We start from the raw sequence: 113,742 nt of genomic DNA, 5'->3' as shown, positions 1-113,742 counted from the left end.
CCACAAAGCTGTAGGAGCTGATGTCGTGAGCGATTTTAAAGCCTTCGCGGGTGACCGCGTTCACGTAGTCGCCGTCCAGCTGATCGCCAGGGGCAAAACCGATCGAGTGAACGAAACCGTCAAATTTCGGCCAGGCTTTGGCCAGCTCTGCGAACAGGGTGTCGATGCTTTCATCTTCTGCAACATCGCATTGCAGAACGATGTCTGAACCCAGTTGAGCAGCAAATTCTTCCACACGGCCTTTCAGTTTGTCGTTCTGGTAGGTGAATGCCAGTTCCGCACCTTCGCGGTGCATCGCCTGAGCGATACCCCAGGCGATGGACAGTTTGCTGGCAAGACCTGTCACCAGAATACGCTTACCGGAAAGAAAACCCATAGCTTAAATCCTTATGTGAATGTTGTGGCGACCGGCCTCGGTTAGTGGGCCAGATGCCGTTAAAGCGCGGTCATTCTAACATGTGACATCGGGCGATCGAGTCCGACCACAACAGGAGAGCGGTTAACGGTCTTTTCGCCAGGCATCGGCCGTCAGTGCTTCGCCAAAATGACCGGCGATTAATCGTTTTGTCAGTTCATGCAGCGGAGAGGCCAGTACATCGGCGGTACTGCCGCGTTCGACGACTTCCCCCTGATGCATCACCAGAACCTGATCGCTAATGTGTTTCATCATGCCAAGATGCTGGGTGACGTAGATATAAGAGATACCCTGTTTCTCCTGCAATTCCAGCATCAGGTTGATTAACTGCGAGCGCATCGACATATCGAGCGACGCCAGCGCTTCATCGGCAATAATGACTTTCGGGCGCAGGATCATCGCGCGGGCGAGTCCCAGACGCTGTTTTTGTCCTGGCGCCAGCATATGCGGATAATAGCTGACATGATCGGGCAGCAGTCCTACCATCCGCATGGTCTCAATAATCTGCTTGCGTCGCTGTTCCGGCTCAAGGTCGGTATTCAGGCGCAACGGAAAATCGAGGATTTGCGAAATACGCTGACGCGGGTTCAACGAGGTCGATGGGTCCTGGAAAATCATGCGAATGCGCTGACTGCGAAACGAATAATCACCAAATTCGAGCGGATGATCGTCAATCAGTAACTCGCCGCTGGTTGGCTCGACCATTCCTGCCAGCATTTTGGCCAGCGTGGATTTGCCGGAACCGTTCTCGCCGATGATGGCCAGTGTCTGTCGCTCACGGAGGGTAAAGCTCAGCGGTTTCACGGCTTCTACGGTCTGACGGCGAAACCAGCCTGTCCGGTAGCGGAAGGTTTTACTCAGATTGCGAACTTCAAGTAAGGTCTCAACCATCTCACTCTCTCTCCATGTTGAGGGGGAAATGACAGGCGTAGAGATGATTTTTCGCCCCGGTCAGACGCGGCGTTTCTATACATTCGCGCTGTGCGTAGGGACAGCGTGGCCCAAGACGGCAACCGATGGGCAATTGTTCCAGCAAAGGGATGGCTCCGGGCATGGTGTTCAGACGACTTTTGTGCGGCATGGCGCTACCAAAGTCAGGAATAGCGCGGATCAGCGCCTGGGTGTATGGGTGATGGGGCGTCGTCACCAGCTCTTTACTCGGCGCGGTTTCCACCGTCTGACCACAGTACAGCACGTTAATCTTATCCGCCCACTGGCTGAGCATCTGCAGGTCATGGCTGATCAGCAAAATGGTAGTATTGCTGTTCTGATTCAGGCGCGTCAGCAGGCGGAAGATCTGCGCCTGAGTGGTCGGCTCCATCGCGTTGGTCGGCTCATCCGCAATCAACAGTCGCGGTTGATTCGCCAGCGCAATGGCAATCATGACTTTCTGACATTCACCGTCGGTCAGTTCATACGGGAAGCTGCGCATGGCGTCTTTATGATCTTTAATCCCGACGCGGTGCAGCAGTTCAATGGCGCGACGTTTCCGCCAGCCAATACGTTGCCACCAGCGGCCTTTGTACGTCCATGCCGGAATGTTTTGCATCAACTGGCGACCCACGCGCTCGGACGGATCCAGACACGACTGCGGCTCCTGGAAAATCATCGAAACGTTATGTCCCACCAGTTTACGTCGCTCACGCGGCGAAAGGCGCAACAGGTCGATATCGTCAAAACGCATCCGGTCGGCGGTGACGCGCCAGTTATCTTTGGCAACGCCGCAGATGGCTTTGGCAATCAGGCTCTTACCGGAGCCGGATTCACCCACCAACCCACGAATTTCCCCTTCGCTCAAGGTCATGCTGACGCGGTCGACGGCTTTGACCCACTCTTCACCGGCCTTAAATTCAATGGTCAGGTTGCGGATATCCAGTAATGGCATTATTCCACCCCCGCAATGATAGCGCGGCGAACGCCGTCACCCAGCAGGTTGACCAGCAGGACGCTGATCATGATGGCTGCACCGGGCAGCATCACCGTCCACGGCGCAACGTAAATCAGCTCCAGCGCATCGCCCAGCATCGCACCCCATTCGGGAGAGGGGAGCTGCGCGCCAAGATCGAGAAAACCGAGCGCGGCAATATCCAGTATCGCCATCGACAGCGCGCGGGTGATTTCGGTGATCAGTCCTGCGGTAATGTTGGGCAATATGGCGAACCAGAGGATGTTCAGCGTCGAGGCGCCATCAAGACGCGCCGCGATGACGTACTCTTTTTCCAGTTCGTCATGCACCATGCTGTAGACCGAACGGACCATGCGTGGCAACAGCGCCAACCAGACGGCAAACATGGCATGGGTTAAATGCGGCCCGGCGAAGGCGACAACGATAATCGCCAGCAGCAGAGACGGAATCGACAGCAGCGTATCGAGAATATGATTCAGCACGGCAGAACGCAGACCGTGCGTTGCTCCGGCGACCACGCCGAGAAACAGCCCGCACAGCGTTGCGGCGAGCGTAACGACAAACGCGCCGCCCACGGTGGGGGCTGCGCCGCTGAGCAGTCGGCTCAGGACGTCGCGTCCCAGATCGTCAGTACCGAGGAAGAAGGAGACTTCGCCATAGCGTGACCAGGAGGGCGGCAACAACTGATAGCCGAGGAACTGCTGATCGATGCCATACGGCGCAAACCAGTTGCCGAACAGGCACAGTACCACCAGCCCTGCACAGCCGTACAAGCCAACCATTGCCGTAGTATCGCCATAAAATTTGCGCCATGCGGTGCGCAGCGTACCTGGCGGGCGCTTTTCGCTATAAACGCTATCGTAAGGCATACCATTCCTTATGTTTCAGAGGGTTAGCCATAGCACCCAAAATATCGGAAATCACGTTGACGATGATGACCAGCGAACCAATGACCATCACGCCTGCGGATATCGCTGCGTAGTCCTGCTGACGGATGGCGTTAATCAACCAACGACCGAGACCCGGCCAGCTAAAGACCATCTCGGTGATCATTGCCAGCGTCAGCATCGTTGAGAATTGCAGGCCCAGGCGGGGGATCACCGGTGGTAAGGCGTTATGCAGTACATGGCGGCGCAGGATCGTAAATCGTGACAAACCGCGCGTGGCCGCAGCCTTCACGTAGTTCTGATCAAACACCTCAATGGTACTGATACGCATCAGGCGAATCACTTCGGTGGTCGGCGCAACCGCCAGCGTCAGCACCGGCAACACCATATGGCGCACGGCGCTCATCACCATCTCATCCCGCCAGGGAGAGTCAGAGATCCACGCATCGACAATAGCCAGACCGGTGACCGGTTTCACTTCGTAAAGCAGATCGAATCGGCCCGACACCGGCAGCCAGCCGAGAGTCAGGGAAAAGAAAAGGGTCAGCAGCAGTGCCAGCCAGAACACGGGGATTGAAAAGCCGAGCAGGGCGAGGGCGCTGATCAAGCGGTCCTGCCACTTGTTGCGGGTAATGCCCGCCAGCATACCCACCGGAATCCCCACCATTAGCGCAAAGCCGAACGCCAGGGTGCAGAGTTCCATCGTGGCCGGGAACACCTCTTTGAGCTGTTCAGTGATAAGCTGTCCGTTGATGCTGGAGACGCCAAAGTCCCAGTGGATGAGGCCATTGAACCAGAACACCCAGGCATTCCACAACGATGCGCCTTGTAGCGGCGCATGTGGCGTAAAATAGCTCAGACTGAAGCCGATAAAGGTCAGAAAAAACAGCGTGACCATCAGCAACAGCAAACGACGTAAGGTGAAGATAATCATGGTTTTTTCACCTCATCGTTTTTTTCGCGCGACACGCCGGCGAAAGAGGCATTACCAAATGGGCTCAACACCAGGCCTTTAATGTCATACCGATAGGCCTGCAGGCGCAGTGACGAGGCGAGCGGCAGGATGGGCAACTCTTTAGCGAGAATGTTCTGCGCTTCATCATACGCATCAATACGCGCAGAAAGCTGCTGAGAAGAGAGCGCTTTGCGCAGCACGTTGTCGAACTCCGGGTTGCACCAGTGGGCGAAGTTAGTCTGTGAATTGATGGCCGCGCAGCTGAGCAACGGGCGGAAGAAACTGTCCGGATCGTTACTGTCGGTTGCCCAGCCGGACAACGTCAGATCATGGTTCATGTCCATCAACCGCGCCTCCTGGAAACGACCTTCAACCGGTACAATCACCACGTTCACCCCAACCTGCGCCATATCCGCCTGGATAAGTTCAGCGGTTTTCAGCGGGCTCGGGTTCCACGCCTGTGAACTGGTCGGCACCCACAGGCGCAGCGTCAGATTCTCCAGCCCCAGCGCTTTGAGTTGCTCACGAGATTTGGCCGGATTGTATTCTGTTATTTTAGCCTCGTTATCATAGGCCCACGAGGCGCGAGGTAAAATAGAGGCCGCCGTTTCTGCCGTGCCGTAATAGATAGATTGCATCAGACGCTGGTTATTAATGGACAGCGCCAGCGCGTGGCGAACCGCCGGATTATTCAGCGGAGGCTTGTCGGTATTAAACGCCAGGTAGGCGATGTTCATCCCCGGACGCAAGGTCAGGCGCAGGCGTGGGTCGTCGCGCAGGATCGTCAACTGGCTGGCGGCGGGCCAGGCCAGCACGTCACATTCGCCGGTAAGCAGTTTCGATAAACGTCCGGTTCCGCCGGATCCGAGATCCACTACCACCTGCGGCATCAGCGGTTTGCCCCGCCAGAATTTGTCATGACGTTGCAGGCGGATGTATTGTCCAGCGCGATACTCGGAAAGCTGGAACGGACCGGTGCCAACCGGCTGGCGGTCAAGCTGTTCCTGGCGATCCTGTTTTGTCAGTTGATCAGCATACTCCGCCGACATCACGGACGCATAGTGGGTTGCGAGGTGCCATAAGAAAGAGGCGTCCGGCTTCGTCAGGCGAAATTCCACGGTGTGACTGTCGAGCTTACGCACGCTCTGCACGTTATCGGCGAACTGCAGACTGTCGAAATAGGGGAAATTGCCGCCGTTGACGTTATGCCACGGATGGTTGCGATCAAAGATGCGCTGAAAGGTAAAAACCACGTCGTCGGCATTCAGTTTACGCGTAGGCGTAAACCAGTCCGTTTTCTGAAACGCCACGTCGCGGCGCAGATGGAAGCGGTAAGTGGCGCCGTTATCCAGCACTTCCCAGCTTTCCGCCAGTTCCGGGACCAGACGATAAGTATAGGGATCGACATCCAGCAACCGATCATAGAGCTGGGCGGCGAGCGTGTCGACAATCAGCCCGCTGCTCACTTTTTGCGGATTGAAGGTATTGACCTGTCCATTCACGCAATAGACAAAGCCGCTGTCACGAATATCTTCACGTGGGGCGGTTTCAGGCGCAGCAGTAGCCTGACCACTCAGAAGTCCAGCCATCACGATCAGAGACGATAAAACCAGGCGCATAATTTTTAAGGTTTTTAGGTACGATTTGCAAAGTGTATCGCACTATCGCCCGCGAGGTACAAATGTCTGCGGGCAACTGGCGTAAATATGCGCAATCAGGGGGTGGGACGCGCTAAATCTGATGTTTTTTGAGCAATGCGCGCAACTGGTGATAGGTCAGCCCGAGTAATTCCGCCGCCCGTTTCTGATTAAATTTTGCCTGTTCCAGACTGGTTTGCAGCAGCTCTTTCTCCTGTTGCTGCTGAAACGCACGTAAATCGAGGGGCAGCGAAGGACCCGTTGCTGCGGTTTCAGCGGCAGGGGGCGTTGGCGCGTGGCGTTTAAATGGGTCGATCACAATCTCATCCAGCGGCGTTTCGCTGGTGCCATGCCGGTATACCGAACGTTCGACCACGTTTTTTAATTCGCGGATATTACCCGGCCAGGCGTAGTTCAGCAGCGTCTCTCTGGCATGTGCTGTAAATCCGGGGAACAGCGGCAGACGAATTTCCCGGCACATCTGAATAGCAAAGTGCTCCGCCATGAGCATGATATCCGCCTGACGTTCGCGCAGCGGCGGCAGTTGCACCACGTCGAACGCCAGTCGGTCGAGCAAATCAGCCCGGAAGGATCCTTCGTTAACCATCGACGGAAGATCCGCATTGGTCGCACAAACCAGACGGACGTTTACCTGTAATGGCTGACTGCCGCCGACGCGCTCGAGCTCGCCGTACTCAATCACTCTGAGCAGCTTTTCCTGTACCAGCATTGGGGCGGTGGCGAGTTCATCCAGGAACAGCGTGCCGCCGTCGGCCCGTTCAAAACGTCCGGGATGGCGCTTTTGCGCACCGGTAAACGCCCCGGCTTCATGACCGAACAGTTCACTGTCGAGCAGGTTTTCATTCAGCGCCGCGCAGTTAAGCGAAATAAACGGCCCCTGCCAACGAGAGGAGAGATAATGCAGACGGTTGGCAATCAGTTCCTTACCGGTACCGCGCTCGCCGATAATCAGTACCGGTTTGTCCAGCGGTGCGAGGCGGGAAACCTGCTCCAGTACCTCCAGAAAGCTGTTGGCTTCCCCTAACAAATTATCTTTGTATTCTGCCATGATGAATTTCGCCACATGTTAGTGTATTTCACCACTTTACCCTGTTTTCTCGTCAAGGTAAAACCGTACATCTCAATATAAATCAATAAATTAAAAAGTTGGCACGCGGATTGTATTAGAGAATCAGCAGGGCATCGCCCGACATCAGAAAAATGTGAGGATAGAATTATGGGTATTTTTTCTCGTTTCGCCGACATCGTGAATGCCAACATCAACGCACTGCTCGAGAAAGCGGAAGATCCGCAGAAGCTGGTTCGTCTGATGATTCAGGAAATGGAAGATACGCTGGTTGAAGTGCGTTCCAATTCGGCACGTGCGCTGGCGGAAAAGAAACAGTTATCACGCCGCATCGAACAGGCGACGGCTCAGCAGGCAGAGTGGCAGGAGAAAGCGGAGCTTGCGCTGCGTAAAGAGAAGGACGATCTGGCCCGCGCCGCGCTGATCGAAAAACAGAAGTTGACCGATCTGATTGGCAATCTGGAGCATGAAGTGACGCTGGTGGACGATACGCTCACGCGCATGAAAAAAGAGATTGGCGAGCTGGAGAACAAACTCAGCGAAACCCGTGCCCGTCAGCAGGCGCTGACGTTGCGCCATCAGGCCGCCAGCTCATCCCGTGACGTGCGTCGTCAACTGGACAGCGGTAAGCTGGATGAAGCGATGGCGCGCTTTGAATCTTTCGAGCGTCGCATCGACCACATGGAAGCGGAAGCTGAAAGCCACAACTTTGGCAAACAGAAAACGTTGGATCAGCAGTTTGCCGACCTGAAAGCGGATGATGAAATCAGCGAACAACTGGCGCAACTGAAAGCCAAAATGCAGCAAGACAAGCAATAATAATACCTGGCGGCGCTCGAACGCGCCGCCGCTCATCACCTGTAAGGAGACCTCATGAGCGCGCTATTTCTGGCCATTCCGTTAACCATCTTCGTGCTGTTTGTGTTACCGATTTGGCTATGGCTGCATTACAGCAACCGTTCCAGTCGCGGAGAATTATCGCAAAGCGAACAGCAACGTTTAGTTCAGTTGACCGATGACGCGCAGCGCATGCGTGAACGTATTCAGGCGCTGGAAGATATTCTCGATGCGGAACATCCGAACTGGAGGGATCGCTAATGGGCGGCATTGATCTGAACAAAAAATTATGGCGTATTCCGCAGCAGGGCATGCTGCGAGGCGTGTGCGCAGGGATCGCGCAGTATCTGGATGTGCCGGTAAAACTGGTGCGTATTTTAGTGGTGTTGTCGATCTTCTTCGGGCTGGCCTTTTTTACCCTGGTCGTCTACATCATTCTGGCATTTGTGCTTGATCCGATGCCGGATAACCTTGCCGCAGGCGAGCAGCAACCGTCCAGCGGTGAGCTATTGGATATCGTCGATAAAGAACTGGCGGCGGGGGAGAAACGCTTACGTGAAATGGAGCGCTATGTCACCTCGGACACGTTTACTTTGCGTAGCCGTTTCCGTCAATTGTAAGTCATTAAGAGAGCTGAGATGAATAATCGCTGGCAACGCGCCGGGCAAAAGGTAAAACCCGGTATGAAAATAGCAGGTAAGCTGGTGCTTCTGACTGCGCTACGCTACGGCCCCGCGGGTGTCGCAGGGTGGGCAGTAAAATCCGTCGCCCGTCGTCCGCTAAAAATGTTGCTGGCGCTGGCTCTGGAACCGTTTTTAAGCCGTATGGCGGCGAAAATTTCAAAACATTATTCTGGAAGTTAATTTCCATTGCCTTCTTTTTAACAATTAAATCACATCCTGGTTATTAATTTGCGGCAGCTCACAAATCGATTGTTGAGCTGCTAAAATTCTATTAATTCCTGCTTTTAACCTCTTTCACTGCATTGACAGTTAATTTCCTCGAGAGTAGTCTTTTTTGTCATGGGACCGCTACCACGGAAAAACAAAGTGAACCGAAAAATTAAGGAATGCCTCAGCACCGTCTATGGCGATACATGGACAGGGCTTCACGATGGGTCATTAAAAATGCGCATGGAAAGGGCGCGTAAGATTATTAATAAAAAGCGTAAACCTCATTGGGATGAAAGTGATGTGGTGCTCATTACGTATGCCGATCAATTTCATAGCGAGAAAGAAAAACCGCTGCCAACCTTTAATCAGTTCTGGACGCGCTGGTTTTCCTCGGTATTCTCACATGTTCACCTTTTGCCATTTTACCCCTGGTCATCAGATGATGGTTTTTCGGTTATTGATTACTATCAGGTGTCTCCCGAAGCCGGCGAGTGGAATGATATTCGTGAGTTAAACCGCTCCTGTTGTTTGATGTTTGATGTTTGATTTTGTTTGCAATCATATGTCAGCAAAAAGTGACTGGTTTGAACGTTATTTGCGGCAAGCTCCTGGATACGAAAACTTTTTTATTGAGATGGACCCAGAGACTGATTTACATGCCGTAACGCGTCCACGGGCATTGCCGTTATTAACACCGTTTAGCATGCAGGATAAATCCGTTCGTTATTTATGGACGACATTTAGCGAAGACCAGGTTGATTTCAACTACAGTAACCCGGACGTGCTACTTGCCATGATTGACGTACTGCTGACCTACCTGGAACACGGAGCCGATTATGTACGTCTGGACGCCGTTGGCTACATGTGGAAAACGCCGGGTACGACCTGCATTCATCTGGAAAAAACGCATCAACTGATCAAGTTATTTCGCGCGATAGCAGATGAGGTCGCCCCCGGCACGGTCATCATTACTGAGACCAATGTCCCGCACAAAGACAATGTTTCCTATCTGGGTAACGGGCATGACGAAGCACATATGGTTTATCAGTTCTCTTTGCCGCCACTTGTCCTGCAGTCCCTGCATCGCCAGGATTGCCGGGTGCTGTGCCAATGGGCGCAGTCGTTATCATTGCCTTCGACAGAGACCACCTGGTTCAACTTTCTGGCTTCGCATGATGGCATTGGATTGAATCCACTGCGCGGGCTGTTAGCGGAAGACGATATTCTGACACTGGTGACGGATCTGCAGAAAGAAGGGGCCTTAGTGAACTGGAAAAATAATCCAGATGGCACCCGGAGTCCGTATGAATTAAATGTGACCTGGATGGATGCGTTAGGCCATCAGGATGACAGCGATGAAGAACGCCTTGCCAAATTTATTCTCACCCATGTTCTGCTATTAACCTTCCCTGGCGTTCCTGCGATTTATATTCAGAGCATTCTGGGGTCGCGCAATGACTACGAAGGTGTCGAAAAACACGGTTATAACCGGGCTATTAACCGAAAAAAATATGAGCAAAAATCAATTGAACAGGAATTGATGACTGAAGGTTCTCTTCGTCATGAGATTTATCAGGCGTTGTCCCGATTAATTGTTATTCGCAGGGGTAATAAGGCGTTTCATCCCGAGAGCATGTTTGATATTCGCTGTCTGACACCTTCTGTTCTGCGGATTATTCGCTCGGCCGATGAACATGAAAAAATCAATGCACTTTTTAATTTTAGCGATCGCCAACAAATCATTGATGCCAGTATTTATACAGGCGTTGATTTAATTAGCGGAGTGAGTGTTTCCGGAGAGGCATTAACACTGCAACCCTGGCAGGTTATGTGGATTAAAAAATAAAAAGGAATATCTGATGATCAAAACTAAAATGGTGCTGTTATCAGCACTGGTTTCCTGCGCCCTGATTTCTGGTTGTAAGGACGATAAACCCGCCCATGTTTCAATTGAGTTTATGCACTCTTCTGTGGAACAGGAGCGCCAGGCCGTTATTACCACGCTGATTAAACGCTTTGAAAAAGCGAACCCGGATATCAGTGTTAAACAGGTTCCAGTTGAAGAAGATGCCTATAACACCAAAGTTATTACGCTGGCGAGAAGCGGGTCGCTACCGGAAGTGATCGAAACCAGTCATGACTATGCCAAGGTCATGGATAAAGAGCAGTTAATCGATCGGGATGCGGTGGCGAACGTCATTCAGAAGGTCGGGGAAGATATCTTCTACGATGGCGTATTGCGCATCGTTCGTACCGAAGATGGCAGCGCGTGGACAGGGGTTCCGGTGAGCGCCTGGATCGGCGGTATCTGGTATCGCAAAGACATCCTTGCTCAGGCGGGACTGGATGAACCGAAAAACTGGGAAACGCTGCTTGCCGCTGCGCGAAAACTCTATGACCCGGTGCATAAAAAATATGGCATTGCCCTGCCGACTGCAGAAAGCGTGCTGACGGAGCAATCTTTCTCGCAGTTTGCCTTATCCAATAATGCCAACGTCTTTGATGCCCAGGGGCACATCACGTTCAACACGCCTGAAATGAATCAGGCGTTGGGATATTACCGCGATCTGGCCGCCACCACGATGCCGGGCTCTAACGACATCATGGAGGTGAAAGATGCCTTTATGAATGGTACTGCGCCGATGGCGATTTATTCCACCTACATTCTCCCCGCGATAATTAAAGAAGGGGATCCCCAGAACGTGGGCTTTGTGGTTCCGACCGAAAAGACAGCGGCCGTTTATGGCATGTTGACCTCACTGACGATCACGAATGGGCAAAAAGAAGAGGAGACGGCGGCAGCCGAGAAGTTTGTCGCGTTTATGGAACAGGCAGACAACATCGCTGACTGGGTAATGATGTCGCCGGGCGCTGCGTTGCCGGTCAATAAGGAGGTCGTAAAAACCCAAACCTGGCAAAACAACAGCGTGATTAAAGCGTTAGGTGAGCTCCCGGCACAACTCATTGCTGAGCTACCGAATATTCAGGTTTTTGGCGCGGTAGGGGATAAGAACTTCACCCGTATGGGGGACGTCACCGGTTCCGGCGTGATAAGCACGACGGTACATAACGTGACGGTAGGCAAAGCCGATCTCCCGACAACGCTTCAGAAAAGCCAGCAAAAACTGGATGCCCTGGTAGGGCAGCGTTGATGGGTAAGAGGAACGTCGTTATGGCCCGATTATTCTCCGGTCGCTCCGATATGCCCTTTGCGATGCTATTGCTGGCACCCAGTTTGATTCTGTTGGGTGGCCTCGTGGCATGGCCGATGCTATCGAATATTGAAATCAGCTTTCTGCGCCTGCCGCTGAATCCGCGTATCAATGCCACGTTTGTTGGGGTCGCGAATTACGTTCGCATCCTTTCCGATCCGGATTTCTGGCATTCGTTGTGGATGACGGTCTGGTATACCGCGCTGGTGGTGACGGGCAGTACCGTGCTCGGACTCGGGGTGGCGATGTTCTTTAATCGCGAGTTCCGGTTACGCAAGACGGCGCGCTCACTGGTGATTCTCTCTTATGTCACGCCGTCTATCTCGCTGGTCTTTGCCTGGAAGTACATGTTCAACAGCGGATACGGCATCGTGAACTATCTGGGAGTCGATCTGCTGCATTTGTACGATCAGGCCCCCTTGTGGTTCGACAATCCCGGTAGCAGTTTCGTGCTGGTGGTGCTGTTTGCCATCTGGCGCTATTTCCCGTACGCCTTTATTTCGTTTCTGGCAATTTTGCAGACCATCGATAAATCGCTCTATGAAGCAGCCGAAATGGATGGCGCGAATGCCTGGCAGCGTTTTCGTATCGTCACGCTGCCCGCAATTATGCCGGTCCTGGCGACGGTGGTTACCCTGCGTACCATCTGGATGTTTTATATGTTTGCCGATGTGTACCTGCTGACGACAAAGGTCGACATTCTCGGGGTGTATCTCTACAAAACAGCGTTTGCTTTTAATGATTTAGGTAAAGCTGCAGCCATTTCCGTCGTGCTTTTTATCATTATTTTCGCCGTCATTTTACTGACCAGAAATAGGGTGAACCTCAATGGCAACAAATAAACGCAGACTCGGACGCGTGGGCTTTTATTGTGGCCTGATTGTGTTTTTGATCATCACATTGTTTCCCTTTTTTGTGATGTTAATGACGTCGTTCAAAAGCGCGAAAGAAGCGATTTCATTGCACCCGACATTGCTGCCGCAAGAGTGGACGCTTGAGCATTACATCGACATTTTTAATCCACTGATTTTTCCGTTTATTGATTACTTTCGTAACAGCCTGCTGGTATCCGTTGCGTCATCGGTGGTGGCGGTATTCCTGGGCACGCTCGGTGCCTACGCGCTGTCCCGACTGCGTTTTAAAGGGCGGATGACCATCAATGCCAGTTTTTACACCGTCTACATGTTCTCCGGCATTTTGCTGGTGGTCCCGCTGTTCAAAATCATTACCGCGCTGGGCATTTACGACACAGAAATGGCGTTGATTGTCACCATGGTCACCCAGACGTTGCCGACCGCCGTATTCATGCTGAAAAGTTATTTCGACACGATTCCGGATGAGATTGAAGAAGCGGCGATGATGGATGGGCTGAATCGCCTGCAAATCATCTTTCGCATTACCGTGCCGCTGGCGATGTCCGGACTGGTATCGGTTTTTGTCTACTGCTTTATGGTGGCCTGGAACGATTATCTGTTCGCCTCGATCTTTCTTTCCAGCGCCAGCAATTTCACGTTGCCAGTGGGCCTGAACACCCTGTTCAGTACGCCGGATTATATCTGGGGGCGGATGATGGCGGCGTCGCTGGTGACGGCATTACCGGTTGTCATTATGTATGCGCTTTCGGAACGGTTTATTAAGAGTGGTTTGACCGCGGGTGGCGTGAAGGGCTAAAGCGGCCAGTTTAAACAAGGAGTGGTAAATGAAGAAGTTAGTCGCAACAGAACCGCGCGTCGCGGCGCTGGTAGAGTATGACGATCGCGCTGTCATGGCGAATGAGGTGAAAATTCGCGTGCGGTTTGGCGCACCGAAACACGGTACGGAAGTGGTGGATTTTCGCGCCGCCAGTCCGTTTATTGATGAAGATTTTAATAGCGAATGGCAAATGTTTATGCCGCGTGCGAAAGACGCGCCGCGCGGTATTGAGTTTGGTAAGTTCCAGCTCGGCAATATGGTCGTTGGCGACATAATCGAGTGCGGGAGCGACGTCACTGACTATGCCATTGGTGATAGCGTCTGTGGTTACGCCCCTTTAGCCGAAACGGTCATTATTAACGGCGTCAATAACTACAAACTCCGCAAGATGCCGCAGGGGGCGAGCTGGAAAAACGCGGTGTGCTACGACCCGGCTCAGTTTGCGATGAGCGGCGTGCGTGATGCCAACGTGCGGGTAGGTGATTTCGTCGTCATCGTTGGTCTTGGCGCGATTGGGCAGATAGCCGTCCAGTTGGCAAAGAAAGCTGGCGCGTCGGTAGTCATCGGCATCGATCCGATCGCCCATCGTTGTGATATCGCTCGCCGCCACGGCGCGGATTTCTGCCTGAATCCGATGGGTACTGATGTCGGTAAAGAGATCAAAATGCTGACCGGTAAGCAGGGGGCGGATGTCATCATCGAAACCAGCGGCTATGCCGACGCGTTGCAGTCCGCGCTACGTGGGCTGGCTTATGGCGGCACTATCTCTTATGTCGCGTTTGCCAAACCCTTTGCCGAAGGTTTCAATCTCGGGCGCGAAGCCCATTTCAATAACGCCAGAATTGTCTTCTCGCGCGCGTGCAGCGAGCCGAACCCGGACTATCCGCGCTGGAGTCGCAAACGTATTGAGGAGACCTGCTGGGAACTGCTGATGAATGGTTATCTTAACTGTGAGGATCTTATCGACCCGGTGGTGACCTTTGCGGCTAGTCCGGAAAGCTATATGCAGTATGTCGACAGACATCCGGAACAGAGCATCAAAATGGGCGTCACATTTTAAGCGTAAAGGAAGACGAGCAATGAAAATCGGCACACAGAATCAGGCATTTTTTCCGGAAAATATTCTGGAGAAGTTTCGCTGTATCAAAGAGATGGGTTTTGATGGCTTTGAGATCGACGGCAAATTGCTGGTTAATCACCTTGATGAAGTCAAGGCTGCCATTAAAGAAACGGGCCTGCCAGTCACGACCGCCTGCGGTGGTTATGATGGCTGGATCGGCGATTTCATCGAAGAGCGTCGTCTGAACGGATTACAGCAGATCGAACGCATTCTTGAAGCGCTGGCGGAAGTGGGTGGGCAGGGCATCATTGTGCCTGCGGCATGGGGAATGTTTACCTTCCGTCTACCGCCAATGACCTCGCCGCGCAGTCTGGCTGGCGATCGCAAAGCAGTCAGCGACTCGCTACGTTACCTTGACAGTGTGGCAGCACGTACCGGTACCACCGTATATCTCGAGCCGCTTAACCGTTATCAGGATCATATGATCAACACGCTGGCGGATGCGCGTCGGTACATTGTGGAAAACAATCTGAAGCACGTACAGATCATCGGCGATTTCTACCACATGAATATCGAAGAAGATGATATGGCGAAGGCGCTGCACGATAACCGCGATCTGCTGGGACATGTGCATATCGCGGATAATCATCGCTATCAACCGGGCAGCGGCAGCCTGAACTTCAGCATGCTGTTTGATCAGTTGCGCGAAGATAACTATCAGGGCTACGTGGTGTATGAAGGGCGGGTGCGGGCAGAAAATCTGCCGGAAGCCTACCGTCAGTCATTGGCCTGGTTGCGTACCTGCTAAGAGGTTGCCGTGAAAAGTGCAATGACTCGTTCTCCGCTTCGCGTTGCCATCATTGGCGCCGGACAGGTAGCGGATAAAGTTCATGCTTCGTACTACTGCACCCGCGAGGATCTGGAACTTGTGGCTGTCTGTGACAGCCGCCGTTCTCAGGCGCAAACGCTGGCAGATAAATACGGCAATGCGCAGGTCTGGGACGATCCGCAGGCGATGCTTCAGAAGGTAAAGCCCGATATCGTCAGCATCTGTTCACCGAATCGTTTTCATTACCAGCATACTTTGCTGGCACTGGAGGCCGGTTGTCACGTGATGTGTGAGAAACCGCCAGCGATGACCCCGGATCAGGCGCTGGAGATGCGTAATACCGCGCGTCGTATGGGTAAAGTACTGGCCTATGATTTCCATCATCGGTTCGCGCTGGATACGCAGTTACTGCGTGAGCAGGTCATGGCGGGCGTTCTCGGTGAAATCTACGTGACCAACGCCAGAGCGCTGCGTCGCTGCGGCGTTCCCGGATGGGGGGTTTTTACCAATAAAGCGCTGCAGGGCGGCGGGCCGCTGATCGATCTTGGTATTCACATGCTGGATGCCGCGATGTATGTGCTGGGGTTCCCAATGGTGAAACGGGTCTGGGCCCACAGTTTTCAGAAAATTGGCACACAGAAAAATTGTGGCCAGTTCGGTGAGTGGGATCCGACGACCTATACCGTAGAGGATTCTCTGTTTGGCACCGTCGAGTTCCACAACGGCAGCATTCTGCGTCTTGAAACCTCCTTTGCGTTGAATATCCCCGAACAATCCATCATGAATGTGAATTTTTGTGGTGACAAAGCGGGGGCAACGCTGTTCCCGGCGCAGGTCTATACCGATAAGGGCGGCGAACTGGAGACGCTATTTGCCCGCGAATGTGCAGACGATCAGCGTCATTTTCGCAGTATGGAAGCTTTCGTGAATCATGTTCGCGGTGAGCCGGTCACTATCGCGGACGCCGAACAGGGATGGCTGATCCAGCAACTGGTGGCGGCGCTGTATCAGTCTGCAGAAACAGGGATGTGTGTTGAATTATGAGCAAGCCAGTCACGTTATCCGAATCGGGTTTTTGTCCGCACAGCCTGAATAAATATGCCTCACTACTGGCGACAGGCAATGGTTACCTGGGGTGTCGCGCCAGCCACGAAGAAGCTTATACCCATCAAACGCGTGGGATGTATCTGGCCGGGTTGTATCACCGGTCCGGGAAGGGGGAAATCAATGAACGGGTGAACCTTCCGGACGTTATTGGCGTCGACATCTTCCTGAATGGTGAGCTTTTCTCGTTGCTCAGCGGAACTCTCGAAAGCTGGCAGCGACAGATCGACTTCGCTACCGGCGAGTTAACGCGTTCGCTGATCTGGCGTGCGCCTGACGGGGCGCGTTTTGCCATTGAGAGTCGACGCTTTGTATCAGCAGAGCAATTGCCACTCCTGGCGATGACGTTGTCGATTACCCCGCTCGACAGCGATGCCTTAATTGCGTTATCGACCGGCATTGACGCGACAATCACCAACCATGGTCGCCAGCATCTGGATGAAACGCAGTTGCGGGTGTTCGGACAACATCTCCTGCAAGGGATTTACACCACTCAGGATGGTCGAAGTCATGTCGCTGTTTCCACACATTGCCGCGTCAACGGTGATGCGCAGTCCTGCTTTACAGCAAAAGAACGGCGGCTGATGCAGCACACCAGCTCGTTGATGAAAGCAGGGGAATGCCTGACGCTGGAAAAACTCACGTGGGTGGACTGGACCACAGAGTGCGATGTCTCACTGGAAAGCTGGGGGCAAAAGGGGATTCTGCACCTGAATGCCTGCGTGGGGCTGGGTTATGACGCGTTACTGGCGCAATCCGCCGCCAACTGGCAGCGCTGGTGGCAGCATTGTCGAGTAGAAGTGAATAGCGTAAACGCAGACGATCAGCGTGCGCTGGACTTCGCCCTGTATCATTTACGGATTATGACACCTGCCCATGATGAGCGTTGTAGCATCGGCGCGAAGGGGATGACCGGTGAAGGTTATAAAGGACACGTTTTCTGGGATACCGAAGTCTTTCTGCTTCCTTTTCATCTGCTCACTTACCCTGACGTCGCGCGGAATTTGTTGCGCTACCGTTGGCATAATCTGGCCGGGGCGCGGGAAAAAGCGCGAATAAACGGCTGGCAGGGGGCGCTGTTTCCATGGGAAAGCGCGCGCAGCGGTGATGAAGAGACGCCGGAGTTCGCGGCGATCAACATTCGAACCGGATTACGTCAGAAGGTGGCTTCTGCGCAGGCGGAACATCATCTGGTGGCCGATATTGCCTGGGCCGTTGTGGCGTACTGGCAGGTCACAGGCGATGAGCAATTTATGTCCCATGAAGGACTAACGCTTTTACTGGAAACGGCACGGTTCTGGCTGAGCCGTACAACGGAAGTGAAGGGACGACTTGAGATCCATGATGTCATTGGCCCGGATGAATACACCGAACACGTGAATAATAACGCCTTCACTAACTATATGGCGTATTACAACGTCGAGCAGGCACTGCATTTTGCCCGTCGCTATGGTTGCACGGACGACGCGTTTATTCATCGTGCCGAGCATTTTCTCCAGTTCTTATGGCGACCAGAGGTTCTGGCAGATGGCATTTTACCGCAGGATGATACGTTTCTCAGCAAACCGGCTATTGATCTGAGCGCGTACAAGACAACGGCGGGCAAGCAGACGATCCTGTTGGATTACTCGCGGGCGGAAGTCAATGAACTGCAAATTCTGAAGCAAGCGGATGTGGTGATGCTGACCTATATGCTCCCGGAGTTGTTCACAGCGGAAGTTTGCCTCAACAATCTCCATTTCTACGAAGCGCGCACCATACATGACTCCTCTTTAAGTAAAGCGATTCACGGGATCGTAGCGGCACGCTGTGGCAACCCAGAACAGGGTTATCAGTTCTGGCATGAAGGCGCGCAGATCGATCTTGGCGACGATCCGCACAGTTGCGACGACGGCATCCACGCGGCGGCAACGGGGGCCATCTGGCTGGGGGCGATTCAGGGATTTGCGGGGCTGAGCGTACGTAACGGTGCACTGCACCTCGACCCGGCGCTGCCAGAGGGATGGAAAAAACTGACGTTCCCTCTGTACTGGCAGGGAAGCGAGATGATGATTTCGCTCAGCAAAAGTCACGTGACGATAAGCAGTTCACGACCGGTTACGCTGTGGCTTAATGCAAAACCAATCGTTATAGATGGTGAATATAAACTCGCATTTCCTGACATGATTTTGCCTGTTTTTGGGACCGCTACCACGGAAAGGGGAAAAGAATGAAACCACAGGCAATAGTGTTTGATCTTGATGGGGTCATTACCGATACGGCACATCTGCATTTTCTTGCCTGGCGACAGGTGGCTGCTGAATTGGGAATCGTGATTGATGAGGTGTTCAACGATCGCCTGAAAGGCATCAGTCGTGGTGAGTCGCTGCTGCGTATTTTGCGTCACGGTGGAAAAGAAGGGGTATTCACCCAGGCGGAACGGGAGCAGATCGCCGCGCGTAAAAATGCGCTTTATGTTGACTCGCTGCGCTCACTGACGCCGGAGGCGGTACTGCCGGGAATTAAGGAACTGCTGACTACGCTGCGTACGGAACAGATAAAAACCGGACTGGCGTCAGTGTCACTGAATGCGCCCGCGATCATACAGGCGTTGCAAATGACATCGTTATTCGATTTTTGCGCTAATGCCGCGCTGATCCGCTGTTCTAAACCGGATCCGGAGATTTTTCTCGCGGCGTGCAACGGTCTGCACGTTAATCCACGGGCATGTATTGGAATAGAGGATGCGCAGGCGGGGATTGAGGCGATTAACGCCAGCGGAATGCGTTCGGTGGGTATTGGATCCACCTTAACCGGCGCAGATTTGCTACTTCCGACAACGGAATTTTTGACGTGGCCGCGCTTATCGGCTTTCTGGCAACTCGACAAGTAAAGGAATCAACATGGCACAGCTTTCGTTGCAGCATATACAAAAAATTTATGACAACCAGGTGCATGTGGTTAAAGACTTCAATCTGGAAATTGAAGACAAAGAGTTCATCGTTTTTGTCGGCCCGTCGGGATGCGGAAAATCAACCACGCTACGAATGATTGCGGGACTTGAGGAGATCAGCGCGGGCGAACTGTTGATCGACGGCAAGCGGATGAATGATGTGCCCGCAAAGGCGCGTAATATTGCAATGGTCTTCCAGAACTACGCGCTGTATCCGCACATGAGTGTCTATGACAACATGGCGTTCGGTCTGAAGATGCAAAAGATTGATCCCGGCGTTATTGACGAACGCGTCAACTGGGCAGCGCAGATCCTCGGTTTACGGGAGTACCTGAAGCGCAAACCTGGCGCATTGTCGGGCGGGCAACGCCAGCGTGTTGCGCTGGGCCGGGCCATAGTGCGTGAAGCGGGCGTGTTTCTGATGGATGAGCCGCTCTCTAATCTCGACGCCAAACTCCGTGTCCAGATGCGCGCAGAGATCAGCAAACTCCACCAGAAGCTGAATACCACCATGATTTACGTCACGCACGACCAGACAGAAGCCATGACCATGGCGACGCGGATTGTGATCATGAAAGATGGGATCGTCCAGCAGGTTGGAGCGCCCAAAATGGTTTATAACCATCCCGCAAATATGTTTGTTGCAGGTTTTATCGGTTCTCCGGCAATGAATTTTATCCGTGGCGCGATTGACGGAAATAAATTTGTTACGGAAACCCTTAAATTAACCCTTCCGGAAGAAAAATTACGGATATTAAAAGCGAAGGGTTATGAACATAAAGCTGTCGTGCTGGGGATCCGCCCGGAGGATATTCACCCTGGAATACAAGAAGAGAATAGCGTGACAGCAAAAATAAGCGTGGCGGAACTGACCGGCGCAGAATTTATGTTGTACAGCACGATTGGGGGGCACGAGCTGGTGGTCCGTGCCGGGTCTGTTAATGACTATTATGCAGGAGACAATATCACCATCCATTTTGATATGGCGAAATGCCATTTCTTTGACGTAGAGACGGAATTCGCTATTTAACAATAAATATCTCCAGGGGCGTGGCCCCCTGGCTTTCGCGATATTTTATTTATCTGTACTTTAACAAGGAATAAAAATGAAAACCTTACTGTCCTCTTCAGCGCTGCTGATATGCGCTGGGATGGCCTGCGCGCAGGCTGCCGATAATAAAGACTGGCATTTTAATATTGGTGCCATGTACGAAATTGAAAACGTTGAAGGTTACGGCGAAGATATGGACGGACTTGCTGAACCGTCTGTCTATTTTAATGCCTCGAACGGTCCGTGGAGAATATCCCTGGCCTATTATCAGGAAGGCCCGGTTGACTATAGTGCTGGCAAACGCGGTACCTGGTTTGATCGCCCGGAACTGGAAGTTCACTATCAGATCCTGGAAAGTGATGATTTCAGTTTTGGTTTGACGGGTGGCTTTCGTAACTACGGCTATCACTATGTGAATGAAGCGGGCAAAGACACCGCAAATATGCAGCGCTGGAAAGTGGCGCCGGACTGGAATGTGAAGCTCACGGATGATTTGCGCTTTAGCGGATGGCTGGCGATGTATCAATTCGTCAACGATCTGAGTACCACCGGCTATTCAGACAGTCGTGTCGAAAGCGAAACGGGCCTGAATTATTCCTTTAATGAAACGGTGGGACTGACGGTAAATTACTATCTGGAGCGCGGTTTCAACCTTGCTGAACATCGTAATAATGGCGAGTTTTCTACTCAGGAAATTCGCGCCTATTTACCGATTTCGCTGGGCAATACCACGCTGACACCCTATACCCGTATAGGTCTGGATCGGTGGTCAAACTGGGACTGGCGAGACGATCCGGAGCGTGAAGGTCATGACTTCAACCGTCTCGGATTACAGTATGCCTATGATTTCCAGAATGGTTTGTCGATGACGCTGGAATACGCCTATGAGTGGGAAGATCACGATGAAGGTGACAGTGACCGGTTCCATTATGCGGGCATAGGCGTTAACTACGCCTTCTGATAGCCCTGGCTGCCCGTGTCAATTACGGGCAGCCATTCGCTCAGGCCAGAGATGCGGTCAGAGAGATACGGGTTTCGACGGTGATGGAGCGAGCGTCAGTTTTCCCGGCAATATGCTTAAACAACAGATCGCAGCTTTGCTCGCCGAGTTCACGTGTCGGGACGTCAATGCCGCCGGGCGGAGGGGTGAGAATAAAAGAGAGCATTTCGTTGCTGTAACCGACGACCGCCAGCTGCTGCGGAATGGCAATTTTTCTCTCCGACGCTGCGCGATATAAACTGAGGATCTTAATGCTGTCGGTGGCAAAAACAGCATCCGGTAAGGGGTGCTGGTTTAATAATGCTCTCGCCGCTTCCAGCGCACTTTCGTGCGTATAGCCACCATCAATAATCCAGCGTTTATTCTCTGCCAGTTGATGCGTCGCCAGACTGCGCTTATAGCCATTTACGCGATCAACAGAAACATGGTATTCCAGCGGCGCATGCAAACAGGCAATATTCTGATGGCCGCTGTCAATCAGGGCATCAGTCAGTGCAATACTGTCACGATAATTATCGGTATCGACCGAGTAAACGTGAGTGTATTGACCTTCTACCTTACCGATGACCACCACTGGAATATCATATTTATCCAGACGCTCGAAAAAAGTCTCATCTGCGGGCGAACTAAGCATGATAATGCCTTTGATCATCTTCTGCTTAATCTTGCTCTCGCACTTTTGCAGATCGTCTTCAGTACTACGTGACGTTTGTAGGATCACGTCGAAACCTTCCTCCTCTGCTTTTGCGGTAATGGCGTGCAAAACTTCAGAGAAGAAGGGGTTACCGGCAGTTGTTTTGGTCGAGCGTGTTGAAATCACCATGATGGCGTCAAACCCGGATGAGGTCAGGGCGCGGGCCAGTTTATTCGGCTGATACTGCAGTTCATCAATAGCGCGCTGCACTTTTTCCAGCGCTTCCGGTGAGATATTGGTTTGCTTGTTTAATACGCGCGAGACCGTCGACTTCGACACACCCGCCACGCGAGCGATATCATAAATAGTGGGGGTCATACTCCTGCAACTCCATCGGAGAGTTAATACCATACATCTTAGGGAGTTAGTCTGCGGTTGACAACACAGCGCGGTGGATTGTGCCGTGTAGCAATGAACTTCATGAATCAGCATTTCTGTGGCAGCCCGAACCTGGCGCGGCAGATTGATTGCAGACCATTGCATGAAGTTATCGGGTTTGATAAAACCTGATATCCCATCCTTTAATAATGCGACGCTCATGATGCAAAGCCACTCTTTCCTGGTCCCTTTTCAGGGCAAAACGCTTTACGCTGAAAGTACGTTTGGCCGCAATGGACATGTCCTGATGCTACACGGCGGCGGGAAAGACAGAACCATTTTCCACAAGTATCGCGTTATGTTGGATGAGTCAGGTTTTGGAACGACGATATTCGATTTTTTAGGTCATGGAGAAACCGGCGGCGACATTCGCGATTCCTCGTTGTTGAGCCGCACCCAACAGGCAACGGCGGTGATGGATTTTCAGGGGCAGATTTTTACCGGTTGTGTGGGCGTCAGCATGGGGGCGTACAATGCGCTTCAACTCAGTAAAATGGTTCCGCTGCGCTCGTTGATTCTGATGGTGCCAGGTGTCTATGCCACGCCCGCGTATCCGGTTAAATTTGGCCCCGATTTTTCGGCCATCATACGCCAGGATCGCAGTTGGGACGCGACGGATGCGTGGGCCATCACCGCTGAATTTACCGGTGATTTGTTGGTTATCGCTGCCGAAAATGACACCATCATCCCTGCCGATATACCGAAAAAACTGGTCTCGTCGGCAGCGCAGGCCTGCCAAAAGACACTACTCACGATCGATGGGGCGGGTCATAACTCGATCTGGGAGCAGTTGATGCGTTCAAGAGCATGCTATGAAAGTGTTCGCTCGGCTTTTGAACGCTGCTTAGCTCATTAGCATACTTTTATTTCAGCCTGTCCTGTTTTCCCTTAACGGGGTCAGTCGGGTGAACATCCCACTCGACACAACCCGATTGAAAATCAACGACCTGCCCCTATATTAGAGGGATGCGTTATACTTTTTTCTGGTCTTCAGGCATAACGGGATGGCGATGAAGAGACTCACCACTGAACTCAATGCGCTGGTTAATCGCGGTGTTGACCGGCATTTGCGCCTCGCGGTCACGGGGCTGAGCCGGAGCGGAAAAACCGCATTTATCACGGCGATGGTTAATCAGTTGCTCAATATCCATGCCGGTGCGCGGCTGCCGCTGCTTAGCGCAGTACGCGAGGAGCGCCTGCTCGGGGTGAAACGTGTCCCCCAGCGAGATTTTGGCATTCCTCGCTTTACCTACGATGAAGGGCTGGCCCAGATGTATGGCGATCCGCCGACGTGGCCGACGCCCACCCGTGGCGTTAGCGAAATTCGCCTGGCGCTGCGCTATAAATCCAATGACTCTCTGCTACGTCACTTCAAAGAGACGTCGACGCTGTACCTGGAAATTGTCGATTATCCCGGCGAATGGCTGCTCGATCTACCGATGCTGGCGCAGGATTACCTGAGCTGGTCACGGCAAATGACCGGTCTGCTTACCGGGCAGCGAGCGGAATGGTCGGCGAAATGGCGACAACTGACGCAAGGGCTGGATCCGCTGGCACCCGCCGATGAGAACCGCCTGGCCGACATTGCAGCAGCGTGGACGGACTATTTGCATCAATGTAAACAGCAGGGACTGCATTTCATCCAGCCGGGGCGGTTCGTCCTGCCTGGTGATATGGCCGGCGCGCCAGCGTTGCAGTTTTTCCCCTGGCCGGATGTGGACGCGTGGGGTGAATCAAAACTGGCTCAGGCAGACAAGCAGACTAACGCCGGGATGCTGCGTGAACGCTTTAACTATTACTGCGAAAAGGTGGTGAAGGGGTTCTATAAGAACCATTTTCTGCGTTTCGACCGCCAGATTGTGCTGGTGGATTGCCTGCAACCGCTCAACAGCGGGCCGCAGGCGTTCAACGACATGCGTCTTGCCTTAACTCAACTGATGCAAAGTTTCCATTACGGTCAGCGTACGCTGTTCCGTCGGCTGTTTTCACCGGTGATCGACAAACTGCTGTTTGCTGCCACCAAAGCGGATCATGTGACGATCGATCAGCACGCCAATATGGTGTCGCTGCTGCAACAGTTGATTCAGGATGCCTGGCAGAACGCCGCGTTTGAAGGGATCAGCATGGATTGTCTGGGGTTGGCCTCCGTTCAAGCTACCACCAGCGGGCTGATTGACGTGAACGGTGAGAAGATCCCGGCGCTACGCGGGAATCGCTTAAGCGATGGCTCTCCGCTGACGGTCTACCCCGGTGAAGTGCCGGCACGTCTGCCGGGACAAGCGTTCTGGGACCGCCAGGGATTTCAGTTTGAAGCATTTCGACCGCAAAAAATGGACGTCGATAAGCCGCTGCCGCACATTCGCCTGGATGCCGCGCTGGAGTTTTTAATAGGAGATAAATTGCGATGAGCGAACCGATAAAACCGCGGATTGATTTCGCTGGTCCGCTTGACGTCGAGCAGAGCCCGGCTTTTAAAGCGCAACAAACGTTTAGCGAGACGCAAGCTCAGTCCTTTGCCCCGGCCACCGTTGATGAACCGCTGGAAGAAGAGGGACAAGCCGAAGCGGTGATTGACGCGGCGCTACGCCCTAAGCGCAGTCTGTGGCGCAAGATGGTGATGGGCGGCCTGGCGCTGTTCGGCGTAAGCGTGGTGGGACAAGGTGTTCAGTGGACAATGAACGCCTGGCAAACCCAGGACTGGGTGGCGCTCGGCGGTTGCGCGGCCGGGGCGCTGATTATTGGGGCGGGAGTCGGATCGGTGGCAACCGAATGGCGACGTCTGTGGCGTTTGCGTCAGCGTGCTCACGAGCGCGATGAAGCGCATGACCTGCTGCACAGCCACGGTGCCGGCAAAGGACGGGCCTTCTGCGAGAAACTGGCCCAGCAGGCCGGAATCGACCAGTCGCATCCGGCGTTGCAGCGCTGGTATGCCTCGATCCACGAAACGCAGAACGATCGCGAAGTGGTCAGCCTTTACGCCCATCTGGTTCAGCCGGTGCTGGATGCTCAGGCGCGGCGAGAAATCAGCCGTTCGGCGGCGGAGTCGACGCTGATGATCGCAGTCAGTCCGCTGGCGCTGGTGGATATGGCATTTATTGCCTGGCGCAATTTGCGACTGATTAACCGCATCGCCACGCTGTACGGGATAGAGCTGGGCTATTACAGCCGTTTGCGTCTGTTCCGACTGGTGTTGCTCAACATCGCTTTTGCCGGAGCCAGCGAACTGGTACGGGAAGTGGGGATGGACTGGATGTCGCAGGATCTCGCGGCGCGCCTGTCGACCCGAGCCGCGCAGGGGATCGGCGCGGGGTTGTTAACCGCACGACTGGGGATCAAAGCGATGGAGCTTTGCCGCCCGTTGCCGTGGCTGGACGATGACAAACCGCGCCTGGGTGATTTCCGGCGTCAATTGATCGGGCAGCTCAAAGAGACGTTGCAGAAAAACGGCTCCCCGCGAGAAAAGTAATCTAATCACAGGCGTTGACCGCGTAACTTTACGCCGAACCGCCTGTTTTTCCGTCATGCTGTCAATATTTGTTGACAGAATCCTTCCTGGTTCCCCATTCCTGGCTTATCATCATATCTATAGCTCATTATTCAGTTGAAGGTTCCCCCATGCGTCTGGAAGTCTTTTGTGAAGACCGACTTGGTCTGACTCGCGAATTACTTGATTTACTGGTGCTACGCAGCATCGATTTGCGCGGTATCGAGATTGACCCCATCGGGCGAATCTACCTTAACTTTGCTGAACTGGAGTTCACTAACTTCAGCAGTTTAATGGCGGAAATTCGCCGCATTGCAGGCGTCACCGATGTACGCACTGTGCCATGGATGCCATCAGAGCGGGAGCACCTCGCGCTTAGCGCGCTGCTTGAGGCACTGCCTGAACCTGTTCTGTCGCTGGATCTGAAAAGCAAGATTGAGATAGCGAACCCGGCAAGCTGCCAGCTGTTTGCGCTTAACCCGGAGCGGATGCGCAACCATACCGCTGCACAACTGATCAACGGTTTTAACTTCCAGCGCTGGCTGGAAGGCAATCCGCAGACGTCCCATAACGAACATGTGGTGATCAACGGGCAGAATTTCCTGATGGAAATCACGCCGGTTTATCTGCAAGGGGAAACTGACGAAACCATGCTCACCGGTGCGGTGGTCATGTTGCGTTCAACACTCCGGATGGGACGTCAGTTGCAGAATCTGGCAACCCAGGATGTCAGCGCTTTTAGCCAAATCATCGCCGTCAGCGGAAAAATGAAGCATGTTGTCGAACAGGCGCGCAAACTGGCGATGCTGAGTGCGCCGCTGTTGATTACCGGCGATACCGGCACCGGTAAAGATCTGTTTGCGTATGCCTGTCACCAGGCCAGCCCGCGCGCGGGCAAACCGTATCTGGCGCTCAACTGCGCGTCGATCCCTGAAGATGCGGTGGAAAGCGAACTGTTTGGTCATGCGCCAGAAGGCAAAAAAGGCTTCTTCGAGCAGGCAAACGGCGGTTCGGTGCTGCTTGATGAGATTGGTGAAATGTCGCCGCGCATGCAGACCAAGCTACTGCGGTTCCTCAATGACGGTACGTTTCGTCGGGTGGGGGAAGATCATGAGGTACATGTCGATGTGCGCGTGATCTGTGCGACGCAAAAGAATCTCGTTGAACTGGTGCAGAAAGGGCTGTTTCGCGAAGATCTCTATTATCGCCTTAACGTGCTGACGCTGAATCTGCCGCCGCTGCGCGATTGTCCACAGGACATCATGCCGCTGACTGAACTGTTTGTGGCGCGTTTCGCCGATGAGCAGGGCGTGCCGCGTCCTAAACTGGCTGCCGATCTCAGTACGGTATTGACCCGTTACGGCTGGCCCGGCAATGTGCGTCAACTGAAAAACGCCATCTACCGGGCGCTGACGCAGCTTGAAGGTTACGAACTGCGACCGCAGGATATTTTGCTGCCTGACTACGATGCGACGACGGTTGCGGTAGGTGAAGATGCGATGGAGGGGTCGCTGGATGATATCACCAGCCGTTTTGAGCGCTCAGTGTTAACCCAGCTTTATCGCAGTTATCCCAGTACCCGCAAGCTGGCGAAACGCCTGGGGGTATCCCATACCGCGATTGCGAATAAGCTGCGTGAATATGGCCTGAATCAGAAGAAGGGCGAAGAGTAAAAAAATGCCTCCGAAATGGAGGCATTTTTGTATGACGGGGACCTTACGCTTTCAGGACTTCCAGCGCAGCGGCATAGTCAGGTTCGTTGGTAATTTCATTCACCAGTTGGCTGAAGATGACGTTGTCATTTTCATCCAGAACGACGACCGCACGCGCGGCCAGACCTTTCAGCGGGCCTTCGGTGATTTCAACGCCGTAGTTTTTCAGGAATTCAGCGTTACGCAGCGTGGACAGCGTGATAACGTTGCTCAGACCTTCAGCGCCGCAGAAGCGGGACTGGGCAAACGGCAGATCGGCAGAAACACACAGCACCACGGTATTGTCGATTTCAGTGGCCAGTTGGTTAAACTTACGTACCGATGCCGCGCAAACGCCGGTATCGATGCTCGGGAAAATGTTCAGGACTTTGCGTTTGCCAGCAAACTGGCTCAGTGCGACGTCAGACAGATCTTTTGCCACGAGGGTAAAAGGCTGCGCTTTGCTACCCGCTTGAGGAATGGAGTTGGCGACTGCAACCGGGTTGCCCTGGAAATGAACGGTTTGTGACATGGTTATCTTCCTGTTTACATATAGTTAACGTCACAGCTAGTTTATGCCAACAGCCGATAACACGGCAAACGCTATTTCGGTGAAGCGCACAAACCACCACGTCATTGCTTAAGGAGAAAAAATGCGTTCTGTGAAGGTATACGAGGAAGCCTGGCCGTTACATACCCCTTTTGTGATTGCCCGTGGCAGCCGCAGTGAGGCGCGTGTCGTGGTGGTTGAACTGGAAGAAGAGGGTGTGAAAGGGATTGGTGAGTGCACGCCCTATCCGCGTTACGGGGAAAGCGATGCCTCCGTAATGGCACAGATCATGAGCATTGTCCCGCAACTGGAAAAGGGGTTGACCCGGGAAGCGCTGCAAAAAATGCTCCCGGCAGGTGCGGCACGCAACGCGGTTGACTGTGCGCTGTGGGATCTCCAGGCACGCCAGCAGCAACAAACGCTGACGGAAACCCTTAACGTGGCGCTGCCGACGACAATTGCCACCGCACAGACCGTCGTGATTGGTAGCCCGGAACAAATGGCGGCCAGCGCAGCGGCGCTATGGGAAGCCGGAGCCAGGCTGCTGAAGGTGAAGCTGGACGATCGCCTGATCAGCGAACGTATGGTGGCGATTCGGTCGGCAGTACCGGAAGCGACCTTAATTGTCGATGCCAATGAGTCCTGGCGGGCGGAAGGGCTGGCGGCGCGCTGCCAGCTGTTAGCCGATTTGGGTGTCGCGATGCTGGAACAACCGCTTCCGGCGCAGGATGATGCTGCGCTGGAAAATTTTATCCATCCGCTGCCGATCTGCGCCGATGAGAGCTGTCATACTCGTAGCAGCCTGAAAGCGCTGCATGGGCGTTATGAAATGGTCAATATCAAGCTGGACAAAACCGGCGGATTGACAGAGGCGCTGGCGCTGGCTACCGATGCCCGCGAACAAGGATTTGCCCTGATGCTGGGCTGCATGCTTTGCACGTCACGGGCCATTTCTGCCGCATTACCGCTGACGCCGCAGGTCAGCTTTGCCGATCTTGATGGTCCTACCTGGCTTGCGGTCGATGTGGAGCCCGCATTGCACTTTACGACCGGACAACTGCATCTTTAGGATGCCAGCGCAGAAGCGTGGACATCGCCTGGAGATATTTCTCGCTGGCCTCATCTGATGAGATCGGTGGGAATTCCGCTGTGATGCAGTGTAAATTCAGATCCGCACACCAACTGCCGAAAGAGCCGGGCGTTTCGTAACCAACGCTTGTCACCAGCGGTAGTTCGAACGCTTGCGCCAGCCATTCACCGAGCTCGCTGCTTTTGGGATCTTCAATACAAGCCAGTGGGTCATGGAAAGAGACCACCCACGCGGGGTGAATGCGGTGAATGAGCTGACATAACGCCTGAGTTTCCGGTTCCGAACCCGGATGATCCCCTGTCAACAGCACCACGTCACGCGTTTCCGCAGCGCTGTTCCAGCGATAAACCGTCTCGCCGGCTTTCCAGTTTGCTGACGGAAAATTGCGATTAAGGTCGACGCCGTTAGCGTTCGCACGCAAACCGAGCTGACAGCCGTCCGGGTTCACTGCGAGGATCACATGGTGGCGGCGCAGTGAAGGCGTCAGCGTGCGCAGTGCGCAGGAGAGCGTGACCACCGATGCATTTTCGTCACCATGCGTTCCCGCGATAATCAAGCCACTGTCACGACTGGCGACGGCTGCCGGAAACCAGATCAGCGGTGCACCCAACAGTGAACGACCATAATGTTCAGTTCCTGGCGGGAAGGCGCCGCGTTCGGCGCGAGGGCGGGTAACGGTCATAAGCGTCTCTGAATTCAGGGATTATTACTCGCAGTGTTGTGCAAATTGGGTCGATAATCAAATCGTTTTCGCATGGACGGATTTTTAGTCGTAATATCAATTTTCTGCAGGAAGATGTTTGCATTTCCTTCAGGCGAAACAAATAATTACGCCATCGTGAATAAGCCGGATTGAGGGGACTCTATGAAGCACGCTGTTTCAGTAACCTGTTGTGCGCTGTTGGTTAGCAGCATTTCTCTGTCATATGCTGCGGATGTTCCCAGCGGAACGGTACTGGCAGAGAAGCAGGAGCTGGTTCGCCATATAAAAGATGAACCGGCGACGCTTGATCCGGCAAAAGCGGTTGGCCTGCCGGAAATTCAGGTTATTCGCGATCTGTTTGAAGGACTGGTGAACCAGAACGAGAAGGGTGAAATCGTACCTGGCGTCGCCACACAATGGAAAAGCAACGACAATCGCATCTGGACGTTTACGCTGCGGGATAATGCGCGTTGGTCTGATGGTACGCCGGTGACCGCCCAGGATTTTGTCTATAGCTGGCAACGCCTGGTGGATCCGAAAACGCTGTCGCCCTTTGCATGGTTTGCCGCGCTGGCAGGGGTCAATAACGCCCAGGCGATCATTGATGGCAAAGTGACGCCCGATAAGCTCGGTGTGACCGCCATTGATGCCCGCACCCTGAGAGTGCAACTGGATAAGCCGCTGCCGTGGTTCGCCAACCTCACCGCCAGTTTTGCGTTCTATCCGGTGCAAAAAGCCAACGTGGCAAGCGGTAAAGACTGGACCAAACCGGGCAACCTGGTGGGGAATGGCGCCTACGTGTTGCAGGATCGCGTGGTGAATGAAAAGCTGGTGGTGGTGCCGAATACGCAGTACTGGGATAACGGAAAAACGGTGCTGCAAAAAGTGACTTTCCTGCCGATTAATCAAGAGTCATCGGCCACTAAACGTTACCTGGCGGGTGATATTGATATCACCGAATCATTCCCGAAAAATATGTACCAGAAGCTGTTAAAGGACATTCCAGGGCAGGTTTATACGCCACCGCAGTTGGGAACCTATTACTACGCCTTTAACACGCAAAAAGGGCCAACGGCGGATTCCCGCGTGCGTCTGGCGCTGAGCATGACCATTGACCGTCGCATTATGGCTGAGAAAGTGTTGGGTACCGGGGAAAAACCGGCCTGGCACTTTACTCCGGACGTCACTGCCGGTTTTACGCCTGAACCGTCTCCGTTCGAACAGATGAGTCAGGAAGAGCTGAATGCCCAGGCGAAAACGCTGTTGCGTGCGGCGGGATACGGTCCGCAGAAACCGCTTAACCTGACGCTGTTATACAACACCTCTGAGAACCACCAGAAAATCGCCATCGCGGTGGCTTCGATGTGGAAGAAAAACTTAGGTGTGGATGTGAAGCTGCAAAACCAGGAGTGGAAAACTTACATCGACAGCCGTAATACCGGGAATTTCGATGTGATTCGTGCTTCCTGGGTGGGGGATTACAACGAGCCTTCGACCTTCCTGTCGCTACTGACGTCGACGCACTCAGGCAATATTTCCCGTTTTAACAACCCGGCGTATGACAAAATCATCACTCAGGCGACGATGGAAAACACGGATAAAGCGCGTAATGCGGACTACAATGCGGCGGAAAAAATCCTCATGGAGCAGGCACCCATTGCGCCAATTTATCAGTACACCAACGGGCGCTTAATCAAACCGTGGCTGAAAGGGTACCCGATCATGAACCCGGAAGATGTGGCCTACAGCCGGACCATGTATATCATCAAGCACTAACCCTCCGTCAGCGGGCGCGGAAACGCGCCTGCCGTTCACACCGTATAAATGCGGATATCATGTTCGCGAAACGCCTCGCAATACGCCTTGCTGATATTCGCTTCAACTACCATGACATCGATCTCACTGCTCTGGGCGACGACATAGCGAGCCACCGCCGGGATCTTGTCCGCCGTCAGCGCGACAATGGTCTCATTACACTGTCGGATCACTGCGCGTTTGAATTCACAATCGGCGTAATCAAACCCGGTCAGACCGGATTCCGGCGCCATCGCACAGCCGCCGATAAACCCCTGGTCGAATAACATCCCCTGAACCTGCGCAATCGCCGAAGCGCCGACGCAACCACCAGAAGAGCGCTGCAGCTGACCGCCGAGCATGATGACGTCATACAGGGGCTTTTTTAACAGTACGGCAGCGATTTCCGGCGAGTTGGTCACCACGGTCAGAGACAGTTCTGCCGGAAGCGCCTCCGCCATCGCCAGGTTGGTCGTACCGGTGTCGATAAAAATACAGCTACCGGATTTGACCAGTCGCGCACATTTTTGCGCGATGCTGCTCTTTTGGTCGGGCTTCTTCGTTTTGCGAATGGAATAGTCACCCGCTTCCGGCAGCATCATTACCGCGCCGCCATACACCTTCTTGCAGATGCCTTCCTTGCTGAGTTCATGGAGATCGCGGCGAATCGTGTGCTCCGAGACGTTCAGCCGGGAGGCGAGGTCACTGCATACCACGCGCCCATACTCCTGCAGGATCTGCTGAATCAGGGCTTGTCGTTGTTCCGGGAAAGCTGCATAATCGAGCATAATAAATCCTGAAAACCATATCATCGAGCAATATAGAGCATGATCGGGCAAAACGGTCAGTGCTGTCAACATTCTGACGGGTTGAAACGAGGTGAAACATGAAAATCGCACATATGGCGTTATGGACCACAGAACTGGAAGCGCAGGCGCGCTTCTGGACCGGTTTTTTTGGCGGGACGCTTAATGAGAAATACATCAGCAAGAACAACCCCGGATTTGAGTCTTATTTTGTGCGCATCGGTGATGATATTGCGATTGAACTGATGACGAAACCCGCCCTGCGAGCCCTGCGCCCGGATAACCAGACGACCGGGTGGGTGCATCTGGCAATCGCGGTTGGCAGTGCTAAAAAAGTGGATGCGCTGGCAAAAAAAGCACGGGCGCAGGGGATCCTGGTTTCACCACCGCGCACGACCGGGGACGGTTATTATGAAGCGGTCATCAAAGACCCGGACGGGAATTTCATCGAAATTGTTGAATGAACAGAAAATAACGCATTGTCTGAGTAAGGAGCCTCAGGTAAATATGTCCTGAGGCTATCACGAGTCGTGCAGGAGCGTCTTACATTAACCCTGACTGCTATTATTGAGATAGAGTGTCTGGCTCGGGAATGCGAAATCAGCGCCATGGCTCTGCACGATATCAATAATGTTAAGATAAACCTGTTGTTGAACCGCTAACCACTCTTCCCAGACCGTTGTTCGGGTAAAACAATACACCATAATATTTAATGAAGAGTCACCAAAGCCGTTAAAATAGACCAGCAGCGTTTGTTGCTGATCGATATCGGCATGGGTTTGTAGCATTTGTCGAATAGCATTGACGATCGTGCCCACTTTGCTGGCATCTTCGTAACGTAACCCGACAACCGTGTTGATTCGACGGTTACTCATCCGACCGGGATTCTCTACGCTAATCGAGGAAAACACAGAGTTTGGAACGTATAACGGACGGTGATCAAAGGTGGTGATTTTAGTCATCCGCCAGCCAATTTCCGCCACGGTGCCTTCGATATTGCGATCCGGGGAACGTACCCAGTCGCCGATACTGAAGGGGCGATCGAAATAAAGCATAATGCCGGAAAAGAAGTTACTGAGGATATCTTTCCCTGCCATGCCCACGGCGATGCCGCCGATGCCGCCAAAGGTGAGTAACCCCGACAGGCTCATGCCGAAGTGTTCACCATAAAGCAAAATAATGACGACAATGAGGGTGATTTTGATAATCCGCGATAAAATTCGCGCGCTGGTGACGTCTCGCCCTTTTTTAATTTGCGATTTTTCAAACTGATTAATCACCAGAAACAATTTAATAGTCAGAATCAGGGCGATCAACGACGTACAGACAAAGTCGATAATACTGGATGAAACCGCGCTGATATTATAATGGCTAATAACGGTGTTAGCGATTCGCCCTAATGTACCGATAATCAGCGCATAAATAAGAAACTGAGCCGTATGGAAGACAAACCCTTTCTTGCGTTTATGTGCATGACGAAAGAAAACATTCATCAGAATTAAGCTAAAGACGCTACTCAAAATAACCGTCAGATTGAAGACGTTTTTAACGAACAGCTCTGCAAACATATTTATCCCCGGCTTTCCGCTGCCACTGACATAACAAAAAATAAACTGCAACTCATTAATGGTACTCAGGATAAACATTCAAGTCATCAATAAAAAGGGGGAATAAATAGCGCTTTTAGCGTTTTTACGCAAAGGCGCTTTCAATGTGACGGATTTGTCAGGGGAACTGATGCAGACTTTTTCATATTGTCATGGTATTGTTGCGCTAAGGTAACAAAAGTTTGGTGACAGAAGGACACTATGATGATAATGGAAAAGCTGAAGACGGCGAAGGGCAAAAAGTTTCTGCTCTGCCTGCTGGGTGTGTTTATTATTGCCGCATCGGTTGTCACGCGCGCCACGATCGGTGGGGTGATTGAACAGTATGATATTCCGCTTTCTGACTGGACGACGTCGATGTATGTCATTCAGTCATCAATGATTTTCGTCTATAGCCTGGTGTTCACTGTGCTGCTGGCCATCCCGTTGGGAATTTATTTCCTCGGCGGTGAGGACAAGCATTAAAAGAAAAGGCCCAAATCATTGGGCCTTTCGTTTTTTACACAACGCGTTAGTCGTCTTCCTCGTCGTCAAGCTCAACGGGCGTCTGGTACTGGTCGGGTTTGATGACCAGCAGGTCACAACGCAGATGATCGATGACCTGTTCTGCTGTATTCCCCAGGAAGGCAGCGGAAATGCCCGTGCGGCCCACTGTACCCAGAACCACAATCCCCGCCTGCAGATGTTCCGCTAAATCGGGGATTACCTCTTCCGGTAATCCTTTCTCAACGTGTGTGACTTTCTCGTCGATACTGAATTTTTGCCGCAGCGCTTTCATTGCCAGCAGGTGCTGACCGCGAATCGCATCGTTGTAGACGCTGGGATCAAATTCCGGCAGTTCAATCGCGATGTTGATCGGCGTGACAGGGTAGGCCCCGACCAGATGCACCTCAGTATGGTTGACCTGTTCGGCGAGTTGCAGCGTCTCTTTTACCAGCTTCTCATTCAGCGCATTATGGTAGGGTTCTTCACTGGCCAGGTTTACCGCCACCAGCGCTTTACCGCCTTCCGGCCAGGGTTGATCTTTCACCATCCACACCGGACTTGGGCATTTACGCAGCAGATGCCAGTCGGTAGGAGTGAAGATCACTGCTTCCAGTCGGTCATGCTGGTGCGCCATTTTCAGCACCAGATCGTGTCCGCCGCTGATCACTTCCTGAATAATGGCTTCAAAAGGACGGTTGTGCCAGACCACTTTAATTTCAACAGGAACGCCTGCTTCAATGTAGTATTTTGCTTGTTCGCGTATCCACGCCGTCCGCTGACTAATGACGCCCTGACGCATTGCCGTACGCTCATCAGGCGACAGCAGGGTGGTCATCTCGTAGGAAAAGTCATAGATCGGCAAAAAGGCTTTAATTTTGCCACCAATCCGTTGATGCAAATAAACCGCACGCCGTAACGCAGGTTGATCGTCCTGATTCGGATCGATAACCACCAGCATGTTTTGATACATAGCCATACAGGGTCTCCTTACAACTGTCATCGCAGTTTGTAACTAAAAGAGTAACCCAAGAATGTGAATTGAAACAGGGAAGAACCTTCTGTCAGATCAATAAATCAGGAAAATTTAACGATTCGACAGAAGGGTTTCAGAAGGGTTGCGGAAAGATTAAGCAACGTTGCGGGTGTGTCCGGCGAGAACCGCCAGCGCATCACTGTTTTCGATAGTGATGTATTTCCCTTTCACCGCCAGCATTCCGCTTTTCTGGAAACGACCCAACAAACGGCTGATTGTTTCAACAGTCAGGCCCAGGTAGTTACCGATATCGCCACGGGTCATGGTCAGACGGAATTCACGTGGAGAGAAGCCACGCTGCGCAAAGCGACGAGACAGGTTATAGATAAATGCCGCCAGACGCTCTTCCGCGTTTTTCTTCGACAGCAACAGGATCATATCCTGGTCACCTTTGATCTCACCACTCATCAGACGCATCATCTGCTGACGCAGATTAGGCATTTTGCCGGACAGATCATCAAGAGTCTCAAACGGGATTTCACAGACCATTGAGGTTTCCAGTGCCTGCGCAAAACTCGGATGATGGCCGCTACCAATCGCGTCGAAACCGACCAGGTCGCCCGCGAGATGGAAGCCGGTGATTTGCTCATCGCCTTGTTCAGTAATGGTATAGCTCTTGATCGTACCGGAACGAATGGCATAGAGCGATTTCAGCTCATCACCCGCTTTAAACAGCGTCTGGCCTTTCTGGATCGGCTTTTTACGCTCGATAATATTATCAAGCTGATCAAGCTCATGCTCGTTAAGTGTGAACGGGATGCAAAGCTGGCTGATACTGCAATCCTGGCAATGGATAGCACAACCGCCAGACTGAATGCGCCGTATAATTCGCTTTTCCGGGATCATAGGTCTGCTCAAGCCGTAATTGATATTTGTCAATTTTAACATCTTTTTGGTGAGCACGTAAGTCTGAGGTCACCCCAATAGCGGATAATTCCGACATGTGTGAATAAAATATTTCTATCCCTTTGAAAAACCTTACTTTCCCTGTGGCGTCTTTACGTAAAAGTGTGAGCAAGAAGGCACGAATTGCCTGGATACTACAGCAACAGGTAACCTTCATGGCGCAACAACCACTCTTTCCGCTGCACGCCACCGGCGTAACCGGTCATGGTGCCGTTACGTCCGATCACGCGGTGGCAGGGCACCACGATGCTGATCGGATTTGAACCGTTCGCCGCGCCAACCGCTCGCGCCGCACCAGGGCGTCCCAGTTGCTCAGCCAACTGACCGTAGTGCATCACCTGACCACAAGGAATAGTGCGTAAGGTTTGCCAGACTTCCCGCTGAAAAGGAGTGCCGCCGGTGGCGGTTGGCAGCGTATCGATCGCGCTGAGGTTACCGGCAAAATAGTCGGCAAGTTTGTCGCACAGACCGCCCGGATTGGTCGCACTAATACGGGTATAACCTTGTGCGCGGTAATGAATATCCAGCAGTTGCACCATGCGCTCACTGTACTGTTCCCACTCGATAGCGCGAAGTCTGAACTGCTCGTCGCAAATGACCCAAAGTGGGCCCAGCGGGGTCATCATTTTCTCTTCCAGTAGTGTCAGCATCGGTTGCCTCGTTGGCATGCAGTCGGTGGGGCATCAACGTATCATGGTCACTGCCAGCAGTGCTATACCCCTGATTTGGGATAAAAAAATAGAGCCTGTCGACATCCGCCAGACTCTACAGTACACACAGCAGTTTATCCTTCATCTATGCCCGTTATTTTTCCTGGTGGCGGGTAATGTCTTATAGCAAGAACCGTTTAACTATGCCAGCAAACTGGAGTGATTGATTTCACGAAAATCTAAGGTAAATCAACCAGATTAAACGGCACTGCTGCACTGTTTTACTCTGAGTAAAACCAGCGTTAATTAGTAAAGCAAAGGTATGTGACACGTGGATGTTTACTGGAAGCATCTGTAAACCGTTGTCGCCCTCCAGGGGGACGGCTATGATAGTAGCTGCCTTTAAAAAGCGGGAGGACACAGCATGAATCTTGACGACAAATCGTTATTTCTTGACGCCATGGAGGATGTTCAGCCGCTGAAACGTTGCGCCGACGTACACTGGCAGCCCGTGCGCAATGTGCGGACCCCGCAACGTATTGATACACTCCAGCTTGATAATTTTCTCACCACCGGTTTTCTGGAGATCGTCCCGCTGGCGCAACCTTTAGAGTTTCGCCGTGAGGGGCTGCAACAGGGCGTACTCGATAAGCTGCGTACGGGGAAATACAGCCAGCAGGCGAGCCTCAATCTGTTGCGTCAGCCAGTGGAAGCCTGTCGTCAACAGCTGTACAGCTTTCTGCTCCAGTCGTTACGCGATGGACTGCGCAATGTGCTGATCATTCACGGTAAAGGGCGAGACGATAACTCACATGCCAACATCGTGCGCAGCTATCTGGCACGCTGGTTGACCGAATTCGACGAGGTTCAGGCCTACTGCACGGCGCTGCCACATCACGGCGGCAGCGGAGCGTGCTATGTGGCGTTGCGTAAATCCGCACAGGCGAAGCAGGAAAACTGGGAACGTCACGCCAAGCGCAGCCGTTAATGCAGTAAAAGCGACAACTCCTGCGCGGCTTTTTGCAGCTCGGGCAGTACGCGGCTGCGCAGCTCGTCCGCCGTCACCTGTCCGGCATGTACACCCACATTCAGCGCCGCCTGGACCTGACCCTGGCTGTTCATCAGCGGCACAGCAATGGACCGCAGCCCCATTTCCAGTTCCTGATCGTTGAGCGCATAGCCCTGCTGCCGGACTCTCTTCAGTTCGGCGCGCAGGGCGGGGACGGAATCCACAGTCTGCGAGGTGTAGCGGATCATGGTGATGCGCCCGAGCATGTCGTTCAGCTTGTCCTCAGAAAGATGGCTAAGCAAAACGCGTCCCATTGAGGTGGACCACGCGGGCAGCCGACTGCCGATGTCCAGATCGATGGTCATAATGCGTGAGCTGGAGGCGCGGGCGATATACAAAATATCGTCACCGTCGAGGGTGGCGATGGAACAGGATTCATTGAGCATTTCGCTCAGATGTTTCAGAACCGGTTGTGTGGCGCGAGCCAGCGGAGTGGAGGCCAGATAGGCATGTCCCAGTGCCAGGATCCGCGGACGCAGTTCGAAATTTTTCCCATCTTCGGCATAAACGAAACCCAGTTTTCCTAGCGTATACAGACAGCGTCTGACTGCCGCGCGCGGGATCCCGGTTTTCTGGCTAATCTGCGATATCGACATAACCCGTCGCTGCGGCGTGAACGCCTGAATCACCTCCAGCCCGCGTGCCAGTGATGCCATATAGTTTGGATCGCCCTTAAACGGATCGGTCTCGTTGTTCAGTCGGTCATCAGGATGTTTTTCCACTGTTTTCCTCTCGTTGTTCGCCACGGATCACATTCTTCGTACAAACATAAACGATGTTCGATTATCGCACCATATTTCGATTATCGCCCTTGCCTGACTTCGTTAAGTGGGTCACATTTTGTGCGAACAACGCAAAAATGTGCGAAATCCGCACCACAAGGAGCGAGCTGATGATTGATAAAAGTGTGCCTTCGCTGGAGGAGGCCATCGCCGGGATCCCGGACGGTGCGACCATCATGATTGGTGGTTTTGGTACGGCCGGACAACCCACCACATTGATTGATGCGCTCATCGCGCAGGGGGCTCGCGACCTTACCATCATCAATAACAATGCGGGTAACGGTGAAGTCGGTCTGGCGGCACTGTTGAAGGCCAGACGCGTACGCAAAATGATCTGCTCTTTTCCGCGTCAGGTGGATTCACAGATTTTCGATGACCTGTATCGCCGTGGCGAGGTTGAACTGGAGCTGGTACCCCAGGGGAATCTGGCGGCGCGCATTCAGGCTGCCGGTGCTGGCCTGGGGGCTATCTATACGCCAACAGGCTACGGTACGCCGCTGGCTGAAGGCAAAGAAACCCGCCACATCGAAGGGAAAAACTATGTGCTCGAATACCCGATTAACGCCGATTTTGCCCTGATAAAGGCGGATCAGGCCGATCGCTGGGGGAATCTGGTGTACCGCAAAGCGGCACGAAACTTTGGTCCGATCATGGCGACCGCCGCGCAAACCACGGTGGTGGAGGTGAATCAGATTGTCCCTCTCGGCGAGCTTGATCCCGAGCACGTCATCACGCCGGGGATTTTTGTCCAGCGCGTATTTTCTCTGGAAAACCTCACCCACGCCGCGCTGCGCGCCTAAGGAGTAAACGATGAAGAAATTATCCCGTGACGAAATGGCCAGACGCGTAGCGCAGGATATCCCGGAAGGGGCATACGTCAATCTGGGGATTGGTTTACCAACCCGTATCGCGAACTACCTGCCTGCGGAAAAAGAGATTTTCCTGCACAGTGAAAATGGTCTGCTCGGGATGGGGCCAAAACCGGCGGAAGGGGAAGAAGATCCGGAGCTGATTAATGCCGGGAAAGAGTACGTCACGCTGTTGCAGGGCGGTTGCTATTTCCACCATGGTGACTCCTTCGCCATGATGCGCGGCGGGCACCTGGATATCTGCGTGCTGGGGGCGTATCAGGTCTCAGCCTCCGGGGATCTCGCCAACTGGAGCACCGGCGCGCCGGACGCCATTCCCGCTGTGGGCGGCGCGATGGATCTGGCGATCGGCGCGCGTCAGGTATTTGTGATGATGGACCATCTGACCCGCGACGGCGAGTGCAAACTGGTTGAACACTGTACCTATCCCTTAACCGGCATGGGCTGCGTCAGCCGCATTTATACCGACCTGGCGGTGATCGACATTACCGATTCGGGACCGGTTGTCCGGGAAATTTTCAATGGTCTGTCTTTTGAGGAACTGCAACGTCTGACGCCGGTGACTCTGAGCTGTGAACCGCTGGCGCAAAGCGCATAAGGAACTATGATGAATCAGGCATTTATCTGCGATGCAGTACGCACACCGTTTGGTCGATTCGGCGGAACGCTGGCGAACATCAGGGCCGACGATCTGGCCGCTATTCCACTGAAAGCACTGCTTGAACGCAACCCAGACCTTGATCCTGCGGCGATCGATGACGTGATTTACGGCTGTGCGAATCAGGCGGGAGAAGATAACCGCAACGTGGCGCGGATGGCGCTGCTGCTGGCCGGGTTGCCGGAAAGCGTTCCGGGCAGTACGGTAAACCGTCTGTGTGGTTCCAGCCTCGATGCTATTGGTATTGGCGCGAGAGCGATTAAAAGCGGCGAAACACAGCTGATGATCGCCGGTGGTGTGGAGAGCATGTCACGTGCGCCGTTTGTGATGGGCAAAGCGGAAAATGCGTTCAGCCGCAACATGAAAATCGAAGACACTACGATTGGCTGGCGCTTTATCAACGCGCAAATGAAAGCCCGCTATGGCGTGGATTCTATGCCGGAAACGGCAGAAAACGTGGCGCAGGAGTTTGGCATAACGCGCGCCGATCAGGATGCGTTTGCGCTGCGCAGCCAGTTGAGAACCGCTGCCGCTCAGGAACAGGGGCTGTTCGCACAAGAGTTAATTTCAGTGACAGTGTCACAAAAAAGAGGCGAGCCGCTGCTTTTTGGCAAAGATGAACATCCGCGTGCGACATCGCTGGAGGCGCTCGCCAGGCTGAAAGGGGTCGTCCGTCCTGACGGTACCGTGTCGGCGGGCAATGCGTCTGGCGTTAACGACGGTGCCTGTGCGCTCCTCATCGCCAGCGAGCAGGCGATGGCGCAGCAAAGTCTACATCCGCTGGCGCGGATTGTCGGCGTGGCAACTGCCGGCGTCGCCCCGCGAATTATGGGGTTTGGCCCGGCGCCAGCGGTCCGTAAAGTACTGGCGCAGACGGGCTTAACGCTTGGCCAGATGGATGTTATCGAGCTTAACGAGGCGTTTGCCGCGCAGGCACTGGCGGTGATGCGTGATTTGGGGTTACCCGATGATGCCGCGCAGGTGAATCCTAACGGCGGTGCGATTGCCCTCGGTCACCCGTTGGGGGCATCAGGTGGGCGTCTGGCGATGACCGCCGCTTACCAGTTGCAGCGTACCGGCGGACGCTATGCACTCTGTACCATGTGCATTGGCGTCGGCCAGGGGATCGCATTGATTATTGAACGTGTGTAAGGAGCAGGAATGACCTTGCTAACCCCGTTGATGCGCGGAACGGCGCTCACGGCAGAATTTTCAGACATCCAGCTTCTTCAGGGGATGCTCGATTTTGAGGCCGCGCTTGCCCGTGCGCAGGCGGCCTGCGGCGTGATACCGGCAACGGCTGTCGGGCCTATCACCCAGGCTTGTCATGCGCAGGAGTTTGATCGACAAGCACTGGCAGAATCGGCGCGGGCGGCGGGCAATCTGGCCATTCCGTTGGTGCAACACTTAACCGCGCGGGTGAAGCGTGAGGATCCTGACGCCGCACGTTACGTACACTGGGGGGCAACCAGCCAGGATGTGATCGATACCGGACTGGTCCTGCAATTGCGAGTGGCGCTCAATCACACGCAATGTGCGCTGAGTCAATTGACGGCGGTCTTTGCTCAGCAGGCGCATCGCTATCAGCATACCGTCATGCCGGGTCGCACCTGGATGCAGCAGGCGCTGCCGGTGACCTGGGGGCTAAAACTGGCCGGTACGCTTGATGCGCTGCTGCGCTGGCAGGAACGCCTGCAATCGCTGTTGCCGCGTGTACTGGTGCTGCAGTTTGGCGGTGCGGCGGGAACGCTGGCGTCACTTGGGCAGAACGCGCTACCGGTGGCAGAGCGACTCGCGCAGGAACTGGCGTTGACGTTGCCAGATACGCCCTGGCATACCCAGCGCGATCGGCTGCTGGAAGTGGGGGCATGGTACGCCGGTGTCGGCGGTACTCTCGGTAAGTTTGCTCAGGACTTCGCGCTGCTGATGCAGACCGAAGTGGCGGAAGTGAGCGAACCCGCCGTCGCGGGTCGGGGCGGATCGTCGGCGATGCCGCACAAGCGAAATCCGGTGAGCTGCGCGGCGATCCTCACTGCCATGCAGAAAACGCCGGGACTGATGGCCACACTCTACAACAGTCAGTTACAGCAGCATGAACGTGCGCTCGGCGGCTGGCAGGCAGAATGGGAAGTTCTGCCGGAGATCGTCATGCTGGTCGGGCACGCAATTGAGGAAACCCAATCGCTCGTCCTGAATATGCAGGTCTTCCCGCAAAAGATGCGTGACAATCTGGATATCACTCAGGGCCTGATGATGGCGGAATCGGTCACGCTGGCATTGGCGGCGTTTATCGGCAAGCAGGATGCCCATCATCTGATTGAAAGGCTGTGCCATCGCGCGGTGACAAGCGGTCATTCCCTGCATTCGGTACTCGTTGAGGAGCCGCAGGTGATGGCCCATCTTAATGAATCTCAACTGGTGGCGTTACTGGACCCAGGCACGGCAACGGGCTGCGCGGCGCAGTTTGTGCAACGCGTGCTTGCACGTTATGAGGAACAACAGCATGGAACTGAATTACCAGATTGATGGCCCGGACGACGCGCCGGTGGTAGTGCTATCCAATTCTCTCGGTACGACGCTTGCGATGTGGGCGCCACAGCTTGCGGCGCTGAGCGCGCAATATCGAGTGCTGCGTTATGACACCCACGGACATGGCGCGACGAACAATATGGGGCCAACCGATCTCGCCCGGCTGGGGCAGGATGTGATTGCGTTACTCGATCACCTGGATATCCCGGCAGCGCATTTTTGCGGGATCTCAATGGGAGGACTCACCGGGCTGTGGCTGGCCTGTCATCAGCCGCAACGAGTGCTGAGCGTAACAGTGATTAACAGCGCTGCACGTATAGGCGACGAGGCGAGTTGGCGCGCCCGCGCGCAAAGCGTTCGTCAGAATGGACTGCGCGAGATTGCCGCCAGCGCCCCGGAACGCTGGTTCAGCCCTGCTTTTCGTCAGTCGGCACCGCAAACGGTCGCTGCATTGTGTGAGCAACTCGCCGCGTCGTCAGCCGAAGGGTACGCCGCCTGCTGTGAAGCGCTGGCAACGGCCGATTTGCGTGAGCAAATTGCCGGGATCACACGGCCAGTGCTGCTGATTGCCGGTGAAAATGACCCCGTCACCACGGTGGACGACGCTCAGTTTATGCACCAGCGTATTGCCGGTTCTGTACTGGCTGTGGTGAAGGCGTCCCATTTATCCACTATTGAAGCGCCGGGTGCGGTGAACGCGGCGTTGTTATCGTTTCTGGGAGGACAATATGCAGGATGAAGAACGTTATCAGCAGGGAATGGCCGTACGCAGGGCGGTTCTGGGCGATGCGCATGTTGACAGGACGGTGGAAAACCTGACGCCGCTGAATGAAGAATTTCAACACTTTATTACCCGTTATGCCTGGGGCGATATCTGGAGCCGCCCCGGACTGGATCGGCATACGCGCAGTATGATAACCATTGCGATGCTGATTGCGTTAAACCGCGAAGCGGAGCTAAAAATGCATCTCAATGCCGCGTTCAACAACGGCGTGACGCGTGAGGAGTTGAAAGAGCTGATCATGCATTCGGCACTTTATTGCGGTCTGCCCGCCGCCAATGCGACATTGCATCTGGCACAGCAAGTTTTTGACCAGCGCGACGCTGACGGGAAGTAAATCAGGCCCCCGGCGGTGGTGAGGTCGTCGGGGCGCGGTTTCTCAGGCGGCCAGTACCCGGTTTCTGCCATCATTTTTGGCCCGGTAAAGCGCAGCATCCATCCGCTTAAACAGTTCATCGATACTTTCGTTCGGTTCGCGGTGTGCCACGCCAATGCTCACGGTAAAGCGCGGCAGGCCGGGAAGCCCGATTTTCGCGACCGACGCGCGGATGGATTCGGCTAACTGCAACGCGGTCTCCAGCGGCGTGCGCGGTAACAACAGGACAAACTCCTCGCCGCCCCAGCGAAACACTAAATCTCCTTTGCGTGCGCAGGACTCCAGGTTTCGCGCCAGCACGCAGAGGACCTCATCGCCTTTCAGGTGACCATACAGGTCGTTAATGCTTTTAAACCGATCGGTATTAATGAGCAGCAGGCTGTAGTCCTGGGCCAGGGTGAGATGCTGCATCTGCCCCTGTTCGGTCAGTTGATAGAACTGGCGGCGATTGAGCAGTCCGGTGAGTGCGTCATGCAGGGCGGCGCGCTCCAGTTCCTGTTCAAGACGTTTCTGCTCGGTAATATCGTGAATGATGCACAACATCAGTCTGTCGCCGTAGATTTCAATCGGCCCGGCATAGGTTTGCACATGGCGAGTGGTGCCATCGGCAATTTTATGGACAAAATTCAGCGGCTTATGCCCACCCGGCAGTCGCGCAATTTCATGCATAACAGGCAGAACCTGGCGACCCAACATATTGATTTCCCATGTGTGTTTTTGGCACATCGCCTCCAGGCTGTAGCCGTAGAAATTGAGCGCCGCCAGGTTGGCGTCGACAATCAGACCATCTCTTGACGGATCGATCAGCAGCATCGGGGCGGAGTTCGTGAGAAAAAATCGGGCATAAAATCCCTGCTTTTTACGCTGATAGGTGGCAGACCGGCTGGCTTTCAACCCCTGTACCGCCGGGATATCAATGCCTTCGAACAGAATGACTTCACCGGTTCCTGGCAGATCGTTAATCGATAACCGACAGGTGAGTGCGGCCTGATGATTTTCACGAGGCACCGTCAGAATCTCGACAATATCCCGCTGGCGGCGAAGATCGGTAATATAGTTCGGCAACGTATTCTGCGCATGGGTGGAATACACCCCTTTACGCAGCTGGCTGAAGGTGTACCCTTGCATCACCTCTCTGGCGATACGATTGGCAAAAACTAATTCTTCGGTACAGGGGGAGACGATCCAGACCGGCTGTGTTAATAAATCCAGTGCATTCAGGTTGTGCGCAATCATCAGTAATCCTGTTCTTTTTATTAATTATTGTGCGACCATGCCGATGAAACGCATTGACCAGATCCCCATACCAAGCGTAATACCGCCCGATAAGCGCCAGAATGCCGATCCTCGACCCGCGCGCGCTGTCTGAGGGAGACAAATGCAGCGATGAACGCAACAAGAAACGAGATGCTGATTCAAACGGGTGCCCATGATACGTGCAACATCAGGCTTTCCATCGAATGTCTGTCGTGCAGTTAAATTTAGCAGGAATTCATCCATTCGCATGAGAAATGAAAGGTCAGCTACTGGAATTTTTGCCCACCTCATTAACGTCCAGAGGCGAAAAGCGGCAAGAGCACGAGTGCGCTTATTAACACGTTATGAAATCTAATCATTTAAGCCAGATTAAACGTTCATCAATGATGAGTGTCGTATCACTTAATTGTTAAGCAGTAGAATCGCTTGGGAGGGTAAGGGAAAGCGGCCTCACCTCATGATGAACAATAAGAATAAGGTAAACTTAATCGGCAATATCCTTCTTTAAGGTAAATTTTATGGATCTCTGCGTGAAGTTTGGACAGAGAGCGGAACGAGAAGAATATATGCTTTTCTGATACTATATAAATATGACCTGCCATATTAACCTCTAACAGGTTTAAAATGTTAAAACACATTAGCGTCAGAACATTTATTATCGTATTTCTGCTATTTACCTTTGGCCTGATTAACACTGTGCAAATAATATACTCGGTCAGGCTGCCGGTTATTATTTCAATGAACGTGATTTTTTTGTTGGCGTTATTCGCCTTATGGTGCTACATGACAATATATCTTGTCACGCCCATTAATACCGTAAAGAAAAGTATTGAACAGGTGACAGCGGGAAATCTCGCCGTTTATATTCCCGAATTTGGTAATAACTGTGCCGGGAGACTGATTCCGGGTATCAACAGCTTATCCGGCAGTATCGCGACGCTGGTACGTGAGATCCGACTTTCCTCGAAGACGGCGCTGTTGTTGTCAGAGCAACTGGCCGCCCGTAGCGCTGAATTATCCGTAAAAACGGAGCAGCAGTCTGCCTCTTTAATCCAGACGGCGGCCAGCATGGAACAGATGGCCGCCAGCACGCGTAACAACGCTGACCACACGCGACTCGCTAACCAGCAGGCCAATAGCGCGATGCAATGTGCATACAAAGGCAGCGAATTAATGGTTCAGGTTGCCAGCAACATGCATTCGATTACGACTTGTACCCAGCAAATGACAGAAATAATTACCCTGATTGATGATATTGCGTTTCAGACCAATATTCTGGCCCTGAATGCCGCAGTCGAAGCGGCGCGCGCCGGTGAGCAGGGAAAAGGATTTTCCGTGGTGGCGACGGAGGTGCGAAATCTGGCGCACAGAAGTGCCGAAGCCGCAAAAAATATTCGGGGGCTTATCGACGTCACCCATCAAAATGTGCAGCAAGGCGCAACGGTTGTGGGTGAGACAGAAAAGAATATGCAGGAAATCGTCCAGGGCGCTGGGCAGTTAAGTCAGTTGATGCATGAAATATCAACCACCACGGCGGAACAGGAAAAAGGAATAAATCAGATAACCCAGGCAATGAATGAACTGGAAAAAGTTACTCAAAGTAACGCGTTGATGGTGGATGAATTATCCGGATCGTCGGATGTACTGAAATCACAGGTTGTCGATCTCCAGTCGAAAACCCATCAGTTCCGTTTAAGTGATGCAACAGAAGCGATTTCTCCCTCAGCGCACAAGCGCTACGCTCGCGGGTTTTCATAAGCCCTGATAACACATTGGGAGAATGAGTGGTTGCTTAACATACGTCGACAGCTAGACTAACCAGAAAAGTGCGAAGTATGGGAGGCAAAATGGAAGCCATTAAAGGGTCTCAAGTTAGTGTGCCGGATGCCGTATTTGCCTGGTTGCTGGATGGCAAGGGCGGTGTGAAACCGCTGGAAGATGATGATGTGATCAGCCGTGAGCATCCGTGCTGGCTGCATCTGAACTACACGCATCCGGACAGCGCGCAATGGCTGGCGACGACGCCGCTACTGCCGAATAATGTCAGGGATGCGCTGGCGGGGGAAAGCCTTCGTCCACGCGTCAGCCGTCTGGGTGAAGGGACGCTTATTACGCTACGCTGCATCAATGGCAGTACGGATGAGCGCCCGGACCAACTGGTGGCGATGCGTCTGTATATGGATGAACGGCTGATTGTCTCCACGCGTCAGCGGAAGGTGCTGGCGCTCGACGATGTCGTCAGCGATCTCCAGGAAGGCACCGGGCCAGTTGACTGCGGCGGTTGGCTGGTGGACGTATGCGATGCGCTGACCGATCACGCCAGTGAATTTATCGAACAGTTACACGATAAAATCATCGATCTTGAAGACAATCTGCTCGATCAGCAAATCCCGCCGCGCGGCTTCCTCGCGTTATTACGAAAACAATTGATTGTGATGCGCCGCTATATGGCGCCGCAGCGCGATGTCTATTCGCGACTGGCCAGCGAGCGTCTGGCGTGGATGACGGACGATCAGCGACGCCGGATGCAAGATATTGCCGACCGACTGGGCAGGGGGCTGGATGAAATTGATGCCTGTATCGCCCGCACGGGCGTTATGGCGGATGAAATTGCCCAGGTAATGCAGGAGTCGCTGGCAAGACGTACCTATACCATGTCATTGATGGCGATGGTTTTCCTTCCCAGCACGTTTCTGACCGGACTGTTCGGCGTCAATCTCGGCGGCATACCCGGTGGAGGGTGGCAATTTGGCTTTTCACTCTTTTGTATTCTGTTAGTGGTTCTGATTGGTGGTGTTACTTTATGGTTGCATCGTAGTAAATGGTTGTAAAAACGGGTGTTTTAAGAGATTTCTCTGCCTAAAAACGGCTTTAAGATTGAGCGAAGTCAATAAATAGCACGCCTGTTCGGGGCAATATCACTCTTGCAGGTGAATGCAACGTCAAGCGATGGGCGTTGCGCTCCATATTGTCTTACTTCCTTTTTTGAATTACTGCATAGCACAATTGATTCGTACGACGCCGACTTAAATAAGTCGGCTTTTTTTTGCCTGTACGTTTTCAGCGACTACCCTGAAAGGGAGCCAATGAAATCCCGGAGGCAAAAATGTTCCATCTGTTAACTCACCGCCAACAAGACATTCATTTCTCGGATCCCGTTCCCACCGATCCCGTTCCTGTGCCCGATCCAATCCCACGTCCACAGCCGATGCCCGACCCGCCGCCCGACGAAGTACCGATTAAGTTGTCGCATCACAGCCGCAGATCTGCGAGGATACGCGCCTGCCGACTGTGAGTCGTTTACCGTGAGATTAAATTGTGACTGCTTTTGCTACCCTGAATGTATTACCCGCCGCCCAGCTCGAGAATCTGAACGAGTTGGGGTATCTGTCCATGACCCCTGTCCAGGCGGCGGCGCTGCCAGCGATCCTTGCCGGGCAGGATGTGCGGGTGCAAGCAAAAACCGGCAGCGGTAAAACGGCAGCATTTGGTCTCGGTTTGTTACAGCATATTGATGCCACTCTGTTTCAGACGCAGTCGCTGGTTCTGTGCCCGACGCGCGAACTGGCGGATCAGGTGGCCGGTGAACTACGTCGTCTGGCGCGTTTCTTACCGAATACCAAAATCCTGACGCTTTGCGGTGGTCAACCCTTCGGAGCACAGCGCGATTCTCTTCAGCACGCGCCGCATATTATCGTCGCCACGCCTGGTCGTTTGCTCGACCATTTGCAAAAGGGCACCGTTTCGCTGGACGCGTTGACCACGCTGGTGATGGATGAAGCAGACCGGATGCTGGATATGGGATTCAGTGAGGCAATCGACGAGGTGATCCGTTTCGCGCCCGCGTCGCGTCAGACGCTATTGTTTTCGGCCACCTGGCCGGAAGCGATTGCCGCAATCAGCGGTCGCGTGCAGCGAAATCCGCTCGCTATCGAAATTGACACGGTGGATGCGCTCCCCGCCGTCGAACAGCAATTCTTTGAAACCTCTGCGCACGGTAAGATACCGCTGTTGCAAACGTTGCTCAGTCAGCATCAGCCGGCTTCCTGCGTGGTGTTCTGTAATACTAAAAAGGATTGTCAGGCGGTGTGCGATGCGCTCAATGAGGCCGGGCAAAGCGCGCTGGCGCTTCATGGCGATCTGGAACAGCGAGACCGCGATCAGACGCTGGTGCGTTTTGCCAACGGCAGCGCGCGGGTGCTGGTGGCGACGGATGTTGCGGCCCGCGGGCTTGATATCAAATCGCTGGAGCTGGTGGTGAATTTCGAACTGGCGTGGGATCCGGAGGTGCACGTCCACCGGATTGGCCGTACCGCGCGCGCCGGGAACAGCGGTCTGGCTATCAGTTTTTGTGCTCCGGAAGAGGCGCAGCGGGCGAATATTCTCTCTGAAATGCTGCAGATCCGCCTTAACTGGGTCCCTGCGCCAACGCAACGCAGCATCGCGCCGCTGGTCGCCGAAATGGCGACATTGTGTATAGACGGTGGCAAGAAAGCCAAAATGCGACCAGGCGATGTGCTGGGGGCGTTAACCGGAGATATGGGTCTGGATGGCGCGGACATTGGCAAAATTACCGTGCATCCGGCGCATGTCTATGTGGCGGTCCGTCAGTCGGTCGCGCATAAGGCATGGAAACAACTGCAGAATGGGAAGATTAAAGGTAAAACCTGTCGGGTGCGTTTACTGAAATAAACCCGAGTTGGGCCGGAGATGAAAACGATCCGGCCCATGGCTATTACTTCACTTCGACAACGTTCAGGCGAAGTTCATCAAGCTGATTATCGTCTTCTTCCGGTTGCCAGCCTGCAGGCTGGAGCGGGATCTCTTCACGATCAAATGCCAGATCGCCGCCATCAATAACGTCAGAACCGTGCTTAATCCCTTTGAAGTCGAACAGGTTAATGTCGCTCAGGTGTGAAGGCACCACGTTCTGCATGGCGCTGAACATGGTTTCAATACGGCCTGGATAACGCTTATCCCAGTCACGCAGCATATCGGCAATCACCTGACGTTGCAGGTTTGGTTGCGAACCGCACAGGTTGCAAGGGATGATCGGGAAGCCTTTGGCTTCAGCAAAGCGTTCGATATCCTTCTCACGGCAGTAAGCCAGTGGGCGGATCACGATATGTTTACCATCATCGCTCATCAGTTTCGGCGGCATCCCTTTCATTTTCCCGCCGTAGAACATATTCAGGAACAGGGTTTGCAGAATGTCGTCGCGATGGTGACCCAGCGCAATTTTAGTCGCACCCAGCTCCGTCGCCGTGCGATACAGAATACCGCGACGCAGGCGTGAACAAAGAGAGCAGGTGGTTTTGCCTTCCGGGATCTTATCTTTCACGATCCCATACGTGTTCTCTTCAACTATTTTGTACTCAACGCCCAGTTGCTCAAGATACTCAGGCAGAATGTGTTCAGGGAAACCGGGCTGTTTCTGATCCAGGTTAACGGCAACCAGCGAAAAGCTAATCGGGGCGCTTTGCTGTAGATTGCGCAAAATTTCCAGCATGGTGTAGCTGTCTTTACCACCGGACAGGCAGACCATGATCCGGTCGCCATCTTCAATCATATTGAAATCGGCAATCGCTTCGCCGACGTTACGGCGCAGACGTTTCTGCAATTTATTCAGGTTGTACTGTTCTTTCTTCGTCGCTTGTTGATTTTCTAACATTATTTACTGTCTCGAACACCGGAAAGGGGCATGTCACGACACGCGTATCACCGTGCCAGTTTTGCGTTTCGCCTGGCAGTCTGCTCGTCGTCAATACGTCGATTCAGGCTACGTCAATTTCATATACCACCTGCGTGCGTTTCATGCCCCATCGGGTTTGCAATAAAAGACGTGAACGCTTCGGTTGAGCGAAGCCTACAGGCAAAAGTATGTCGCGTATGGTACGGATTACGGCGACGAATACCAGCACCTTTTACACGTCCGACGGTAAACGGCTTAAACTTACTTCTGAATTCTGGTCAGGCAATGATTTTCTGTCACTGGTGCGACGCTGACGATGATTAGCCTGGTCACGGTGCGACAGAATCAGGGCATTACGGAGCCCGCAAAAAGTCAATACGCCATTCTGGAGCGTAATGATCATATTTCCGTTATTCCTGATGAAAGCTAAGGAGAAGAAGGATGAATGAAGCAGCCTATAACGAAGCGAAAACCACCGGCGAACTCACGAAACAGCTAGCCAATGTGTTCATTGACCGAGGATTATCGTTAACCACCGCTGAGTCCTGCACCGGCGGTAATCTGGCGACGGCACTCTGTGCGGAATCCGATACCGCCGCCTTTTATGATATTGGCGTTATTACCTTTAGTGACAGGGCGAAGCAGACACTGCTCGGCGTACAGGCCAGTACGCTGGAAAAATATACCGCAGTGAGTGAACAGACGGTCAAAGAGATGTCCACGGGCATACGCGAGCGTGCCGGGACCGATATCAGCATTGCCATCAGTGGGTACGCCGGTCCGGACGGTGGGGAAGACGGAACGCCCGCCGGAACGGTCTGGTTTGCGTGGAATCTCCGCGGGGAGGTTGTCACAAAGCGCGAGCTTTTTTCTGGTGAGTGTCAGGATGTTATCGAAAAAGCAGTCCGTTTCAGCCTTGCAGTACTCCTGGAAGAGATCTCTGCCTGGGAGGGGCGTTGACCCCAGTGATCAATACGCTCTGCGATCTGACGCTCAATGATAGCCTTCACCCCCGGAAACCTTGCCACGGAAAACAAAGTAGCTCCAGGCGGTGTACATCAAAATGACCGGGATAATCAGCAGGGTTCCCACCAGCATAAACCGTTGGCTGGCAGGCGGTGCTGCCGCCTCCCACAGCGTGATATGCGGTGGGATAATATGCGGCCATAAGCTGATGCCCAGCCCGCTGAAGCCGAGGAAAATCAAACCCAGCGTCAGAATAAAGGGTCGCGCATGGCTGTTCATCTCTGCGCTCAGTCGCCAAATCCACAGGCTCAATACCAGCACAAGAATGGGCACCGGGACAAACCAGAAGAAATTGGGCAGGGTAAACCACCGTTCGGCGATAGCGGGCCAGCCGAGCGGCGTCCAGACGCTCACCACCGCAATAACCCCCAACAGGGCGAGGAGGACTTTACGGGTCAGGACGCGCATTCGCGCTTGCAGCGAACCCTCGCTTTTCATAATCAGCCAACTGGTGCCGAGCAGCAGATAGGCGACGATCAGGCCGACGCCGCAAAAGAGGTTGAAGGGGGTGAGCCAGTCCAGTGCTGAGCCGGCAAAACGGCGTTCTGTCACCTCGAAGCCGTTAATCACCGCGCCCACCACAATGCCCTGGCTGAATGTCGCGAGCAGCGAACCGCCGGCAAAGGCGTAATCCCAGAATGGTCGGTGGGAAGGTGTCGCCTTAAAGCGAAACTCAAAGGCCACACCACGAAAAATCAGGCCGATGAGCATCATTGTCAGCGGAATCGCCAGTGCGTCGGTGATCACCGCATAGGCCAGCGGGAACGCGCCAAAGAGGCCCGCGCCGCCGAGCACCAGCCAGGTCTCATTACCGTCCCAGACGGGTGCCACGCTGTTTACCATTACGTCACGCTCACCAGCGTCGTGAACCACGCTGAACAACATCCCAATACCCAGATCGAAACCATCCATCACGATGTACATCAGCGTGGCAAAGATAATGATGACAAACCACATTACGGTGATATCGATACCCATTACGCCTTCTCCTCTTCATCCGTCACCGGTTCTGCCGCCGAGAGGGGGCGAGCCGGGGTGCCATCCGTTTGTGACGTCAGTTCACTGACAGGTTGCGGACCTTTGCGAATGAGCCTGAAAATGTAGTAATAACCCACGCCAAAAACAGCACAGTAGACGATGATAAAGACCAGCAAGCTGATGACCATTTGCATCGTGCTGTGTAATGACACCGCATCGCGGGTGCGTAAGAATCCGTAGATCACCCACGGTTGACGTCCTGCTTCCGTCGTGACCCAACCCGCCAACAGCGCCAGTAGTCCGGCAGGGCCCATTCCCAGCGCAAACCACAGGAACGGGCGAGACTGATACAGGCGCTGGCGCCAGCGCAGCCAGACGCTACAGAGACCCAGCGCAATCATGAGTAAACCTATGCCTACCATGATACGAAACGACCAGAAGACAACAGGGGAGTTAGGGCGATCTTCTTTGGGATAATCCTTCAGCGCAGGAACCTGTTTATCCAGACTGTGGGTCAGGATCAGACTACCCAGCGCCGGGATCTCCAGACCGTATTTTGTGCGCTCCTCCTCCATGTCCGGCATCCCAAACAGCAAGAGCGGTGTAGCCTCGCCGGGCGCGTTTTCCCAGTGGCCTTCGATAGCGGCAATTTTTACCGGCTGATGCTCAAGGGTATTTAGACCGTGCATATCGCCGACCACCGCCTGAATCGGCGCGACGATTAACGCCATCCACATCGCCATGGAAAACATTTTGCGGATGGCCGGCGTGTCGTTGCCGCGAAGTAAATGCCAGGCGGCAGAGGCTCCCACAAACATCGCGCTACTCAGGAAGGCGGCGATCGACATATGGAACAGACGATACGGAAAGGAGGGGTTGAAAATGATCGCCATCCAGTCCTGCGGGATCACATGACCGTTTTCAATGCTGAAACCTTGCGGCGTCTGCATCCAGCTGTTTGACGCGAGGATCCAGAAAGTGGACATCAGCGTTCCCAGTGCCACCATGCAGGTGGTGAAAAAATGCAGCGCTGGAGAAACTCTGTTCCAGCCAAACAGCATCACGCCCAGAAAACCCGCCTCCAGGAAGAAGGCGGTGAGCACTTCGTAAAGCAGCAGTGGGCCGGTAATACTGCCGGCAAACTGGGAAAAGCCGCTCCAGTTTGTGCCGAACTGGTAGGCCATCACCAGACCGGAAACGACGCCCATGCCAAAATTGACGGCAAAGATTTTTAGCCAGAAGTTGTAAAGCGAACGCCAGAGGTTGTTGTGCGTGCGCAGCCACATTCCTTCCAGTACCACCAGATAGCTGGCCAGCCCAATGGTAATCGCCGGGAAAAGAATGTGAAAAGAGACAGTGAAGGCGAACTGAAAACGGACCAGATGAAAAGCATCAAGTTCAGGCACGGTATGCTACCCCATGACAAAGCGCTGCCATAAGCAGAGCGCAACAAAACTGTTTTTTCTTACCAACCAATAACCTCGGGCGCGGTTATCGTTTCTCCGCACTTTTATTGATATTACCGACCGCCAGGTCAGTTAATTTCAAATCGGTTTCTTTTTCTTCTTCAAGCGTTTGCGCCAGAAGTTTTACCGCGGCGGGATAGCCCAACTGTTCGGCGAGGGTTGCCAGCGTGCCGTAACTGGCAATTTCATAGTGCTCAACTTTTTGTGCGGCCGCAATTAATGCAGCATCGCGAACTTCATTTTTTTCTGTACTTTCGATGACCTCATTGGCTTCTTCAATTAAGCCTTCCATCGCCACGCATTTCATGCGTTTAATCTTAATCTTCGGTTCCTGTTCGATTATCTGGTCTATACGCGCAATTTGCCCTTGAGTTTCTTCCAGGTGCGCATTAAACGCGGCGCTGAGTTTTTCGTCAGAGGCCGCGCGGGCCAGTTTCGCCAGACCACGGGTTAATTGTTTTTCCGCGCTATAGGTGTCTGAAAGTAAATGGATGAAAACATCCTCGAGCGTTTTCATATTCATAACATCCTCTCCCGGTTCAGAAAAAATAACTGCGAGTCTACAGACAGACCCGCAGGACACTTTATTTATTAAAGGCTAAAGCAGTCTTACAATCAGGAGTTATCAGACTTACGTCCGCCACTATGGCTGTTCTGACCGCCTTTTTTTCCTGCCTCGGATGCACGCTGCGGATCGTTTTTGAAGTTCCCGCCGCTGTGCTGACCGCCTTTTTTACCCGCTTCAGATGCTTTATCACGGTCTTCTGCGAAATTACCGGAACCACCACGATGCTCTGCCATATCTCACCTCTTGTATATCGGTTATGTCAGTCAGATACAAAAATGTAATTTGTATCCGTCGTTGTTCAGGGCTTAAAGTTAGCGGCTATCCGCGAGGAGTCAAATTTCCACAAAAAATCAGAAAAAATTGACGGGTTACTTTTCAATATATTATCGAAAACACCCGCCTCGCTTATTTTATGGGGGTTTTGTAAATGTTGGTATGTAACTGTCTGAGCGCAGGGCGATTAAAAAAATAGTCTTCAGAATAAAACAGTATTCATTAAGAGGCGGCGTTTGAATGACCGAAAAATAATCACTCAGACGGCTTTGAGAACCTTCTCGCCAATTTTGTTCTACGCTTAAAAGTCCGTAGGAAAAATAACGAGAGGTAAACGCATGGCTGACCAGAATAATCAAAAGCAGATCACCAATAAAACGCATTCTGAGCATTTTCCGGCTCCGCCATTTCCGCACCAAAAACAACCTTTTCCAGGACTTGCCAGTAAAATGCAGCCCCGTCCCGATCATGGCGAAGAGAGCTATCAAGGGAGCGGCAGGCTTAACGGCAAGAAAGTCTTAATCACCGGGGGCGATTCCGGTATTGGTCGCGCGGTGGCGATTGCTTATGCGCGGGAAGGTGCCGATGTGGCAATTAATTATTTACCTGATGAAGAAGAAGATGCCCGTGAAGTGGTTGAACTGATTAAAAAAGCAGGCAGGAACGTGGCCGCGATTCCGGGTGATATCCGCGATGAAACCTTCTGCCAGACGCTAGTTAACCAGGCGGTAGATGCGTTAGGCGGGCTGGATATCCTGGTGAATAACGCGGGGCGCCAGCAATTCTGTGAGTCAATTGACGATCTCACTACCGAAGCGTTTGATGCCACGTTCAAGACCAATGTTTACGCGACATTCTGGATTACGAAGGCTGCACTTCGTCATCTCTCATCGGGCAGTGTGATCATTAACACCACCTCAGTCCAGGCGTACGAACCGAGCGATATCCTGTTGGATTATGCGCAAACCAAAGCGGCGATCGCCGTCTTCACCAAATCGCTGGCGAAACAACTGGCGCCGAAGGGGATTCGGGTTAACGCCGTCGCGCCGGGTCCCTACTGGACGGTGTTGCAGTGCTGCGGAGGTCAGCCACAGGAAAAAATCGAGAAATTTGGCGCGCAGTCCCCGCTTGGTCGACCCGGTCAACCGGCGGAGATCGCACCGCTGTATGTCACGCTGGCGGCACCAGAGAACAGCTACACGTCCGGTCAGGTCTGGTGTTCAGACGGTGGCACCGGGACCTTATAACGCGCGGTTTGCCAGCCAACAGGAGAAATGTGAATGAAAGCACTCACTTATCATGGCCCGCATCACGTTAGCGTTGATTCTGTGCCCGATCCGGGCCTTGAGGCGCCGGACGATATTATTCTTCGCGTGACCGCCACCGCCATTTGCGGATCGGATTTGCATCTTTACCGCGGCAAAATCCCTGGTACGCATCATGGCGATATTTTTGGTCATGAGTTTATGGGCGAAGTGGTGGAGACCGGTCCGGAGGTGACGGCAGTCAGTAAAGGCGATCGGGTGGTGATACCTTTTGTCATCGCCTGTGGTGAGTGCTTTTTCTGTCATCTGCATCAATATGCCGCCTGCGAAAATACCAACAGCGGTAAAGGTGCAGCCCTGAACCGTAAAAACATCACGCCGCCCGCCGCGCTGTTTGGCTACAGCGATCTCTACGGCGGGATCCCTGGCGGGCAGGCAGAATTTGTCCGCGTCCCGAAGGCGAATGCCGGCCCCTTCAAAGTGCCGGATACATTGCCGGATGAAAAGGTGCTTTTTCTGTCAGATATTTTGCCAACAGCGTGGCAAGCGGTGAAGAATGCCGACATCAGGCAGGGTTCAAGCGTGGCTATCTTTGGCGCGGGCCCGGTGGGTTTACTCTGCGCCGCCTGTTCCCGGCTGAACGGTGCGGAGCATATTTTTATCATTGATCATAACGACTACCGGCTCGAGTTTGCGCATCAGCGTTACGGCGCGATCCCGATTAATTTTGATAAAAACGACGATCCGGCAGAATGGATCATTGATAACACGCCCGGACATCGCGGTGTGGATGCGGTGATTGATGCTGTCGGTTTTGAGGCGAAGGGCAGTCTGACAGAAACCGTGCTGAGCACGTTGAAAATTGAAGGCAGCAGCGGTAAAGCGCTCCGGCAATGTATCGCCGCTGTGCGCCGTGGTGGGGTCGTCAGCGTCCCTGGCGTGTATGCCGGTTTTATTCATGGATTCATGTTTGGTGATGCCTTTGACAAAGGACTGACCTTCAAGATGGGTCAGACCCACGTGCATGCTTATCTGCCGGATCTGCTTAGTCTCATTGAACAGGGGCTACTGACACCGGAAGAAATCGTGACTCACCATATGCCACTCGAAGAGGCCGCGCGGGGTTACGAAATATTTGAAAAGCGTGAAGAGGCGTGTCGAAAAGTGATTCTGGTGCCTGGTCTGACGCAAGAAAAGACCACCGTCTGAGGCGTGGATTGATCAGCAACACCGGTTATGGCACAACGAAAAGCCCGCAGCGATGTGCGGGCTGAAAATGTTAGCGTACGACCAGAACGGAACACTCTGCATGGCGTACCACGGCAGCGGCGTTCGACCCTAACAGATAGGTGGTAATGTCCGGACGGTGGGATGCGATAATCACCATATCCGCAGGCAGTGTTTTCGCCATTTCCAGAATCTTATCTTTTGGCGAGCCTTCAACGACATGGATCTGCACTCTGTCCGACGGGATAGTGAACTTCTTGATAATCTCTTCCAGTTGAGATTTCGCTTCGGCTTTCAGATCGTCCATGGCAGGCAACTCCGCAGAGTAGGCCAGGCCCAGTGCAGAATAGTAAGGCAGAGACGGAATGACGGTCAGGAAATGAACCTGTGCATCGTCAATTTTCGCCTCGGCTTCGACATGATTAATCACACGTTGAGTTAATTCTGAGTCTGAAATATCGATAGGTACAAGAATTGTTCTGTTCATTAAACCTCCTGTTTGAGTATCCCTATAAAGTGTAACGTCTTATCACCGATTCAGTACAATGACAAAGATCACAATTCAACATTATTTGCTTTTGATTTCCGGGTACTTTCCCTTAATAACCCCGTCATAAAATCGGCCTTTTGAGACCACAGAAAGAAAATTTCGGTATATATGCGCAGGAACTCCGCGATATTGCAGAACACCGGTCTGGTAGAAACGAATTTCAAGCGTAGAGGATTTCTCGTCATAGCCGACGGAGGCAATTCGTGATGATTTTACAGGCTGATGGTTCATGGCGGCATCCTCGACGGCAGGTCATACCATGAATATATCATTTAACCCACGGGGATTTTAGTCTTCGTGATATCGCATTTTGTTATAGGCAAAACGAATGGGTTATGACGGTGAGGGAAAGGGCAGAAGCCCGCCGTTACCAGCGGGCAGAAGGGCTTAGAACTGATAGACCATACCGAGTGCGACGACGTCATCGGTATTAATATTGTTACGAGAATAGAAGTTGTCGTCGTTATCCAGCAGGTTGATTTTATAATCAACGTAGGTGGACATGTTTTTGTTGAAGTAGTAAGTCGCGCCAACATCCGCGTATTTTACCAGATCTTTGCTGTCGTCATTGCCCTGACCGGTCAGATCTTTACCTTTTGACATCAGGAAGGACACCGCCGGACGCAGACCGAAGTCGAACTGGTATTGCGCCGTCACTTCAAAGTTCTGGGTTTTGTTTGCTACGCCGTCATCACCGTACGGGGTCATGTTACGGGTTTCAGAGTACATGGTAGCCAGATAAATGTTGTTGGCGTCATATTTCAGACCCGCTGTCCAGGCATCTGCCTTATCGCCACCCGCGACGCGGCCACCCGCATTGACTTGCTCGTTGGTACGGTCGGAGGTGGTGTAGGCTGCACCGAAGCTAACGCCCATTCCGAAGTCATAGGTCGACGTGATACCGAAACCGTCGCCGTTGGAGTTCCGGACAGTACGATCGCCGCCGTTGCCAGTACCTTCCTGCTCATTGGTGATTTGATCTTCGTTGGCACCCTGATACTGCAGTGCGAAGTTCAGACCGTTAACCAGACCGAAGAAGTCCGTGTTACGGTAAGTGGCAACACCGTTGGTGCGACCTACCATAAAGTTATCGGAATAGGTGTAGGAGTCGCCGCCGAATTCAGGCAGCATATCGGTCCAGCCTTCCACGTCATACATCACGCCGTAGTTACGACCGTAGTCGAATGAACCGTATTCACCAAATTTCAGGCCAGCAAAAGCAAGACGCGTGAAGCTGTTGCCGTGGTCGCCTTCGGTGGTGTTGGCGTTAACCTGATATTCCCACTGACCGTAACCGGTCAGTTGATCATTAATTTGTGTTTCACCTTTAAAGCCCATACGAACATAAGTTTGATCGCCATCACTGTTGGCATTATCAGAGAAATAATGCAGACCATCAACTTTGCCATAAAGATCTAATTTGTTGCCGTCTTTATTATAAACTTCAGCAGCATGTGCTGCGCCTGCTGCTAACAGGGCAGGGATGACAAGGGCCAGTACTTTTCTTTTCATCGCAGTAATCCTTTAGTTTTATATTTAGCTTTCACTCCCTCTGTTGGGGAGTAAAAACATGCTAAAGGAGAAGTTCCGTAAAGAGATAAGTATCAATTGTTACGTCTTAAGTGAAACCTTAAATAAATAATTCCATCGAAATGACAATAATTGGTGTGAATATAATTGCATAAAGCATATAAAATAAAAATTATACAAAATAAATCCAGTGCGATATTCTTCGTTCGTTATATGCCTTTATTGTCACATACTGCTTTTTTGTTGGTCCAATGCAACGCGTACTGATTTGCCGACAAAGAAATTGACAAGCCCGAACAGATGTTCGGGCTTTTTTTTGGCCGACGTGAACCCTCCGATCAGTCAGTACTGGTCTTCTCCGCTTTACCGGCCAGTTGCGCCAGGAAGTCATAGCGTTTTTGCAGATCGGCCGCGGCGTCCTTCCATAACTGCTCTGCCACTTCTGGTTGCTGCGCATTCAGGCGACGGAAACGCTGCTCGTTGAGTAATGTCTCTGCCAGCGCATCTGACGGCGGGCGAGAGTCCAGCGCCAGCGGCAATTTGCCCTCATCCGCACGACGTGGGTCAAAGCGGTAGAGTGGCCAGAAGCCGGTCGCCGTCAACTGACGCATCTGATCGTGACTCAGTGCGAGGTCATAGCCGTGTTCTTCACACGGGCTGTAGGCGATGATCAGCGACGGACCAGGATACGCTTCCGCTTCCTGAATCGCCTTCACGGTCTGGTTGAGTTGCGCCCCGAGCGAAATCTGTGCGACATAGACATGACCGTACATCATCATGCTGACGCCCAGATCTTTACGCGCCTTCCGTTTGCCGTGCTCACCAAATTTCGTTACCGCGCCAAGCGGTGTGGCTTTCGAGGCCTGACCGCCCGTGTTGGAGTAGCACTGCGTATCCAGCACCAGAATATTGACGTTTTCAGTCAGGCTCATTACATGATCCAGCCCGCCGAAGCCAATATCGTAGGCCCAGCCATCGCCGCCGATCAGCCAGATGGATTTTTCAACCAGCGCATCGGCGTCGGTGAGCAGTTCACGTGCACCATCGACATCCTTCAGATGCTGACGCAGCGCGGCAACTTGCTCACGACGCACGTCAGGGGTCGCATCGGTATGTAAAGCGTCGTTCAGTTCAGCCGGGATCTGGTCGGCAAACTGTTCGAGCAGACGCAGCACGCGTAAGCGATGCTGATCGACAGTCAGACGAAAGCCCAGACCGAACTCTGCGTTATCCTCAAACAGCGAGTTTGCCCATGCGGGACCGCGCCCATTGGCATCGGTTGTGTACGGTGTGGAAGGCAGGTTCCCACCGTAAATTGACGAACACCCCGTGGCGTTGGCAATCAGCATTCTGTCGCCATAGAGTTGGGTCAGTAACTTGATATACGGCGTTTCGCCACAGCCGGAACAGGCACCGGAATATTCAAACAGCGGCGTAATCAACTGAGAGGTACGAATATCAATGCGTTCGAGTTTATTGCGGTCAATTTCCGGCAGACTGAGGAAAAAGTCATAATTCACTTTCTCTTCTTCGACGTGCTCAAGGCGCGACAGCATATTGATGGCCTTGATTTCCGGATTCTGACGGTCTTTCGCCGGGCACACTTCCACACACAGATTACAGCCGGTGCAGTCTTCCGGCGCGACCTGCAGAACGTATTTCTGTCCGCGCATATCGCGTGATTTCACATCCAGCGAATGCAGGCTGGCGGGAGCATTCTCCATTGCTTCCGGCGAAACCACTTTGGCACGAATAGCCGAGTGCGGGCAGGCCGCAACGCAGTGGTTACACTGAGTGCAAAGCTCCTCTTTCCAGATGGGGATCGCTTCGGCGATGTTGCGTTTCTCCCAGCGGGTGGTACCCATAGGCCAGGTGCCGTCGGGCGGTAGCGCAGAGACGGGAAGGGCATCGCCGAGCCCCGCGAGCATTGCCGCGGTCACCGTCTTCACAAAATCAGGCGCGGCGTCAGACACCACAGGAGGACGGTGGGCGCTGTGCGGATCAACCGTCTGCAGCGGCACCTCAGCAACAGACTCGCGCGCCAGCGCGAGTGCCTGCCAGTTGCGTTCCACCAGGTCCTGACCTTTGCTGCTGTAACTTTTGGCAATTGCCCCCTGAAGTTCAGCCAGCGCGCTATCGCCCGGCAGAATTTGAGTCAGATGAAAAAACGCCATCTGCATGACGGTGTTAATCCGCGCCGCCAGGCCACATTCACGGGCGATTTTCGCCGCATTAATGACGTAAAAACGCGCTTTCTTCTGGTTCAGTACCGCCTGTACTTCCTGTGGCAAGCGTGACCAGACCTCATCTGCGGGATACGGCGTATTCAGCAGAAAAATACCACCAGGCTTCAGTCGTTCAGCCATCTGGTATTTATCGATAAACTGCAGTTGGTGACAGCCGACAAAATCGGCCTGTGAGATCAGGTAAGCAGAGCGGATCGGCTGTTCACTCACGCGCAGGTGAGACACCGTCAGACCGCCTGCCTTTTTGGAGTCATACACGAAGTAGCCCTGGGCATACCACGGCGTTGAATTACCGATGATCTTGATGTTGTTCTTGGTCGCCGAAACGCTGCCGTCACTGCCGAGACCGTAAAATAGTGCTTCCAGCTTCGCCGTCGTCGGCAAGGTGTTATCAGGCAGTGGCAACGACAGGTTGGTGACATCATCGTAGATACCAACGGTGAAGCGCGGTTTGGGTTTTGCCTGGCACAGTTCATTAAAGACCGCGAGCACGCAGTCCGGGCCAAACTCTTTTGAAGAGAGACCATAACGGCCGCCAATCATGCGCGGCAACGTTTCACGCTCACCGCCGTTGAATGCTTCCGCCAGCGCGGTCATCACATCGAGATACAGGGGTTCGGCCTGGGCACCCGGTTCTTTGGTGCGATCGAGCACGGCAACCGCGCGGACGGATTCAGGCAAGGCCCGCAGCAGATGTTTAGCTGAGAAGGGGCGGAACAGGCGGACTTTCAGCACCCCGACTTTCTCGCCGCGCGTCAGCAGTTCGTCAACCACTTCTTCGCTGGTGCCGATAGCAGAACCCATCAGAATGATGACCCGTTCGGCCTGCGGATGACCATAATATTCGAACGGCTGATACTGACGACCGGTTGCGGCAGCGAAATCATTCATCGCCTGTTCGACATGATCGTATACCGCGTCATACCACGGGTTGGTCGCCTCGCGGGACTGGAAATACGTATCGGGATTCGCTGAGGTGCCGCGGATCACCGGGTGCTCTGGGTTGAGCGCCCGGGCGCGATGTGCATCAATTTCAGCCTGCGGCATCAGGCCGCGAATCGTGTCATCTGCCAGCGGGATGATTTTGTTGATTTCATGCGAAGTGCGGAAACCATCAAAGAAGTGAATAAAGGGAACCCGGCTTTTCAGGGTCGCGATTTGCGAGATCAGCGCGAAGTCCTGCGCCTCCTGTACGCTTGCGGCGCACAGCATGGCGCAGCCGGTCTGGCGGACCGCCATGACGTCTGAATGATCGCCAAAAATCGACAACGCGTGGGTTGCCACGGTACGGGCGGCGACATGCAGTACAAAGGGGGTTAATTGTCCCGCCAGTTTGTACAGCGTGGGGATCATCAGCAGTAACCCCTGTGAAGAGGTAAAGGAGGTGGCAAGCGCGCCGGTTTGCAGCGCACCGTGAACGGTCGCTATTGCACCGCCTTCCGACTGCATTTCGACGACGCGCGGCGTATCTCCCCAGATGTTTTTCAGCCCGTTGCCTGCCCAGGCGTCAGCCTGTTCAGCCATCGTTGAACTGGGCGTAATGGGGTAGATGGCGATAACTTCACTGGTACGAAACGCCACCGAAGCGACTGCACCATTACCGTCAATAGTAATCATATGACACCCTTACATTGCGCAAAAAAGAGGGACGCAGGAAACCACTTAGCGTCCTGATAGTTATTTCTCTAGTATAGGACTTTCCTGTATTCCCTAGGGAAGGTGCGAATAAGCAGGTCATTTCTTCCCAAGCTGACTCGCTGATTAAAATTTCGCGGATCTGGGCCGATTTTTTTCCCGCAAACACATCGAATCAGCCTATTTAGGCTATTTTTTCCACCATTTCTGGCGTTATTTCCGGTTTTTACTGAGATCTCTCCCACTGACGTATCATTTGGTCCACCCGAAACAGGTTGGCCAGGGTGAATAACATCGCCAGTTGGTTATCGTTTTTCAGCAGCCCCTTGTATCTGGCTTTCACGAAGCCGAACTGCCGCTTGATGATGCGAAACGGGTGCTCCACCTTGGCACGGATGCTGGCTTTCATGTATTCGATGTTGATGGCCGTTTTGTTCTTGCGCGGATGCTGCTTCAAGGTTTTTACCCTGCCGGGACGCTCGGCGATCAGCCAGTCCACATCCACCTCGGCCAGCTCCTCGCGCTGTGGCGCTCCTTGGTAGCCGGCATCGGCTGAGACAAATTGCTCCTCTCCATGAAGCAGATTACCCAGCTGATTGAGGTCATGCTCGTTGGCCGCGGTGGTGACTAGGCTGTGGGTCAGGCCACTCTTGGCATCGACACCAATGTGGGCCTTCATGCCAAAGTGCCACTGATTGCCTTTCTTGGTCTGATGCATCTCCGGATCGCGTTGCTGCTCTTTGTTCTTGGTAGAGCTGGGCGCCTCAATGATGGTGGCATCCACCAAAGTGCCTTGGGTCATCATGACGCCTGCTTCGGCCAGCCAGCGATTGATGGTCTTGAACAATTGACGGGCCAGTTGATGCTGCTCGAGCAGGTGGCGGAAATTCATGATGGTGGTGCGATCCGGCAGGGCGCTATCCTGGGATAATCGGGCAAACAGGCGCATGGAGGCGATTTCGTACAGGGCATCTTCCATGGCACCGTCGCTCAGGTTGTACCAATGCTGCATGCAGTGAATACGCAGCATGGTCTCCAGCGGATAGGGCCGTCGGCCATTGCCCGCCTTGGGATAAAACGGCTCGATGACAGCGGTCATATTCTGCCATGGCAGAATCTGCTCCATGCGGGAGAGGAAAATCTCTTTTCGGGTCTGACGGCGCTTAGTGCTGAATTCACTATCGGCGAAGGTGAGTTGATGGCTCATGATGTCCCTCTGGGATGCGCTCCGGATGAATATGATGATCTCATATCAGGAACTTGTTCGCACCTTCCCTAGAAGTTGTGCCACTTTCGAGTGCACAAATTGACACAAAGCTCGCAAAAACAATGACAATTTTATTGCCCGGTAGGTAACACCGGGTTGTATATTTAATTGTGCTTTTTTGTTATGAGTTGGTTATTGCCTGCGAGGCAGGCGATATTAAAAACATATTGTCCAAAAGTGGAGTGAGATTTTCTTTAAGGATTTCCTTAATGAATTTATTATCCTCGCCATTATCGTCATGATGTGAATTTCTTAATAAGACTTTTTAAGTTCGGTGTCAGGCCGCCCGCGCCTATACTGAGCGCAATTCAGGACGGGAAGAGCCTGTAAACCTTTGCGTTATTGAAGGTCGATACTCTTGTTATCGTGAATAGACGTTAAAACAAAAATAACTCTTTTATTTATCATTATTGATAACTTTTTTCGTGCGCCAAAAGTATGGATGTGTTCAGGTATTTAATTGTTTTGATTAGGTTATGTTACGAATTTTATTACTTACTTTACTTATTTCCGCCTCATCGTCGTCATTTGCCTTTGTGAAAATTCAGACCAAAAACTGGGGAGCCAATACCTTTTCGCCACTCTCTTATTCTGAAGGGCACTTTTCACAAGCGCCTGTTCAGAATAAGAAAGCGCAGCTTAAGCATCGCATTATGAGTGAATTTGCGCAGTGGAGAGGAACCGATTACCGCTGGGGAGGTGACAGTCGCAATGGTATTGATTGTTCGGCGTTCACGCGCAGAATTATTGCCTCGGTTATCCATAGACGCTTGCCGCGTACCGCGCAGGAGCAAAGTCGTATGGGGCAGAAAGTCAGTCAGCGTGAGCTGAAAGTCGGCGATCTGGTGTTTTTTAAGACGGAGCCGAACGTGCATCACGTTGGCGTTTATATCGGCAATGACTCCTTTATACATGCCTCCAGCTCGCAAGGCGTGACAATGTCACATTTGTCGAATCAGTACTGGCAGGCGCACTATTTGACCGCTCGCCGGGTGAGCGCATAACGACAGAACAGGCCTATGGGATCCCAATCCAGGGGAAAAAGCGCAATAAAATGCGGCGAGGCCGCATAATTGCGCGTTTTGACTCTCGACGCGACGGATTCGGATGCCTATTATTAGTGCGGCTTGTTTACGCTTACAGAATATGAGGGGAGTCAAATGCGCGCAGCGTTTTGGGTAGGATGTGCCGCGTTATTGTTGTCGGCTTGCAGCAGTGACAATGAACCTGTTCAGCAGGCGACAGCAGCGCATGTCGCACCGGGTTTAAAAGCATCGATGACCAGTTCCGGTGAGGCAAATTGCGCCATGATAGGCGGTTCACTTTCCGTTGCCCGTCAGTTAGACGGATCGGCAATTGGTATGTGCGCGCTTCCCAACGGCAAACGTTGCAGTGAACAATCCCTCGCCGCGGGAAGCTGTGGTAGCTATTAAGCACCCATTACTACATTAAATCGGCAAGCTTATAGCTTAACGTATGTTCCGCTGTGGCCAGGGTGAGCTGGTTGGCGGTCAGGTCTACTTGTGCGCCCTGTTTCAGCATGGTGCTGAGGGTATTGTCCAGCTCGTTGAGCTGGGGATCGGCGCACATCATTCGGGTCATCGCCATCTCTTTTACTTTCAATGCACCGTCAGAAAGTGATGCCTGACCGTTGAAGCGATTACACATATTGCCCGAAATCATCATCTTTTCGCCAAAACTCAGTTCAAGCGGATGACCCGTTGCATTGACCGGTTTACCGTCTACGCTCTCCAGCACAAAGCGGTGATGCTGTAATTGCTCACGGCTGACCGATACTTTTCCGTTGCTTACACAACCTGCAACCAGCAGGCTCAGCGCAACCAGCGCTATGACCTTCTTCATGTTAACTCTCTGCATTTAAACGTAATCGCCACCGACAGCATACCTATTTCATCGCCAGTGGCTTTGGGGAAATTCTGAAATGCCCTCCTGCGAACAGGAAGGCGGCGGATCAGAACAGGGCGTTAGGGCAGGTTTCTCCGTTCGCTAACTGTTGTAAATTTTGCAGCGTAGTCTCAGAAATACTGGTCAACGCTTCAGCGGTGAGGAAAGCCTGATGCCCGGTAAACAGGACGTTATGACAGGCCGACAGGCGACGGAAAACATCATCCTGGATAACGTCGTTCGACTTATCTTCGAAGAACAGATCGCGCTCGTTTTCGTAAACGTCCATCCCCAGTGAACCTATTTTCTGATTTTTCAGCGCTTCAATCGCCGCCTGAGAATCGATCAGGGCGCCACGACTGGTGTTGATGACCATCACGCCATTTTTCATCTGATCAAACGCGGCATGGTTCAGCAGGTGATAGTTTTCCGGCGTTAACGGGCAGTGCAGTGAAATCACATCGGATTCGGCGAACAGCGTCGGCAAATCAACATACTCCACGCCGAGTTCGAGCGCAGCTGCGCTGGGGTACGGATCAAACGCCAGCAGACGCATTCCAAAGCCTTTCAGAATACGCAGGGCCGCGATGCCGATCTTCCCGGTACCAATCACCCCCGCCGTTTTTCCGTGCATCGTGAAGCCGGTTAATCCTTCCAGTGAGAAGTTGGCATCACGGGTACGCTGATAAGCGCGGTGAATACGGCGGTTCAGCGTCATCATCATGCCCACTGCATGTTCCGCGACGGCTTCCGGAGAATAGGCCGGGACACGAACGACCTGCAGACCTAACTCTTTTGCCGCATCCAGATCGACGTTATTGAACCCCGCGCAACGCAAAGCAATGTACTTAACGCCATGATTTTTCAATTCTTCGAGCACCGGGCGACTGCCATCATCGTTCACGAAAATACACACCGCCTCGCAGCCATGAGCGGTTTTAGCCGTTTTCTCCGTCAACAGAAAATCAAAGAATTCAAGTTCAAAACCAAAGGCTTCGTTAACCTGCTGCAGGTACTTTTTGTCGTACTGTTTTGTACTGTAGACGGCGAGTTTCATAAGTCTTTCTCCAGTGATATCGAATCACAATTATCGAATTCAAATTATTTTACAAAACATAAAATATTATTGAAAGTGATACCTATAATGAATAATTCTAGAGCATCAATAGATTGTTCGTTCAGTGTATCGATTGCAGATTTCAGCAGGTGACAGTGCTGCTCCACACCTCTGTTTCGGTGACACAGACAGCCCGTTGTTCGTCAGGATACGACTGATATGGCGTCAACATCGATTAATATCAATATGTTCCTGTGCAACAGTCTGCATTTCAACCGAACGATTTACTCACTTTCTACGGCCGTTGACTTTCACATTATCCGGGCCAGATTGCAGAATAGAGGGCAATAGTTTGTCGGCTATTGCCCGCTATTAATCTTTAGATTTATCTGATAAGTCTCTGTAATTTATCTGACTTTCTGATCTTAACGATGGTGAAAAGTTTGTGTGTCACCCTGGAGCATCTATTCTTAATCTGGGCATGGTTAACTAAACATGACACAATAACGGCCTAATTCGGCTTAATTTTTCGCTAAATCAGGATATTAACTGCCCATGAAGGGTAAATATAAAGCCGTTCTGGCGCTTCTCTTACTCGTGATCCTCGTGCCGTTGACTCTGGTGATGACGCTGGGGTGGTGGGTTCCGACGCTGGCGGGCATCTGGCTGCCAGTTGGAACGCGCATTGCACTGGATGATAGTCCCCGATTCACGCGCCACGGTTTACATATTCCTGAACTTCGCTATCTGGTTGATGATTGCCAGTTGGCCAGGGTCAGTCAGGCCTGGTTGTCGCATCCCAGCCGTTGGCAACTGGATATTGGCACACTGGAACTCGATTCTGCCTGTCTGGCAAAACTGCCGCAAACGGAACAATCTCCGGCGGCGCCGCGCACTCTCGCGGAATGGCAGTCCATGCTGCCCAATACCTGGATCACCATCGACAACGTTATTCTTTCACCCTGGCAGGTGTGGCAGGGCAAACTGAACGTTTCGCTGACCCCTTCGCTCCAGCAACTGCGTTATCAGGGCGATAAAGTGAAGTTTCAGGGGCAGTTGCGCGGTCAGACGCTGACGGTGAGTGAGCTTGATATCATGGCGTTTGAAGACCAACCGCCGGTCAAACTGGTTGGTGAGTTCACGATGCCGCTGGTGCCGGATGGACTGCCGGTGAGCGGACACACCGTTGCCACGCTCAGTCTGCCGCAGGAGCCATCGTTGGTCGATGCGGAACTGGAGTGGCGTGAGAATGCCGGGCAGCTCATCGTAATGGCACGGGATAATGCCGATCCGCTGCTTGACCTGCCGTGGGAACTCACGCGTCAGCAGTTAACCATCAGCGACGGACGCTGGTCGTGGCCTTATCAGGGGTTTCCCCTCAGCGGGCGTCTGGGCGTGAAGGTGCAGAACTGGCAGGAAGGTACCGAGAACGCGGTGATCAGCGGACGGTTTAATGTGCTGACCCAGGGGGAGGCGGGGAAAGGGAACGCCGTGCTTTCGTTTGGACCGGGAAAACTGAGCATGGACGACAGCGCGATGCCGCTGCAACTGACTGGCGAAGCCAAGCAGGATGATCTGATTTTCTATGCCAGATTACCTGCCCGGTTGACCGGCAGCCTGACCGATCCGGAGCTGGCGTTTGAACCAGGCGCGCTGCTGCGCTCGCGCGGACGGGTCATCGACTCACTGGATATTGACGAAATTCGCTGGCCGCTGGCGGGCGTGAAGGTCACGCAGCGTGGCGTGGACGGACGATTGCAGGCGATTCTGCGCGCCCATGAGAATCAGATGGGGGATTTCGTTCTGCATCTGGACGGGCTGGCGAATGATTTTCTGCCTGATGCGGGGCGCTGGCAGTGGCGCTACTGGGGCGAGGGCAGTTTTACCCCGATGCACGCGAAATGGGATGTGGCAGGCAAAGGTGAATGGCATGACAACACCATCACGCTGACCGATTTGTCTACGGGATTTGATCAGCTTCAGTACGGCACCATGAAGGTTGAAACACCCCGTTTAATCATGGATAAACCGGTCGAATGGGTGCGTGATGCCGCACATCCCCGGTTTAGTGGGGCGCTCTCGTTCGATGCCGGAGAAACCCATTTCTCCGGCGGCAGCGTTTTGCCGCCCTCAACGCTCAAGTTCAGCGTGGAGGGGCGCGATCCAACTTTTTTCCAGTTCAAAGGCGATTTGCATGCCGGGGCGATCGGCCCCGTGCGGTTAAACGGTCGTTGGGATGGCTTACGTTTACGTGGTCAGGCCTGGTGGCCAAAACAGTCACTGGAGGTGTTCCAGCCGCTGGTGCCGCCAGAGTGGAAAATGAAATTACGTGAGGGCGAACTGTATGCCCAGGTGGCGTTTTCGGCAGCGGCAGAACAAGGATTCGAGGCCGGTGGTCACGGCGTCTTGAAAGGCGGCAGCGCCTGGATGCCGGATAACCAGATCAACGGCGTCGATTTTGTATTGCCGTTCCGCTTTAGTGAGGGCGCGTGGCAACTGGGCACGCGCGGACCGGTGTCGCTACGCATTGCCGAAGTTGTCAACCAGGTGACTGCTACCAATATCACCGCCGATCTGGAAGGCGCTTATCCGTGGAGTGAAGCCGAGCCGCTGCTACTGACTGACGTGAATGTGGATGTGTTGGGCGGTAAGGTTTCCATGCAACAACTGCGAATGCCGCAGCACGATCCGGCGCTGGTGCGGGTGCAAAATATCTCCTCAAGCGAACTTATCAGCGCAGTAAATCCGAAACAGTTTGCCATGTCCGGGCCGGTGAGCGGTGCGCTCCCTCTGTGGCTGAACGATGAGAAATGGATTATCAAAGATGGCTGGTTAACCAATCCGGGTCCGATGACGCTGCGCATCGATAAAGACACCGCCGATGCGGTGGTAAAAGACAACATGGCAGCAGGGGCGGCCATCAACTGGTTGCGGTATATGGAGATTGCCCATTCATGGACCAAAATCAATCTGGACAATCTGGGCGTATTGACGATGCAGGCGCAAATTCGTGGCAACAGCCATGTGGATGGCAAGGTCGGTACGGTGAATCTCAACTATACCCACGAAGAGAATGTCTTTACGCTGTGGCGCAGTCTGCGCTTTGGCGACAATCTCCAGGCATGGCTTGAACAAAACGCGGCGCTGCCGGAAAAAACCTGTCAACAAGGCAAGGAATGTGAGGAACCCCAATGAAAACAATGATAGCCGTGCTGGCGCTTCTCCCGCTGTGGTTCGTAACGGGCTGCACGCCGCGCATTGAAGTCGCGGCGCCAAAAGAGCCCATCACCATTAATATGAACGTCAAAATTGAGCATGAGATTCATATCAAAGTGGATAAGGACGTTGAAAGCCTGCTCAAATCCCGCAGCGACTTGTTCTGAGGTGATGATGAAAAGAACCTTTATTCTGGCGGCGCTCATTCTGAGTTTGCTGAGTGGCAGTGCCTTTGCGCTGACGTTAAATGAGGCCAGAACCCAGGGCCGGGTCGGTGAAACGTTCAATGGTTATCTGGTGGCGCTGAAACAGGATGCGCAGACGCTGGCGCTGGTCAGTGAGATCAACAAAGCACGCAGCGCCAGCTACCAACAGTTGGCCGAGAGTCATAACATCCCGGTCGATGAAGTGGCGAAAATGGCCGGACAGAAACTGGTCGAGCGGGCGAAACCAGGAGAATATGTCCAGGGCATTAACGGGAAGTGGTTGCGGAAATAATCATTCCACATTGCCGTCTGCGGTTTTTCCTTTTTGTTGGGTGACGCGTAATAATTTGCAGGGTAAGTTTCTATACTCTGTTTTCTTACGCGCTATTCAGCAGAAGGGGCAGTTATGGCAAGTCACGGCATCACAGAAACGTTTACTCTCGGTTCCCGGCAGGTCAAACGCATAGGGTATGGGGCGATGCAACTGGCGGGGCCTGGGGTTTTTGGTCCACCGCGCGATCGTCATGTTGCCTTGACGGTGCTTCGGGAAGCGATCGCGCTGGGCGTCAATCATATTGATACCAGCGATTTTTACGGTCCGCACGTTACCAATCAAATCATTCGCGAAGCGTTGCATCCTTATCCGGACGATCTGGTGATTGTCACGAAAATCGGTGCCCGCCGTGGAGACGATGCCTCCTGGCTACCGGCATTCTCACCAGCGGAACTCAGGCAGGCGGTTCACGATAATCTGCGCAATCTGGGTCTGGATGTACTGGATGTCGTTAACTTACGCATTATGCTGGGCGAGGGTCACGGCCCGCATGAAGGTTCCATTGAAGAGAGTTTCAGCGTGCTGGCTGAGCTTCAGCAGCAGGGGCTGGTCAGACACATCGGTCTGAGCAATGTGACTGCCAGCCAGGTGGCGCAAGCGCGCAGTATCGCAGAGGTGGTCTGTGTGCAAAATGAGTACAATATCGCCCATCGTCAGGATGATGCGCTGATCGACGCGCTGGCGGAAGACGGCATTGCTTACGTTCCCTTTTTTCCGCTGGGTGGGTTTACGCCGCTACAGTCTTCAACGCTCTCCGACGTGGCCGCAAGCCTGAATGCAACGCCAATGCAGGTTGCGCTGGCATGGTTGCTCCATCGCTCACCGAATATTTTGCTGATACCGGGTACCTCTTCAGTGACGCATCTGCATGAAAACATGGCGGCAGGGGATCTGACACTTTCAGCGGAAGTGCTGGCGACCCTGGACAGTATTGCGCAAAAGGCATAAGGCGGAGGTTGACCATGACTGAAAAACGAAATGCACAATGTCACTGCGGGGCTGTCAAATTTACCGTTCAACTTAGCGATGGGTTTAATACCATCCGGCGTTGTAACTGTTCATTTTGTCGGATGCGCGGTGCGGTGGTTGTTTCTGCGCCGTTGATGGGGATAACGGTTCTCTCAGGGCAGGATAAACTGACGGAGTATCGTTTCAATACCGGCACAGCAAGGCACTTTTTCTGTTCAGTGTGTGGGATTTACACTTTCCACCAGCGACGTTCCAGTCCGGATCAGTATGGCGTGAACGTGGCATGCATTGAGAATGTGTCGCCGTTTGATTTTGCCTGCGTGGAAGTCACTGACGGGGTGAATCATCCGAGTGATGGTGCGAGTAATGGCGTGGTGGGATATTTGCGTTATCAGGCGAAGTGATAAAAAAACCTCCCGCCGGAGCGGGAGGGGGAGAACTTACGCTGCAACCACGCTATCGATGGCGGCTTTGGCGTCAGACTGCGCTTTAGACGCTACTTCCGGGCCGTAGGCAATCCCTTCTGCGAACACGAAGTTCACATCGGTGATGCCGATAAAGCCGAGGAAGACTTTCAGGTACGGCGCAATCAGGTCAGTTGGGGTGTCTTTGTGGATACCGCCACGGCTGGAAAGGATCACTGCACGTTTACCGGTCACCAGACCTTCCGGCCCTTTCTCGGTGTAGCGGAACGTCACGCCAGCACGTGCAATCAGATCGAAATAGTTTTTCAGCTGCGTCGGGATGTTAAAGTTGTACATCGGCGCCGCGATAACGATCACATCGTGTGCTTTCAGTTCAGCGATCAGTTCATCAGAGAGCGCCAGTGCGTCCTGTTGACGAGGCGTCAACGGCGCGTCGCTCGGGCGCAGGGCACCCACCAGTTCGCCATCCAGTACCGGGATCGGATTAGCAGCCAGGTCACGGACGGTGATTTCGTCAGCAGAGTGCTTTTCACGCCACTGTTCAACAAAATAATCAGACAACTGACCAGACTGAGAGTACCCTGCCAGAATACTGGATTTGAGAACTAATACCTTGCTCATGGGTGTTTCCTTATAGGTGTTTGAATGGGCTGTGCCCCGTTGCTTGTTGACACTTTATTCACAATCCTGTCGCAGAGAAAGCGCAATATATCGAATCCTATGTTCGAATTTATTGAACAACACACAAAATGTGCTGATGTGGTACTCTATACCTATCATTTAGAAGAGATTTAACCAGGCAGTGCTCTGCCTTTTAACGCTATGACAGAACAACAAAAATTATCCTTTCATGCCTTACAGCAGCAGTTAGATTCATTAATGCTGCGCGATCGGCAGCGCTTTTCGCGCCGCCTGCACGGTGTGAAGAAGGTTAAAAATCCTGATGCACAACAAGCCATTTACCAGGAGATGGCGAAAGAGATTGAACAGGCAGCAGGTAAAGTTGTGCTACGTGAAGCGGCGCGACCAGAGATTACTTACCCGGAAAACCTGCCCGTCAGTCAGAAAAAACAGGCGATCCTCGACGCCGTTCGCGACCATCAGGTGGTGATCGTGGCCGGGGAAACCGGCTCGGGGAAAACCACTCAGCTCCCGAAAATCTGTATGGAACTGGGGCGTGGAGTGAAAGGGCTGATTGGCCACACCCAGCCGCGTCGTCTGGCGGCGCGAACGGTGGCGAACCGTATCGCGGAAGAGCTGCAGACAGAGCCGGGCGGGTGCATTGGTTATAAGGTGCGCTTTAGCGATCACGTCAGCGATAACACGATGGTGAAGCTGATGACCGACGGTATCCTGCTGGCGGAAATTCAGCAGGACCGTCTACTGATGCAGTATGACACCATCATTATCGATGAAGCGCACGAACGCAGCCTGAATATCGATTTTCTGCTCGGCTATCTGAAAGAACTGCTGCCGCGCCGTCCGGATCTGAAAATTATCATCACCTCCGCGACCATCGATCCGGAGCGTTTTTCGAAGCATTTCAACAATGCGCCGATTATTGAAGTGTCTGGGCGCACCTTTCCGGTGGAAGTCCGCTATCGACCGATCGTCGAAGAGGCCGATGACACCGAACGCGACCAGTTGCAGGCCATTTTCGATGCGGTAGATGAGCTGGGGCGTGAAAGCCCCGGCGACATCCTGATCTTCATGAGCGGTGAGCGCGAGATCCGCGATACCGCCGACGCACTGAATAAACTCAACCTGCGCCATACGGAAGTGCTGCCGCTGTATGCGCGACTGTCGAATAGCGAACAGAACCGCGTCTTCCAGTCGCACAGCGGGCGGCGCATTGTGCTGGCGACCAACGTGGCGGAAACCTCGCTGACGGTACCGGGGATCAAATATGTGATCGACCCTGGTACGGCGCGTATCAGCCGCTACAGCTACCGCACCAAAGTACAGCGTTTGCCGATCGAGCCCGTATCGCAGGCCTCCGCCAACCAGCGTAAAGGGCGCTGCGGTCGTGTATCCGAAGGCATCTGCATTCGTCTTTATTCTGAAGATGATTTCCTGTCGCGTCCGGAGTTTACCGACCCGGAGATTCTGCGCACCAACCTGGCGTCGGTCATTTTGCAGATGACGGCGCTGGGGCTGGGCGATATCGCCGCGTTCCCGTTTGTCGAAGCGCCGGATAAGCGCAACATTCAGGACGGCGTGCGTTTGCTGGAAGAGTTGGGTGCGATTACCACTGATGAACAGGCGACGGCCTATAAACTGACGCCGTTGGGGCGCCAGTTGAGCCAGTTGCCGGTGGATCCGCGCCTGGCACGCATGGTGCTGGAAGCGCAAAAACATGGCTGCGTGCGCGAGGCGATGATCATTACCTCGGCGCTGTCGATTCAGGATCCGCGCGAACGCCCGATGGACAAACAGCAGGCGTCTGATGAAAAACACCGTCGCTTCCACGATAAAGAGTCCGATTTCCTTGCCTTTGTGAATCTGTGGAATTACCTCGGCGAACAGCAAAAAGCGCTGTCGTCCAACGCGTTTCGTCGCCTGTGCCGGACCGACTATCTGAACTATCTGCGCGTGCGTGAGTGGCAGGATATCTACACCCAACTGCGTCAGGTGGTAAAAGAGCTGGGTATTCCGGTGAACAGCGAACCGGCGGAATACCGCGAGATCCATATTGCGCTACTGACCGGGCTGTTGTCGCATATTGGCATGAAAGATGCCGATAAGCAGGAATATACCGGCGCGCGTAATGCCCGTTTTTCGATTTTCCCCGGTTCCGGCTTGTTCAAGAAGCCGCCGAAGTGGGCAATGGTTGCGGAGCTGGTGGAAACCAGCCGTCTGTGGGGGCGCATTGCAGCACGCATCGATCCCGAGTGGGTGGAACCGGTCGCTCAGCATCTGATTAAACGTTCTTACAGTGAACCGCACTGGGAGCGGGCGCAGGGCGCGGTGATGGCGACGGAAAAGGTGACCGTCTACGGTCTGCCGATCGTCGCAGCGCGTAAGGTGAACTACAGCCAGATTGATCCGGCGCTGTGCCGTGAACTGTTTATCCGCCATGCGCTGGTGGAGGGCGACTGGCAGACGCGTCATGCTTTCTTCCGCGAAAACCTCAAACTGCGTGCCGAAGTGGAAGAACTGGAGCATAAATCGCGTCGCCGTGACATTCTGGTGGACGACGAGACGCTGTTCGAGTTCTACGACCAGCGCATCAGCCATGATGTCATTTCTGCCCGTCACTTTGATAACTGGTGGAAGAAGACCACCCGCGAGACGCCGGACCTGCTCAATTTTGAAAAGAGCATGTTGATCAAAGAGGGCGCGGACAACATCAGCAAGCTGGATTACCCGAACTTCTGGCATCAGGGCTCGCTGAAACTGCGGTTGAGCTATCAGTTTGAACCGGGGGCGGATGCGGACGGGGTGACGGTACATATTCCGTTGCCGTTGTTGAATCAGGTCGACGAAAATGGTTTTGAATGGCAGATCCCGGGCTTACGTCGCGAACTGGTGATTGCGCTGATTAAATCGCTGCCGAAGCCGGTGCGGCGTAACTTTGTTCCGGCCCCGAACTATGCCGAGGCGTTTTTAGGCCGCGTGACGCCACTGGAGCTGCCGCTACTGGACGCGCTGGAGCGTGAGCTGCGTCGGATGACAGGCGTGACGGTTGACCGCGAGGACTGGCACTGGGATCAGGTGCCCGATCATCTGAAAATCACCTTCCGGGTGGTGGATGATAAAAACAAGAAGCTGGAGGAAGGGCGCTCGCTACAGGAGCTAAAAGACCGGCTGAAAGGAAAAGTGCAGGAGACGCTCTCGGCGGTGGCCGATGATGGCATTGAACAGAGCGGGTTGCACATCTGGAGTTTTGGGCAACTGCCGGAAAGCTACGAGCAAAAACGTGGCAATTACAAAGTCAAAGCGTGGCCTGCGCTGGTGGATGAGCGCGACAGCGTGGCGATCAAACTCTTTGATAATCCGCTGGAGCAACAGCAGGCGATGTGGTCTGGCTTACGCCGTTTGTTGCTGTTGAACATCCCGTCGCCGATCAAATATCTGCACGAGAAGCTGCCGAATAAAGCCAAGCTGGGTCTGTACTTCAACCCGTACGGCAAAGTGCTGGAGCTGATTGACGACTGCATTTCCTGCGGCGTGGATAAGCTGATTGATGCTAACGGTGGTCCGGTCTGGACGGAAGAGGGTTTTGCCGCGCTGCATGAGAAGGTTCGCGCCGAGCTGAATGAGACGGTTGTGGAGATTGCGAAGCAGGTCGAACAGATCCTGACCGCCGTCTTTAACATTAATAAACGCCTGAAGGGGCGCGTGGACATGACGATGGCGCTGGGGCTTTCCGACATCAAAGCGCAGATGGGCGGACTGGTGTATCGCGGATTTGTCACCGGCAACGGCTTCCGTCGTCTTGGCGATACGCTGCGTTACTTGCAGGCGATTGAAAAACGTCTTGAGAAACTGGCGATTGATCCCCATCGCGATCGCGCGCAAATGCTGAAAGTCGAAAGCGTACAGCAGGCCTGGCAGCAGTGGTTCAACAAGCTGCCGCCGGCGCGACGCGAAGACGAGGAGGTGAAAGCGATCCGCTGGATGATTGAGGAGCTACGGGTTAGCTATTTTGCTCAACAGCTGGGAACGCCGTATCCCATTTCGGATAAACGTATCCTGCAGGCGATGGAACAGATTAGCGGGTAATTCAGTACCGGATGGCAATGTATTGTCCGTAGGCCCGATAAGCGCAGCGCCATCGGACGCAGGTGAGACGTTCGAGTCTGTACCGTATTGTTACAGAAGCGGCCAGAGGATCTGGCCGCGAAGGGATTACAATTCGTTAGGCTGAGCGTTGATCGCCGGGCTATGTTTCACCCGACTGGCAAAGAAAATGGCAACCAGGGATATCGCCACGGTGGTAAGCAGATACCACGCCACGGGCACCCAGTCGCCGTCATATTTCGCCAGCAACCCGGTAGCGATGAGGGGAGCGGTACCGCCCGCCAGCGCTGCGCCAATCTGGTAACCGAGGGTGATGCCGGTGTAGCGAACGTTAGCGCTGAAAATTTCCGAGCACAGCGTCCCCAGCACGGCGGTGACCGGTGCCCACAGCACGCCGAACATCACGATGGTCGCCAGCATAATGCCCCAGGTGGTGCCGGTATTCAGCAGCAGGAACCATGGCACGATAAACAGGCCAAGCAGGGCGACGCTGATGGCATACATCCGTTTGCGGCCAATTTTGTCCGACAGCAGCCCCATCAGCGGGATCATCACCGTAGCAATCAGTGCACCCACGGTGACGGCTTCCAGCACCTGGGACTTCTGATAACTCAGTGTGCTGGTGGCATAGCTGACCACAAAGGTCGAGAAAATATAGAACGGCGCGGTTTCCACCACCTTCAAACCTGCGGCAATCAGCACTTCACGCCAGTGATGAGTCAGCGTATCGCGCAGCGGTGCTTTGGCAACCTGACCCGTCGCTTTGACCTTTTTGAAGTCTGGCGTTTCATCGATATCCCGACGGATCCACAGTCCTAACAGCACCAGCACGGAGCTCAGCAGGAAGGGAATACGCCAGCCCCAGGAGAGGAAATCTTCCTCACTAAACAGGGTCATCAGCGAGACGATAAACGTCGCCATCAGCATGCCAATAGTCACGCCCGCCTGCGGAATACTGCCGAAGAAGCCTTTGCGTTTTTCCGGCGCGTATTCATAGGCCAGCAGGAGTGCGCCCCCCCATTCGCCACCAATGCCCATCCCCTGAATGATGCGCATCAGGATAAGCAGAATGGGGGCCCAGATACCGATCATCTCATAGGTGGGCAGTAGACCGATCATCACCGTCGCGCCGCCCATCAGGGAAAGCGTCAGCACCAGCGTTTTCTTACGCCCGATGCGATCGCCGATGTGGGCGAAAATTACCCCGCCAATCGGGCGAATAAAAAAGGTCAACGAGAAGGAGAGGTACGAGAGGATCAGACCGATTACCGGGTCAACCATCGGGAAGAAAATCTTGTTAAACACCAGCGCAGCCGCGGTGCCATACAGAAAGTAATCGAACCACTCAATCGCACTGCCGGTCAGACTGGCGACAAGTACCTTCTTATTTTTCTTCAGAATAACCGTACTGCTTTCATGGGTCGTCATTAACTGTAAACCTCCGCCAGAGAACAAAAAAGGTGTCACCTGGCAGTGCGGCAGGTGCAACCTGTTACGTTAAAAGGTTGTGAAATTGTTAATCAAACTAGGTGTGTTAGTAACATTTAACAAGAGGAGGCACGCCGTAATGGGCTAAAAAGAGAGCATTTTGCCAGGATGATTTTCTGTAATTGCAGAATAAATGACGTTAATCGTTCATATTTTGATAATTAAACAGGATAATCTGCAGGTGCAACCGCACGATTTTTAGACGTTTTGTGTTATTTCACTGAGATGACAAAAAAAGCGTCGAAATATCAATCATCAGCCTTTCAGAGAGATCTACTGTTTATTCAGCGTGGGTGCGGTACTCTGCTGAAATAAGAGGAGGAGCTTAATGATGCAACCGTTCCCGAGACTTTTCGCCACCACCCTTGAGGCGATCAACACGGTGGGGCAGTGGCTGGCGCAGGATGATTTCTGCGGCGGGCCCGCTTACCCGGCAGACTGTGTGGTACTGGCGGGCAATGCCGTCATCCCGACAATTGACGCGGCCTGCCAGATAGCCCAACAGCAAGAGGTTCCGCTGCTGATCGCTGGTGGGATTGGTCACTCCACGACCTTCCTGTATGCCGCCGTTGCCCAACATCCCCGTTACAACACGATCCAGACGACCGGACGCGCCGAAGCCGCCATCCTGGCGGATATTGCCCGGCAGTTCTGGCACATTCCCGCAGACAAAATCTGGCTGGAAGATCAGTCAACTAACTGCGGAGAGAACGCCCGTTTTAGCGCGCAAATGATCGCGCAGGCCGCAACACCGATTAACACGGCCATTGTGGTACAGGATCCTACGATGCAACGGCGTACCGTAGCGACCTTTCGCCGGGTAACCCGTGACGATCCGGACGCACCGCGCTGGCTGAGCCATCCGGGATTTACGCCTGTCTTGTGTCAGCAGGAGGACGATATTGTATTTGCTAATGACCCTGGCGGCCTGTGGAGCATCGATCGCTATTTAGCGCTGGTGGTGGGCGAAATCCCGCGCTTGCGCAATGATGACACCGGCTATGGACCTCGGGGGCGTGACTTCATTGTGCATGTGGATTTTCCGCCGGAGGTCGAGGCCGCGTGGCAGATCCTGCAACAGGATGCGGCGCTGAATGAGGCGATGAACCACCGTTCGTTACGCTAACACCTGCCCGTTTGGGAGTGTTTTCTCTCAAACGGGCAAAACAAAAATGCCTGCGTTTTCGTTCTCCCCAGCCTGACCCCTCTCTTTTATGAAGCAGTTCACAGAATTACGACACCAGCCGGGATCGCCGAGGCATGATTGATATTTATTAACAATAGTTTCACTTGTTAAAAACAATTCAATCACAGGAGTAGCGCATGTCAGTACCCGTACAACATCCTATGTATATCGATGGACAGTTTGTGACCTGGCACGAGGATGCCTGGATTGATGTCATCAACCCGGCGACGGAAGAGGTGATTTCGCGTATTCCTGATGGTCGTGCAGAAGACGCGCGCAAAGCCATTGCAGCAGCGGACCGTGCGCAGGCTGAGTGGGAAGCGCTGCCAGCGATCGTTCGTGCTGGCTGGCTGCGCAAAATTGCCGCCGGGATCCGTGAACGTGCTGGCGAAATCAGTGCCTTAATTGTGGCTGAAGGAGGAAAAATTCAGCAACTGGCCGAGGTGGAAGTCTCTTTTACTGCCGACTATCTCGACTATATGGCGGAGTGGGCTCGTCGCTATGAAGGCGAAATTCTGCAAAGCGATCGCCCTGGCGAGAATATCTTGCTGTTTAAGCGCGCGCTGGGGGTCACCACCGGGATCCTGCCGTGGAATTTTCCGTTCTTCCTGATCGCCCGTAAGCTGGCTCCGGCCCTGTTGACCGGGAACACCATCGTGATTAAACCCAGCGAATTCACGCCCAATAACGCGATTGCGTTTGCCAAAATTGTTGATGAGATTGGTCTGCCGCGTGGTGTGTTTAACCTGGTGCTGGGGCGTGGTGAAACCGTCGGCCAGGAACTGGCCGGTAACCCGAAAGTGGCGATGGTCAGCATGACCGGCAGCGTGGCAGCAGGTGAAAAGATTATGGCGACTGCGGCGAAAAATATCACCAAAGTGTGCCTGGAGTTGGGTGGCAAGGCGCCAGCGATTGTGATGGATGATGCCGATCTTGAACTGGCGGTCAAAGCGATTGTGGATTCCCGGGTCATCAATACCGGACAGGTTTGTAACTGCGCGGAGCGTGTCTACGTACAAAAAGGGATTTATGACCTGTTCGTGAACCGCCTGGGCGAAGCCCTGAAAGCGGTACAGTTCGGAAATCCAGGCGAGCGTAACGATATCGCCATGGGGCCGCTGATCAATGCCGCGGCCCTGCAACGTGTGGAGCAGAAAGTGGCGAGGGCGGTACAGGAGGGGGCGCGGGTGGCGCTCGGCGGCAAAGCCGTTGAGGGCAAAGGTTACTTCTATCCGCCAACATTGCTGTTGGATGTTCGCCAGGAGATGGCCATCATGCACGAAGAGACCTTTGGCCCTGTGCTGCCTGTGGTGGTCTTCAATACGCTGGAGGAGGCTATCGCGATGGCTAATGACAGTGATTACGGCCTGACATCGTCTATTTATACGCAGAATCTCAACGTCGCGATGAAAGCCATTAAAGGGCTGAAGTTTGGTGAGACTTATATTAATCGCGAGAACTTTGAAGCAATGCAGGGCTTCCACGCGGGATGGCGTAAGTCGGGGATTGGCGGCGCAGACGGCAAGCACGGGCTGAACGAGTATCTGCAAACCCAGGTGGTTTATTTGCAGTCCTGATCGGCAAAGCAGGGCGGAGGTTTCACTCCGCCTTTACGCTTAAAGTTTGACGAACTTATCAAGGGTACGGATCAGTTGCGTCACGAATCCGTATTCGTTGTCGTACCAGGCCACGGTTTTTACCAGTTGCAGATCGCCCACCTCGGTAATTTCGGTCTGGGTGGCATCAAACACAGAACCAAAGTGCGAACCGATAACGTCTGAAGAGACAATTTCTTCATCGGTATAGCCAAAAGATTCATTATCGTGCGTGGCTTTCTTCAGCGCGTTGTTAACCTCTTCCGCCGTCACTTTCTTAGCCAGAATCGACACCAGTTCAGTGACAGAACCGGTTTTCACCGGCACGCGCTGAGCATGACCTTTCAGCTTGCCGCTGAGATCCGGAATAACGAGACCAATTGCTTTTGCCGCGCCTGTGGTATGCGGAATGATGTTTTCAGCGGCCGCACGCGATGCGCGCAGATCTTTGCCACGCGGACCGTCCACCAGTGACTGCGTGCCGGTGTAGGCGTGAATGGTGGTCATGGTGCCCACTTTAATACCAAAGTTGTCGTGCAGCGCTTTCGCCATCGGCGCCAGGCAGTTGGTGGTGCAGGAAGCCACCGAAACAATCACATCACTGGCATTCAGCGTGTCATCGTTAACGTTGTAGACAATGGTCTTCATATCGCCAGCCGGCGCAGAGATCAGCACTTTTTTCGCGCCAGCATCGATATGCGCCTGAGACTTTTCAGTTGAGGTATAAAAGCCGGTGCATTCAATAATGACTTCCGCTCCTTTCGCTTTCCACGGGATATTTTTGGCGTCTTTTTCTGCATAAACCGCGATCGTTTTCCCGTCAACAATCAGCGCGTCTTCGGTAAAGTCTACGCTCCAGGGGAACGGACCATAGTTAGAGTCATGCTTTAGCAGATAGGCAAGGATTTTAGGGGAGGTGAGGTCGTTGATCGCGACCACATCAACATCGCTTTTGACTTCGAGTAACCGACGCAACACCAGGCGACCAATACGACCAAAACCGTTAATGCCAATTTTACTCATGATTAACTCCTGTGAGGATGTAGCGGACATTCTTTTTTCCCTACCAGGCATAGTCCAGGATGCCGGGGTGAGCAATCGCACATCTTGCCGTTAACCCTAACTGTCTGAAATGCGGCGTAGAAAAGTTAATGAATTTTTAAGGAAAGATCGCTATGTTGTCGCTTTATTGTTTTTTACTCAGGAAGTGTTATGGGCAATAAGTACTCAAGCCTGCAAATTGGCATCCACTGGCTGGTCTTTTTACTGGTGATTGTCGCTTACTGTGCGATGGAGTTCCGGGGCTTTTTTCCTCGCAGCGATCGTCCCCTCATTAATATGATTCACGTTTCTAGTGGGATAGCGATTCTGGTGCTGATGGTGGCGCGTCTGCTGATCAGGCTGAAATATCCGGCTCCTCCCATCGTGCCCAAACCGAAGCCGATGATGACCGGACTGGCGCATCTTGGGCACCTGGTGATTTATCTGCTGTTCATCGCGCTGCCATTGATCGGCATGGTGATGATGTACAACCGTGGTAATCCGTGGATGGCCTTTGGTCTGGTGATGCCGCACGCGGCAGAAGGGAACTTTGACCTGGTGGATACGCTGAAATCCTGGCACATCACGCTGGCCAATCTGGGCTATTTTGTGATTGCGTTGCATGCCGCCGCCGCGCTACTGCACCACTATTTATGGAAGGACAACACGCTGCTGCGCATGATGCCGCGTAAACGCTAGCGTGACTATACAGGCGCGGGGAGCGCTTCTCGCGCCTCTATTCTGCGGGCGACTTTGCAAAGTTTAGCGGTAATAGGCAATGACCTGTATCACGGTACTGACCGGCCCAGGAATTTCGTCACCGGAGGTACGAATAGCGCGCGCCGCCATTCTAATGGTGTGACCAGACTCACTGTCAGCGAGCCCATCAACCTCGCTATAACCCTTGATCAGTTCATGCGCCTCGACATAACGGTCTGCTCTCACGGGCATAGCCGGGTCGCCTGAAGGTTGGTGTTGATAATCTCCCCATGCCAGTTGAATTCCGTAATGGTGCGCGTCGTCTGTTCCCGGAGCAATAATGCCTCTGCGGATATCCAGTACACGAGTAACAGGAATCATTGTGAACTGTATCTTATGCTTTCTGTCGTCGAATGAAGCCGGGCATCGGATTGTAAAACTGGCATCTTTCCAGCGTGAGACGACAGCGGTTCCGTCATAATCACCCATGTTGATACTGACATGGTGACTCTTGATATCGCAGGTCGGAGGCTGAAAAAATATCGTCGCTTTTATTATTCTTGAATCATTAATATAGGCACGACCCTCCCGGGTAATCCTGTTGGTTTCTGAGCTGGTAAAAGAGTATCCCGATTTCTCATAAACCATTCCCACTTCCGGACCGATTACGGTCAGGGCGCCCGCGTCAGATGGAATATTTTGCCCGGGAATTTTCCAGTATTTTATCGTGGCATAAAGGTGAGTGTAGGGCGTCGCTTCATCCCACCTATCCGTAAGGGGATAAGGTTGTAACGAGTGGTATCGCGCACGAAATGACTCCGCCGCAGATATCCCAATCCCCGGAACGTTAGTCGCATAAATATAGTCATTCCCCTGATGGGCAATAGCAGGTGTAGCCGTGAGCAGGGTAAAGCGAGGAGAGAGTCCGTCGATGTCGCAAACCCCAACATCGAGATCAACAACGTGATTCTCAGCCGTATAAATAACGGCCCACTCAGACAGTGGCAACGGCAATGACATGCGAATGTTATCAACATTGACCTCGGTTGCCTTATAGATTTCAGGCCACGCGTGATAACGCGTTATCGCGCGGGGTTGGGATTCGCAGTGAATAACCGTCGCCGACGCTGATGCTACATTCAAAAAAAGAACCAGCATTGCCAACGTGAAAATAGACCTAATAATGCGATGGCTGGCAATCTCAGTGGATTGCCACATCAGTTTTAAATATCTCATGTTATTAACATTGCGTAGTAAAAAATTAACTCCGACACGCGACGACGCGTATTGTTACCTAATAAACTCGCTTTAGAACTTTTATTCTGTTCGCCAGGCTCACTGTTAAAAGGGTCACTATTACTGGTAATTAGCGATAACCTGTACCACGGCGTTGGCAGGGCCTGGTGCTGAATTACCGGCGGTACGAATATACCGCGCCGCCATCTTTATAGTGTTATCTGAACCGTGGAATCCGTTCCCCCCTACAGGGGTATCATCCGCACTGAAGTTGGGGTTAAGCGTATTGGCAGCAACATAACTGTTTAAGACGACGGGGTTTAACGGTTCTTGTGAATTCTGCGTGGTGTAATCACCCCAGGCCAGTTGTATCCCATAGCCCTGGGCACCTGTGCCGTCGAGCGCGATAATCCCTCTGTTGGCATCCACCACTTGGGTGTAAGGCGCTATACTGATCTGCACTTTTCCGTTTGGGGAATTAGGTGAAAGTTCTGACTTGGGGTCAATATTATAGGGATAAGTATAGGTCGATTTGGAGTTCGTCATTCCATCATATCCCATCGCATTCGGGCATATCAAATTGAAACTGGCATCCTTCCAGGGGAAAGGTGCGGTTGAATCGCCCATATCCACCTTAACATTGTCCCCTTGTATATTGCAGGTGCCAGACTGAAAGGTCATGGTAATGGTTAAAATTCGCGACCCACTAATATAGGCCTTATCGTCACTGACTATCCGGTCGGGGTTCGAACTGGTAAAGGTGCTACCCGAGGACATATATAAAACGGCGGTGTCGGGTCCGGTAATGGTGACCGGGCCGTTATAGGCGGGAATAGTGCCAGGAATTTTCCAGTACTTTATATCTGCTTCAAACTGGAGGCCTAGAATATCCCGGGTATAAAAAAGTGCTTTAGGATAAGCGTTCACAGCATTTTTCCCGACGACATCGGGTGCTGAAACAGAAATGCCAATACCAGAAATATTGGTGCTATAAATGTCATAGCCGTTTATGGAGCCTACAGGCTGTGCGTTGTTCAGAAAAGCATAATACGTGCTGACAACGGAGTTACAGTTTCCTGTATCAATGCCAATAATCGCGTTTACAGAATAAATGGTGTGCCAGTCGGGGATATTAGCCCCTAAGGTAATGGTCGCCCCTGGTGAGGTTAGATTAAAGGGCTGATGCATCGTCGACCATTGGTTATAATTATTGGTGGAGCTTGTTGATGGGTCGCATTTAACTACATAGGCCGAGGCCGAGGCAATATGGAAGAAAAAAAGAATAAATAGATATTTCAAAAAAGACATAGCTACACCTTTTGGCATACGGCAGTAAAGCGCTGGATCGCGTTTTTACCTTTCGCGCTGGAATCATCTGGATTAAGGGAATAAGGGACACGACATTGATTATTCGCGTTCTCACCCCATTTCACGAGCAATGTTCCTTTTTGCTTACTGACTTTAACGTAAATAACCCCGCCCTGGGACACCGCACCCACGTGCGTGTCTTCATCATCAAAAATGTCGGCGCCAAAGGGGAGCGGCTCTCCCTGCCAGCTTGTGGTAATCAGCACCGGCGTGCCGGTATGGGTAGCAAATTTTACTTTGACCACCGATCCTGAACGCGGAACAACATTCTGCGCCGTGTTTTCAAAGTCAACGCCCAAATCAGAGCCTTCAGGGTTAATACCTATCCGATTTTCCTGATAGGGGACCAGTGACGGTGACAGGGCATAGCCTGAACCATCAATGACGGCACCTGCATAACCCGCGACTTTGGCACCTTCTGCCCCTTTTGCTTCAATCAGGGCATAGTTATCGCTGCTGTAAGGCGAGAAAGTGACCCCACCCGAGTGGACGACCATCCCCCCGGACATCCCGACGGAGGTACTGCTATAGCCTTTACCGGTGCTGTAGCTACCGTTCATCGTTGCCTTGCTTCCCTCCCAGGTTCCGCTGACGCTGCCAGAGCTTCCCGAATTGTCATCATGCGCACCGCTAACGTTGTAGCCGTATTTATTGTCTTCACCGAACGAGCCAGAAAGGTTTGCCTGTTGACCACGTCCGCCAGCACTGTCCTGGTTATAGCGCATGCTCAGATAAGGCATTCCTGTACCATTACCCATGCCTAACGGCATGGAAAACGTCAGATACCAGGTGGTTTGATCATTTCCGTTTCCCGCTTTGTTTCGGCTGGCGTTAATGCTGTAGTTCAGCAGCTTATAGTTATTGGAATACCCCAACTGATACTGGGTGTTGTAACCCTCGTTGTTATTCCAGTAGTTTTGCATTGATGAGCTGACATAAAGGTTACCCAGCCCGGCAGGGAGGCCCTGATTAAAGCTTAATGAGAACTGATTTTTAGAACGGGAGACGCTATCCGGATCGCTGCCATTATTCATTGCGTCGCGTGTACTCATGGCGGTTTGAAAATCCATATAACCGGAGCTGGAATAACGATAGGCAGCAATCGTGATGTTACTATTTGTCGCATCAAACAGTTTGTTGTAACTCAGTCGATAACTTTGCCCCATCGGATTACCGATCTTGCCGCCGATCTGACTCGTCGATTGAGTGACATCCGCGCTGATCGCCCCCGCTCTCGTACCTATTGCTCCCCCCAGCAGGGCAGCCTGATAGTGCTGACTGTACTGTAAGCCCGTATAGGCAGTCAGGATATTGGTTAAGCCGCGCATATAGGTTGTTTCATAGAACAACGGCATTTCAGCGGCGTTGTAGTCGCGAAGCTTGCCAACCGTTGCAGTGAATTGCTGGGTCCCCGGACGCAGTGATTGCGCCAGAGACGAATAAGGCACTGAGTATTGCTGGGTGCTACCGTCCGCTTCTTCGACGGTGACATCCAGATCGCCGCCATACCCTGTCTGCCCGAGATCATCGATCAGAAACGCTCCCGGTGTCACGGTGGTCTGATACAAAATATGGCCAGACTGACGTATCGTCACTTTAGCATTTGTCTTCGCGACCCCTCGGATTTCCGGCGCGTATCCACGCTGAGAGGCGGGTAACATTCTGTCGTCGCTGGCCAGTTGTGCGCCGGTATACGAAACCGAATTAAACATCTGGCCTGAGGTAAAATATTGACCAAGATAAAGATGACCATGAACAAACTCGGCATCGCGTTGTACATAGCTATTGCTACTTTGATAGCCGCCGCCCTGTTCCGGTGTCCAGGAATAAGAGCCATTGTGGCGAAAGTACCAATTACCAATATTTAGCCCGGCATTTAACGAAGAATAGAGCGAACGTGCCGTGTCGGCATTATTGTAGCGGGAGTCATAGCCATTGACATAATAGCCGAGCATCAGTGCCGGAACACCACTGTCCCAAAGTGACGGATCAACACTTCCTTGCGCCGTGTGCTGAAGGTAGATTTGTGGTATTTCAATATTAAGTTGCTGCTTATCCGCATCAAAATGTACGGTGGCATTTGGCAAGAGTTGGGAGAGGTCAGAACATGCTGCGGGGTTAGACAGTTCGCTGCGCGAATCTTTTGGTACTCTGTCCATATTAAGTTTAATCAACTGAATGATTTTCGGCGTTAAACAGGCCTCAGCCCGGTATTTATCGACTTCAGTAAAAGTGACCTCTTCATGTGAAATTGGAGAACCATTTACAATGATATCGATAAGGTATTTTCCGGGGATAACATTTGAGCCGTAGGTGAAGCGATTTACATCGATTTGATTTGCCCTGTCCTGGCGCAAAAGTTGTGTGTCAAATTCAGCAGCAGTCTCTTCAGATGAGACAGACTTATCCTCCCCAGAATGGTTCTCAGTGTCATTAGCGGTAGCGCTAAATGAGAAAGACAATATAACTGTAGAAAAGCAACAGAGATAGAATCCGGGGAGAAATTTATTTGAAATAGACACACGATCTACCCTCAAAAGGCATTAGCGTTTCGCTTTATGATCAATGAGCGCTCCATAGTCATTGATTGTGCTAAAAGATAACCCATCAATATTGCCCGTATTGTTCAAAGGGAATTGTTTTGTTTCACCCGGTGCCAGCATTTTACCGGCAGTTTCAGATGTGATGTTCTTGTCTTTAAAGTTAACACTAAAAATAGTGACGTTATATTTTGAGCTGTTTTGCACCGTGGCATTTTTACCATTTAATTGCCAGTGTAATTGTTCTGGTGCATCACTGCTTTTACCTTCTAACCCTTCAGGGCGGTAAAAAAGTTTAATACGCGTGCGAAAGACAACATTGAGTTTCTGTTTGATGTCGTCACTGTTCTTATCTTTTGCCGGGACCTCAAGAACATTGAGCCAAAACACTGACTCTTTGTCAGTAGGGAGCGCTGGAACCCCGGTATAGCTGATACGCAGCGTCTGGCCCTTATTCGAGTCTACCCGATTGATCGGCGGAGTGATCACGAAAGGGACGGATATTTTTTCGGGTGACGTGTTCTCATTCCCCGTATCGATCCAACTCTGAATTAATACAGGTCTGGCGTTTTTATTTGTCAGGCTGAGCGTAACCTGACTTTTACTTCCCTGGTATATGACTCTGGTTCCATCCAAAACAATACTGGCGTGACCTGGCTGACTCATCATCATGCCAGCACTAAGGGCGCAATATACTGTTGCTGCCTTTTTACTGAAAAATAACATACAAAATACCTAAGGTTTAACCAGGGAAATAAAATAAGTGATTACTGATACATCAGCTCATAATCCACAGTGCTGACGACTGACCCCGCAGTTGCAGAACCGGCTGCCGATACATATTCAACAAAATAGGGCATCCGGGTTTTACCACCTGCTTCAGTGTCAATAGCGGTGAATTGTGACGTGGTTGACTGACCTGGGTCGTTCACTTTAATTGTGCTACGATTCGAATCCAGCAGGCGGAACTGAACATTTGTCGCTGCATCAGTTGACGCTGTATTATTCAGATAGCCCTGGTTGTCACCGTTAGCACTTTTAAAGTTGGCCGCCACTTTGGTTTTTGCAGGCGTACCCAGGGTGCAGTTTTCAGCCACAATAAAGAACGGTACCTGGCCTGCAGAGGAGTTTGCACCAGCCAGCGCTGTTTTTGAAACTTCGTCCAGCGCAATTGTACCTGTACCAGCCGTTCCAACAGCGGCGCCTTTATATTCCAGAGAAACGTCGCATGTTGCATCTGTAATATTACCGTTAAAAGTAATGGTATTTGCTGCGAAGGCGTGCGGTAGATTAACTAAATTCACCGCCAGAATTGTGCCAGCAGCTATTAATTTATTAAATTTCATTTATAGCTCCATCAGAGTGTCGCACTCGTCTTTGTGTAAAATAACTATGGAATAATAAAAGGGACTATTACTACTATATTATAGTAGCTTTAGGTGTCATAATTTATGCCCCATTATAATGGAGGTCTATTGTTTTATGGTCCATTTTTGTACTTCAAATTTTGGTTTGAATTATAAACTGTTAATTTTATTTGAATTTAATTAATTATTAACAATGTAATATACAATATTAAGTATGCGGATAATCTATATTAAACATACATTGCATTAACAATATCTACGAAATTATTTTTAGATGGATACTGTTTTGTGTCATTTTTGCAACCATGTTTTTACCGTGATAGCCATTTTCTGCTATCATAGTGGCATGTGTACGTAGGTTGGTAAAAATAAAAAATGAAGAGCACATTCAATCCAGTAGAGATGGCGGGGCCCATAAGCACGCGCGTTGAATCGCCCTATTTGACGATATTGTTGGATACACTTGATTCGCACCTGCGCTATCAGCAGTGTCCTGTTGGTAAGCGCATTACCATCAGCGCTGCTCACCAGCCTAATTGTTATATTATTCGTAAGGGGGCGCTCTCACTTTACCGGCAGCCCGATGATATTCTTATCGAACTTATCGAAGCCCCGACACTACGTGGGATCATCCCGGTACATGAGTCCTCCCGATCAATACATATCCTTCGCGTTATTGAACCGGCTGAAATCGCCACGTTGAATAAAGAGGATTTATACGCGCTGCTGACAGAACACAACCTGTGGGAACCCTATGCCAGACATCTGCAACTGATCGCCAGCATGGCCGCAGAGGTACTGTTTAAGCTCGTCTCACCCACCGTATTTGAGCAGGTTCGCTATCAGCTTTTCGAGCTCATGAGCAAACCGCAAACACTGAGAGAGTCGATTACCGCCGAGAATTATATCCGCGGAAAAACCCGGCTTTCTCGTTCTGCAGTGATGAACGTGCTCTCGGCATTAAAAGCCGGAGGCTACATTACAATCCTGAATGGGCATCTGAAGGAAATAAAACATATTCCAGCGCAGTTTTAGATATTTGCAAAATTGATATTTCTGGCATGAGATAAATCTACATAACCTAAATTAAAACAGGGCTAAAGTATGGTTTTCGCCGGTGATAAACGAAAGGCACATAGGTAAACCCGCCTTTAAAGGCTGAAACAGTGAAATTTAACGCTCACTAAATAGAAAACGCTTTTTTTTCCTCCTGCGATTAAAACTCTGATAGTATACCCCCCTATAGTATTAAGGGGGGCCTATGCCGCATTCACCTGAAGATAAAAAACGTATTCTGACTCGCGTCCGACGCATTCGGGGGCAGGTGGATGCCCTGGAGCGTGCGCTGGAGTCTGGCGAACCTTGCCTGGCTATCCTGCAACAAATCGCTGCGGTCCGCGGTGCGTCCAACGGTTTAATGGGCGAAATGGTTGAGATCCACCTGAAAGATGAGCTGGTGAGTGGTGAAACCACTCCTGACCAGCGCGCCGTGCGTATGGCTGAAATCGGCCACCTTCTTCGCGCTTATCTAAAATAAACCTATCACCTCGCAATAAAGGGAAGAGACAGATGAAATCACGTGCAGCAGTCGCGTTTGGCCCCGGTCAGCCGCTCAAAATTGTTGAGATTGACGTCGCAGCGCCGAAAAAAGGCGAAGTTCTGGTTAAAATTACCCATACCGGGGTTTGCCACACTGACGCGTTTACGCTGTCTGGTGACGATCCGGAAGGTGTGTTCCCGGCGGTTCTGGGACATGAAGGCGGCGGTGTAGTGGTCGATGTCGGCGAAGGCGTGACCAGTCTGAAGCCGGGCGACCATGTTATCCCGCTGTATACCGCCGAATGCGGAGAGTGCAAATTCTGTAAATCCGGGAAGACCAACCTCTGTCAGGCCGTGCGCGCCACCCAGGGAAAAGGTCTGATGCCGGATGGCACCACCCGTTTTTCTTACAATGGTGAACCAATCTATCACTACATGGGTACCAGTACCTTCAGCGAATACACCGTATGTGCGGAAATCTCACTGGCGAAAGTCAACCCGCAAGCCCCGCTGGATAAGGTTTGTCTGCTGGGGTGTGGCGTCACTACGGGCATAGGTGCCGTGCATAACACCGCGAAAGTCAAAGAGGGCGATACCGTTGCCGTGTTTGGCCTTGGCGGGATCGGCCTGGCGGTGATTCAGGGCGCTGTACAGGCGAAAGCGGGGCGTATTATTGCTGTCGATACCAACCCGGAAAAATTCAAACTGGCGGCTGAAATGGGCGCAACCGACTTCATTAATCCGAAAGATTATGACAAACCGATCCAGGAGGTGATTGTTGAGCTCACCGACGGTGGTGTCGACTTTAGCTTCGAATGTATCGGTAACGTCGACGTGATGCGTGCGGCGCTGGAATGCTGCCATAAAGGATGGGGCGAGAGCATCATCATTGGTGTTGCCGGGGCGGGCCAGGAAATTAAAACTCGCCCGTTCCAGCTGGTGACAGGCCGGGTCTGGCGCGGTTCCGCGTTTGGCGGCGTCAAAGGGCGCACCCAGTTACCGGGCATGGTGGAAGAGGCAATGGCCGGGAAAATCCAGTTGGATCCGTTCATTACCCATCGTCTGCCGCTGGAGCAAATCAACGACGCGTTTGACCTGATGCACGAAGGTAAATCCATCCGTACCGTTATCCATTTCGGCGATAACTGATTCATCCGCCAGCGGAAATCACCGCTGGCGCTTTCCATTTTTTAACATAAATGTTGTCAAACTGTGACGAAAACGGCGCTTTTCCCGGTAAGTAAAATTCGCGGAATGCCGATGACTATCTTACGGGCGCGTATTACGCATTAATCCTACAAGAGAGTCGACGGTCATGGACAACACATCATCGATGCAAGCACCACATAAGCTGGGCTTTCTGCATCACATCAGGCTGGTTCCGCTGTTTTCCTCCATTCTCGGTGGCATCCTTTTACTGTTCGCGCTGAGCTCCGGTCTGGCGGGCTACTTTCTCATGCAGGCTGACCGCGATCAGCGGGATGTGACGGATGAGATCCAGGTCCGCATGGGATTATCGAACAGTTCGAACCACCTGCGTACCGCGCGAATCAACATGATTCATGCCGGCGCGGCGAGCCGAATTGCTGAAATGGATGACATGAAAGCCAACATTGCGGCGGCGGAAAAGCGTATTAAGCAGTCTGAAGAAGGGTTTACTATTTACATGGCGCGCAAGGTGAAAACTCCTGCGGATGAAGCGTTGGATGGCGAACTGGAGAGCAGTTTCAAAGCCTATATTGCGGGAATGCAACCGATGCTCAAGTACGCCAGAAACGGCATGTTCGAAGCGATCATCAACCACGAAAGCGAACACGCAAGACAACTGGATGCCAGTTACAATAAGGTCCTGTTGAAGGCGATTGAACTGCGCATGGCGCGCGCTAACCAGTTAAGCGAACAGGCTCATCAGCGCACCCAACTGGGCATGATATTCATGATTGGCGCTTTTGGTCTGGCACTGGTGCTGACGCTGATGACGTTTATTGTTCTGCGTCGTACCGTCATTCAGCCGTTGCAGCATGCCGCGCAGCGTATTGAGCAAATTGCCGCCGGTGATCTCACCATGCAGGATGAACCTACCGGGCGTAGCGAGATTGGGCGACTGAGCCGCCACCTGCAACAAATGCAGCGTTCGCTGGTGCAAACGGTCGGTTCGGTGCGTCAGGGGGCAGAAGAGATTTATCGCGGTACCAGCGAAATCTCGGCGGGCAATACCGATTTGTCGTCACGCACCGAAGAACAGGCGGCGGCGATCGAACAGACGGCGGCCAGCATGGAAGAGTTGACCGCGACGGTGAAGCAAAACGCCGATAACGCACACCACGCCAGCAAACTGGCGGAAGACGCGTCCGGCAAAGCCAGCCGTGGCGGGCAGATGGTTTCCGGCGTGGTCCAGACGATGGGCAATATTTCGACCAGTTCGAAGAAAATCTCTGAGATCACAGCGGTTATCAACAGCATCGCTTTCCAGACCAATATTCTGGCGCTGAACGCTGCGGTTGAAGCCGCGCGTGCCGGCGAGCAAGGACGTGGATTCGCCGTGGTCGCCAGTGAGGTCCGCACGCTGGCCAGCCGCAGTGCCCAGGCAGCGAAAGAGATTGAGGGGCTTATCAGCGAATCCGTCCGTCTCATCGATCAAGGTTCTGGTGAAGTGGTCGCGGCGGGGAACACGATGACCGACATCGTGGAGGCGGTAAAACGCGTCACCGATATCATGCTGGAAATCGCCGCGGCGTCGGACGAGCAGAGCCGCGGGATCGTGCAGGTCAGCCAGGCCATCTCTGAGATGGACAAAGTAACTCAGCAGAACGCTTCGCTGGTGGAAGAGGCCTCTGCGGCAGCGGCGTCGCTGGAAGAGCAGGCGGCACGACTGACGGAGGCGGTGGGGACGTTTCGCTTACAGGGTGGACCCACGAGCAAGCGCGTACCGACAACAAACACCCCCGTTCAGCCTCTGACACAGCCGGTTACCGATCACGGGGATAACTGGGAAACCTTCTAAGCGCCATTACCGGATGAGGCGAAAAGGCGTCTCATCCGGATTGTTATAACGGCATCGATTTACGGATAGCGGCAATTAAGCGTTGCGCGCCAGAAGAGAGCGGTGAATCCACACGGGTGAGAATACCGATCGGCTCGCCTGCGCCCTGTGTGGGCACGGGTAGCGAAACCAGCGTCGCCTGGCGCAAATCCTCTTTCACCGCGCCAGAGGGCACAAACCAGACGTAGTTATAATCAACCGTTAACTGGCGCGACAGCGAGGCGGAGAGCGTCTCAATGCAGCCGGTTGGCATCTTACAACCCTGGCTTTGCAACAGCGTCTCGGCATTCTGCCGTGGTACTGTGCCTTTGGGCGAAACAACCACGGGCCACTCCATCACGCGACTCAGCGTCACGTTTTCCTGTAATAGTGGGTGATTCGGACGCACGACCAGCTTTAATGACTCGAGAAACAGCAGCTCATAATTAAGGCCGCTCATCAATTCCGGATCGGACATCCGGCCAATGCCGATGTCGAGCTCGCCGGATTTCAGGCCCGCCAGCAGCATGGTATTGTTCATCGTTGCCACCTGCAGCGTGCTCTCTTTTTGCTGCTGATGAAACTGACCGATGACCGACGGAAGAATACCCAGCGCGGCGGTCGGTAGCGCGCCTATTCTTACCACATCATTGTTAAGACCTTCTTTACGGTTCAGCGCCTGCCCGGCGGTGTTGAGCGCATCTAGCACTTTCACCGCATGGGTTAAGAACTGCTCGCCAGGTAACGTCAGTTGCGCCCCGAGCCGTCCGCGCTCAAAGAGGCGGGTGCCGGTCAGTTGCTCCAGTTCGTTAAGCGTTTTGGAAAGCGCAGGCTGGCTGAGGTTAAGGGTTTCGGCTGCGCGCCCCAGGGTTCCTTGTTGAGCGACAGCGACAAATGTATGAAGATGGCGCAATCGGATGCGCTGACTGAACAGACTATTTTTTTCCATAAGCGATGTTAAGAACAGAGCGATGCCGGTGACAAGTAAAGTTGTTTGTTTTTGATAACTTGATTGCAAAATATTATTAACATTTAACTTATTTAAGTAACAGCACTTTCTCTTCGGAGGCGAAAATGATCCATGTCGTAGGCCACCTGAATCCGGACAGTGACGCCATTTGCACCGCTTTTATGGCTGCCCGCTGGTTGAACATGCGCGGACGTCAGGCCTCGGCCTGGCGCCTGGGTGAACCCAATCGCGAAACCCAATTTCTGTTTGAGCGTGCGGGGCTGGACATGCCGCGGTTACTGACGATGCCGCTGACAGACCTCGACGTCTGGCTGGTGGATTTCACCGAGCCAGCGCAGGGACCGGAAACCCTTATGGCGAGCAATATCGTGGGTATTATCGATCATCACCGTCTGGGTGGACTGGTGACCCGTTTGCCGCCAGAAGTGTGGATAAAGCCGGTGGGCAGCAGCGCCACGCTGCTATGGCAACTGATGAGTCCGGAGGACAGGGCGCAGATAACGTCTGCGCAGGCGTTATTACTATTGGGCGCAATATTGAGTGACACTGTCACGCTTCGCTCGCCAACCACCACGGCGGATGACCGTCAGGCCGTTGAAGCACTGACAACGCGTGCCGGGGTTGAGCTGGCGGCGTTCAGCGCTGACCTGCTGAGTGCTAAAACCAGCGTCGAAGGATTAAGTGCCAGTGAACTGCTGCAAAAAGATATCAAGCGTTTCACCATCAAGGGTCAGCAGGTGAGCGTTGCGCAGATCGAACTGTATGCATTGAGCCAGGTCGCTGACGTGATGGATGCCCTGCGTCAAGAGATGGCCGATTATGCGACCCGCAGCGGGGCGGATTTGGTGGTGCTGATGTTGACGGATATCAACGCTGGCAATTCGCAACTCTGGTTTGCCGGCCCGCGCCAACTGGAACTGGCACAACCGGTGACGGTTGAGGGAATGTTGAGCCGCAAGAAACAGATGCTGCCGTGGCTCGAAAGCCATGTTGCGAAAATAGACCAGGCCTGACAAAACGGGCTGAGAGATTCAGCCCGTTCTCTTCATCAGACGTCGAAAAAGACGGTTTCGTTTTCTCCCTGCAGGTGAATATCGAAGATATAGACGATCTCGCTACCACGCTGTTCGCGGCGGGCAATCAGTGTCTGACGGCGAACTTCCCATTCGATCAGATTGAGCACCGGATCGCGCTGATTGGCTTCTTGCTCATCCGCAAAATAGAGACGGGTGTTCAGGCCAATGTTGATGCCGCGCGCGACGATCCACAGATTAACGTGGGGAGCCATCAGGCGGCCATCGCGTCCCACAACACAGCCCGGCTTAATGGTATCGAAACGCCACACGCCGCTGTCGAAGTCTGAACAGGTTCGTCCCCAGCCGCGAAAGTCCGCGTCGAGTGGCTTATCTTCCTGACGGTCAGCCGGATGGTTGTAGCGTCCATGGGCGTTGGCCTGCCAGATCTCCAGCAGCACATCGCGCACCGGCGTACCGGAACCATCAATTACCCGCCCCTCGATCACAATACGTTCGCCTTCGGTATGGCTATTGGTCAGCGTGGAGCTGAAGTTTTTCTCAAAGATGTGAAATCCAGCGGCGTCAGGCGCAAGCCCAATGTGCACATACGGTCCCGCCGTCTGCGAGGCGGTTTCCTGCAAATACTCTTTCATTGCGCGCCTCCCTGAGTGCGGTTTTCAAACAACGTAGCGCGCTGTCCGCGAAGTACGAGGTCAAAACGATATGCCAGGCAGTCGAGCGGTACGGCGGCGTGGGTATCCAGTTCGGCAATCAATGTGCGGATCGCATCATCGTTATTGATAGTTTTCACAATTGGGCACTGTTTGATCAACGGGTCGCCTTCAAAATACATTTGCGTAATCAACCGTTGGGCAAAGGCCTCGCCGGAGAGTGAAAAGTGAATATGCGAGGGACGCCAGTCACTGACCTGATTGCGCCACGGATAAGGGCCGGGTTTGATGGTACGGAAAAAGTAATAGCCGTTCTCATCGGTTAATACCCGTCCGCAGCCGCCAAAATTAGGATCAATCGGCGCGAGATACTGGTCTTTTTTATGACGATAGCGACCACCGGCATTGGCCTGCCAGACTTCGACCAGCGTATTTCTCATTGGGCGGCCAAAACCGTCGCGCACGTAACCGTGGACGATAATCCGTTCGCCAATCGGCAGGCCGTCTTTGGCGTAATTCATAATCAGGTCGTTATCCAGCGGGCCAAGATCGTTGTCGCTGAATACCGGCCCGGTGATTTCAGACAATGAATTCTGCAAAGAGATCAGCGCGTTGCGCGGCGAGCGCAGAACGCTGGTCTTATAGCCGGGGGCGAAGGCGGGCGGATGGCTGTTATAGTCGCGATGGATCACCTCGCGAGAGGACACTTTTTCACGCATAGCGGACTCCGGTACAGGGAAGAGATTTATTGTTTTATGATGACCTGAGGCAGTGTGTGTAAATGCGTTGTTAATTAAAAGTGAATTTATGTCGATTATTTCATAACCAGTGGCTATACCATGGCGCAAGGACTGATGCAGAGCGAATTCAGGTGAGATCACACTTTGTAAATTCTTCTCCCCAGAGTGAATGGTGTTTCCTACACTCCAGGTAACATTCACTGGAGGCATGACATTATGGCGAACACCATCACGGCAGATGAGATTCGGGAACATTTTTCGCAGGCAATGTCAGCAATGTACCAGCAGGAAGTTCCGCAATACGGCACGTTACTGGAACTTGTGGCTGACGTGAATCTGGCAGTTCTCGAAAATAACCCCACGCTGCATGAAAAACTGGCCAATGCAGATGAACTGGCGCGCCTCAACGTGGAGCGTCATGGCGCAATTCGTGTCGGAACGGCAGACGAACTGTCCACGCTGCGACGCATGTTTGCGATCATGGGGATGTTTCCGGTCAGCTATTACGATCTCTCTCAGGCCGGGGTGCCGGTACATTCAACGGCATTTCGTCCCATTGACGATGCATCGCTGTCGCGAAATCCGTTTCGCGTCTTTACCTCCTTACTGCGACTTGAACTGATTGAAAACGCGTCGCTCCGCCAGCGTGCGGCGGAGATCCTCGCGCAGCGCGATATCTTTACGCCACGCTGTCGCGAACTGCTCGACGTCTGGGAGAGTCAGAAGGGGTTTAACGCGACGCAGGCTCGCGAGTTCGTGAAAGAAGCGCTGGAAACGTTTCGCTGGCATCGCCACGCCACCGTGGATGAAAAAACCTATCATGCGCTGCATAACGAACATCGCCTGATCGCCGATGTGGTCTGTTTCCCGGGCTGTCACATTAATCATCTGACACCCAGAACGCTGGATATCGACCGGGTGCAGTCGATGATGCCGGAATGCGGCATTGAACCGAAAGTCCTTATCGAAGGCCCGCCGCGCCGTGAGGTGCCGATTCTGCTGCGCCAGACCAGCTTCAAAGCGCTGGAAGAACCTGTGCTGTTTGCGGGCGAAATGCAGGGGACACACACGGCCCGCTTCGGCGAGATTGAACAACGCGGCGTGGCGCTGACGATAAAAGGGCGTCAGCTGTACGATGAATTACTGCGCCATGCCGGTACCGGGAAAGACAACCTGACGCATCAACTGCATTTGCAGGAGGTGTTTAACGCGTTTCCGGACAGCGAATTCCTGCTGCGCCAACAGGGACTGGCCTGGTTCCGCTATCGTCTGACGCCGTCAGGCGAAGCGCACCGCAATGCGATTCATCCTGGCGACGATCCGCAACCGCACATTGAACGTGGCTGGGTGCAGGCGCAGCCCATCACCTATGAAGATTTCCTGCCAGTCAGCGCGGCGGGGATTTTTCAGTCGAATCTCGGTAACGAAACGCAGGCGCGCAGTCATGGCAATGCCAGCCGCGAGGCCTTTGAACAGGCGCTGGGGTGTCCGGTGTTTGACGAGTTTGTGTTGTATCAGGAAGCGGAAGAACGCAGTAAACGGCGTTGCGGCCTGCTTTAATCCAGGTATCCTGTAGGGATCTGCGATTAACGGGTAAATATGGACATGATCAAACCTGGTATTCCACTGATTCAAACCGAACAGGGACAGCTAATGGGTGTCGTCCAGGACGACATCCACCTTTGGCGCGGTATTCCTTACGCCGCGCCACCAACGGGGAAATGGCGTTGGCGTGCGCCGCAGCCGGTTACTCCCTGGTCCGGGATTCGTGACGCCAATACCTTCTCCAGCGCCAGCTGGCAGGACATTGAGTACTGCAAAGAGTTGGGCGGCGGCGATCCCGGCGCATTTTCTGAAGACTGTCTCTATCTCAACGTCTGGTCTCCGGCGGAACGTCATCAGCCGCTTCCGGTGATGGTCTGGCTGCACGGCGGCGGCTACACCATTGGCGCGGGTAGTCTGCCGCCTTATGACGGCGTTGCGCTGGCAAAGCGCAACGTGGTTGTCGTGACCGTCAACTATCGTCTCGGTCACCTCGGCTTTTTTGCTCATCCGGCACTGGAAGGCGAAGAGGGCGAGGCTCTCAATAACTTTGCTTTGCTCGACCAGATAGCGGCGCTGCGCTGGGTACAGGAAAACATCGCTGCGTTCGGCGGCGATCCGCAAAACGTGACGCTGTTTGGTGAGTCGGCCGGGGCGCGCAGCGTACTCTCGCTGCTGGCTTCGCCGCGCGGAAAAGGGTTGTTTCATAAAGCGATTGTGCAGAGCGGCTACACGTTGCCGGACACGCCTCGTGAAATCGCGCTGGAAAACGGCGTTGCGCTGGCTGAACACTTTGGTTTGCAGAATGCAACGGCGGAACAGCTACGCGCGATTCCGGCCGAGGCCTTCTGGCCGTTGGGCGCACCGTACAAAATTGCGCCAACACCTGTCTCTGGCGATGCGGTACTGCCGGAGCCGATGCTGGACGTCTTTTTCGCCGCCAGACAGCACCCGATGCCGGTGATGATTGGTTCTAACAGCGATGAAGCCAGCGTGATGGCGGTTTTCGGCGTCGATCTTGCCGGACAAATTCAGAAACTGCGTCGTGAACGCAGGCTGGGACTCGGCCTGATTAAGCTACTGTATCCGGGCGTGAAGGGCGATGAAGAACTGGGACGGCAGGTGTGTCGGGATATGGCGTTTACGGCATTAGGCTACGTGGTGATGCAGGCGCAACAGCGGGTCGGCGAGCCGTGCTGGCGGTACTGGTTTGATTACGTTGCGGAATCGGAGCATCACACCTATGCCAACGGCGCCTGGCATGGCAACGAAGTGCCTTACGTGTTTAATACTCTAACGCTCGCTGAACCTTCACGAAATTATGTGAACGAAAACGATCTCGCCTTTGCTGTCCACGTTGCGGATTACTGGGTCAATTTTGCCCGTCATGCCAGTCGGAGTTGCGATGTTCTACACGGACCGGTCCGTTGGCCGGCCTGTATTCAGGGCCGCGATCGGTTGTTACGTATTGGGCTGAATAAGTTTGCTGGTTTTAAGGTGGAGAACCGGTTTATGCGGGCGCGACTTGCGCTCTTTAAACGGGTGATGACCCAGCACGTCAGTCTCGACTAGCTTTGCAAAAGTTGAAAGTTTGCGCGGGGAACTTTACGTGGGAATCAGGCTGTTCCCATCGACACAAAATATTTTCCATTTTGTTCAGATAATCTGCGGCCAACAATTGGATTATTAATCAATTTTGTCTAGAGTGAGCGGTCAGAATTATGCATCTTCTTGCCGCTGTCGAGCGCCAGCGCGGGACCCTTCACATGACCAGAAGGATTTACTTTCAGGTATGAATCGCAGACGATTTATTAAAGGTTCAATGGCAATGGCCGCCGTGTGCGGTACCAGTGGTATTGCATCACTTTTCACCCGTGCCGCGTATGCGGCGGAATCCGACATTGCGGACGGACAAACCGTCCGCTTTGATTTTTCCGTGCTGCAGTCCATGGCGCACGATCTTGCGCAGAAACCGTGGGGCGGTGCGCCGCGCGCATTGCCCAATACGCTGGCGAATCTGACGCCGCAGGCCTACAACAGCATTCAGTATGATGCCGCGCAATCGCTGTGGAACAACGTCGAAGATCGCCAACTGGACGCGCAGTTCTTTCACGTTGGGATGGGCTTCCGTCGTCGCGTGCGCATGTTCTCCGTCGATTCCAGTACCCATCTGGCGCGTGAGATTCACTTCCGCCCGGAACTGTTTAAATACAATGATGCCGGCGTTGATACCAGACAACTGGAAGGGCAAACCGATCTCGGCTTTGCCGGTTTTCGCGTGTTCAAAGCGCCTGAGCTGGCACGACGCGACGTGGTTTCTTTCCTCGGTGCGAGCTATTTCCGCGCCGTCGATGATACCTATCAGTACGGGCTTTCCGCGCGTGGTCTGGCGATAGACACCTACACCGACACCAAAGAAGAGTTCCCGGATTTTACCGCCTTCTGGTTCGATACGGTGAAACCCGGCGCCACCACCTTTACAGTGTACGCGCTGCTGGACAGTCCGAGCATCACCGGCGCCTATAAGTTTGTGATTCACTGTGAGAAGAGCCAGGTGATCATGGACGTTGAAAACCGTTTGTATGCTCGCAAAGACATCAAACAGTTGGGCATCGCGCCGATGACCAGCATGTTCAGCTGCGGCAATAACGAACGCCGCATGTGCGATACCATTCATCCGCAAATCCATGACTCCGATCGTCTGGCGATGTGGCGGGGCAACGGCGAGTGGATTTGCCGCCCACTGAATAACCCGCAAAAGCTGCAATTCAACGCCTATACCGATAACAACCCGAAAGGGTTCGGCCTGCTGCAACTGGATCGTGATTTCTCCCACTATCAGGACATCATGGGCTGGTACAACAAGCGCCCAAGCCTGTGGGTGGAACCTCGTAACAAGTGGGGCAAAGGCACCATCGGGCTGATGGAGATCCCGACAACCGGCGAAACGCTGGATAACGTGGTCTGCTTCTGGCAGCCGGAAAAAGCCATCGAAGCGGGTGATGAGCTGGAATATAAATACCGTCTGTACTGGAGCGCACAGCCGCCGGTCCGTTCGCCACTGGCGCGCGTGATGGCCACCCGCACCGGTATGGGAGGATTCCCGGAGGGCTGGGCGCCGGGCGAGCACTATCCAGAGAAATGGGCGCGACGTTTTGCAGTCGATTTCGTCGGTGGCGATCTGAAAGCGGCCGCACCGAAAGGCATTGAGCCGGTGATTACGCTGTCCAGCGGCGAAGCGAAGCAGATTGAAATTCTCTACGTTGAGCCGTTTGACGGTTACCGCATCCAGTTTGACTGGTATCCCACGTCAGACTCGACCGAACCGGTGGACATGCGTATGTTCCTGCGCTGCCAGGGAGACGCGATCAGTGAAACCTGGCTGTACCAGTATTTCCCGCCGGCACCGGATAAACGGACCTACGTCGACGATCGCGTGATGCGTTAATCTGCGCCAACGCCCTTCGAAATGCGAAGGGCGTCAACAGCCAGGCATGCGAAATATCTGTTCAGGAATTAAACACGATCCTGTTCGCATTTTTCCCTAAGTCAAATGGGTAAGCTGATGGAGTGTATTTCTTATACACATGGTTTATCACTAACAGGGAGAGCGTATGTTTCCAGAATACAGAGATCTGATTTCCCGACTGAAATCCGAGAATCCTCGCTTTTTGTCGCTTTTTGAAAAGCATAACAACCTTGATCATGAAATTGCCAGGCTGGAAGGTTCCGATGGTCGGGGATACAATCTCGAAGTCGTTCGGCTGAAAAAACAGAAGCTTCAACTGAAGGACGATATGCTCAAAATACTGCAGAAAGAAAGTGTTGACGCGGGATAATCCGCATTTATGAGCCGCCAGCCCTGGCGGCTTGAGAGAGATGACAAACCTTATCCTGATACCGGATAAGAAGAGATCACCTCATTAAAAATCAGGAAAATCAATTTATTGATTTTCGGCTGATAATTACAGAGAAGGAAAAACCACGCTTTTTCCTTCTCTGTCAGCAATCTAAGCCGCCAGCCCTGGCGGCTTTTTTGTGCCTGAAACTCAGCGATGTGGTAAAACCAACTGACATCCCGCGTGGGTATAACGCTGAACAATATCATCCGCTAACGCGCTGTCACTGATAATCGTTTTAATGCAAGAGAGCGTGGCGACGGCATGGGGTTCCACTGCATCAAACTTTGAATGATCGGCCATCAGTATCACTTCTCGTGAACGCTGAATAATCCGCGTTTTCACGCCGACTTCAAACAGGGTGGCGTTAGTGATCCCCGTGGCCAGCGACAGCGCATCGCAGGAGATAAAGGCCCGTTCCACTGAAAACGCATTGAGCATCTCCAGCGCCAGGCTTTCACCTACCGAAAAGTAACCCGGACGAATAAGCCCGCCGATAATGTAACTTTCGACGTGCGGAAAACAGCCCAGTTCATTGGCGATTTTGATGTCGTTGCAGATGACCTTCACACGTGCATCGGCCAGACATTTCGCCAGTTCGAGGCAGGTCGAGCCGGAATCGAGAAAGAAACAGTCACCGTCTTTGATCATCGTGCGGGCAAGGGCAGCAATCTCTTTTTTTGCCTCGGATTGCAGTGTCCGCTTAACCTCAAAGACATACTCTTTGTCGTCCATACTGTCGTCGAAATCCAGACAGCCATGACCGCGAGTCATACCGGGATACTGGCTGGCGATATACTGGAAATCGCGACGGACGGTCGCCTCCGCATAACCAAACAGTTCCATGGCCTGTTGGGTGGAGAGATGACGATGTTGCCACAGATAGTGCAGCATCTGTTTGATACGGTCAGGGCGCTGTTGGCTCATCGAAGCAATCTCCTCTTACAGTCCTGCAAACCGGGATAACGTGGTGTGATAATTCTGTGATGAGAACAGTGCACGCCCCACGACAAGATGTTGTGCGCCCGCCGTCGCCAGGTGTTGTGCCGCAGAAAGCGTAATGCCGCCATCGGCCCAGCACGCGGCTTGTGGAAAATACTCACGCACCTGGCGGACTTTGGCGCACAGGGTGGGAATAAACTGTTGTCCGACCCCGTCTGGTTCGCTGGTCATCACCATTAGCGCATCCAGTTGCGAGGCCAGATAGCGATACCCGTCAATTGGTGTGGCGGGATTCACCGCCAGCCCGGCTTTTGCGCCGATTTCGCGAATTTCTGCCAGCGTCTCAGAAGGGTATGCCAGCGCTTCGGCATGAACAAAAATCCATGCCGGTTTGATCTCCGCCAGGATGGGAAACCAACTCTGCGGGCGGGCAATCATGAAATGAAACGAAAGGGGATGCGTCGTCTGTTGGGCGACAGCCTGTACGGTTTTGAGGCCAAAGGTGATGTTGTTAATAAAGCTGCTGTCTTCGATATCCAGATGCAGTGAGCCGATATCGGCATCGGCCAGCGCGCTCAACGTCGCCCCGTAGTGCAGTGGATCTGCCGATGCGAGAGAAGGGTGCAGAATCATATCGCCTCCGTTAACCGGTAATCTGCGCGAACAGCGCGGCGTCAGTTTGCGCGTGTCGGACTGCCGCGAGTCGTTCAGGCGAATCGATAAACTGGCTGATGCGCTGGATGGTGAGGATATGCGCATTGGCATCCGTCGCGCTGACGCACAGCAGCAGCCAGACCGGATCACACTCTTCATGCCCAAAAGCAACGGGCGTTTTTAACGTCGTGATGCTGACCTGATTATGGTTAGCGCCTTGTTCGGGCCGCGCATGAGGCAAGGCGATGCCGGGGGCAATGACATAGTACGGCCCCCAGTTCAGGGTGTTGTCGATAATGCCGTCAACATAGCCTGGTTGCGCCGCGCCGAAAGTTATCAGCGGGCGAGAAGCGATTTCGACGGCCTGACGCCAGTCCCTGGCCTCTCGCTGTGCCTGTACCCACTTAACATCGTTTATCATCAGTCGTTGACTCCTTGCCGGTTAGGGTTACTCTGATAGCGATCCCCGTCGAGACTTTTGACGAAGGCGGCAGGGATCGCTGTTCTACCGGGGGTAAGCGCGCTGCTTATCCCCTTTTTTATTGCCGTATGTGATGCACTTTTTCCATAAAACGACTGACCCGCGCCTGATCGACAAAGTTGGCGAACACGCCGTCCTTTTTAAAGGTGGTGGCGGTTACGCAACCGTCGGCGATGCTCAGTTGCTCCTCGACGTTTTCCAGACACACCCCGGTATTCGCCAGCACCACGGTATCCGGTACCGTTTCTTTGACCCGCTTCAGCAGGGCGCTGTCGGTGCGTGCGCCCGCCGTCAGACCAGAGACGCAAAGGGCGTCAGGATGGTTGTTAAAGACCGTGGATTTGGCAATGGAACAAATATCGCGATTACCCAGATACACCGCCGCTTCAGGCACAATGTTGAACAGCGTTTTGACTTCACCTGCGCCGATGCGGTGCTGATGACGAATGGTCTCGCCGACGTTCGTGTCCCAGACCCCAAAGTCGCTGGCGTAGGCACCGGTAAAAATCTCGCGAATGAATTTTGCGCCCGTCGCCATTGCCAGATCGAATGATGCGACCGGATCCCACAACACATTGACGCCAAACGGAATGCGGATTTCGCTCATCAACTGCCCAATCACCCTCGCCATTGCTGCTGTGGTTTCCGGGCGAACCTTCGTGAGATAGGGAAGACTAAACTCGTTGGAAAACATGACGGCATCCACGCCGCCATTCTGTAGCGCCAGCAGATCGTCCCGGGCGCGGTCGATAACCCAGTTCATCCCTTTCTGTGCATCAAAGCTCGGGTCGCCGGGCAATGCACGCAAATGGCACATGGCAATGACGGCTTTTTCTGTTCCAATAACCTCTTTCAGCCAACTCATGAAGGTACTCCTTATTCCGATAGTTCACGTTTACGTAAGAACAGCACGACGCTGGCGACGATACCCACCGCCACGACGACACCAATAATGCCAAGCGACATCAGCTCCGAGATTGACCAGCCAAACATGTTGCCCACGGACAGCGCGGAGATTTGCGCGTTTTCACCGGCAAAACTAAAGCCGCCCTTAAGCGCCATGTCGGTGAAATACGGGGCAAACTGCGTGGCAATCAACAGGACGGTGACCATGACAATCACGCCGCTGATCAAGGTACGAATCAGGTCGCCGCGATGGATCACCGTCGCCATACAGATAAAGAACGGTGCGACGGGCAGATCGGCAAGCGGCAGCACTTTGTTGCCGGGTAAGATGCTGGCCAGAATCAGCATGATGGGGATCAGCAGCAGACCAACGGCAATCGTGGTGGGATGGCCCAGCGTGACGGCGGTATCCAGACCGATATACACCTCGCGCCCCTTGAAATATTTCTGGAAAAATTTCCGTGCGCCGTCGGAGATGGGGAGCAACCCTTCAACAATCAGGCGGATCATGCGCGGGAACAGCACCATAATCGCCGCGACGGTAATCATCAGGCTGGCGCATCCTTTAAAACCTTCACCTGCAGCGAGGCCAAAGATCAGGCCAAGCACGACGCCGATAATGACCGGATCGCCCACCATCCCGTAGCGTTTCTGGATCTCCTGGGCATCGATGTTGCGTCCCTTCATGAACGGGATTTTTTCGTAGATAGCATCCAGCAGAACGAACAGCGGCACGGAACTCGAACCATAACCTTGCGGGATCGAGATCCCCTCCAGACCGACAATGCTTTGCACGCGTTTTGCCGTCCAGTCGGCCATTTTTAGCGACAGCGCCGCGTGGCAAATGGCCCCCAGCACGCCATAAATCAGGCTACCGGTCATTAACTGGACCACGGTGCCGGTAATGGCGTAGTGCCAGTAGTTATAGATATCGACGTTCATGGTTTTGGTCAGACGAGTGACCAGCATCGCGACGTTGAGCAGAAAAATGATCGGGATAATCATTGCGCCAATGGCGGTGGCGTACCCGACGCCGGAAGCCGGCCCTGCGCCGACGTCAAACACATGCAGGGTCAGGCCGAAGCGTTCAATCATCACTTTGATGGGCGGGCTGAGGCTGTCGATCGCCATCACGATCACCAGTCCCATCCCGACAAAACCAATCCCTACCGTCACCCCGGCCTTGATCGCCTGCAGCCAGGGAATACGGAAGATCAACCCAATCACAATCATGATGATGGGGACAAAAACAGTACCGCCGAGAGACAGGATGTAGTCAAACATAGTGCCTCCTTGTTATTGCGTTAACAGTGCCTTGATTTCTTGTTTTAAGGCGTCGTCGTTAATTCCCGTTAGCAGGGCCGCGCCGTTTAACGTGGGAACACCGTAATCGTTGTTGGTGCGCATGGAGGTCACAATCAGGTCCATGCCGTTACAGTTCAGCGGGATCTCATTAAGACAGCACTGGGCGGTGCTTGCCGCAATGCCTTGCTCGGCAAGGAACTCCTGCAACTTGTGTGCAATCATGGTTGACGTCGACATGCCGGTACCGCATGCCACAAGGATCTTTTTCATAATGGATTTGCCTCTTGTGTAGTGCCTGAATCAGGCTCAACGGGAAAGTGCTCGGCTGGCAGGCCAGCCAGGGCGGTCAATAAGCGAATGCAGTCAGTCAAATCACGCAGACTGGCGACTTCCGCCGGAGAATGGGTATAACGACAAGGGATGGAAAGGCTGGCGCAGGGAATGCCGTCCTGCTCAACCTGGATATAACCGGTTTCGGTGATGACGCCAGGCGCCACTTCGCGCTGCACGGGAATATGGTGCGCAAGAGCCGTTTGCTCGAGCATCTGGATCAGCCGTGGTGGTGTAATTAATCCCGCCAGCGTGCCACGACCGTGGTAGTTCAGACAGGTGATGCCAACGCCCTGATTGACGCGAACCTCTGAGTAGTCCTGCAGATCCGGCGTATCGCAGGACGGCGTGATATCAATACCGATTGCAAGATCTGGTTTAACGCGACGTAAAACCGGGACAATGCCGCGGATGTTGAACTCTTCCTGCACCGAGGCCACCAGATACACCGCGATATCCAGCGACGCCGCACCGATGGCATCCGCGACGCCCAGTAGCGCGGTACATCCCAGACGATCGTCCAGCGCTTTGCTACACACCAGGTCGTTCGCCAGCAGTTGCGGCGGGTTATACAGCGTAACCGGTGTGCCAACCTGAATGCCCATCCGCTGGGCGTCGGCTTTATCTTTCGCGCCAATATCAATCCACAGTTTATCGACGGAAGGCGACTGCGTGCGTTCATCCCCCTTTGCGAAGTGGTACGCCTTAATGCCGATGCATCCCATCACCGGGCCGTTATCCCCGGCAAGCGTGACCATCGAGCCGGACATGGTGACCTGCGCCGGGCCGCCCACGCGTTCGAAGCGCAAAAAACCCGACGGCTCAATTTTGCGCACCATAAAGCCGACTTCATCCATATGGGCAAACATCATCAGGCGCAAGGCGTTTGGGTTATCACTGCCGTAGCGGGCGACGACATTTCCTAAGCGATCGCGCCAGACCTCTTTTGCCTGACGTGTAAATTCGCGTAGCATGACCTCAGCGACGCTGTTTTCATGCCCAGAAACCGCATTGAGATGCAAAAGCGAGAACAGTGTTTCCTGCACAGAAAATGACATAAGGATCTCCGTAGACGATAAAACAATCACTCGTTGAGCGTTTTATAGGCGCTGGCTGGGCGAATAATTGTGAGCTGCTTCACGTGGAAATAGCGAAAGCTGAGGAAATAAAAAATAATGTGAGGTGAGTGGAATAAAAACGCTCAATGCTGATGAAAGTCTGAACGTGGGAGGAAGGAACGGGTGAGTGAAATTATTGAGATCGATGACACGCTGCAGCTACGGGCGGTTGAAGAATGTCACGTTACCGGGCTGTATCAACTGGTATGTAAAAACAAGGCCTGGCTAATGCAGTTCTTTGACTGGCCGCAGTACGTCAATACGGAAGAGGATACGCGCAAAACGGTGCAGGGTAATATGATGCTGCATCAGCGGGACTACGCCAAAATGTTCCTTATTTTTGCCGGCGAGAAGATGCTGGGCGTGCTGTCGTTCAATCAGATTGAGCCGTTGAACAAAGCGGCCTATATCGGTTACTGGATAGACGAAACGCAGCAGGGGAAAGGGATCCTGTCGCGGGCGTTGCAGGCATTTATTCACCACTATGCCGGGCGCGGCGAAATCCGTCGCTTTGTGATCAAATGCCGGGTAAAGAACCAGGCAAGCAATCAGGTTGCGCAGCGTAATGGCTTTGAACTGGAAGGCTGCCTGAAACAGGCAGAGTTTCTGAACGGGCACTATGACGATGTTAACCTGTATGCTCGCATCATTGATTCGACGCTACAGTGAGCCAATCAGCGGCGTGCGGGTGATATGCTGATCGCCGTTGAACACTTTCGGCCCGCGCAGGTGAATGGCGTCGTCTGTGGCGGCTTCCACGGTGGTATGTCCCCGGATATCAACGTGATTTTCAATCAGCACCTCACCAAGAATGCGCGCATCGCCTTCAATCAGGATATGATCGTCGAGTAAAATGGGACCGCCGCACAACACGGCGTTTCCGCCCACCAGAACGTGATGTTTAAGGACACAGTTACCTTCAATCCGCGCTTGTTCCGCCACCTGTGAACTGTAGCGTAGCGTGGGGATCGCATCGTCTCCCGTTCCGGCGATCACCTGCGCCCGTCCGTACACTTTCGCGCAATCGCAAATCCAGACGTCGTTTTCGTCATTTCCTTCAATCAGCGCCTCTTCAAAGACCTCTGCCCGATGCTCAATAAAGGCGTAACTGACGATGGCATCGCCATAGATTTGTGCCTGATGGACAATGCGTGAATGGCTGACCGTGGCGCGGTCATAGATTTGCAGGATCTGATCGCGCTCGATGGTCAGCCCGCGTGCCGCGATGATTTCCGATTGCTGCAAAATTCGCGCATCGCCAAAGAGGTGGCAATCGCCACGGACCGTGGATGACTGAATAGTGACGTTGTCACTTATTCTGGCGCCGTGACTGAGTTCAGCGCGGTCAATCCAGACATTATCGCTAATGTGAACGTTGTCGCGCAGAAGACAGGGTTGTGTGATACGCGCATTGCCCGAAATCGTACAGCCGGAAAAGGCCAGCGTATTTTCGTCGTAAATCCAGCAGTGTCCGGCGTGGTCCAGCACGCTTTCATCATCAATCCAGCCGCCGGCGTCACCGGCTTTCACATCATTAAAGTCAATGAGTGCAATAATCTGGCGTAGTAATACGCTCATTTTATTGCCATTATCCTGGTAGCTGAACGCGCGCGGTTCGTCGCTGAGTCGGTATTTACGCATGAAGGCATTCCGTTTAGTGGCTTACTCTAACCGTAGCAAATTCTGCGGCACTGGCTAAAACGGATGAAATTCCATAAAATGCATTTCAAATATACTTTATAAAATAAACAAAATGAGTAACAGCAAGCATAGCGATCGTGTTCTGAACCTTCCCGCCGGCTACTTTGGCATGGTGCTGGGAACGATTGGAATGGGGTTTGCCTGGCGTTATGCCAGCCAAATCTGGCCTGTCAGCCACTGGTTTGGTGATGGTCTGGTGATTCTGGCGATGATGATATGGGGGCTGCTGACGCTGGCGTTTATCACGCGTCTGATTCGTTTCCCGCACAGCGTGATTGCTGAGATTCGCCATCCGGTGATGAGCAGTTTTGTCAGCCTGTTTCCGGCCACCACAATGCTGGTGGCGATGGGTTTTGTACCGTGGTGTCGTCCGCTGGCGATGGGGTTGTTCAGCGTCGGGGTGGTTATTCAACTGGTTTACGCCGCGTGGCAGACCGCCGGGCTGTGGCGCGGCTCGCATCCGCAAGAGGCGACGACGCCCGGACTGTATTTACCGACGGTCGCCAACAACTTTATCAGTGCGATGGCCTGCGGCGCGTTAGGCTATACCGATGCCGGACTGGTCTTTTTAGGCGCCGGCGTCTTTTCCTGGCTGAGCCTGGAACCGGTTATTCTACAACGTCTGCGCAGTGCCGGGGAATTACCCACTGCCATGCGGACTTCGCTGGGGATCCAGCTTGCGCCTGCGCTGGTGGCCTGTAGCGCCTGGCTGAGCGTCAACGGCGGCGAGAGCGACACGCTGGCGAAAATGCTGTTTGGCTACGGCCTGCTGCAACTGCTGTTTATGCTCCGCCTGATGCCCTGGTATTTGTCGCAGCCGTTTAACGCCTCATTCTGGAGTTTCTCGTTCGGCGTGTCGGCGCTGGCGACCACCGGATTACATCTTGGTCACGCCAGCCCGTCGGGCTTTTTTCACACGCTGGCGCTGCCGCTATTCATCTTTACCAATGTTATCATTGCATTATTGCTGGTACGCACGTTCGCGCTGCTGATGCAGGGAAAACTGCTCATTCGCACAGAGCGCGCGGCATTACTGAAATCTGAGGATAAAAAATGACCCTTCGTGACGAAAATTACTTCACTGAAAAATACGACTTAACCCGCACCCACTCGGAAGTGCTGGAGGCGATGAAGGTCGTTAAACCGGGAAAAACGCTGGATTTGGGCTGTGGCAATGGGCGTAACAGTCTCTATCTGGCGGCGAAGGGCTTTGACGTGACCGCGTGGGATAAAAATCCGATGAGCATTGCCAACGTCGAGCGAATTAAGGCGGCAGAAGGGCTGGACAATCTCCAGGCCAACGTGGTGGATCTCAACGCGCTAACGTTTGAGGGCGAATATGATTTTATTCTCTCCACCGTGGTGATGATGTTCCTCGAAGCCAAAACGATTCCGGGTTTAATCGAGAATATGCAGCGCTGCACTAAACCTGGCGGTTATAACCTGATTGTTGCCGCCATGGATACCGCTGATTTTCCGTGCACCGTGGGTTTTCCCTTTGCGTTTAAAGAAGGAGAACTTCGTCGTTATTACGAAGGCTGGGATTTACTGAAATATAATGAAGATGTTGGTGAATTGCATCGTACTGACGCCAACGGTAACCGAATTAAACTGCGCTTTGCCACGCTGCTGGCACGTAAAACAGCCTAAGTCGATGTTCCGCTAACCCCCTCTGCGCCCAGCATTTTTCTTAAAAATGGGCGCTCTGAAAAAATTGTGCTTTGGTTACCATTTTTAATCCAACGCAGATGATTTCCCTTTGCTACTATTTCAACTGCATATCTGCATATTCTAAGGGATCGTTTCATGCGTACTCATACTTTATTTAAAGTTGCAGTGCTTACTGGTTTACTGGCGTTATCTGGCTGTGCCTCAAAAGTGACGCAGCCTGATAAATACTCGGGTTTTTTAAAAGACTACTCAGGTCTTAAGGAAACAAAATCTGCTACGGGGCATCCGGTATTGCGTTGGGTTGATCCCAACTTTAGTGATACCAAATATGACAACATCGTCTGGAACCCAATAACCTATTATCCGGTCCCGAAACCTTCCACACAGGTTGGACAGAATGTGCTGGATCAGTTGTTAAACTACACCAACACAAAGATGAAGACCTCT

The 113,742-nt window shown here is 53.1% G+C and carries 110 protein-coding genes and 3 pseudogenes (2 of these 113 running past the window's edge); 62 read left to right on the top strand and 51 right to left on the bottom strand.

Going from position 1 to position 113,742, the window contains the following annotated elements; genetic code table 11:
- The 7 genes from fabI to pspF form a co-directional block, all read right to left on the bottom strand.
- Positions 1-376: the 5' end (the start) of an enoyl-ACP reductase FabI gene (gene fabI, locus ACQ0PY_RS12680; protein WP_043000547.1), read on the bottom strand. 413 nt of this gene lie to the left of the window's left edge; only the first 376 of its 789 coding nucleotides appear in the window; its start codon is at positions 374-376; its stop codon lies off the left edge, out of view.
- 123 nt (positions 377-499) lie between these two features.
- Positions 500-1,306 (bottom strand): peptide ABC transporter ATP-binding protein SapF, encoded by an 807-nt coding sequence (gene sapF / locus ACQ0PY_RS12675; RefSeq protein ID WP_043000548.1) that lies wholly within the window; start codon positions 1,304-1,306, stop codon positions 500-502.
- A 1-nt stretch (position 1,307) separates the two neighbouring features.
- Positions 1,308-2,300: a peptide ABC transporter ATP-binding protein SapD gene (sapD, locus tag ACQ0PY_RS12670; protein WP_043000549.1), complete on the bottom strand. Its 993-nt coding sequence runs from the start codon at positions 2,298-2,300 to the stop codon at positions 1,308-1,310.
- A complete protein-coding gene (gene sapC / locus ACQ0PY_RS12665; protein ID WP_043000550.1) occupies positions 2,300-3,190 on the bottom strand; it encodes a peptide ABC transporter permease SapC in 891 nt (296 codons plus the stop codon). The genes sapD and sapC overlap by 1 nt, the downstream gene beginning before the upstream one ends.
- The gene (gene sapB / locus ACQ0PY_RS12660; RefSeq protein WP_043000551.1) at positions 3,177-4,142 is read right to left on the bottom strand and encodes a peptide ABC transporter permease SapB; all 966 of its coding nucleotides are present in this window, start codon (positions 4,140-4,142) and stop codon (positions 3,177-3,179) included. The genes sapC and sapB overlap by 14 nt, the downstream gene beginning before the upstream one ends.
- Positions 4,139-5,782 carry an ABC transporter substrate-binding protein SapA gene (gene sapA, locus ACQ0PY_RS12655; RefSeq protein WP_044257738.1) on the bottom strand — a complete coding sequence of 548 codons (1,644 nt, stop codon included), beginning with the start codon at positions 5,780-5,782 and terminating at the stop codon, positions 4,139-4,141. Before sapA ends, sapB begins: the two co-directional genes overlap by 4 nt.
- Before the next feature lie 112 nt (positions 5,783-5,894).
- Positions 5,895-6,869, bottom strand: a complete 975-nt coding sequence (pspF, locus tag ACQ0PY_RS12650) for a phage shock protein operon transcriptional activator (protein ID WP_043000553.1) — start codon at positions 6,867-6,869, stop codon at positions 5,895-5,897.
- Between the two features lie 168 nt (positions 6,870-7,037).
- Between pspF and pspA the strand changes: the two genes are divergently transcribed.
- The 15 genes and pseudogenes from pspA to ACQ0PY_RS12575 all read left to right on the top strand — a co-directional run bounded on the left by pspA (position 7,038) and on the right by ACQ0PY_RS12575 (position 21,458).
- A complete protein-coding gene (pspA, locus tag ACQ0PY_RS12645) occupies positions 7,038-7,706 on the top strand; it encodes a phage shock protein PspA (RefSeq protein ID WP_043000554.1) in 669 nt (222 codons plus the stop codon).
- A 54-nt stretch (positions 7,707-7,760) separates the two neighbouring features.
- Complete coding sequence (gene pspB, locus ACQ0PY_RS12640) at positions 7,761-7,985, top strand: envelope stress response membrane protein PspB (RefSeq protein WP_042318763.1); 225 nt, start codon at positions 7,761-7,763, stop codon at positions 7,983-7,985.
- Positions 7,985-8,344 (top strand): envelope stress response membrane protein PspC, encoded by a 360-nt coding sequence (gene pspC, locus ACQ0PY_RS12635; RefSeq protein WP_043000555.1) that lies wholly within the window; start codon positions 7,985-7,987, stop codon positions 8,342-8,344. The genes pspB and pspC overlap by 1 nt, the downstream gene beginning before the upstream one ends.
- Before the next feature lie 18 nt (positions 8,345-8,362).
- Entirely contained in the window at positions 8,363-8,587 is a 225-nt protein-coding gene (gene pspD, locus ACQ0PY_RS12630; protein WP_043000556.1) for a phage shock protein PspD, read from the top strand.
- Between the two features lie 159 nt (positions 8,588-8,746).
- Positions 8,747-10,463 (top strand): annotated as a pseudogene (locus tag ACQ0PY_RS12625) (sugar phosphorylase).
- A gap of 13 nt (positions 10,464-10,476) precedes the next feature.
- A complete protein-coding gene (locus ACQ0PY_RS12620) occupies positions 10,477-11,769 on the top strand; it encodes an ABC transporter substrate-binding protein (RefSeq protein ID WP_109740280.1) in 1,293 nt (430 codons plus the stop codon).
- Between the two features lie 20 nt (positions 11,770-11,789).
- Positions 11,790-12,671: a carbohydrate ABC transporter permease gene (locus ACQ0PY_RS12615; protein ID WP_043000559.1), complete on the top strand. Its 882-nt coding sequence runs from the start codon at positions 11,790-11,792 to the stop codon at positions 12,669-12,671.
- Positions 12,658-13,500, top strand: a complete 843-nt coding sequence (locus ACQ0PY_RS12610) for a carbohydrate ABC transporter permease (protein ID WP_109740279.1) — start codon at positions 12,658-12,660, stop codon at positions 13,498-13,500. Before ACQ0PY_RS12615 ends, ACQ0PY_RS12610 begins: the two co-directional genes overlap by 14 nt.
- Positions 13,501-13,528: 28 nt before the next feature.
- Complete coding sequence (gene ycjQ / locus ACQ0PY_RS12605; RefSeq protein ID WP_044267166.1) at positions 13,529-14,581, top strand: D-guloside 3-dehydrogenase; 1,053 nt, start codon at positions 13,529-13,531, stop codon at positions 14,579-14,581.
- Between the two features lie 19 nt (positions 14,582-14,600).
- The gene (gene ycjR / locus ACQ0PY_RS12600; protein WP_109740278.1) at positions 14,601-15,389 is read left to right on the top strand and encodes a 3-dehydro-D-guloside 4-epimerase; all 789 of its coding nucleotides are present in this window, start codon (positions 14,601-14,603) and stop codon (positions 15,387-15,389) included.
- A gap of 9 nt (positions 15,390-15,398) precedes the next feature.
- Entirely contained in the window at positions 15,399-16,454 is a 1,056-nt protein-coding gene (gene ycjS, locus ACQ0PY_RS12595; RefSeq protein ID WP_044257753.1) for a D-glucoside 3-dehydrogenase, read from the top strand.
- Positions 16,451-18,727, top strand: coding sequence for a glycoside hydrolase family 65 protein (locus tag ACQ0PY_RS12590; protein ID WP_109740276.1), 2,277 nt, complete (start codon positions 16,451-16,453; stop codon positions 18,725-18,727). Before ycjS ends, ACQ0PY_RS12590 begins: the two co-directional genes overlap by 4 nt.
- Entirely contained in the window at positions 18,724-19,386 is a 663-nt protein-coding gene (gene pgmB, locus ACQ0PY_RS12585) for a beta-phosphoglucomutase (protein ID WP_109740275.1), read from the top strand. The genes ACQ0PY_RS12590 and pgmB overlap by 4 nt, the downstream gene beginning before the upstream one ends.
- 10 nt (positions 19,387-19,396) lie before the next feature.
- Positions 19,397-20,476, top strand: coding sequence for an ABC transporter ATP-binding protein (locus ACQ0PY_RS12580; protein WP_109740274.1), 1,080 nt, complete (start codon positions 19,397-19,399; stop codon positions 20,474-20,476).
- A gap of 76 nt (positions 20,477-20,552) precedes the next feature.
- Positions 20,553-21,458 carry an OmpG family monomeric porin gene (locus ACQ0PY_RS12575; RefSeq protein WP_044267157.1) on the top strand — a complete coding sequence of 302 codons (906 nt, stop codon included), beginning with the start codon at positions 20,553-20,555 and terminating at the stop codon, positions 21,456-21,458.
- Positions 21,459-21,498: 40 nt separating this feature from the next.
- Here ACQ0PY_RS12575 and ACQ0PY_RS12570 read toward each other — a convergent pair whose 3' ends face one another.
- Positions 21,499-22,509: a LacI family DNA-binding transcriptional regulator gene (locus ACQ0PY_RS12570; RefSeq protein WP_043000568.1), complete on the bottom strand. Its 1,011-nt coding sequence runs from the start codon at positions 22,507-22,509 to the stop codon at positions 21,499-21,501.
- 220 nt (positions 22,510-22,729) lie between these two features.
- Between ACQ0PY_RS12570 and ACQ0PY_RS12565 the strand changes: the two genes are divergently transcribed.
- From ACQ0PY_RS12565 to tyrR, 4 genes are all read left to right on the top strand, one after another.
- Positions 22,730-23,425: an alpha/beta fold hydrolase gene (locus ACQ0PY_RS12565; RefSeq protein ID WP_157959983.1), complete on the top strand. Its 696-nt coding sequence runs from the start codon at positions 22,730-22,732 to the stop codon at positions 23,423-23,425.
- A 154-nt stretch (positions 23,426-23,579) separates the two neighbouring features.
- Positions 23,580-24,977 (top strand): YcjX family GTP-binding protein, encoded by a 1,398-nt coding sequence (locus ACQ0PY_RS12560; protein ID WP_109740630.1) that lies wholly within the window; start codon positions 23,580-23,582, stop codon positions 24,975-24,977.
- Positions 24,974-26,035 (top strand): YcjF family protein, encoded by a 1,062-nt coding sequence (locus tag ACQ0PY_RS12555; protein WP_109740273.1) that lies wholly within the window; start codon positions 24,974-24,976, stop codon positions 26,033-26,035. The genes ACQ0PY_RS12560 and ACQ0PY_RS12555 overlap by 4 nt, the downstream gene beginning before the upstream one ends.
- A gap of 149 nt (positions 26,036-26,184) precedes the next feature.
- Entirely contained in the window at positions 26,185-27,726 is a 1,542-nt protein-coding gene (tyrR, locus tag ACQ0PY_RS12550; protein ID WP_043000570.1) for a transcriptional regulator TyrR, read from the top strand.
- A 43-nt stretch (positions 27,727-27,769) separates the two neighbouring features.
- Here the strand turns inward: tyrR and tpx are convergent, their stop codons facing one another.
- The gene (gene tpx, locus ACQ0PY_RS12545; RefSeq protein WP_043000571.1) at positions 27,770-28,276 is read right to left on the bottom strand and encodes a thiol peroxidase; all 507 of its coding nucleotides are present in this window, start codon (positions 28,274-28,276) and stop codon (positions 27,770-27,772) included.
- A gap of 121 nt (positions 28,277-28,397) precedes the next feature.
- Here tpx and ycjG point away from each other — a divergent pair, with 121 nt between their 5' ends.
- Complete coding sequence (gene ycjG, locus ACQ0PY_RS12540; protein ID WP_044267153.1) at positions 28,398-29,363, top strand: L-Ala-D/L-Glu epimerase; 966 nt, start codon at positions 28,398-28,400, stop codon at positions 29,361-29,363.
- Here ycjG and mpaA read toward each other — a convergent pair.
- Positions 29,338-30,066, bottom strand: coding sequence for a murein tripeptide amidase MpaA (gene mpaA / locus ACQ0PY_RS12535; protein ID WP_043000573.1), 729 nt, complete (start codon positions 30,064-30,066; stop codon positions 29,338-29,340). The genes ycjG and mpaA overlap by 26 nt on opposite strands.
- 183 nt (positions 30,067-30,249) lie before the next feature.
- On the opposite strand from mpaA, the gene ACQ0PY_RS12530 reads away from it, so the two are divergent.
- On the top strand, positions 30,250-31,863 hold the full coding sequence (locus tag ACQ0PY_RS12530; protein ID WP_044257762.1) for a peptide ABC transporter substrate-binding protein: 1,614 nt from the start codon (positions 30,250-30,252) through the stop codon (positions 31,861-31,863).
- A 35-nt stretch (positions 31,864-31,898) separates the two neighbouring features.
- Here the strand turns inward: ACQ0PY_RS12530 and ACQ0PY_RS12525 are convergent, their stop codons facing one another.
- On the bottom strand, positions 31,899-32,669 hold the full coding sequence (locus ACQ0PY_RS12525) for a DeoR/GlpR family DNA-binding transcription regulator (protein WP_109740272.1): 771 nt from the start codon (positions 32,667-32,669) through the stop codon (positions 31,899-31,901).
- A gap of 98 nt (positions 32,670-32,767) precedes the next feature.
- Here ACQ0PY_RS12525 and ACQ0PY_RS12520 point away from each other — a divergent pair, with 98 nt between their 5' ends.
- On the top strand, positions 32,768-33,151 hold the full coding sequence (locus ACQ0PY_RS12520; RefSeq protein ID WP_044257766.1) for a VOC family protein: 384 nt from the start codon (positions 32,768-32,770) through the stop codon (positions 33,149-33,151).
- Between the two features lie 84 nt (positions 33,152-33,235).
- Here ACQ0PY_RS12520 and ACQ0PY_RS12515 read toward each other — a convergent pair whose 3' ends face one another.
- Positions 33,236-34,255, bottom strand: a complete 1,020-nt coding sequence (locus ACQ0PY_RS12515) for a mechanosensitive ion channel family protein (protein ID WP_044257829.1) — start codon at positions 34,253-34,255, stop codon at positions 33,236-33,238.
- 243 nt (positions 34,256-34,498) lie between these two features.
- On the opposite strand from ACQ0PY_RS12515, the gene ACQ0PY_RS12510 reads away from it, so the two are divergent.
- The gene (locus ACQ0PY_RS12510) at positions 34,499-34,759 is read left to right on the top strand and encodes a DUF2534 family protein (protein ID WP_043001925.1); all 261 of its coding nucleotides are present in this window, start codon (positions 34,499-34,501) and stop codon (positions 34,757-34,759) included.
- Between the two features lie 46 nt (positions 34,760-34,805).
- On the opposite strand, the gene uspE is transcribed toward ACQ0PY_RS12510, so the two are convergent.
- From uspE to ogt, 3 genes are all read right to left on the bottom strand, one after another.
- Positions 34,806-35,756 (bottom strand): universal stress protein UspE, encoded by a 951-nt coding sequence (gene uspE / locus ACQ0PY_RS12505; RefSeq protein ID WP_043000578.1) that lies wholly within the window; start codon positions 35,754-35,756, stop codon positions 34,806-34,808.
- Between the two features lie 150 nt (positions 35,757-35,906).
- Positions 35,907-36,659 (bottom strand): fumarate/nitrate reduction transcriptional regulator Fnr, encoded by a 753-nt coding sequence (gene fnr / locus ACQ0PY_RS12500; RefSeq protein ID WP_003020397.1) that lies wholly within the window; start codon positions 36,657-36,659, stop codon positions 35,907-35,909.
- Between the two features lie 194 nt (positions 36,660-36,853).
- Positions 36,854-37,369 carry a methylated-DNA--[protein]-cysteine S-methyltransferase gene (ogt, locus tag ACQ0PY_RS12495; RefSeq protein WP_043000579.1) on the bottom strand — a complete coding sequence of 172 codons (516 nt, stop codon included), beginning with the start codon at positions 37,367-37,369 and terminating at the stop codon, positions 36,854-36,856.
- A 424-nt stretch (positions 37,370-37,793) separates the two neighbouring features.
- On the opposite strand from ogt, the gene smrA reads away from it, so the two are divergent.
- Positions 37,794-38,357: a DNA endonuclease SmrA gene (gene smrA, locus ACQ0PY_RS12490; RefSeq protein ID WP_043000580.1), complete on the top strand. Its 564-nt coding sequence runs from the start codon at positions 37,794-37,796 to the stop codon at positions 38,355-38,357.
- Here the strand turns inward: smrA and ACQ0PY_RS12485 are convergent.
- Positions 38,354-39,160, bottom strand: a complete 807-nt coding sequence (locus ACQ0PY_RS12485) for an IclR family transcriptional regulator domain-containing protein (RefSeq protein WP_043000581.1) — start codon at positions 39,158-39,160, stop codon at positions 38,354-38,356. The genes smrA and ACQ0PY_RS12485 overlap by 4 nt on opposite strands.
- 170 nt (positions 39,161-39,330) lie before the next feature.
- On the opposite strand from ACQ0PY_RS12485, the gene ACQ0PY_RS12480 reads away from it, so the two are divergent.
- From ACQ0PY_RS12480 to pcaC, 6 genes are read left to right on the top strand one after another with little or no spacing between them, the layout of a single operon-like run.
- Positions 39,331-40,020: a 3-oxoacid CoA-transferase subunit A gene (locus ACQ0PY_RS12480; protein ID WP_043000582.1), complete on the top strand. Its 690-nt coding sequence runs from the start codon at positions 39,331-39,333 to the stop codon at positions 40,018-40,020.
- 10 nt (positions 40,021-40,030) lie between these two features.
- A complete protein-coding gene (locus ACQ0PY_RS12475) occupies positions 40,031-40,687 on the top strand; it encodes a 3-oxoacid CoA-transferase subunit B (protein WP_043000583.1) in 657 nt (218 codons plus the stop codon).
- 9 nt (positions 40,688-40,696) lie between these two features.
- Positions 40,697-41,899, top strand: a complete 1,203-nt coding sequence (gene pcaF, locus ACQ0PY_RS12470) for a 3-oxoadipyl-CoA thiolase (RefSeq protein WP_109740271.1) — start codon at positions 40,697-40,699, stop codon at positions 41,897-41,899.
- A 9-nt stretch (positions 41,900-41,908) separates the two neighbouring features.
- A complete protein-coding gene (locus ACQ0PY_RS12465; protein WP_043000585.1) occupies positions 41,909-43,273 on the top strand; it encodes a 3-carboxy-cis,cis-muconate cycloisomerase in 1,365 nt (454 codons plus the stop codon).
- Positions 43,251-44,015 (top strand): 3-oxoadipate enol-lactonase, encoded by a 765-nt coding sequence (pcaD, locus tag ACQ0PY_RS12460; protein WP_043000586.1) that lies wholly within the window; start codon positions 43,251-43,253, stop codon positions 44,013-44,015. Before ACQ0PY_RS12465 ends, pcaD begins: the two co-directional genes overlap by 23 nt.
- The gene (gene pcaC, locus ACQ0PY_RS12455) at positions 44,005-44,394 is read left to right on the top strand and encodes a 4-carboxymuconolactone decarboxylase (RefSeq protein WP_043000587.1); all 390 of its coding nucleotides are present in this window, start codon (positions 44,005-44,007) and stop codon (positions 44,392-44,394) included. The genes pcaD and pcaC overlap by 11 nt, the downstream gene beginning before the upstream one ends.
- Positions 44,395-44,436: 42 nt before the next feature.
- On the opposite strand, the gene ACQ0PY_RS12450 is transcribed toward pcaC, so the two are convergent.
- Positions 44,437-45,669, bottom strand: a complete 1,233-nt coding sequence (locus tag ACQ0PY_RS12450) for a sensor domain-containing diguanylate cyclase (protein ID WP_109740270.1) — start codon at positions 45,667-45,669, stop codon at positions 44,437-44,439.
- Positions 45,670-46,314: 645 nt separating this feature from the next.
- On the opposite strand from ACQ0PY_RS12450, the gene ACQ0PY_RS12445 reads away from it, so the two are divergent.
- The 4 genes from ACQ0PY_RS12445 (at position 46,315) to dbpA (ending at position 50,382) form a co-directional block, all read left to right on the top strand.
- Entirely contained in the window at positions 46,315-47,448 is a 1,134-nt protein-coding gene (locus ACQ0PY_RS12445) for a methyl-accepting chemotaxis protein (protein ID WP_109740269.1), read from the top strand.
- Positions 47,449-47,537: 89 nt separating this feature from the next.
- The gene (gene zntB / locus ACQ0PY_RS12440) at positions 47,538-48,521 is read left to right on the top strand and encodes a zinc transporter ZntB (RefSeq protein ID WP_043000590.1); all 984 of its coding nucleotides are present in this window, start codon (positions 47,538-47,540) and stop codon (positions 48,519-48,521) included.
- Positions 48,522-48,796: 275 nt separating this feature from the next.
- A complete protein-coding gene (gene ynaL / locus ACQ0PY_RS12435; RefSeq protein WP_071888396.1) occupies positions 48,797-48,985 on the top strand; it encodes a proline-rich small protein YnaL in 189 nt (62 codons plus the stop codon).
- 23 nt (positions 48,986-49,008) lie between these two features.
- Positions 49,009-50,382 (top strand): ATP-dependent RNA helicase DbpA, encoded by a 1,374-nt coding sequence (dbpA, locus tag ACQ0PY_RS12430; protein ID WP_099433041.1) that lies wholly within the window; start codon positions 49,009-49,011, stop codon positions 50,380-50,382.
- Between the two features lie 43 nt (positions 50,383-50,425).
- Here dbpA and ttcA read toward each other — a convergent pair whose 3' ends face one another.
- Together ttcA and ACQ0PY_RS12420 are read right to left on the bottom strand one after the other, a co-directional pair.
- On the bottom strand, positions 50,426-51,361 hold the full coding sequence (gene ttcA, locus ACQ0PY_RS12425; RefSeq protein WP_043000592.1) for a tRNA 2-thiocytidine(32) synthetase TtcA: 936 nt from the start codon (positions 51,359-51,361) through the stop codon (positions 50,426-50,428).
- A 47-nt stretch (positions 51,362-51,408) separates the two neighbouring features.
- Positions 51,409-51,618: pseudogene (locus tag ACQ0PY_RS12420) on the bottom strand (site-specific integrase); the annotation flags it as partial.
- Positions 51,619-51,707: 89 nt separating this feature from the next.
- Here ACQ0PY_RS12420 and ACQ0PY_RS12415 point away from each other — a divergent pair.
- Positions 51,708-51,812 (top strand): annotated as a pseudogene (locus ACQ0PY_RS12415) (DUF421 domain-containing protein); the annotation flags it as partial.
- Positions 51,813-51,823: 11 nt separating this feature from the next.
- Entirely contained in the window at positions 51,824-52,342 is a 519-nt protein-coding gene (locus ACQ0PY_RS12410) for a 2-oxo-tetronate isomerase (protein ID WP_044267134.1), read from the top strand.
- Positions 52,343-52,375: 33 nt separating this feature from the next.
- Here the strand turns inward: ACQ0PY_RS12410 and cydB are convergent, their stop codons facing one another.
- The 5 genes from cydB to ACQ0PY_RS12385 form a co-directional block, all read right to left on the bottom strand.
- A complete protein-coding gene (gene cydB, locus ACQ0PY_RS12405; protein WP_044257787.1) occupies positions 52,376-53,386 on the bottom strand; it encodes a cytochrome d ubiquinol oxidase subunit II in 1,011 nt (336 codons plus the stop codon).
- Positions 53,386-54,792 carry a cytochrome ubiquinol oxidase subunit I gene (locus ACQ0PY_RS12400; RefSeq protein WP_109740268.1) on the bottom strand — a complete coding sequence of 469 codons (1,407 nt, stop codon included), beginning with the start codon at positions 54,790-54,792 and terminating at the stop codon, positions 53,386-53,388. Before ACQ0PY_RS12400 ends, cydB begins: the two co-directional genes overlap by 1 nt.
- An 85-nt stretch (positions 54,793-54,877) precedes the next feature.
- Positions 54,878-55,375, bottom strand: coding sequence for a YciE/YciF ferroxidase family protein (locus ACQ0PY_RS12395; protein ID WP_043000596.1), 498 nt, complete (start codon positions 55,373-55,375; stop codon positions 54,878-54,880).
- 92 nt (positions 55,376-55,467) lie between these two features.
- Complete coding sequence (locus ACQ0PY_RS12390) at positions 55,468-55,653, bottom strand: con-10 family general stress protein (protein ID WP_043000597.1); 186 nt, start codon at positions 55,651-55,653, stop codon at positions 55,468-55,470.
- A 177-nt stretch (positions 55,654-55,830) separates the two neighbouring features.
- Positions 55,831-56,076, bottom strand: a complete 246-nt coding sequence (locus ACQ0PY_RS12385) for a hypothetical protein (RefSeq protein WP_162300690.1) — start codon at positions 56,074-56,076, stop codon at positions 55,831-55,833.
- Between ACQ0PY_RS12385 and ACQ0PY_RS12380 the strand changes: the two genes are divergently transcribed.
- Together ACQ0PY_RS12380 and ACQ0PY_RS12375 are read left to right on the top strand one after the other, a co-directional pair.
- Positions 56,032-56,940 (top strand): SDR family oxidoreductase, encoded by a 909-nt coding sequence (locus ACQ0PY_RS12380; protein ID WP_043000598.1) that lies wholly within the window; start codon positions 56,032-56,034, stop codon positions 56,938-56,940. The two genes, ACQ0PY_RS12385 and ACQ0PY_RS12380, sit on opposite strands and share 45 nt — an antisense overlap.
- 33 nt (positions 56,941-56,973) lie before the next feature.
- On the top strand, positions 56,974-58,167 hold the full coding sequence (locus tag ACQ0PY_RS12375) for a zinc-dependent alcohol dehydrogenase (RefSeq protein WP_109740267.1): 1,194 nt from the start codon (positions 56,974-56,976) through the stop codon (positions 58,165-58,167).
- A gap of 70 nt (positions 58,168-58,237) precedes the next feature.
- Here the strand turns inward: ACQ0PY_RS12375 and uspF are convergent, their stop codons facing one another.
- From uspF to ACQ0PY_RS12345, 6 genes are all read right to left on the bottom strand, one after another.
- Entirely contained in the window at positions 58,238-58,672 is a 435-nt protein-coding gene (gene uspF, locus ACQ0PY_RS12370) for a universal stress protein UspF (RefSeq protein ID WP_043000600.1), read from the bottom strand.
- Between the two features lie 81 nt (positions 58,673-58,753).
- On the bottom strand, positions 58,754-58,966 hold the full coding sequence (locus tag ACQ0PY_RS12365; RefSeq protein ID WP_043000601.1) for a KTSC domain-containing protein: 213 nt from the start codon (positions 58,964-58,966) through the stop codon (positions 58,754-58,756).
- A 156-nt stretch (positions 58,967-59,122) separates the two neighbouring features.
- Positions 59,123-60,247 carry a porin OmpC gene (ompC, locus tag ACQ0PY_RS12360; RefSeq protein ID WP_109740266.1) on the bottom strand — a complete coding sequence of 375 codons (1,125 nt, stop codon included), beginning with the start codon at positions 60,245-60,247 and terminating at the stop codon, positions 59,123-59,125.
- Positions 60,248-60,603: 356 nt separating this feature from the next.
- On the bottom strand, positions 60,604-64,128 hold the full coding sequence (nifJ, locus tag ACQ0PY_RS12355) for a pyruvate:ferredoxin (flavodoxin) oxidoreductase (RefSeq protein WP_109740265.1): 3,525 nt from the start codon (positions 64,126-64,128) through the stop codon (positions 60,604-60,606).
- Positions 64,129-64,196: 68 nt separating this feature from the next.
- Positions 64,197-64,391, bottom strand: coding sequence for a hypothetical protein (locus tag ACQ0PY_RS12350; RefSeq protein WP_446894147.1), 195 nt, complete (start codon positions 64,389-64,391; stop codon positions 64,197-64,199).
- Complete coding sequence (locus ACQ0PY_RS12345; protein WP_164593909.1) at positions 64,373-65,353, bottom strand: IS5-like element ISKpn26 family transposase; 981 nt, start codon at positions 65,351-65,353, stop codon at positions 64,373-64,375. The genes ACQ0PY_RS12350 and ACQ0PY_RS12345 overlap by 19 nt, the downstream gene beginning before the upstream one ends.
- A 713-nt stretch (positions 65,354-66,066) precedes the next feature.
- Here ACQ0PY_RS12345 and ACQ0PY_RS12340 point away from each other — a divergent pair.
- Both ACQ0PY_RS12340 and ACQ0PY_RS12335 read left to right on the top strand, forming a co-directional pair.
- Positions 66,067-66,417, top strand: coding sequence for a C40 family peptidase (locus ACQ0PY_RS12340; protein ID WP_141227535.1), 351 nt, complete (start codon positions 66,067-66,069; stop codon positions 66,415-66,417).
- Between the two features lie 156 nt (positions 66,418-66,573).
- Entirely contained in the window at positions 66,574-66,846 is a 273-nt protein-coding gene (locus ACQ0PY_RS12335) for a putative hemolysin (RefSeq protein ID WP_043000605.1), read from the top strand.
- Positions 66,847-66,856: 10 nt separating this feature from the next.
- On the opposite strand, the gene hslJ is transcribed toward ACQ0PY_RS12335, so the two are convergent.
- Both hslJ and ACQ0PY_RS12325 read right to left on the bottom strand, forming a co-directional pair.
- Positions 66,857-67,276, bottom strand: coding sequence for a heat shock protein HslJ (hslJ, locus tag ACQ0PY_RS12330; RefSeq protein WP_044257796.1), 420 nt, complete (start codon positions 67,274-67,276; stop codon positions 66,857-66,859).
- Positions 67,277-67,385: 109 nt separating this feature from the next.
- On the bottom strand, positions 67,386-68,375 hold the full coding sequence (locus ACQ0PY_RS12325) for a 2-hydroxyacid dehydrogenase (protein WP_042318863.1): 990 nt from the start codon (positions 68,373-68,375) through the stop codon (positions 67,386-67,388).
- A 555-nt stretch (positions 68,376-68,930) separates the two neighbouring features.
- Between ACQ0PY_RS12325 and ACQ0PY_RS12320 the strand changes: the two genes are divergently transcribed.
- From ACQ0PY_RS12320 to ACQ0PY_RS12300, 5 genes are all read left to right on the top strand, one after another.
- The gene (locus ACQ0PY_RS12320) at positions 68,931-71,570 is read left to right on the top strand and encodes a YdbH family protein (protein WP_109740778.1); all 2,640 of its coding nucleotides are present in this window, start codon (positions 68,931-68,933) and stop codon (positions 71,568-71,570) included.
- Between the two features lie 5 nt (positions 71,571-71,575).
- The gene (locus ACQ0PY_RS12315; protein WP_414973524.1) at positions 71,576-71,758 is read left to right on the top strand and encodes a YnbE family lipoprotein; all 183 of its coding nucleotides are present in this window, start codon (positions 71,576-71,578) and stop codon (positions 71,756-71,758) included.
- A gap of 7 nt (positions 71,759-71,765) precedes the next feature.
- On the top strand, positions 71,766-72,089 hold the full coding sequence (locus ACQ0PY_RS12310; protein ID WP_043000610.1) for a YdbL family probable chaperone protein: 324 nt from the start codon (positions 71,766-71,768) through the stop codon (positions 72,087-72,089).
- A gap of 114 nt (positions 72,090-72,203) precedes the next feature.
- Positions 72,204-73,079, top strand: a complete 876-nt coding sequence (locus tag ACQ0PY_RS12305; protein ID WP_043000611.1) for an aldo/keto reductase family oxidoreductase — start codon at positions 72,204-72,206, stop codon at positions 73,077-73,079.
- 14 nt (positions 73,080-73,093) lie between these two features.
- Positions 73,094-73,504, top strand: coding sequence for a GFA family protein (locus tag ACQ0PY_RS12300; RefSeq protein WP_043000612.1), 411 nt, complete (start codon positions 73,094-73,096; stop codon positions 73,502-73,504).
- A 36-nt stretch (positions 73,505-73,540) separates the two neighbouring features.
- On the opposite strand, the gene azoR is transcribed toward ACQ0PY_RS12300, so the two are convergent.
- Complete coding sequence (gene azoR / locus ACQ0PY_RS12295) at positions 73,541-74,146, bottom strand: FMN-dependent NADH-azoreductase (protein ID WP_043000613.1); 606 nt, start codon at positions 74,144-74,146, stop codon at positions 73,541-73,543.
- A 201-nt stretch (positions 74,147-74,347) separates the two neighbouring features.
- Between azoR and hrpA the strand changes: the two genes are divergently transcribed.
- Positions 74,348-78,250: an ATP-dependent RNA helicase HrpA gene (gene hrpA, locus ACQ0PY_RS12290; protein ID WP_109740779.1), complete on the top strand. Its 3,903-nt coding sequence runs from the start codon at positions 74,348-74,350 to the stop codon at positions 78,248-78,250.
- A gap of 126 nt (positions 78,251-78,376) precedes the next feature.
- Here hrpA and ACQ0PY_RS12285 read toward each other — a convergent pair whose 3' ends face one another.
- The gene (locus ACQ0PY_RS12285; RefSeq protein WP_061070082.1) at positions 78,377-79,696 is read right to left on the bottom strand and encodes an MFS transporter; all 1,320 of its coding nucleotides are present in this window, start codon (positions 79,694-79,696) and stop codon (positions 78,377-78,379) included.
- Positions 79,697-80,087: 391 nt separating this feature from the next.
- On the opposite strand from ACQ0PY_RS12285, the gene ACQ0PY_RS12280 reads away from it, so the two are divergent.
- Both ACQ0PY_RS12280 and aldA read left to right on the top strand, forming a co-directional pair.
- Positions 80,088-80,882 (top strand): YdcF family protein, encoded by a 795-nt coding sequence (locus tag ACQ0PY_RS12280; RefSeq protein WP_109740629.1) that lies wholly within the window; start codon positions 80,088-80,090, stop codon positions 80,880-80,882.
- Positions 80,883-81,079: 197 nt separating this feature from the next.
- The gene (aldA, locus tag ACQ0PY_RS12275; RefSeq protein WP_044257845.1) at positions 81,080-82,519 is read left to right on the top strand and encodes an aldehyde dehydrogenase; all 1,440 of its coding nucleotides are present in this window, start codon (positions 81,080-81,082) and stop codon (positions 82,517-82,519) included.
- Positions 82,520-82,558: 39 nt separating this feature from the next.
- On the opposite strand, the gene gap is transcribed toward aldA, so the two are convergent.
- On the bottom strand, positions 82,559-83,560 hold the full coding sequence (gene gap / locus ACQ0PY_RS12270) for a type I glyceraldehyde-3-phosphate dehydrogenase (protein ID WP_044257846.1): 1,002 nt from the start codon (positions 83,558-83,560) through the stop codon (positions 82,559-82,561).
- Between the two features lie 189 nt (positions 83,561-83,749).
- Between gap and cybB the strand changes: the two genes are divergently transcribed.
- Complete coding sequence (cybB, locus tag ACQ0PY_RS12265) at positions 83,750-84,277, top strand: cytochrome b561 (protein WP_109740262.1); 528 nt, start codon at positions 83,750-83,752, stop codon at positions 84,275-84,277.
- A gap of 63 nt (positions 84,278-84,340) precedes the next feature.
- Here the strand turns inward: cybB and ACQ0PY_RS12260 are convergent, their stop codons facing one another.
- The 5 genes from ACQ0PY_RS12260 to ACQ0PY_RS12240 form a co-directional block, all read right to left on the bottom strand.
- Complete coding sequence (locus ACQ0PY_RS12260) at positions 84,341-85,513, bottom strand: hypothetical protein (RefSeq protein WP_150547013.1); 1,173 nt, start codon at positions 85,511-85,513, stop codon at positions 84,341-84,343.
- 120 nt (positions 85,514-85,633) lie between these two features.
- Positions 85,634-86,821, bottom strand: coding sequence for a hypothetical protein (locus tag ACQ0PY_RS12255; RefSeq protein ID WP_044257848.1), 1,188 nt, complete (start codon positions 86,819-86,821; stop codon positions 85,634-85,636).
- A gap of 2 nt (positions 86,822-86,823) precedes the next feature.
- Positions 86,824-89,403, bottom strand: coding sequence for a fimbria/pilus outer membrane usher protein (locus ACQ0PY_RS12250; RefSeq protein WP_162300695.1), 2,580 nt, complete (start codon positions 89,401-89,403; stop codon positions 86,824-86,826).
- A 21-nt stretch (positions 89,404-89,424) separates the two neighbouring features.
- Positions 89,425-90,147 (bottom strand): fimbrial biogenesis chaperone, encoded by a 723-nt coding sequence (locus ACQ0PY_RS12245; protein WP_044257850.1) that lies wholly within the window; start codon positions 90,145-90,147, stop codon positions 89,425-89,427.
- A gap of 41 nt (positions 90,148-90,188) precedes the next feature.
- Complete coding sequence (locus ACQ0PY_RS12240) at positions 90,189-90,767, bottom strand: fimbrial protein (RefSeq protein WP_052443920.1); 579 nt, start codon at positions 90,765-90,767, stop codon at positions 90,189-90,191.
- A gap of 396 nt (positions 90,768-91,163) precedes the next feature.
- Between ACQ0PY_RS12240 and ACQ0PY_RS12235 the strand changes: the two genes are divergently transcribed.
- The 4 genes from ACQ0PY_RS12235 (at position 91,164) to ACQ0PY_RS12220 (ending at position 95,331) form a co-directional block, all read left to right on the top strand.
- Complete coding sequence (locus ACQ0PY_RS12235; RefSeq protein WP_051642335.1) at positions 91,164-91,823, top strand: helix-turn-helix domain-containing protein; 660 nt, start codon at positions 91,164-91,166, stop codon at positions 91,821-91,823.
- A gap of 226 nt (positions 91,824-92,049) precedes the next feature.
- A complete protein-coding gene (locus tag ACQ0PY_RS12230; protein ID WP_003833178.1) occupies positions 92,050-92,325 on the top strand; it encodes a metal/formaldehyde-sensitive transcriptional repressor in 276 nt (91 codons plus the stop codon).
- A 32-nt stretch (positions 92,326-92,357) separates the two neighbouring features.
- Positions 92,358-93,476: an S-(hydroxymethyl)glutathione dehydrogenase/class III alcohol dehydrogenase gene (locus ACQ0PY_RS12225; RefSeq protein WP_043000619.1), complete on the top strand. Its 1,119-nt coding sequence runs from the start codon at positions 92,358-92,360 to the stop codon at positions 93,474-93,476.
- Positions 93,477-93,642: 166 nt separating this feature from the next.
- Positions 93,643-95,331 (top strand): methyl-accepting chemotaxis protein, encoded by a 1,689-nt coding sequence (locus ACQ0PY_RS12220; protein ID WP_044257852.1) that lies wholly within the window; start codon positions 93,643-93,645, stop codon positions 95,329-95,331.
- Positions 95,332-95,374: 43 nt separating this feature from the next.
- On the opposite strand, the gene ACQ0PY_RS12215 is transcribed toward ACQ0PY_RS12220, so the two are convergent.
- Positions 95,375-96,298, bottom strand: coding sequence for a LysR substrate-binding domain-containing protein (locus ACQ0PY_RS12215; RefSeq protein WP_090050432.1), 924 nt, complete (start codon positions 96,296-96,298; stop codon positions 95,375-95,377).
- A gap of 125 nt (positions 96,299-96,423) precedes the next feature.
- Here ACQ0PY_RS12215 and ACQ0PY_RS12210 point away from each other — a divergent pair, with 125 nt between their 5' ends.
- A complete protein-coding gene (locus ACQ0PY_RS12210) occupies positions 96,424-97,332 on the top strand; it encodes a manganese-dependent inorganic pyrophosphatase (RefSeq protein WP_090050434.1) in 909 nt (302 codons plus the stop codon).
- Between the two features lie 35 nt (positions 97,333-97,367).
- On the opposite strand, the gene pcaG is transcribed toward ACQ0PY_RS12210, so the two are convergent.
- Positions 97,368-97,988 (bottom strand): protocatechuate 3,4-dioxygenase subunit alpha, encoded by a 621-nt coding sequence (gene pcaG / locus ACQ0PY_RS12205; protein ID WP_043000623.1) that lies wholly within the window; start codon positions 97,986-97,988, stop codon positions 97,368-97,370.
- Positions 97,985-98,725 (bottom strand): protocatechuate 3,4-dioxygenase subunit beta, encoded by a 741-nt coding sequence (gene pcaH / locus ACQ0PY_RS12200; protein WP_043000624.1) that lies wholly within the window; start codon positions 98,723-98,725, stop codon positions 97,985-97,987. Before pcaH ends, pcaG begins: the two co-directional genes overlap by 4 nt.
- A gap of 237 nt (positions 98,726-98,962) precedes the next feature.
- On the opposite strand from pcaH, the gene hglS reads away from it, so the two are divergent.
- The 4 genes from hglS to ACQ0PY_RS12180 all read left to right on the top strand — a co-directional run bounded on the left by hglS (position 98,963) and on the right by ACQ0PY_RS12180 (position 104,127).
- Positions 98,963-100,306, top strand: coding sequence for a 2-oxoadipate dioxygenase/decarboxylase HglS (gene hglS, locus ACQ0PY_RS12195; RefSeq protein ID WP_044257856.1), 1,344 nt, complete (start codon positions 98,963-98,965; stop codon positions 100,304-100,306).
- Between the two features lie 45 nt (positions 100,307-100,351).
- Positions 100,352-101,860 (top strand): carboxylesterase/lipase family protein, encoded by a 1,509-nt coding sequence (locus ACQ0PY_RS12190; protein ID WP_109740628.1) that lies wholly within the window; start codon positions 100,352-100,354, stop codon positions 101,858-101,860.
- Between the two features lie 220 nt (positions 101,861-102,080).
- Positions 102,081-103,736 carry a glucan biosynthesis protein D gene (locus ACQ0PY_RS12185; protein ID WP_044257857.1) on the top strand — a complete coding sequence of 552 codons (1,656 nt, stop codon included), beginning with the start codon at positions 102,081-102,083 and terminating at the stop codon, positions 103,734-103,736.
- Positions 103,737-103,902: 166 nt separating this feature from the next.
- A complete protein-coding gene (locus ACQ0PY_RS12180; protein WP_042318909.1) occupies positions 103,903-104,127 on the top strand; it encodes an HP1242/YdcH family protein in 225 nt (74 codons plus the stop codon).
- A 210-nt stretch (positions 104,128-104,337) separates the two neighbouring features.
- Here the strand turns inward: ACQ0PY_RS12180 and ACQ0PY_RS12175 are convergent, their stop codons facing one another.
- From ACQ0PY_RS12175 to ACQ0PY_RS12145, 7 genes are all read right to left on the bottom strand, one after another.
- The gene (locus ACQ0PY_RS12175; RefSeq protein WP_044257858.1) at positions 104,338-105,114 is read right to left on the bottom strand and encodes a DeoR/GlpR family DNA-binding transcription regulator; all 777 of its coding nucleotides are present in this window, start codon (positions 105,112-105,114) and stop codon (positions 104,338-104,340) included.
- 15 nt (positions 105,115-105,129) lie between these two features.
- On the bottom strand, positions 105,130-105,762 hold the full coding sequence (locus ACQ0PY_RS12170) for a ribulose-phosphate 3 epimerase family protein (protein WP_109740259.1): 633 nt from the start codon (positions 105,760-105,762) through the stop codon (positions 105,130-105,132).
- Between the two features lie 10 nt (positions 105,763-105,772).
- Positions 105,773-106,204 carry an SgcA family PTS sugar transporter subunit IIA gene (gene sgcA / locus ACQ0PY_RS12165; protein WP_109740258.1) on the bottom strand — a complete coding sequence of 144 codons (432 nt, stop codon included), beginning with the start codon at positions 106,202-106,204 and terminating at the stop codon, positions 105,773-105,775.
- Between the two features lie 118 nt (positions 106,205-106,322).
- Positions 106,323-107,129 (bottom strand): BtpA family protein SgcQ, encoded by an 807-nt coding sequence (gene sgcQ / locus ACQ0PY_RS12160; RefSeq protein ID WP_044267104.1) that lies wholly within the window; start codon positions 107,127-107,129, stop codon positions 106,323-106,325.
- Between the two features lie 11 nt (positions 107,130-107,140).
- A complete protein-coding gene (gene sgcC, locus ACQ0PY_RS12155) occupies positions 107,141-108,454 on the bottom strand; it encodes a PTS sugar transporter subunit IIC SgcC (RefSeq protein ID WP_043000630.1) in 1,314 nt (437 codons plus the stop codon).
- Positions 108,455-108,466: 12 nt separating this feature from the next.
- On the bottom strand, positions 108,467-108,745 hold the full coding sequence (gene sgcB, locus ACQ0PY_RS12150) for a PTS sugar transporter subunit IIB SgcB (protein WP_086512595.1): 279 nt from the start codon (positions 108,743-108,745) through the stop codon (positions 108,467-108,469).
- Positions 108,742-109,863 carry a M42 family metallopeptidase gene (locus ACQ0PY_RS12145; RefSeq protein ID WP_058588104.1) on the bottom strand — a complete coding sequence of 374 codons (1,122 nt, stop codon included), beginning with the start codon at positions 109,861-109,863 and terminating at the stop codon, positions 108,742-108,744. Before ACQ0PY_RS12145 ends, sgcB begins: the two co-directional genes overlap by 4 nt.
- A gap of 183 nt (positions 109,864-110,046) precedes the next feature.
- Between ACQ0PY_RS12145 and rimL the strand changes: the two genes are divergently transcribed.
- Positions 110,047-110,592 carry a 50S ribosomal protein L7/L12-serine acetyltransferase gene (gene rimL / locus ACQ0PY_RS12140; protein ID WP_043000633.1) on the top strand — a complete coding sequence of 182 codons (546 nt, stop codon included), beginning with the start codon at positions 110,047-110,049 and terminating at the stop codon, positions 110,590-110,592.
- Here rimL and ydcK read toward each other — a convergent pair.
- Positions 110,584-111,564 carry a YdcK family protein gene (ydcK, locus tag ACQ0PY_RS12135; protein WP_109740257.1) on the bottom strand — a complete coding sequence of 327 codons (981 nt, stop codon included), beginning with the start codon at positions 111,562-111,564 and terminating at the stop codon, positions 110,584-110,586. The two genes, rimL and ydcK, sit on opposite strands and share 9 nt — an antisense overlap.
- 112 nt (positions 111,565-111,676) lie before the next feature.
- Between ydcK and tehA the strand changes: the two genes are divergently transcribed.
- The 3 genes from tehA to ACQ0PY_RS12120 form a co-directional block, all read left to right on the top strand.
- Positions 111,677-112,681, top strand: a complete 1,005-nt coding sequence (gene tehA / locus ACQ0PY_RS12130) for a dicarboxylate transporter/tellurite-resistance protein TehA (protein ID WP_044257870.1) — start codon at positions 111,677-111,679, stop codon at positions 112,679-112,681.
- Positions 112,678-113,274 carry a tellurite resistance methyltransferase TehB gene (gene tehB / locus ACQ0PY_RS12125; protein WP_044257871.1) on the top strand — a complete coding sequence of 199 codons (597 nt, stop codon included), beginning with the start codon at positions 112,678-112,680 and terminating at the stop codon, positions 113,272-113,274. Before tehA ends, tehB begins: the two co-directional genes overlap by 4 nt.
- A 156-nt stretch (positions 113,275-113,430) precedes the next feature.
- Positions 113,431-113,742: the 5' end (the start) of a DUF3313 domain-containing protein gene (locus ACQ0PY_RS12120; RefSeq protein WP_043000637.1), read on the top strand. Its footprint extends 357 nt past the window's final position; 312 of the gene's 669 nt are visible here — the first part of the coding sequence; it begins with the start codon at positions 113,431-113,433; the stop codon falls past the right edge of the window.

It is taken from the genome of Citrobacter sp. LST-B2 (assembly GCF_057983045.1).
This window is presented reverse-complemented; position numbering and strand designations above follow the sequence as displayed.

Bases quoted from the DNA above. Each gene is read 5' to 3' on its own strand.
- sapF (WP_043000548.1), bottom strand. From the start codon at position 1,306: ATGGTTGAGACCTTACTTGAAGTTCGCAATCTGAGTAAAACCTTCCGC.
- sapD (WP_043000549.1), bottom strand. From the start codon at position 2,300: ATGCCATTACTGGATATCCGCAACCTGACCATTGAATTTAAGGCCGGT.
- sapC (WP_043000550.1), bottom strand. From the start codon at position 3,190: ATGCCTTACGATAGCGTTTATAGCGAAAAGCGCCCGCCAGGTACGCTG.
- sapB (WP_043000551.1), bottom strand. From the start codon at position 4,142: ATGATTATCTTCACCTTACGTCGTTTGCTGTTGCTGATGGTCACGCTG.
- sapA (WP_044257738.1), bottom strand. From the start codon at position 5,782: ATGCGCCTGGTTTTATCGTCTCTGATCGTGATGGCTGGACTTCTGAGT.
- pspF (WP_043000553.1), bottom strand. From the start codon at position 6,869: ATGGCAGAATACAAAGATAATTTGTTAGGGGAAGCCAACAGCTTTCTG.
- pspA (WP_043000554.1), top strand. From the start codon at position 7,038: ATGGGTATTTTTTCTCGTTTCGCCGACATCGTGAATGCCAACATCAAC.
- pspB (WP_042318763.1), top strand. From the start codon at position 7,761: ATGAGCGCGCTATTTCTGGCCATTCCGTTAACCATCTTCGTGCTGTTT.
- pspC (WP_043000555.1), top strand. From the start codon at position 7,985: ATGGGCGGCATTGATCTGAACAAAAAATTATGGCGTATTCCGCAGCAG.
- pspD (WP_043000556.1), top strand. From the start codon at position 8,363: ATGAATAATCGCTGGCAACGCGCCGGGCAAAAGGTAAAACCCGGTATG.
- ACQ0PY_RS12620 (WP_109740280.1), top strand. From the start codon at position 10,477: ATGATCAAAACTAAAATGGTGCTGTTATCAGCACTGGTTTCCTGCGCC.
- ACQ0PY_RS12615 (WP_043000559.1), top strand. From the start codon at position 11,790: ATGGCCCGATTATTCTCCGGTCGCTCCGATATGCCCTTTGCGATGCTA.
- ACQ0PY_RS12610 (WP_109740279.1), top strand. From the start codon at position 12,658: ATGGCAACAAATAAACGCAGACTCGGACGCGTGGGCTTTTATTGTGGC.
- ycjQ (WP_044267166.1), top strand. From the start codon at position 13,529: ATGAAGAAGTTAGTCGCAACAGAACCGCGCGTCGCGGCGCTGGTAGAG.
- ycjR (WP_109740278.1), top strand. From the start codon at position 14,601: ATGAAAATCGGCACACAGAATCAGGCATTTTTTCCGGAAAATATTCTG.
- ACQ0PY_RS12590 (WP_109740276.1), top strand. From the start codon at position 16,451: ATGAGCAAGCCAGTCACGTTATCCGAATCGGGTTTTTGTCCGCACAGC.
- pgmB (WP_109740275.1), top strand. From the start codon at position 18,724: ATGAAACCACAGGCAATAGTGTTTGATCTTGATGGGGTCATTACCGAT.
- ACQ0PY_RS12580 (WP_109740274.1), top strand. From the start codon at position 19,397: ATGGCACAGCTTTCGTTGCAGCATATACAAAAAATTTATGACAACCAG.
- ACQ0PY_RS12575 (WP_044267157.1), top strand. From the start codon at position 20,553: ATGAAAACCTTACTGTCCTCTTCAGCGCTGCTGATATGCGCTGGGATG.
- ACQ0PY_RS12570 (WP_043000568.1), bottom strand. From the start codon at position 22,509: ATGACCCCCACTATTTATGATATCGCTCGCGTGGCGGGTGTGTCGAAG.
- ACQ0PY_RS12565 (WP_157959983.1), top strand. From the start codon at position 22,730: ATGATGCAAAGCCACTCTTTCCTGGTCCCTTTTCAGGGCAAAACGCTT.
- ACQ0PY_RS12560 (WP_109740630.1), top strand. From the start codon at position 23,580: ATGAAGAGACTCACCACTGAACTCAATGCGCTGGTTAATCGCGGTGTT.
- ACQ0PY_RS12555 (WP_109740273.1), top strand. From the start codon at position 24,974: ATGAGCGAACCGATAAAACCGCGGATTGATTTCGCTGGTCCGCTTGAC.
- tyrR (WP_043000570.1), top strand. From the start codon at position 26,185: ATGCGTCTGGAAGTCTTTTGTGAAGACCGACTTGGTCTGACTCGCGAA.
- tpx (WP_043000571.1), bottom strand. From the start codon at position 28,276: ATGTCACAAACCGTTCATTTCCAGGGCAACCCGGTTGCAGTCGCCAAC.
- ycjG (WP_044267153.1), top strand. From the start codon at position 28,398: ATGCGTTCTGTGAAGGTATACGAGGAAGCCTGGCCGTTACATACCCCT.
- mpaA (WP_043000573.1), bottom strand. From the start codon at position 30,066: ATGACCGTTACCCGCCCTCGCGCCGAACGCGGCGCCTTCCCGCCAGGA.
- ACQ0PY_RS12530 (WP_044257762.1), top strand. From the start codon at position 30,250: ATGAAGCACGCTGTTTCAGTAACCTGTTGTGCGCTGTTGGTTAGCAGC.
- ACQ0PY_RS12525 (WP_109740272.1), bottom strand. From the start codon at position 32,669: ATGCTCGATTATGCAGCTTTCCCGGAACAACGACAAGCCCTGATTCAG.
- ACQ0PY_RS12520 (WP_044257766.1), top strand. From the start codon at position 32,768: ATGAAAATCGCACATATGGCGTTATGGACCACAGAACTGGAAGCGCAG.
- ACQ0PY_RS12515 (WP_044257829.1), bottom strand. From the start codon at position 34,255: ATGTTTGCAGAGCTGTTCGTTAAAAACGTCTTCAATCTGACGGTTATT.
- ACQ0PY_RS12510 (WP_043001925.1), top strand. From the start codon at position 34,499: ATGATAATGGAAAAGCTGAAGACGGCGAAGGGCAAAAAGTTTCTGCTC.
- uspE (WP_043000578.1), bottom strand. From the start codon at position 35,756: ATGGCTATGTATCAAAACATGCTGGTGGTTATCGATCCGAATCAGGAC.
- fnr (WP_003020397.1), bottom strand. From the start codon at position 36,659: ATGATCCCGGAAAAGCGAATTATACGGCGCATTCAGTCTGGCGGTTGT.
- ogt (WP_043000579.1), bottom strand. From the start codon at position 37,369: ATGCTGACACTACTGGAAGAGAAAATGATGACCCCGCTGGGCCCACTT.
- smrA (WP_043000580.1), top strand. From the start codon at position 37,794: ATGAATCTTGACGACAAATCGTTATTTCTTGACGCCATGGAGGATGTT.
- ACQ0PY_RS12480 (WP_043000582.1), top strand. From the start codon at position 39,331: ATGATTGATAAAAGTGTGCCTTCGCTGGAGGAGGCCATCGCCGGGATC.
- ACQ0PY_RS12475 (WP_043000583.1), top strand. From the start codon at position 40,031: ATGAAGAAATTATCCCGTGACGAAATGGCCAGACGCGTAGCGCAGGAT.
- pcaF (WP_109740271.1), top strand. From the start codon at position 40,697: ATGAATCAGGCATTTATCTGCGATGCAGTACGCACACCGTTTGGTCGA.
- ACQ0PY_RS12465 (WP_043000585.1), top strand. From the start codon at position 41,909: ATGACCTTGCTAACCCCGTTGATGCGCGGAACGGCGCTCACGGCAGAA.
- pcaD (WP_043000586.1), top strand. From the start codon at position 43,251: ATGGAACTGAATTACCAGATTGATGGCCCGGACGACGCGCCGGTGGTA.
- pcaC (WP_043000587.1), top strand. From the start codon at position 44,005: ATGCAGGATGAAGAACGTTATCAGCAGGGAATGGCCGTACGCAGGGCG.
- ACQ0PY_RS12450 (WP_109740270.1), bottom strand. From the start codon at position 45,669: ATGATTGCGCACAACCTGAATGCACTGGATTTATTAACACAGCCGGTC.
- ACQ0PY_RS12445 (WP_109740269.1), top strand. From the start codon at position 46,315: ATGTTAAAACACATTAGCGTCAGAACATTTATTATCGTATTTCTGCTA.
- zntB (WP_043000590.1), top strand. From the start codon at position 47,538: ATGGAAGCCATTAAAGGGTCTCAAGTTAGTGTGCCGGATGCCGTATTT.
- ynaL (WP_071888396.1), top strand. From the start codon at position 48,797: ATGTTCCATCTGTTAACTCACCGCCAACAAGACATTCATTTCTCGGAT.
- ttcA (WP_043000592.1), bottom strand. From the start codon at position 51,361: ATGTTAGAAAATCAACAAGCGACGAAGAAAGAACAGTACAACCTGAAT.
- ACQ0PY_RS12410 (WP_044267134.1), top strand. From the start codon at position 51,824: ATGAATGAAGCAGCCTATAACGAAGCGAAAACCACCGGCGAACTCACG.
- cydB (WP_044257787.1), bottom strand. From the start codon at position 53,386: ATGGGTATCGATATCACCGTAATGTGGTTTGTCATCATTATCTTTGCC.
- ACQ0PY_RS12395 (WP_043000596.1), bottom strand. From the start codon at position 55,375: ATGAATATGAAAACGCTCGAGGATGTTTTCATCCATTTACTTTCAGAC.
- ACQ0PY_RS12390 (WP_043000597.1), bottom strand. From the start codon at position 55,653: ATGGCAGAGCATCGTGGTGGTTCCGGTAATTTCGCAGAAGACCGTGAT.
- ACQ0PY_RS12380 (WP_043000598.1), top strand. From the start codon at position 56,032: ATGGCTGACCAGAATAATCAAAAGCAGATCACCAATAAAACGCATTCT.
- ACQ0PY_RS12385 (WP_162300690.1), bottom strand. From the start codon at position 56,076: ATGCGTTTTATTGGTGATCTGCTTTTGATTATTCTGGTCAGCCATGCG.
- ACQ0PY_RS12375 (WP_109740267.1), top strand. From the start codon at position 56,974: ATGAAAGCACTCACTTATCATGGCCCGCATCACGTTAGCGTTGATTCT.
- uspF (WP_043000600.1), bottom strand. From the start codon at position 58,672: ATGAACAGAACAATTCTTGTACCTATCGATATTTCAGACTCAGAATTA.
- ACQ0PY_RS12365 (WP_043000601.1), bottom strand. From the start codon at position 58,966: ATGAACCATCAGCCTGTAAAATCATCACGAATTGCCTCCGTCGGCTAT.
- ompC (WP_109740266.1), bottom strand. From the start codon at position 60,247: ATGAAAAGAAAAGTACTGGCCCTTGTCATCCCTGCCCTGTTAGCAGCA.
- nifJ (WP_109740265.1), bottom strand. From the start codon at position 64,128: ATGATTACTATTGACGGTAATGGTGCAGTCGCTTCGGTGGCGTTTCGT.
- ACQ0PY_RS12345 (WP_164593909.1), bottom strand. From the start codon at position 65,353: ATGAGCCATCAACTCACCTTCGCCGATAGTGAATTCAGCACTAAGCGC.
- ACQ0PY_RS12340 (WP_141227535.1), top strand. From the start codon at position 66,067: ATGAGTGAATTTGCGCAGTGGAGAGGAACCGATTACCGCTGGGGAGGT.
- ACQ0PY_RS12335 (WP_043000605.1), top strand. From the start codon at position 66,574: ATGCGCGCAGCGTTTTGGGTAGGATGTGCCGCGTTATTGTTGTCGGCT.
- hslJ (WP_044257796.1), bottom strand. From the start codon at position 67,276: ATGAAGAAGGTCATAGCGCTGGTTGCGCTGAGCCTGCTGGTTGCAGGT.
- ACQ0PY_RS12325 (WP_042318863.1), bottom strand. From the start codon at position 68,375: ATGAAACTCGCCGTCTACAGTACAAAACAGTACGACAAAAAGTACCTG.
- ACQ0PY_RS12320 (WP_109740778.1), top strand. From the start codon at position 68,931: ATGAAGGGTAAATATAAAGCCGTTCTGGCGCTTCTCTTACTCGTGATC.
- ACQ0PY_RS12315 (WP_414973524.1), top strand. From the start codon at position 71,576: ATGATAGCCGTGCTGGCGCTTCTCCCGCTGTGGTTCGTAACGGGCTGC.
- ACQ0PY_RS12310 (WP_043000610.1), top strand. From the start codon at position 71,766: ATGAAAAGAACCTTTATTCTGGCGGCGCTCATTCTGAGTTTGCTGAGT.
- ACQ0PY_RS12305 (WP_043000611.1), top strand. From the start codon at position 72,204: ATGGCAAGTCACGGCATCACAGAAACGTTTACTCTCGGTTCCCGGCAG.
- ACQ0PY_RS12300 (WP_043000612.1), top strand. From the start codon at position 73,094: ATGACTGAAAAACGAAATGCACAATGTCACTGCGGGGCTGTCAAATTT.
- azoR (WP_043000613.1), bottom strand. From the start codon at position 74,146: ATGAGCAAGGTATTAGTTCTCAAATCCAGTATTCTGGCAGGGTACTCT.
- hrpA (WP_109740779.1), top strand. From the start codon at position 74,348: ATGACAGAACAACAAAAATTATCCTTTCATGCCTTACAGCAGCAGTTA.
- ACQ0PY_RS12285 (WP_061070082.1), bottom strand. From the start codon at position 79,696: ATGACGACCCATGAAAGCAGTACGGTTATTCTGAAGAAAAATAAGAAG.
- ACQ0PY_RS12280 (WP_109740629.1), top strand. From the start codon at position 80,088: ATGCAACCGTTCCCGAGACTTTTCGCCACCACCCTTGAGGCGATCAAC.
- aldA (WP_044257845.1), top strand. From the start codon at position 81,080: ATGTCAGTACCCGTACAACATCCTATGTATATCGATGGACAGTTTGTG.
- gap (WP_044257846.1), bottom strand. From the start codon at position 83,560: ATGAGTAAAATTGGCATTAACGGTTTTGGTCGTATTGGTCGCCTGGTG.
- cybB (WP_109740262.1), top strand. From the start codon at position 83,750: ATGGGCAATAAGTACTCAAGCCTGCAAATTGGCATCCACTGGCTGGTC.
- ACQ0PY_RS12260 (WP_150547013.1), bottom strand. From the start codon at position 85,513: ATGAGATATTTAAAACTGATGTGGCAATCCACTGAGATTGCCAGCCAT.
- ACQ0PY_RS12255 (WP_044257848.1), bottom strand. From the start codon at position 86,821: ATGTCTTTTTTGAAATATCTATTTATTCTTTTTTTCTTCCATATTGCC.
- ACQ0PY_RS12245 (WP_044257850.1), bottom strand. From the start codon at position 90,147: ATGTTATTTTTCAGTAAAAAGGCAGCAACAGTATATTGCGCCCTTAGT.
- ACQ0PY_RS12240 (WP_052443920.1), bottom strand. From the start codon at position 90,767: ATGAAATTTAATAAATTAATAGCTGCTGGCACAATTCTGGCGGTGAAT.
- ACQ0PY_RS12235 (WP_051642335.1), top strand. From the start codon at position 91,164: ATGAAGAGCACATTCAATCCAGTAGAGATGGCGGGGCCCATAAGCACG.
- ACQ0PY_RS12230 (WP_003833178.1), top strand. From the start codon at position 92,050: ATGCCGCATTCACCTGAAGATAAAAAACGTATTCTGACTCGCGTCCGA.
- ACQ0PY_RS12225 (WP_043000619.1), top strand. From the start codon at position 92,358: ATGAAATCACGTGCAGCAGTCGCGTTTGGCCCCGGTCAGCCGCTCAAA.
- ACQ0PY_RS12220 (WP_044257852.1), top strand. From the start codon at position 93,643: ATGGACAACACATCATCGATGCAAGCACCACATAAGCTGGGCTTTCTG.
- ACQ0PY_RS12215 (WP_090050432.1), bottom strand. From the start codon at position 96,298: ATGGAAAAAAATAGTCTGTTCAGTCAGCGCATCCGATTGCGCCATCTT.
- ACQ0PY_RS12210 (WP_090050434.1), top strand. From the start codon at position 96,424: ATGATCCATGTCGTAGGCCACCTGAATCCGGACAGTGACGCCATTTGC.
- pcaG (WP_043000623.1), bottom strand. From the start codon at position 97,988: ATGAAAGAGTATTTGCAGGAAACCGCCTCGCAGACGGCGGGACCGTAT.
- pcaH (WP_043000624.1), bottom strand. From the start codon at position 98,725: ATGCGTGAAAAAGTGTCCTCTCGCGAGGTGATCCATCGCGACTATAAC.
- hglS (WP_044257856.1), top strand. From the start codon at position 98,963: ATGGCGAACACCATCACGGCAGATGAGATTCGGGAACATTTTTCGCAG.
- ACQ0PY_RS12190 (WP_109740628.1), top strand. From the start codon at position 100,352: ATGATCAAACCTGGTATTCCACTGATTCAAACCGAACAGGGACAGCTA.
- ACQ0PY_RS12185 (WP_044257857.1), top strand. From the start codon at position 102,081: ATGAATCGCAGACGATTTATTAAAGGTTCAATGGCAATGGCCGCCGTG.
- ACQ0PY_RS12180 (WP_042318909.1), top strand. From the start codon at position 103,903: ATGTTTCCAGAATACAGAGATCTGATTTCCCGACTGAAATCCGAGAAT.
- ACQ0PY_RS12175 (WP_044257858.1), bottom strand. From the start codon at position 105,114: ATGAGCCAACAGCGCCCTGACCGTATCAAACAGATGCTGCACTATCTG.
- ACQ0PY_RS12170 (WP_109740259.1), bottom strand. From the start codon at position 105,762: ATGATTCTGCACCCTTCTCTCGCATCGGCAGATCCACTGCACTACGGG.
- sgcA (WP_109740258.1), bottom strand. From the start codon at position 106,204: ATGATAAACGATGTTAAGTGGGTACAGGCACAGCGAGAGGCCAGGGAC.
- sgcQ (WP_044267104.1), bottom strand. From the start codon at position 107,129: ATGAGTTGGCTGAAAGAGGTTATTGGAACAGAAAAAGCCGTCATTGCC.
- sgcC (WP_043000630.1), bottom strand. From the start codon at position 108,454: ATGTTTGACTACATCCTGTCTCTCGGCGGTACTGTTTTTGTCCCCATC.
- sgcB (WP_086512595.1), bottom strand. From the start codon at position 108,745: ATGAAAAAGATCCTTGTGGCATGCGGTACCGGCATGTCGACGTCAACC.
- ACQ0PY_RS12145 (WP_058588104.1), bottom strand. From the start codon at position 109,863: ATGTCATTTTCTGTGCAGGAAACACTGTTCTCGCTTTTGCATCTCAAT.
- ydcK (WP_109740257.1), bottom strand. From the start codon at position 111,564: ATGCGTAAATACCGACTCAGCGACGAACCGCGCGCGTTCAGCTACCAG.
- tehA (WP_044257870.1), top strand. From the start codon at position 111,677: ATGAGTAACAGCAAGCATAGCGATCGTGTTCTGAACCTTCCCGCCGGC.
- tehB (WP_044257871.1), top strand. From the start codon at position 112,678: ATGACCCTTCGTGACGAAAATTACTTCACTGAAAAATACGACTTAACC.